The sequence below is a fragment of the Shewanella sp. P1-14-1 genome, from assembly GCF_001401775.1.
GTDB classification, from domain to species: Bacteria; Pseudomonadota; Gammaproteobacteria; order Enterobacterales; family Shewanellaceae; genus Shewanella; species Shewanella japonica.
The window spans coordinates 57,672-173,014 of the sequence record NZ_LKTL01000007.1 but is presented as its reverse complement, the minus strand read 5'-3'; the positions used below and the strand labels follow the sequence as shown (position 1 = coordinate 173,014).

The following is a 115,343-nucleotide window of genomic DNA, read 5'->3' as shown; positions in this document are numbered from 1 at the left end:
GGTTAAAATATCATCCAGTGGGGATAACGAAGGAATGATTGGAAATATTGCTGTCATGCCCTGAGCCAGAATATCCTCAGCACCTTGACCTAAACACCCAGCAATACCAATCACGGGGATATCTTGTTTTATCGCCTGTTGCATCACGCCCATAGGTGTTTTACCACTGAGGGTTTGACTATCCATTCTGCCTTCACCTGTGATAACAAGATTTGCCTTATCCATTTTTTCAGCTAATTTGACGGCTTGTACGACAATATCAACCCCAGGTTGTAATTTAGCGTCAAGTAATGCCATTACCCCAAATCCCATTCCGCCAGCAGCCCCAGCACCAGGAAATAAGTCTATATCGTTAATTAAGGATAACTGGCTGGTGTTGTTAACGATGGATGCAAAATGTCTCAGGGCATTGTCGAGTTCTGTTACCATTTGAGGCGTCGCCCCTTTTTGCGGGCCAAATATTGCCGAGGCGCCGTTAGGGCCACATAACGGGTTGTCAACATCACACGCCACATCGATTTGGCAATTGCTCAAAAGCGGGTGAACCTCATCAGTATTAATACTTGCCAATTGGGTTAAACCTGCTGCGCCGTAAGTTATAGCATTACCTTGGCTGGTGAGTAAGGTAAAACCAAGCGCTTGCGCCATACCTGCACCACCGTCATTGGTCGCACTGCCACCTAGTCCCAATATTATGTGGCGTATGCCACGATCAAGCGCGTCTCGGATCAACTCACCTGTACCGTAGCTGGTGGTAAGCATCGGATTTCTGTGATCGCGTTTAATATGATGCAACCCTGAAGCCTCTGCCATTTCGATGACTGCTGTCAGTTTTTGGGGAGCGAGATTATCGCTCCCCTCTACTGAATTCTCAGCCCCTAAGATACCGTAATGCGCTGATACCGGTTGACCATCTGGCCCTGTAACCTGAAGAGTCACTAATTGCCCGTTAGTTGCGTCAACCATTGCTTGTACAGTGCCTTCGCCGCCATCGGCCATTGGTACTTTACAATATTCTGCATCAGGGAAAATTCGTTTAAATCCTTCCTCTATTGCATTAGCAACACCTAATGCACTAAGGCTCTCTTTGAATGAGTCAGGGGCAATGACTATTTTCATAACAATTCTCTTAGGTTTTAGAAAGCCCCACTCAGCAAAGAGCTGAGCGGGACGAAAGGGTATTTATAGAAGAACGAGGCTGAGTAGGTACACTAGGGTCATTGCGGTAAGACCTTGTACTAGAGTTGCCATTGTTTGTGCTCGATAAGCTTGTTTAACACTCATGCGGCTAAATTGCGTAACAACCCAGAAAAAGCTGTCGTTAGCATGTGACACTGTCATTGCACCTGCACCAATCGCCATCACTGTGAGTACTCGTCCCATATCACTCGCTAAGCCAATATCGCCTAATAACGGAGCGACAAGCGCTGAAGTAGCAACCAAGGCAACAGTCGATGAGCCTTGTGCTGATTTAAGTGCTGCAGCGACAATGAATGGCATGAAAATACCGACACCAAGTGCCGATAAGCTACTGCCAAGGTATGTACCAATTTCAGTGGCTTTAAGAACGGCGCCGAAAGCACCGCCTGCACCAGTAATTAACAAAATAGGAGCGGCTACGACTAAGCCTTGGCTAATACGTTCGCTGAACTCTTTCACTTTATCAGTGCTTTTTAGTAGCGGAATGGCTAACAACAAACCAATCATAAGTGCATTAACGGGTTGGCCCAAGAACATTAAAATATCAAATAAGCTCTCTTTACCTAATGGTGCCGACGGGAAGTTGGCTATTGAACCTAAGCAAATCAGCAGTATCGGCACAAAGATTGGTGCAAAGGCTTTAGCTGGGCTTGGCAGTTCGCCATAACTGCTTTTTAGCGCTTCATAATCTTCTAATTTGTCATTAAGCTCTTCTGCACCTTCGCCATCGGGTTGCTCGTTTGCGAAGCGGTTTGCCCATAATGTTCCGGCAAGTGCGGCAATAGCGGCAATAAACACCCCGACAGCAATTACAAGCCCGAGCTGGTTTTCTAGCCCGAGGTTACCGGCTGCAGCGATAGGACCTGGTGTAGGTGGCACAAAAGTATGAGTTGCGTATAAACCTGTAGCTAAAGCTACGCTCATTGATACACTCGATACCTTCATGCGGTTTGCCATAGATTGTTTTAATGAATTTAAAATGACAAAACCTGAATCACAAAATACTGGGATCGAGACAATATAACCAATAATGGACATGGTTAATGTTGGAAAGCGTTTTCCAAGCACTTTAATGACTACGTCAGCCATGGTGATGGCAGCGCCGCTTTTTTCAAGAATAGTACCGATAATAGTACCTAGCACGATAACGAGGCCAATATAGCCTAATATGCCACCAAAGCCTGTGGTGATAGTTTTAGCAATGTCTGCACTTGGCAAACCATAAGCAAAGGCTGCTAAAAAAGAAGCTAAAATTAGTGTTAAAAAAGGGTGTAATTTAAATTTAGATGTCGCAATAACAATAAATGCAATTACGCCAATTAATATCAAGATCATGCTCATTGATAACTACTCTATTTAGGGTATTAAGATATGTTGTTTTTGTAGGCGTATTATTGAAAAAATGATATCTATTTGCTTTGTGCTATTTCACAGAATTAATATGCATACAGGGTATTTGTTTGTGCAGGTGCACAGGTTGTGAGCTGTGATCGGTTATTTTGATGACTTTTGATTGTTTCAGCTGAAGAAAACTATCATGGTTTAGGCCTGAAACATGATTTGCCCAAGATATAGATTAAGCAAATGCTGAAATTCTTGTAAGTTTGTTCCAGTTATTTGCTGAATTTTATCCAGTCTATATCTCAATGTGTTGCGATGAATAAACAGCACTTCAGCACAACGTTTATGATCGCCAATATGTTGAATGTAAACCGCTAAGGTTTTTTGTAATACGCCATTTTTGTCTGCATGGACGAGTTTTAAATAAGGTGCTGCTAGGGCGTCACCACGCCAATGTTGTTTCAGCCCGGTAAAGATGACTTGCAGTGCGTAATCTTCATATAAGTATTTATTTTTCTCTGGGTTAAGACTTTTGCCAATGGCAAGGGTTTCTTTCGCGGTTCGATAGGATTTTGCTATTCCTTCTACACCACCGAAGAAATGCCCTAAAGCAATGTTGAGCTTTAGCTCCATGTTGGCGGGGATACGTTGCAATAACTTATCGATACGATGGCTTTCGAGCGCTGGATCCCATTGGCGCCCATCTAAAAAGGCAGGCTTCAAAATGACTAATTGATTGAGTGAAGTCATTGCAATCAAGTTATTTCTGTCGGGATACTGCAGTAAATGTACCATTTGCTTTAGTGCTTGGTTATTATGAACCTGCTGCTGGTTTACAGATTCAATTTCGATAATGGCGACAACACGCTCTTCTTTTACGTCAATACTAAGCTGATGTCCCCAGTGAGTTAACTGATCAACGTCCTTTTCTTCGGCGCGAATGAGTTGCAAAATGAATTCTTCTTTTTGTCTATTTTGCCACTGTAGTTGATCTTGTAGATTGGCTTGTTCGACAATCATTTCTGCTGTCATTTTCAGTAGTTCGCCATACTGAGCTAACTCTGATGGGTTGCCGGTAATGCCTATCACGCCGACAATTTGCCCTTGATAATGTAGGGGAAGATTTAGCCCTGATTTAACCCCATGTAAACTTGGGGCAATCTCTTGATTAATTTCTACATTACGATTTTGGCTTATTGCCAATAACGCACCTTCATGGACAGCGCCAATTCGCTCATTTGTCCCCGATCCTAGAATAACCCCTTGAGCATTCATCACATTGATATTATGGCCAATGATTTTCATGGTTCTGTTTACAATTTTATTGGCGATAGCACTGTCAATTACATACATGGGTTACTCACAAATTGGATTAGGCTGCGATTTGATTAACGAATTGAAATAACCAGTAAATCAATAAACCGTAACTGGTAATTAATGTCAATAATGTCGCAAATTTGGCAATAGGTGGTGTTTGCGATTGTTTCAAAGCAATGTGGCAAAGCGCGATTGAAAATAGACTAATCGGCGCCACAATAATACTTAAAGGCAAAATGATGATGGCACCGCTAAGCAGAATCAATGCAGAAAAGCGTGAAGGAGGGCGTTTGTTGGTTAATGGTAAAGGTATTAAAGCAGCACCAGTCGATAGTAATACAACGCCAAAGTAGAGAATAAACTGCGCAAAACTCTGATATTGATTAATAAAACCTATCAATGCAATGAGAGGAATAATAACCGAAACGGTTACATGTTTATGGCTAAAGCTGGACTGGACATATTGGCCAGAAAAGTAGCAGCAGGTTTGCACAACGGCATTAATGGTCACAAAAGCCATAAGTGCGATAAATACCAATAAGCTGTTGTTGGCCATGGTTGTTGTGGATGCAAACGCTGGTGCAGACAATAACAATAATGGCAAACTCGAAATGATTAGGGACTTTTTAAGCATGGTAATGTGTCTATATGTTCTCATTCCTCAGATTTTAATCAACAATGAGTAGAATAGCTTTTGTTAATTTAGCAATCGTGAGTTATTTATCGTTAAATGAGAATGTGAGCACAAAAGTAAATAGATAAAACAAAAAAGCCTGCTAAATAGCAGGCTTTTTTTAATCGTGTTATCGCTTACAACTTGTAGTTGACGCTTAACATAATCATGTGAGCAGTGTAATCGTGACTGTTGCTTCCAAAGGTCATGACATTCCAAATGTTATCAGGAGCGATATCATTTGCTGCATCATTATCTAGGTACTTTTCAATTTTATAATCAAGACGTAAAGCCATTTTCTCAGTAGCTTGGTATTGACCATATAAATTAACGTTATGCACTTTTGCAAAGTAATCACCGTAGTCTCCAGTCACACCTTGGCGTACTTGAGTATTACTGTCTGATTCTGAGTAAGTGTAATCTAGACCTAAACGTAGACGGCTATCCATTAAGTTGTTGTAACTTAGGTTAGCACCAACAACGTCAACGGTGTCTTCGATGTCAGCTTGCCAAGTAGGGCCAGAGAACGTGCTACTGCCAGATTGTTGTGACTCAATAACCTGATGGTTATAGAATGCATTTAGCATAACGTCTTTGTTAAACATGTAGTTTACATTAACGTCGTAACTGGTGTCTTTTGACTCAGTTAACCCAATCTCGGTATCAGTGTAGTCATCTAATGCGTAACGAACACCTAAATCAATTGTTAATGCATCGATTGGTGTATGGCTAACACGAGCTTCAACCATGCTACGATCACGATCTGCTAAATAATATTTACGTAGTAAGTCGTTATTTTCTGAAGAGGTCCATTCAGAAGCTTGGTAATCAGAGCCATCTCGACTTCCGAAACTACCTTTTACCCACATGTCCCAGTTTTCAAAACTGTTTAAGCGGTAACGAGCCCAAATAGTGCTTTCTTCAGTGACTTCACGCTCTGAGTAACTGCGCTCATCACGTTTATAATCAACACCACCGTCTAACTTCATACCACGGTTAATGCGATAGTCAGCACCAATTTTTGCACGGTGAGTTGTTTGATCATAAGGGGTGTTATAAGCGACTTGGCCGTTAACATCATTAATGCTGATTTGAGTCCACTCTTCAATATTCGTGTTGTTTTCACGGTCAGAGTAGTCGTAACTACCCGATACTCGAACAGAGCGGTTAACGCGGCTGACTGCTTTTAATGTCATTCCGGTTAAATCAACTTTAGCATCAACAGATTCAGTTGGCACACTATAGCCATAACCAGACGTTACCACGTCTTGATCTTGGCTCATTTGACCGAACATCAAGCGACCGCTAACAGCAGTACCATTTTCAGTGTATTGACCCAGCAGCGACACGATATGTGATTCGTTATCAGGATCAAGTGCCATATAGCCACGAGTCTGAGCACCAAAAGTCGGATTAAACGCATTATCGTAGCTTAATTCAGCATTATCATTTTTAAAGATAGAGCCATCGTAGTTTAAGCTTGTGAACCAGTTTTTACCGCTAAATTTGATACCAGCATTGATGGTATCAGTTGTGTAGTCAACAGGCTCTGCAATCATCATTGACTGATTGAAGAAGCTACCTGAAGCTGTCTTAGTGCCGGTTTTTTCTTCACGTTGATAATTAACGTAAGTGGTTAACATTGATTCAGTTTGATATTCAAAACCAAGGCCTGCACGTTCGCGTTTCAGTGAAAGCTCGAATGGGTTAAGGCTACTATATAGCTCTGACATACCGTCAGTTGAACCTGCAGTGACCCAGTTATCTGGTAATGTGAGGTCTGAACCACCAATACCTTGATACGGAGACATAACAGTGTTTGAGCTGTAAGTGGCTAATGAGCGGTAATTTAGGTTGAAGTTGTACTGGCCTAATTTACCAACATTTACATCCAAACGGCCATTATCTAAGCCAAGATCTGTAGCTTCAACTTTCGCTCTATAACCCGATTCTCCGATGTAATTAACATCAGCATCTAATTTAGGCGCGATTTCATTGTCACTACCAAAAGCATTAGCTGAGTGAATATCATCTTCACTGTTATAACCAACGCCAACGCCAACACTTCCAGTAACACCCGTTTCTACAGCACAACCTTTACAGACCCATTTATCAAATTTAACTTTATCTGTATTGGCATTGCCGACACCGTAACCATCTGCTGCCATTGCAAATCCAGCATTGGCAACTAACGCTAAGGTGATAATATTCAGTTTAAATTTCATAGTCGTACATCCTTAACGCTGAAGTAATTTGCCAGAAGGGTGGTTTGAACCATGTACTTGGCTATGACAATTTAAGCAACTGCGGCCACCAGTAAAGGCATTATCACCAACATTAGAACCCATACCTGTGTTCCCTAAATATGCATTGCTAGCATGGCCATCGCTGGCATGACATTGCTGACATAGTTGTGGAGCACGAGTATTTAGCATTCCTTCGTTTACGCTGCCATGTGGATTATGACAAGTGACACAATTTTCTGTCACTGGAGCATGTTCCCATAGTTTAGGGCCGCGTTTTTCAGCGTGACATGAGTAACAGGTTTCGTTCACACTTGGTTTAACCAAGTCTGAATCAGCCATGCTGCCATGTGGATTATGACAATCACTACATGTCATTTGATTCCATTTCATTGGATGACTAGATCGTTTGTTCATGTCAGTTTTTTGCTTGGTATGACAACTTGTACACACTTCCATTTCAGTCTTTTTAGACAGAATAGGATCGTTAGCTGTATGTACGCTGTGACATGAAGCACAAGCAACATCAGCATTGTCGTGATGGCTGGTATTCCAAGACATACGGTCGTCATCTAAGTGACAGCCCATACAAACACTGTTTTGTTTCTCTGGCGCTAGGGTAGAATCAGGGCCAAAAGCGATAACTGGTTCGTTACCACCACGGTTATGTTTACCCATTGGGCCGTGACATGCTTCACATTGAAGGCCTGCCATTGGACTCTTTGAAGAGTCAATTGCACCGTGAACGCCTTTAAATAGGTCCATCACTTTTTCAGAGCGTCTATGACACATTAAGCAAGAGTCAGCCCCTTTTGGTGAGTAACTCCCTTCTTCGAACTTTTTGTCTAATACAGCTTCGACTTCTTCAGGTGTCATTTTGGCATCCCATTTCGACGCATAGGCCGAATGAGACATCCCAAGAGATAGCAGTGCAATTGCCATAAAGGTTGGGATTATAGAGTTTAATTTCATTTTAATTTTCATAGTAAGGCTTCCCAATCTATCCATGATGTAGATGTATTTATAGTTGTAAAAGGGAGAAGCGAGCTTCTCCCTGATATTACAATTACATGTTCACCGCAGTGTGATCGAAGATAGTTGGCTTATGACATCCCATACAGAACTCAAGTTGAGCTGAAGCATTGGCATCATCGTAAGAACCATTTACAACAGCGCCTTGGCCTTCTGCGTGAGCTTTAATTTCATCGAAACCATGACAAGAAGCACAAGTGGCTGTGATTGGTGTGGTGTAACCATCGTTAACATACCCAGCATCGCCCAGATAACTTGAAGTCGCTAATGCACCTTTCAGTTTGAATGCGTCAAGGTTGAAGTCATTATGACATTGAGTACAGTCACTGATGATACCTTCCTCGCCATGAACACTATGAAGTTTCATTTCAAGTGCACCTTGATTACCACCTGAAGCGTAAGTACCGTCTGGAGTATGACAAGTCACACAAGCATCAACACCTACAACTACTTCACCTTCGTCATTTTCGCGACCTAATTGTTCAGTCATGACAAAACCTGCATGGTAGCCTTTGTGAATTTCAAATGTTTCACCGTGACAGTTTTCACAAGTATTAAAGGCGACTGAATCAGTATGACGCATGCTTGGAGCTTCGCCTGAGAAAGTGCCAAATACTAAGTCTGCTTTCATACTCGTTGTAGTAATATCTTCGCCACAATCAACCGCCTCAGTACCGTCGTTACACATTTCCAAACCAACGAAAGTAAAGGCAGTGTCAGTATCTTGGATGCCAGCAGGTGAGTACTCATCAAACGGAAGGGCTGGTAGGGTGTATTGTAATGCACCTGCTTCTACAGAAACATTTTCACCTAATTCACCATTTCTAACCAAGTCGTAAGCGACTTTTGCTTGTCCGTTTCCTGGGCTTGCGTTGTAACCCATGATTGGGAAGTTTGGACCCACGTTAGTGATAGTCTCAATACGTTGGATTTTGCTTACGAGAGTTGATGCATCAATTGCAGTACCCGCAGCGTCAGTAATCGTGACAGACAGTGTGGCTGTTTTGTCTGAATTAACGATTAATGAAGATGTCATGCCGTACATATCAATGAAGGCTTTTTTCTGTACGAAATCGCCAGTGTGAATCTCTTCTGTCCAGCTAGCGTTATGACATGCGATACAGTTTGAGTTATCAGACTGTTGTGAATGACCTTCACCCGCTTTGAAGTCAATGTTCGTGTGACAACTTGTACAAGTTTCCATTGTTGGAATACGTGTCCAGTTACCCCATTCAGTTAACTCTTCTGATTCAATGTGACAGCTTTGACAGTTGTCTTGAACGATAGCGTGTGCAGTTTCGGCAGTATAATCATTACGGCCCCACACTTTGTTTGAGTTATGAACATTATGAACTAAGTGAGCGAATGCCACTTCAGGTTTACCGCGGCCATCTGCCCATTCTTGGGTATGACAAGTAATACACGTTTCAACCGTAGTGGCTTTGTGGTAAATCTTCTCGCCTTCAGCGTGACATGCTGCACACGCTTCGTGAGATACGATATTTTTAGTGTATAGCGCTTCGTAACCTTCCCCGTCGAAATCAGCAACAATTTCACTGACCGGTACTTCTGTAACACCGTCTAATAACGTTGAAGCTTCAGCAACAACATTAAAACGTTGAGTTAATTCTGAATTGAATGTATCTGTATCGAAGCTTTCGAAAGTGAAGTCGTAGCTACCATTTTTGTTATCAACAAAAGTAGAGGTTGAGCCAAGCTTCTGCCAGTTCGCGCTGTTTCCTGCGCCGCTAGCGCCTGCAGGGATAAGCTGAGCTGCATTTTCAATTGAAAAGTCTTTTAATCCGACTACTGCTTCATCATCTTCATTAGTCGCATAAACTTTAACTGTAGGGATATTGTCGGCATAAGTCACTGACAGCACTTCTAAATTAAGCTGCTCAATTGCTTCTGCTGGTGTTCCACCAGGAAGACCAGGGTTGCCATCTTTACCATCATCACCGTCACTGCCACAGCCTGTTAAGGCTACGCTGACGGCACTTGCTACAAGCATTAGTGCTATTTTTGAATTTTTTTTGTTCATCATTTGTCCCTGCGTATTAAGACATTGCTTAAATTTGACTTGGCTTATTTAGTGCCTAGATACATAGTCTTTTGAGTCAATTCAGCTTTTTGGGTTTTAAATTCATCACTTACAAGGTTAATCCACAACAAGATAAAAATCTTTAAATCTAGACTGATACTGTGAAGCAGATCGGTCTATTTATAAAGAGGTATAATATTTGTCGTTCTAACTCGCTTTAAATCAGTAAAAAGCAAAAAGAGCCGCACATTGGCGACTCTTTATTTTGCTAATTAACCTTTACTGTCCACCCCAATTAGAGTGTGCTTCAAGGATTTGTCCATCGTTATGACAAGTTGAACATGTTTCAACCACATTCAATGCATCATAGTCAGCTTCTGGAACACCTAATGAATCAATCGTACCGACAACACCGCCATTAGTTTCAATGTGTTGGATAGTTGATTCGCTTAAACCATATGGAGGTACGTGACAACTAACACAAGCTGCCGTTTGTGGAGATACAACTAACAATCCATTGTCATCTTTACCAAATGCAACTGGTGTAGATTCAGCAGTGATGTTTTGGATAGAGAATCCATCTTCACCATGACATGCCTGACATTCAGTTTTCTTGAAGAATAACGAACCGCTTGAGTCATAAACGTAATGCTTCGAGTGAACTTTAAATGCTAGGTTAGAAGATTCACCACCTGATGTTGCACGGGTACCATTATGACAAGAAGCACAGCCATCAATGTCATTGGTATAACGGTGAGTGATTTCAGTTGTGTGACATTGCTGACAATCTGCCATTTCTGCATGTTGCATACGTGGTGATTCTTCAACAACTGTACCATCTAAGTTGAAGTAGTAAGTGTCAGAGGTTACGTAAGGAGCACTCTGATCACCAGCATCTAAATCTTCTTCGTTACAGTACTCGATGACGCCTCTGTGAGAACAAACATGAAGTTGACTGCTTAGTACGATAGTTGAACCTGCATCAATCAATGTTGCGATATCAAAGCTATCAGCACTGACCGTAGAGGTAATAGAACCATCCGCTTCTTCAACAAAGGTGTCGTAACCTACTTTTTGGTAGTTCACTAAGAAGTCATCAGTTAATACACCATTAATGACGATAGCACTGTTGAATCCACCATATTGGTATGGGCGAGGATCAATTTGGTTAATCGCAACTAATTCTTCACCATTTTTCACTGTGAAGTTTACTTTAATTTCTGATTCATCATCGGCAACAGTCATAGAGTTGAATTCAACTTTGAGTGTTGTTGCTAAGAAATTACTGTTTAACGCGTAATGGGCTTCATTTGCTCCACGAGCGCGTTCGCCGTCTTTATGACAAGTTAAACAGTTATTGCCTTGTTGATGTGAAGCAGGAACACCGGCAGCTTCAGCTGCAGGGCTCGGGCTATGACAGCTCCAACATGCAGTGGTATCAACATCAGCTTTCCAGCTATCAGTTAAGTTAAACTCTTCATTTGGATTATGACAAGTTAAACAGTTTGATGTCATTTGTGGGTAAACACCCGCGTCAGAGAAGTTAGCTTCAGTATGGATACTGTGAACCATACCTTTGATTGAACCATCGTATTCATACGCTTCACCAATTGCATTACCTTCGCTATCGGTATCCTGTTTGCTATAGCTGTTGTAATCAGTGTGACAGAAAGAACATGCTTCTTCTGTATTATGTTTACTGCCATGCATTGATAATTCACCAGCTTGATCAGCACGGTGACAGGTTTGACAATCTGAATTTGCAAGAATTTGTAGTGGTTTTTCAACTTCTACATCAGTTGCAGGTACCCAATAGAAGAAACTATTGTTAACTAACGTTTGTGATTCGTTGTTGGTTGTTTTGATAGACATGTAAACGCCGTTGGTTGCGTCTGCCATGTAGTCGTATTTATCTAGAGTGTCGATTGCTTTATCAATTGTAATTGAATAGCTACCATCTTTATTGTCAACGAAGCAATCTTCACATTCACTTTTACTACCGTCAAAGTAGCTAGAGCCTGTGAAGTAACCATCGCCTTTGTCTTTATTGAAGTAACTTAACCAAATTTGTCTATCGACACTTGGATTAACAATTTCGTCTTCACCTGGTTCATTTGCAGAACCAACTCGTCCGAAAGATATCGTGGCGATATCAGCAAGTGTTAGGCCTGTAAGAGCAACACCGTTTGCATCAGCTAATTTAAAATCAACAGTTAGAAATTGATTTTCATCAACGCTTGCTGTGGTAATTGTACTCGTTAACGCTGAAACAGAACCAACTGGTTTGCCTACAACACCGTCTTCACCATCACTACCGTCGGTACCGTCACTGCCACAACCGGATAAAGCGAAGGCTATTAAGCCAGCACTAAATACCGCTTTAGCAGTAGTATTGAAATTGAATTTTTTCATCATTGTTCCCTGCAAGAGATTTTTATTCGTACTTGATTCTTCATCATAAAATCAAGTGTATGGATATTATCCAAGCTTTTAATAAGCCTCTTTATTTTATTCACTTAGTTCTATAATCACTGTGATTAAGATCTTAGTATGCCTAAAGAGGTATTTTGAAATCTGCAATTTGCAAGTTGGCATATTGAAAATGTTATGCCGGCGGGAGTGTTATTGCTCATCCGTTGCAATATTGTAGTTTTTCAGTGTTTTATTAAGCTGTTAGGAATACTCAATTTCAGTAAGCATAACGAATAAATCCATTATTCAATGTACCATCACATACATTACTTACGTCTAAAATTGCCATTACTAATAATAGGTCTTTTAGTTAAAAAATGTATGCATAATCAGGTGATTTTTGGCTGATTTTAATGGTCAATTACAAGCTTTTTAAGGAAATTGTGATGCAGATCTCATATTTGTTGCGCGATTAATAATGAGCGGCCAAATCAATAGACTTTTGAAATGAATTTAGTATTGAAATTTAAAGTTATTGCATAAACATGCATTTACCTTAGTTGTGATAAATTATGTGCAAATTGGGCAATGATTGTGCAAACAGTCATGTTCATATCGAATGAGCCATAATTTCGCTTGATCATGGCAGGGGCTTAGGGGATAATCCTGCCGTTCACATTAAAAGAAGCGTTTAATGTGAAATCTATGGTGACCTTAGGGTCCCCTCGCAATGATAACTTGTGAACTCGGCCAGGCCCGGAAGGGAGCAACCGCAGCAGGTGACTCATGTGCCGAGGTGTGGCTCTAGGGGAACCTCCAAATCCTCTCTTTATTATCTTCTTTATTACGTTTTATCTTTTACTAGCCAGTTTATAATCGGTTTTTAATATTTGTATCTATTAACACCAATTATGTGTTTTCTACGCTTGGTAATGCTGCAACTTTAGCTTTTGCTTCAGCCTCTTCTTCGGCTAAACGTCTTTTTAAGTTCGATTTTAAAAATTCTCTAGACTTCTCTAATGCGACCTGTATTTCTTTTTTCATATTTTGAAGTTCATTATAATCTTCAAAAAAATACGTATCGACTAGATGTCTGATATAGCGAACAGGCAACTGATTTAACGTCACGCAGCATAAGTCGGCAAGGTATTCTTCTGGCAGTTCCTCCATTAACCCTTCATCTCTTAATATTTCCATTAATAAGACTTCATAATAATTGCGAATATCAACCTGCATAATTTACTCCGATGGCGCTACTTTTATATCAGTTTGCAACTAGATTGAGTTGGCTGCAATAAAAAGTTGGCTATGGCGTTGGGTTAATTCAGTTTCATCGCGGCTATAACCACCACCGATAACTGCCGCGATTGGGATTTGAGCCTTTTTTGCTGTAGATAAAATTATTGTATCTCTAGCTAAAATTCCAGCGGTTGAAATGTTGAGATAGCCTAGATCATCGTTAATGTGGATATCTACGCCTGCATCATAAAGGATTAAATCTGGTTGATGGATATTAATAAGGTAGGGAACAACTTCTGTTATTGTCTCGATAAATTGATCATCACTGGTATATTTGTGAAATTCAACATCGTGATCTGATTTTGCTTTTCGCGCTGGGAAGTTTTTAAGGCAATGAAATGAGCAAGTAACAATATTAGTATTATTACTGGCTAATGTGGCAGTGCCGTCTCCTTGGTGTACATCACAGTCAATGATTAACACTTTACTGGCTTTACCTGAATTGATCATAGTCGATGCGGCTAATATCAAATCGTTGAAAATACAGAAGCCACTACCGAAATCTTGGTGGGCATGATGGTAACCACCACTTAAGTGTAAAGCGACGCCATTTTCGATTGCCAATTTCGCGCAAAGTACAGTGCCATTAACTGCATGTAAGGTTCTGTCTACTAATGATTCACTCCAAGGGAAACCAATCCGCCTCATTTGTTTTGTATCGAGTGTGTTAGCTAAAAAGCCATCTACATAATCGGGATCATGAACTTGTTTTAGTTGGTCTATGCAAATTTTAGTAGGAGAGTGAAAGTCTTTTGTATTGGCTATACCGCTTGAAATTAAATATTGCTGCAATAATTGATATTTCGTGGTTGGAAAACGGTGCGCACTCGGTAACACCAGCTTAGAGTAGCTGGTGTGATAAACAAGTGGTATGCCCAAATGTAAAACCGAAAGCGCAGAGGGTATGAAAAAAAGTTATAGCTGTTTAATCGCCCAGCTCATAAATTCTTTACGAGTTTCTTCATCAGCTTGAAGCCACCAATATTGAAGCATTTGCTCAGGATGTGTTCCTGTTTGGCTATTGGCGTTAACTTTTGTACTGCTTGTTTTAGTCGTGTTAACTTCATTTGCACTAGTGGCTACAGCAGGTGCCGTTGCTGCAACAGTCGCACTAGGTGCAACTTTAGCGACAGGTAAAGATTTTGTATTACTATCCGTTGCTGAAGCAGACAAGGTATCAATATCTTCGCCTTGATTACCGTTGAACAAATTGGAAATAAAACTACTCTCTTTATATTCTGTTTGAGTTACTGTATATGATACTGCGCCGTTATCTTTTCGAGAAATTACTACTTGAGGGTCTTTGGCAAAGGCTTTAGGCTTTTTGACATAGTCGCCGTCGATAGGCTTTAACTGATACTCGTAATCGCCATCAACCTTGATATCGATAATAAATGGTGAAGATTTAATAAAACTCTGGCTATCACTGAAATCATCATCAACCATATCATGATAACGAATTGCAATTTTGTGCTGGCCGTTATCTAACTCAAGGTTAGTTTTATGCGAGAACATATTGGTATCAATTTCTTTGCCGTCTAAAGCAAGATATTCAAAAGACATAGGAATGGAGAGATTTGCTGCAATAACAGAAGTTGAAGTGACAAAAGCCAGTAATGTCGCACTCAGCGGCAGTGTAAATTTCATTGTTGCTCCTTAACGATTTGTATTTCGATTCGGTCGTTCAAACATTTGAATCCTATCTTCAATATAGCTAATTGCTTGACGGCACTTTCCTAATCTGCGGTGCAGAGAAAGGATTTCATTTTGTATCGTGATTTTGTCAGCACTGTGACAGTTTGCAAGCTTAGTTTCCATTTCTGCAATTTTTTGTTCAAAAGTTGTAGCCCAATTCAAATGTTTATTAAGCTCTTGGTAAATCTGGTGGCTATTTTTCATCACATTGTTAGCTATCCATGCAAATCCACTGTCGGCATGTTGCTGCTGTTGTTTCTTCGCATATCTAGCACGGTTGTTGGCACGTTTTTGTTCAGCTGTTTTTACATTAATATTGGTCGTCACTAAAGCTCGCCGTAATGCAGTAAAGCGGTCTTGTATTCTTTGGCAACTTAACTCGATAATTTTGATGTCTAATTTTAGAGAAAGTTGCTTTTCTAATTGAACAATATCTTTTTTAAGTTGTTGGATACAGGGTGTGAGCTGAGCACCTTGCTGAATAAATAATTGCGAATTAAATCTTTCAATGTCTTGCAGCATTTTCTTCTGTTGTGTAGGCAATTGCTGGTCATGATTTAACGCATCTCGTTCAAGTGTATTGATCTGCTGCTTTAATTGATGAATTAGTTGATTTGTATTTCTCATAACCATGCTGTCCAAGCAAGATTAGCTGCAATTGCTAGTACGACAATAATAAAGAGTGGTTTGACAAAGGGAATTCCGAATCGTATTGCTGATTTCGCGCCAATGAATGAGCCCGCCATCATACACACCCCCATCCATAGACCCAGTATCCAGTCAACTTCACCTAAAAGGGCAAAAATAACGAGTGCAGTGACATTACTGACAAACGTCATGACCCTAGCAAGGGCGCAACTGTTTAATAAAGGTAGCTTGTGCAGCCTGATACTACTTACTGTCCAAAAGGCACCAATGCCAGGACCAGCAAAACCATCATAGCAACCTAGTAGAGTCCCTTGAGCTGCTTGTTTCGTTTTACACGGCGATTGGGTGGGCGCTACAGAAATATTATCTCCCATTGCTTTTGGACTGAGTAAGGTATAAAACGCGATGCTGATGATAACCAATGGAAGAATTTTTTCGAGCCAAGCGGCGTCGATTAAATACACTAAAATGCTGCCTAATACTGCACCTATAAAAGTGGTAATAAAGGCGGTTCGCCAAAATCTAAGTTTGATGAGTTGCTGCTTATAATAAGTATATCCTGCGGTCAATGAGCCGAAACATGCTGCCAGCTTATTTGTGCCTAAGGCTAAATGAGGCGGAATGCCCATAGTCAGTAGTGCGGGAATTGATAACAATCCACCACCTCCTACTACGGCATCAATAAAACCAGCGACTAATCCAATAACAGCCAAAAACGCCCAATGGCTAGGATCTAACAGAAATTCCAAATAAATACCTATTCTATAACTTTACGAAATGGCGGAAGGGCATCAAGTAATGATTTACCATAACGCTTAGTAATAAGACGCCTATCTAAAATGGTGACGCGACCATAATCATCTTCTTTACGGAGTAATCTACCACAACTTTGGATCAATTTGCGTGATGCATCTGGAATGGTGAGCTGTAAAAATGGATTACCACCTTTACTCTTAATGTATTCTGCATGCGCTTGTTCAACTGGTGAAGTTGGCACTGCAAAGGGTAATTTGGTAATAATCAGATTGGTAAGGTAATCACCGGGTAAATCTAACCCCTCTGAAAAACTTCCTGTACCGAAAATAATACTGGGCTTACCTTGGTCACAGCGGAGCTTGTGTTGCTCTAAAATTTGTTGCCTTGGCATGGTTCCTTGCACAAACAGCTGGTCTTTGGCTATTTTACCATTGACCTTATCTGTTACTTTTTCCATTTGCCAATATGAGGCAAACAGTACTAATGTCGCCATTTCATCTTCTACGAGTGCGATAACTTGTTCTGCTAGTTCATCTGTAAAAGCATCTTCAGTGGGTTCATTTTCCATTTGTGGAATAAACAATGTCGCATTATTTTGATAATCAAAGGGTGATAACAAGGCTAAAAAACGACTACCATCATTTAGGGATAACCCGACTTGGTGAGCGAAATGATTGAAATTATTTAAGGCTCTTAATGTTGCGCTACACAATATAACGCCTGCAGCTTTTTGCCAGAGCATATGCTCAAGCATAAAACCGACCTCAATTGGAGATGCGCAAAATAGGTAATCTTGTTGTTTACCGGTAATGAGCTCTGCCCAGCGAGCCATTGGCGCCCCTTTTTTGGAATCCTCTTTTGCGAGCATTTTCCAGAGTTTTGCGAGATTTTCTAACCTTTGCAGTATAAAGCCGGCCTCTGATAAAGCAGCTTCTGATTGATGCTTTGGTAGTTCACCATCTTTGATTGCTTCATTCAGTACACTTTGGATCTTGGTAAATTGTTTTACTGCAAGATTTGATGTAGTTGCTAAGTTTTCTGCTTGTATTAGTAAAGATTCTGGAAGCTTGCCATTTTCGAATCGTAAACGCGTTTCTGGGTTGGCAAAAAGTTTAGGCTGTGTGTCGCAAAAATGGGCAACTTGATTAAGCTGAGTCACTAAATCGCCAATGTGATCGAGCATTGCTTGCACAGGGGCAATAATATGTGTGGTTTTAAGTTGATTTTGAAGTTTGGAGCAGGTCTTTGACGCCTTTTCAAGCCAATCACTCGCCCCCCTCAATGTTGCTTGAGCACTTGAAAAATCTCTTGCTACCGTCGGCAAGTGATGAGCCTCATCTATGACATAAAACATGTCTTCAGGTTCTGGCAAAATCACGCCACCGCCTAACTCTAGATCGGCAAACAGCAAACTGTGATTAACAATAAGTACATCCCAGGTCTCGACATCTTCACGAGCTTTATGAAAAGGGCAGTGATGATGGCTCGACATTTGGCGATGACAACTGTGCTTATCACAGCAAATTTGCTGCCATAAAAAGTCAGGAATAGGCTTTTTTAATGTATCAATCTCGCCGTTCCACTTATTGTCGTTAAAATCTTGATGTAGGGCTTTGAGGAGATCTATTTGACTTTGATCTGGTTTAGTTTGCCACATTGCCATCTGAGATGTGTCTTCAGGACCTATCATGGCAGCGAGTTTAGCTAAACATACGTAACGCTGGCGGCCTTTAACTAAACCGAATTTAAAATCAACGCCAGATTGTTGCAAAAAGAAAGGTAAATCCTTGTGCAATAACTGCTCCTGCAAGGCTACTGTTGCTGTCGCGATACAGACCTTTTTCTTACTTGCCAAAGCTAATGGAATCGTTCCGAGAATATAAGAAAGGGATTTACCAATACCGGTTCCTGCTTCACAAACCATAATGCGTCGTTGTTTATCATAGTCACCAGCTAGGGTTTTTGATATTTCTGCCACCATAAAGTTTTGCTCTCTGCGAGAACGAAAATTTGGCATCGCAGTCGCAATATCTTTATAGATAGTGCGGATCTGGGTTTTGATATGATCCGTTAGCATGTAGGGTCCATTAGCAATCTTTACTTACTAATTCTGTATTAGCTGTTATATGCTGTACATAATAACAGTGATTTTAGTTGTTCGAAATATATAATCTAGCTAAAAGCTAAGCGAAGACTTTTAGCGACAGGATTCAAATCGGATAATGAAGGGCTCGATCTTAGATGTTATGAATATCTATGGCTATGACCTTATTCAGTTAATCACACTCAATATGTAAAGTAATCTTGTTAATCCATGGACACTCAATTGCAAAAAAACACCCTAAAAGGGCTCGTACTCACCCGACACGCCATTTATCGACATGGCCGATTACTATTACAGTATTTTATAAAAACAGCTGACGGTCCTGCAATCATTGAGGTGGAGCAGTCTGATGTTATTTGCTTTTGTAAGCAGATAGATTCTGAGTTCATTTTAAGTCATTTTAGTACTGGTATAAGAATTGAGCCGGTAAGCCTCAAAAGTTTTAATTACGAGGATGTTTCGTGTGTTTATTTAAAATCAACAACGATGTTAAAACAGGTGCTGCGCATTGCTAATGACGCTGGTATTGAAATTTATGAAGCAGATATTAGACCTGAACAACGTTTTTTAATAGAAAGATTTATAGCATTACAAGCTGAATTTGCCTTTAATGCTCCTTTATCACAGCCGCCGTATAACACTGATAATCATCCAAGTACTCACACTTACTTAGCAAGCAAAGCCAGAAGAACAGAAGTTAATGTGCCTGTCTCAATGGTGTCTTTAGATTTTGAATGCAGCCCAACTGGTGAACTGTATTCTGTTGGTTTATATGGTTCACATTCAGCGCTAGATGAGCAAACCGACCTTTATCAGAAAGTCATCATGGTAGGAGAGTCTGAATCAATAGATAACAAAAAGTTTGATAGCGACAAATTAAGCGATGATGACATTCACTGGGTGAGCGATGAAGTCTCATTAATTAAAGCTCTGATAACTTGGTTCAAAGAGTATGACCCTGATGTCATTATTGGTTGGGCGGTGGTGTCCTTTGATTTGGCGCTACTTTATAAGCGTTGTCAAATACATCAAATAGCATTATTAATCGGTCGCGATGAACAAGCGCTGACTTGGAAGGTGGAAGATAAGTATCGTCCTGAGACACTATCGCTGCCTGGACGGGTTGTACTTGATGGTATTGATTGGATAAAAGCGGCTTTTTATCAATTCGAGCGTTATTCACTAGAGCATGTTTCTCAGCACTTATTAAACGAAGGCAAAGCCATTGATCATGTTGAAAATCGTGGGCAAGAAATATGTCACCTTTTTGAGCACAACAAACAAGCATTAGCTTTTTATAACTTAACCGATTGTAGGTTAGTGTGGGATATCTTTAAAAAGACCCAATTACTGGCTTTTGCATTAGAAAGAGCAAAATTAACGGGTCTTGAGTTTGGGCGAGTAGGTGCCTCGGTCGCTGCATTTAATAACTTGTACTTACCGCATCTTCATAGAAGTGGATTTGTTGCACCAGCGAGAGCGGCCAGCAATGGTTTAGAATCTCCAGGTGGCTATGTCATGGACTCCATTCCAGGCTTTTATAAAGATGTATTAGTCCTCGATTTTAAAAGTTTGTACCCTTCAATAATACGTACCTTCTTAATTGACCCTAAAAGTCTTGTTGAAGCAAAATTTAACCCTTTAGAAGATGATGTTGACGGCTTTTTGGAAGCTAAGTTTAATCGTCATAATGCAATTTTACCTGGTCTTATTGCTAGTCTTTCTCTGCAAAGAGAAAAAGCAAAACAAGATAATGATAAACCTCTTTCTCAAGCAATTAAAATTATCATGAACTCTTTATATGGCGTTTTAGGCTCAAAAGGGTGCGTTTTTCATGACGCTAAACTGGCAAGTTCTATCACAATGCGTGGCCATCAAATTATGAAACAAACGAAAGTTTGGATTGAAGAATTGGGTTATAAGGTTATTTATGGTGATACAGACTCAACATTTGTGTGGTTGGGTGAAAAGCATCAAGTAAAAGATATCAATAAGCTAGGAGAGCAACTAGCACATGATATGACAGTTAAGTGGCAACAGCGTTGTCTGGATGAATACGCTTTAACTAGTCATTTGGAGCTAGAATTCGAAAGTCATTTTAGTCAGTTTGTTATGCCAACCTTAAGAGGGTCAGAAGCTGGCAGTAAAAAGCGTTACGTCGGCGCATTAAAGGATGCCGAAGGGCAACTCTCTCTTACTTTCAAAGGAATGGAGCAAGTAAGAAGCGATTGGAGTCCGTTAGCGAGAAGGATCCAATACCATTTGTATTTTTTATTGTTTTCTAATGGTGATGTTAAATCTTATCTAAACGAGCAACTTGAGCAATTGGCTTTGGGTCAATTCGATAATGAGTTGATATTTAGAAAACGATTGAAACGTCATTTAGAAGAATATACCGCTAAATCCTCACCACACGTAAAAGCTGCCATTAGGCTTTGCCAGATCACAGGTGATAAGAATAAAGGTAGAAGAGGAGCGTTAATTGAGTACCGAATGACATTGAATGGTGCTCAGCCTATTACTGCTGTAAATGAGTCAATAGATTATGACTATTACATCGAAAAGCAGATAAAGCCGATAGCGGAGCCAGTTTTAGCCTTATTAGGGGAAGGGTTTGATAGTCTTAGTAGTCATCAGATAATGTTAATTTAGTGTTATTTGATATTGCGTTTGTGGTTATTCGTTACTATTTTTGAATAGTTTGGTAGTTGATTGTACTGTTTGATGTGTGCATTTAGTATATTCATACGGAAATTGCGCTCATTTCTTTGTTTCGTGATATTTCAGCATGCTAGCCTTTGTTGAAAGGATAATACAAACAAAATGGACTGTTACCAGCAACAATGATGAATTTAAAATGGGAAGGTTTAGCTCGATGAAAAAGACTTTAATCGCTTCGACACTAGCAGCAGTGATGTTCGTACCAACAGCTTCAGCAATTGAAATCTATAAAGATGACAAGAACTCAGTAGAAATTGGTGGCTTCATTGATGCACGTGTTTATCACGGTCAAGACACTACAGAAGTAGTCAATGGTGCATCACGCATTAACTTTGGTTTTGATCGCCAAATGGGCGATGGTTGGAATGCGTTTGCTAAACTAGAGTGGGGCGTAAATCCATTTGGTGACAGTGAAATTATTTATAACAATGACCAACTTTCTTATGAGAATGGTGACTTCTTATCGAACCGTTTAGGCTATGTAGGTGTAAACCATGATACATACGGTACGCTGACGATTGGTAAGCAATGGGGTGCTTGGTACGACGTCGTTTATAACACTAACTACGGTTTTGTTTGGGATGGTGATGCTTCTGGTACTTACACATATAACAAAGGTGATGGTTCTGTAAACGGTACAGGTCGTGGTGATAAAACGGTTCAATACCGTAATGCATTTGGTGACTTCAGCTTTGCAGTTCAAGCTCAGTTAAAACAAGATGAGTTTGACGTATTATCAGATGGAAGTATTGGTGACGAGCCAGTGGCTCCGTTAATCAGTGCTCAGCAAACTGTTGCGACAATTGAATATAACAACACTTATGGCTTAGCCCTTACTTACCAAGCTACCGATAATTTTGTTGTGACTGCCGGTGTGAACGTTGGTGAGTTCAAAGGTGAAACTGTCGAAAACGAAAAAATCGAAGAAACTGACATCATTTATGGCTTTGGTTTGACATATGGCGGTGGCTGGGATTCTGAAGGTTTATATGCTGCTGCAAACTACAGTAAACAAGAATTCCACGATACTGACAATTTAGGTCGCATAATTTCTGAAGCATATGGTGTTGAGACGTTAGTATCATACCGCTTTGATAACAACATCCGTGCATTTCTTTCATACAACATCTTAGATGCTGGTGACGAATATAAAGCAGAATACAACGGTGATACTTTCAAACGTCAATTCACGGTTGCTGGTTTGCATTACATCTGGGATGCAAACACTGTAATTTATATTGAAGGTCGTATTGATAGTAGTGACTTCAGTGGTAGTGAAGAAGCTGCTATGAAATTATCAGATGATGATGGTATCGGTTTCGGTATCAGATATACGCTTTAGAAGTTTAATCACTGATAAAAAGCACCCGAAAGGGTGCTTTTTTTTTGTTTAGAATAAAAAAGATGAAGTTAAATGTTAAAACTTTGTACCAATAAGTATGTGTTTCACCATTTAGAATGAAATGGGGCTGCTTAAATATTGTTCATTTGAAAACAAAATGTTAATAAACTTAGTTCTGATTGGTAATAAATAAAACTGTTATCTATCAATATCTTATGGTTTGTTGGTAGTTATATCATCTGATACTGTCCACTAAAATGGACAGATTAACTACCAATATCAAGTAAACTCTCGTTATGTTAATGAAACATATGTTGAATTAATGTTTCATTTGTGATTTTATTGCTCTTGAAATGTAGTAGCGGTGTAATTCGCACACATTCACCAGCTTGGTTTTACTGAGTTTGGAAAATAAGAAAGATATAAGTCCAGGGAGATTGACAATGCATAAGAATTTATTAGCTAAATCAGTGCGTCTAGCAATGATTAGCGGTGCGGCTGCGGCGGCATTCACCACACCAGTAGCATTTGCTGCTGAAGAAGGTGAAAAAGTTGAACGCATCGAAGTTACCGGTTCACGAATCAAACGTGTTGACATGGAAGGTGCTAACCCTGTCCAAGTTATTACGCGTGAAGATCTTGTTGAATCAGGTATTTCTAACATCGGTGATATCTTACAAGAAATTCCTGCAGTTGCTGGTGCAGCAACTAACACTGCTATTAACAACGGTGGTTCTGGTGCAGTACGTGTTTCTTTACGTGGTTTAGGTAGCGCAAGAACATTGGTACTTGTTAACGGCCGTCGTATGGTTAACTCAGGTACTGGTGCTAACGCATCTGCTGACTTAAGTACTATTCCTGTTGCAATCATTAAACGTGTTGAAGTGTTAAAAGACGGTGCTTCAGCTGTTTATGGTTCTGATGCAATTGCTGGTGTTGTAAACATCATCACTCGTAATGATTTTGAAGGTTTCGAAGCTAACGTTTCTTATGACGGTTCTACTGAGAACTGGGATGGCGAAACTAAAACTGTAGATTTCACAGTTGGTGTAAGTAGTGACAAAGCAAATGCGGTAGTAAGTGCATATTACACAGAGCAAACAGAGCAAATGTCTGGTGACCGTGATTGGTCAGCTTTTGAATATGACTTAAACCCAGCCACTGGCGAGTTAGATAAAGGCGGTTCTTCTGCGCCACCATGGGGTCGTTATAACGGCGTAAATAATGGCATTGATGACGCAACTTGTAATTCATTTACTCATGGCGCAGCAAATGGCCCAGGTCAATCTGACCCTTCTGATTTCACAAACCCTACAGGATATGATTGCTGGGATTGGGATAAAGATACTTATAACTATGCACCTGCAAACTATCACTTAACGCCTCAAGAGCGTTACGGTATGTATGCATCTGCTGAATATCGCTTTAATGATTCTGTGCGTTTCTTCTCTGAAGTCTCATTTAACCGTCGTACATCTAAAACTAAACTTGCTCCATTACCATTAGCACCTCTTGCATTCTTCGGTTGGACAGATGCAACTTATTCTGCTGACAACTATTGGAACCAACAGTTAGGTCCTAAGAATGACAATGGCGAGACAGTTGATATTGCTGATTGGCGTCGTCGTATGGTTGAAACTGGTGGACGTGATTCAACATTCGAAGTTGATACTGTACGTGGTGTATTTGGTATCGCTGGTGAGTTTGCTGACACTTGGGGTTATGAAGTGTCTTACGTTTACGGTCAAAACTCATCTAGCACAGCCGGTGCAGGTGGTGTTAACTTTGAAAAAGTTAGCTTAGCTGTAGGTCCATCGTTTATGGATGCAAATGGCGATATTGTTTGTGGTACTGCTGATGCTCCTATCGCTGATTGTGTTTCTTTAAATACATTTGGTATTCCAGGTACAGATACTCAAGTATCTCAAGAAATGCTTGATTATATTACGTTCGAAGCACATGACTTAGGTTCTAATGAACAAACAGTGTTAAGTGCTAGTGTATTTGGTGATGCATTCGAGCTTCCTGCTGGTCCAGTAGGTATGGTATTTGGTGCTGAGCACCGTGAAGAGGAAGGCGCAGATTTACCAGATGCATTAATTGCACTTGGTATTACTAGTGGTTCAAGCCGCCAAAAAACTCAAGGTAGCTACGAAGTTGATGAGCTTTATGCAGAAATGAACTTCCCATTACTATCTGGTGTAGTTGGTGCTGAAAGCTTAGAAATTGACGGTGCTATCCGTTATTCTGATTACAGTACATTTGGTGACACAACTAACTATAAACTTGGTCTTCGTTGGCTTCCTATTGATGGATTAATGTTCCGTGGTACTGTTTCTACAGCATTCCGTGCACCATCTACGAGTGAGTTGTTCGCTGGTAACTCTGATAACAGTCCTTTAGTTTCAGATAAGTGTGCTACAAATCCAACTCCTTTCTGTATCGCTGATGGCGTTCCAGCAGGCGGTTTTGAGCCTATTGGTGACCAATTATCTTCAACTCTAGGTGGTAATGAAGATTTAACACCTGAAGAGGCAGATACTGTAACTATCGGTGCTGTTTGGAGCCCAAGTTTTGTTGATAATTTATCATTTACGCTTGATTACTGGGATATCGATTTAGATAACGCAATTTCTACAATTGGTGAACAGTTAATTTTAGATAAATGTGCTGAAGAAGGTACTTACTGTGACTTAATTACTCGTTATGGACCTGAATTCCCAGGTTTATATGGTAACTCAAGTGATATTGATAATCGTAACATTAACGTGGGTGGAGTACATTCATCAGGTTATGATTTCAATGCTCAATACAGTATTGAAACTGGTATCGGTGATTTAAGCTTCGTTCTAGATACTACATACTATGACACATACGAAATCACTCAAGCTGATGGTTCAACGATTGAAAACGCTGGTTGGTTCCGTCGTACAAGTGGTGATGGTAACTTCCCTGAGTGGAAAACTAACTTCAACATTAACTTAGCACAAGATAACTGGTCAGCTAACTGGAAGATCCGTTACATTGGTGAAGCATTAGAGCCATTTGATGCTAACAATGATGGTTCTACAGATCTTGATGATTTAAGTGATTCTCGTACAGTTGATAGTCAAACGGTACATGATGCACGCTTTACTTATTACTTTGATAACGTAAGTACTACTATTGGAGTCAGCAACGTATTTGACCAAGACCCACCATATGCGGCGACTGGTTTCAATGACAATACTGACCCACGTACATATGCTACAACTGGTAGACACTTGTACTTAGGTGTTGGCGTTAAGTTCTAAAATTAGTTTTTAAATAAATTTAGTAAGTAAATCTGATAGACATGGTTTGAAAAAACCATGTCTTTTTTCAATTTAATGGAGTAAATCATGGATAAATTTACAGCTTTAATCTTGTTGATTTTATTATCTGGCTGCGCAGCACAGAATACTGATGATACCGTCAGTTACAATGATGAAGACTTAATATGTGAATATGTAGCGAAAACAGGGAGTAATTTGAAAAGAAAAACTTGTATGACGCGCGAGTTATCAGACGAACTTAGAAAAGAGAGTGAACAAGATTTACGAGAAGCATGGAGAAAAGGGCAAACACAAGCTCATACTAATATATGATCAATCATTTTTTTGACAAAAATCCTAATACGATCTCGTATTGGGATTTTTTGTTTTTATATTTATATTAGTTTTATTCTATTTTAGATGAACTTAGTTATTTACCTTATAAATTAAATGACTTATTTTTTTTGATAAAATTCAAGCTAGTCACCAAGATTCCAACTCTATTTCAGTCTCACTTTGCTTAAAAATACAACGTTCGACTAATCAAGAGCGTTTAACACGTCTTTCCAGTAGTTTTTGATGTTCTCAAATGTTGACACAGGTCAACATTTTGTGAAATGATGCGAGCGGGTCTATGCCTTAGCAGGTATAGAATAGGGAAGAAAAAACTAACAATCACAAGAGAAAGATAGACTTAGCAGTATCAGTCAGGATTAACAATATAATCCTAGTTGTTACTCATTAGTTAAGCTTTCTAAATCACTATAAATTGGTTGGGAACTATGTCCAAGGTAAGCAATAGAACAAAAATCGCTACTGCACTTGTTGGCGCGCTTGCATTAGCTAGCAGCAACTTCGTGATTGCAGATCCTCTAAGCGATGTACAAAAAGCTGATAGCAAAATTCATGCTGATGCAGCTGCATCTCAAAACAAAGTAGATAAATATTTTGATCAAGCACAAGACATGCTTTTCGAGTATGGCTCAGTAGCTGACGAACGTGAATCACTAAAATCTTACAACGATTACGTTGCAGGCTTAGTTGCAGACCAAGAAGCAACAATGAAACTGATCCAAGACGATATCGACGGTGTTGATGCTCTTAGACAAGGTGTTGTTCCTTTAATGTTTAAAATGGTTGAAGCATTAGAGCAATTTATTGCTTTAGACTTGCCATTCAATCAAGACGCACGTGAAGCTCGTGTTCAACGCTTAAAAGATACTCTTAACAGCGCTGAAGTAACACTAGCTGAAAAATATCGTCTAATTCTTGACGCATATAACATTGAACGTGAATACGGTTCAAAGTTAATTGCTGAAACAGGTCAATTAGAGCTAGATGGCAAAGAAGTCTTAGTAGATTTCTTAAACTTTGGCCGTGTTAGCTTATATGCGCAAAGCCAAGACCAAAAGTCGGCTTGGATGTATAACGAAGAATCTAAAAGCTGGGATAAGTTAGAAGATAGCTATCTTCGTAACTTAAGCAAAGCAATTAAACAGGCTCGTGGACAAGGTGCTCCTGATCTATTCGCCTTACCAATCCCTGCTGCGGAGGCTGCGCAATAATGAAAAAGTTTATTACTACAGCAATCGTTGCTGCAACTTTGTCTCTAACTTCAGGAATGGTTAGTGCTGCTGATGCACCAAAGACGATTGACCAATTATTAAAACAAGTACAAACAGATCGTGCTAACGCGAATAAGACTAACAAAAAGCGTGAAGCTGAATTTTTAAATGAGCGTGGCGATAAAGCCGCTCTTTTAAAGCGTGAAAAAGCGGCTTTAGCTGCTGAAGTTCAACGTGGTAAAGATTTAGCTCAAGCTTTCACTGACAACGAACGTAAAATCGCTCAGTTAGAAGAAGATCGTAAAATTGCTTCTGGTGACTTAGGTGAAATGTTCGGTGTTGTTAAAGGTGAAGCTGGTGATTTCGCAGGTAAGTTAGTTGCTTCTAACATTACTGCTCAGTTCCCAGGCCGTGACGCATTTATTGCTGAACTAGGTGCTCGTAAAGAACTTCCAAAAATTGACGAGTTAGAGCAATTCTGGGAAGCACAACTTTTTGAAATGGTTGAATCTGGCAAAGTTGTTAATTTCGACGCTGAAGTAACAGGTTTGGACGGTAACGTTCATACAACTACAGTTACTCGTGTTGGTGCATACAACTTACTTGCTGATGGCCAATATGTTGTTTACAACGCTGATTTAGGCTTGATTCAAGAACTATCTCAACAACCTGGTAGTGCACAAGTTTCTAGTGTTAAATCATTCACTAGCGCAACTTCTGGTTACGAAAAATTATTCGTTGACCCGGCTCGTGGTGTTCTACTAAGCGTGTTCACACAAAAAGCGACTATTGAAGAGCGTATTGAAGCTGGTGGACCAATTGGTTACATCATTATCGGTATTCTTGTTCTTGGTGCGTTGATTTCTATCGAACGTCTAGTAACGCTTTACATCGTAGGTTCACAAGTTAAAGCACAACGTAAGAACATTGATAATCCTGGTAACAACGCGTTAGGTCGTGTACTTAAAGTTTACCAAGAAAACAAAGATGTTGATGTTGAAACACTTGAACTTAAGCTTGACGAAGCTATTCTGAAAGAAACACCAGCTTTAGAAGCTCGTATTTCAATCATTAAAGTACTGGCAGCTATCGCTCCAATGATGGGTCTACTAGGTACAGTAACTGGTATGATCGCAACCTTCCAAACAATTCAATTGTTCGGTACAGGTGACCCACGCTTAATGGCTGGTGGTATTTCTATGGCATTGATGACAACCGTTCAAGGTCTAGTTGCTGCACTTCCATTGATGCTTATGCATGCAATCGTTGTAGCTCGTAGTAAAACAGTTGTTCAAGTTCTTGAAGAGCAAAGTGCTGGTATTATCGCAGTACATGCTGAGAAGAGGGCTGACTAATGATGCTAATCCTGATGGATGTTTGGGACTCTGTCAGGGGCTTCATGGCCACCGGAGGAGATATCCTCTGGTTGGTTGCAGGTGTTTTATTCTTAATGTGGGTATTGATGCTCGAGCGCTTTTGGTACGTCAATTGGGTAGCACCAAAAGAGCATAAAGGCATTATCGACTTATGGAATAATCGAGAGGATTCTACCTCTTGGTATGCGCACCGTATCCGTGAAGCTTGGATGTCCCAAGCAAAACAAGATATGAATGCTCGTATGCTGATGATCAAAACCTTAGTAGCAATCTGTCCTATGATAGGTCTACTAGGAACCGTTACCGGTATGATAGCAGTGTTCGATGTGATGGCAGTTCATGGTACGAGTAACGCTCGTATGATGGCGGCTGGTATTTCAATGGCAACCATGCCAACGATGGCAGGAATGGTTGCAGCATTATCTGGTGTATTTTTTAGCACTCGATTAGATGCAAAAATGAAAATCAGTCTTGAAAAGCTTAAAGATAGCTTGCCGCACCACTAGAGAGAGTATTTAAAATGGCACGTAAAAAGCATTTAAATGTAGAAGAAGAAGCACAAGTAGATATGACTCCGATGCTCGACATCGTATTCATTATGCTTATCTTCTTTATTGTGACGACTTCGTTCATTAAGCCATCAGGCCTTGATTACAAGAAACCTGAAGCTTCTACGGCGACACAACAAAAATCTGCGAACATCTTTATTGGTGTTAGTAAGACTGGCGTTATCAAAATGGAAAACCGTCAGGTTGACATTGAGCGTGTAACAGCAAACGTTGAGCGTATGTTAGCTGAAGCACCTGAAGCGGCGGTATTAATCGAAGCAGACCAAGAAGCCGAACATGGCCTTGTTGTTAAAGTAATGGACAACGTTAAGAAAGCGGGTATCGATAAAATTTCGATTTCAGCGGGGAAAGACTAATATGCTGAGAGCAATAGTATCACTCATTTTAGGTGCTGCTGTTACTTTCGCCTTGTTTATCTTCATGGCCTTCTTGGTCGGTGGCGGCGCTAAGCGCGCCGACACCAAAACTGATTCTCCTATTATTGAGATCAGTATGGAGAAGCAGGATACGAAAGTTCAGGATAAGCCAAGGGTCAAACCTAAGCCGCCAGCGCCACCTGAGCAACCGCCTAAGCCGGAAACTACTCCGCCAGATACGTCATCAGATATTGATACGAATATGGCATTTAACATGAGTGGTGTAGTGGCTGGTGGTGCGAGCACAGGCTTTAAACTCGGTAATATGATGACGCGTGACGGCGATGCAACACCAATTGTACGTATTGATCCTCAGTACCCAATTGCTGCTGCTCGTGATGGTAAAGAAGGTTATGTACAACTTTCGTTTACTATTAACGAACTAGGCGGAATCGAAGACGTTAAAGTTATTAAAGCAGAACCTAAGCGTATTTTCGACAGAGAAGCAGTTAGAGCTCTGAAGAAATGGAAATACAAGCCTAAAATCATTGATGGTAAGGCGATGAAGGTTCCTGGCATGACAGTTCAACTTGACTTCACTCTAGATAAAGGAGGTAGATAATGCGTAAAGTAAATACAATAGCTAGTGCATTAATGCTGACTTTATGTAGTACTTCTTTATTGGCTGTTTCAACCGCGCAAGCTGCTGAAAAATGTCCAATCGAAGAGCGTCAATCAAGAGCTGTTGGTGCAAGTGCTGGTAAAAAAGTTCAAAGAGCATTTGAAAGATATACAGAAGGTCAACTTGACGAAGCCATTGAGATCTTACTCGAAGTCAATACAAAAAATGATTTCGACAAAGCTTATATTGGTCGCATGATTGGCTCTTTCTATGCTGAAAAAGGTCAAATGAGTACAGCTATTAAGTACTTAAAGACTGCTGTAGATGCTGATATTCTTGGTGGTACAGATCACGCTGCAACATTACGTTTGTATGCTGATTTATTACTTCAAGAAAAACAGTTTAAGGAAGCGATTCCTTACTACTACAAGTGGATGGATTTCACTTGTAAAGTTGACCCAATAGTATACCGCCGTGTTGGTATTGCTTACAGTGAACTTAAGCAGTGGGATAAAGTACTTGAAGTGGCTGACAAAGGTCTTTCCTTGATGGAAAAACCTGATAAAGGCCTTTATCAAATGAAATTGACTTCATACTTCAACCAAAAGAAGTATAAAGAGGCTGTAAAAGTACTAGAGATTATGGTGCCTTTATTCCAAGACGATAAACGTCTATGGGTTCAGCTTGCTCAGTTCTATTTGATGACTGAAGATTATACTAAGTCTTTAGCAACTTATGATTTAGCTTATAAAAATGGTTTTCTTGAGACTGATGGTAACATCACTCGTTTAGCTCAACTTATGTCGCAAAATGGTGCGCCTTATAATGCTGCTAAAATTTATGAAAAGCATATGAAGTCTGGTTTGATTAAAGAGTCTGAAAAGTCTATTAAAATCTTAGCTGGTTTCTATCATAACGCTAAAGAGTTCAAGCAAGCAGCTAAACTATATGGTCAAGCTGCTGAGTTAACTGGAGATGCTGAGTTGTACCTTAAACAAGGTAAAATCTTAGCTATCGCTGAACAGCCTAAAGCTGCAATTCCAGTGTTTGAAAAAGCACTTGCAGCTGGTTTAGATGAGCCAGGTGATGCTGAACTTGAGCTAACGTTAGCTCACTTAAGCCTAAAGCAATACAAATCTGCTTATAAACGTGCAAATCGAGCTGCTAAACACAGTAAGACAAAACGTAGCGCAAATAGCTATATTTCTTATATCAAAGAAAAAGCACGTATCAACAACATTACTTTGTAAGTTTGTTGATATCGAAAAGCCCCTTATGGGGCTTTTTTTTTACTTTTCATTTATGGTTTATGTCTTAGGTAACTTGTTATTCTAAGTTACAATTTATCGTTAGAGATATTCACTAAATTTAGATAAATTACACATAATAACTACAAAGTATCGGATCATTTTTTGGTAATACGTTTATTACCATCCATAGGGAAATTATTATGCAAAAAACGCTACTCGCCGTATCAGTTTCATCACTTATGTTGTTGCAAGCTTGCAGTGAACCCGAAGCAACCTCAGCTCCTGCTAATTCTGTGACAACAGAAACTGCAGCCAAAGCGGTTACAGAGCAATCAGCTGAAGATATTTACAAAGCAATGGCTGACAATTATTTTAATGATGTACTTGCTTTAGAGCCTATCTACGCAACCTATGTTGGTGTTAATGATTACAATGACCAATTTGGTGGCGCGTTAACAGAAGTATATTTAAAACAGCGTCATGAGCTGAATTCAAAATATTTAAAACAAGCCAAAGCAATAGATGCTGATAAGTTACCTAAAAATCTGCAACTCAGCTTCGATATGTTTATTTATGATAGGCATATGGATCTTGTTGCTGAAAGTTATCCAGAACATTTCATGCCTATGAATCAGTTCTATAGTACTGTGATTAGCATGGTGCAATTGGGTAGTGGTGAAAGTGCGCAACCTTTTAAAACGGTAGAAGATTATCAAAATTGGTTAGGTCGCTTATCTGGCTTCATCAATTGGGTTAAGTTAGCTCAAGTAAGAATGGATGAAGGTATTAAGAGCAAAGTTGTATTGCCTAAAGTGCTTGTTGAAAGAATAATTCCACAACTTGATGCTCAATTAGTTGAAACTGCCAGCGATAGTTTGTTTTACACGCCAATTTCGTCTTTACCTGAAAACTTCAGTGACCAAGATAAAGCTGCGTTAACCAAGGAATATACTGCTCTTATCCAAGATGAGCTTCTACCGTCACTGACCCAATTAAGAGATTATTTTAAAGACACCTATTTACCGCATGCTCGCGCATCTGACGGTTGGTGGGGATTACCGAATGGTAAGGAATGGTATCAGACATTAGCTAATCGTCACACAACAACGACCATGCCTGTTGACGAAATCCATCAGATTGGTCTTTCTGAGGTAAGTCGAATTTTATCTGAAATGGATAAAGTGCGAGAACAAGTTGGTTTTGAAGGCGATTTAACAGCATTTTTTGCATCGCTATCAAGCGAACCTGAATATTTCTTTGAAGATAGACAAGGTTTAATTGATGGGTACATGGCATTAAAAGACAGTATTAATAAAGAGCTGCCTAAGTACTTTAATGTCATGCCAAAAGCTGACTACATTGTTAAACCTGTTGAAAGCTTTAGAGAAAAATCAGCAGCAGGTGCTTCATATCAGTCGCCTGCGGTTGATGGTTCTCGTCCGGGTGTGTTTTATATCAATACTTATAATTTGAAGGCTCAACCTAAATGGGGTATGACGACTTTATCACTGCATGAAGCAGCTCCTGGACATCATTTCCAAATTGCTATTAAGCAAGAATTAACGGGAGTACCTGAATTTCAACGCTTTCAGGGCTATACAGCATTTGAAGAAGGTTGGGCGTTATACGCTGAGTACTTGGGTATAGAAATGGGGTTATTCAAAGACCCATATCAATATTTTGGTAAATTATCTGATGAAATGCTAAGAGCGATGCGTCTTGTAGTTGATACAGGCTTACATTCAAAAGGCTGGAGTCGTGAGCAAGCTATCCAGTATATGAAAGATAACTCTCCAATGGCAGAATCAGATATTGTTGCCGAAGTTGAGCGCTATATGGCGATTCCCGGACAAGCACTTTCGTATAAGATTGGTCAGCTTACTATATTAAAATTACGAGCTGATGCAGAGTCAGAATTAGGTGACAAGTTTGATCTTAAAGGTTTTCATGATCAAATATTAACCACTGGTTCATTGCCTATGGCTGTGATGGAGAAAAAGATTGCACGTTGGGTCGAATCTGAATTGGCAAAATAACGAATAACTGTTAGCTTGTAAGTTGAATATATATAGGGAGTTTTACTCCCTATATTTTTAGCAATTTTATCTACAAATTAGTAGGAGTACATCATGGTACAGGCAACTGCACGACACCTTTTAGTTAGCTCAGAAGAGCAATGTGAGCAATTGAAACAAGAAATTCTAGCGGGTGCCGATTTCGCTGAAATTGCAAAAGCAAATTCTTCATGCCCATCTGGAGCACAAGGTGGAGAGTTAGGTTCTTTTGGGCCAGGAATGATGGTTCGTGAATTTGACGAGGTTGTTTTTAGTGCGCCATTAAACGAAGTTCAAGGACCAGTGAAAACACAATTTGGGTATCACCTTCTTGAAGTAACAAGCCGCGGTTAATTTAACTCTTAATCGTCGAAGGCAGCTTTGGCTGCCTTTTTTATTATTTGTTACTCAATAAATTTAATCAATGGAATTGATAAATGATTGCATTATATACAGATAGGTTAGTCATTAGAACAATTCAGCAAAACGACTGGTCAAATGTGCTAGCAATTAATTCTGATCAAACTGTGTTAACACATATTCGGCCTGTTACCTCTACAGCGGATATTGAGTCGACTTTTAAGCAACGGTTGGAACCATGGTCATACGATTCTGGTGAGTGGTTAACCTTAATCATTGAAACAATACAAGATAAGACGTTTGTAGGCTTAACCGGTTTTTATAAAGAGTCCGAGGCGATGAATCGTGCTGAAGTAGGCTACTTAATAAGTCCAAACCAACAAGGTTTAGGTTACGGCACTGAAAGTTTAAAAGAGGTTATCGATTGGGGAATACACGAATTCAATATTCAAAAGTTTATCGGTTATTGCGCTGTCGATAACATTGGGTCGGCTCAGGTAATGCGCAAGTGTGGATTTATCCAAGAAGGGTTATTAAGACAAAATCATCAGATTGGTGACAGGCAAATTGATGAATATCTGTTTGGATTGCTTCAATCTGATATTAGGATTTAAACAATCAAGTTTAAATGAAATAAATTGCGAATTTTAAGCCATACATAAATAAGCCATAAAATCACTTCTTAAACTCGGGCTTTTATCACATAATTACCAATACAATTGAAAACTATTCTCGTTTCCACTTATAAAACATGATCTAGGTAAAGGTATTGCGTAAATGGCTAATATAAAATTAATCAATTATAAAATTTTGCACGCAAGGTGGATGTCTAATGAAGCTCAGTGAACTCAATCCTGGGGATACGGCTAAGATCGCTGAAATCGGTCAACTTTCTTTACCTCAAACAGTAAAGCGGAAGTTGTTATCTATGGGGATTACACCTCATACAGCGTTCACAATGTTACGCCGAGCACCAATGGGGAGTGGTGTAGAGTTAGAGTTACGCGGTAGCCGTTTATGCATGCGTCGCGATTTAGCAGATATCATTGAGGTGGTAGTAGCACATGACTAAAGAATTTCATTGCGTCACTGTAGGTAATCCAAATGCAGGTAAATCAACTTTATTTAATGCATTAACAGGCGCGAATCAGCAAGTTGGTAACTGGTCAGGTGTTACAGTTGAAAAGAAAACAGGCTATTTCACGTTAGAGAATACCAATGTTCATCTTACTGACTTACCAGGTATTTATGACTTGCTGCCAGCTGGCAACAGCTGTGATTGCTCCCTTGATGAGCAAATTGCTCAACAATATTTAGCAGATCAAAGAGTTGATGGGATTATTAACCTTGTTGATGCAACTAACATTGAACGCCATTTGTATTTAACTGTGCAACTAAGAGAACTTGGTGTTCCTATGGTTGTGGTGTTAAACAAAATCGATGCAGCTAAAAAGCTTGGTATTGAAGCTGATATCGAACGAATGAGCCAAGAGTTAGGTTGCCCTGTTGTTGCCGTTTGCTCTAGAGACGAATCAGATATAAAGCAAGTTCAAGATCAAGTGCTGAGTTTATTAAAAGGTGAGGTCACTGAATCTCCGCTGGTACTAGATTACGATGAGTCCATTGAGTCCGGTGTTAAAACGTTACAACAACATGCTGAAAACTTGAGCCGTGGTCGTGCACTAGCCATGCTGGGTAATGGCAATGGCTGTGGACAATGTGATAGTACCAGCCTTAAAGATGTAGTAAACAACTGTACTCAAATCGCTGAACAGTCAGGTACCGATATTGAGGTACTTGTTGCCACGACAAGGTTTGATTTTGTTCAAAAAGTATTTGATGCATCAGTGAGTGTCGGTGAGCATGAAAGTGCAAGCGACAAACTAGATAAAATCATTCTTCATCCAGTGCTTGGTGTGCCAGTCTTTTTGCTGGTGATGTACTTGATGTTCATGTTTAGTATCAACGTGGGTAGCGCCTTTATTGATTTCTTTGATATTACTGCTGGTGCAGTATTTGTCGACCAATTTGGCGCATTATTAGAATCTATTGGCTCACCTTTATGGTTAGTAACTATCTTGGCTGGCGGTATTGGTCAAGGTATACAAACTGTGGCCACCTTTATTCCTGTTATTGCCGCATTGTTCCTCGCATTGTCAGTACTTGAAGCATCTGGTTATATGTCTAGAGCTGCTTTTGTCGTTGATGGTTTAATGCGTCGTATTGGACTGCCTGGAAAAGCGTTTGTTCCAATGATTGTAGGGTTTGGTTGCTCCGTTCCCGCCATTATGGCGACACGTACACTAGGCAGTGAGCGAGAAAGAATTGTCACAGGCATGATGGCACCATTTATGTCTTGTGGTGCTCGTTTGCCTGTATACGCCTTATTTGCTGCTGCATTTTTCCCAGAGTCGGGTCAAAATCTTGTATTTTTACTTTACATCATTGGTATTTTAGCCGCAGTTGGTACCGGTTTATTACTGCGTAGTACAGTGTTGCCTGGTACCAGTAGTGCTGTGGTGATGGAATTACCAAGTTATGAAATGCCAAAGGCGAAAGCGGTTTTTTCACGTACGACCAAACGTACAAAAAGCTTTATTCTAGGCGCAGGTAAGACGATTGTTATTGTTGTAACACTACTGAACTTTGTGAATGCCATTGGTACCGATGGTAGTTTCGGTCATGAAGACAGTAAAGAATCGGTATTGAGTGTTCTGAGCCAAAAAGTCACGCCGTTTTTCTCTCCTATGGGAGTAGAGCAAGATAACTGGCCGGCAACAGTAGGTATTATTACAGGTATCTTTGCTAAAGAAGCCGTTGTTGGAACGCTTAATAGTTTATATTCAGATTCAACAGAAGGTGATGAAGAGCTTGCAAGTCTATCTGAAAGCTTCTCAGAAGCATGGGATACCATTCCTGAAAACTTATTCGGCATTGCACCAGAAGATCCATTGTCGATTGATGTAGGTAATGTAGAAAATATCGATGAAGCTGCAGAAGAGCAGGGGGTTGAACGTTCAACCTTCAGTGCACTACAGGCTGGTTTTAGCACTAAGGTAGCTGCTTTTGCTTACTTGTTATTTGTTTTGCTTTACACACCATGTGTTGCAGCAATGGGAGCATTAGTCAATGAGTTCGGTTCGAAATGGGCGCGTTTTGCAGCGCTATGGACCTTTGGTTTAGCATATGGCAGTGCCACTGTTGTATATCAAGGTGCAAATATAGCCAAGCACCCTGTTCAATCAATTGGCTGGATTTCATTCTTCAGTATTGCATTGGTTGGGTTTTATTTCTGGCTTAAAAAGCAGGGTAAGAAAAATCAACAGATTATTCCTGGTGTGCGAGTCATTACCGAATAAGCATAAATAATGTTCAAATCAAAACCAGCATTTTAGTAAATGCTGGTTTTTTGTTTTCTGATGATTATTTTTATCAAACAGGCATTGTAACTCACGTAAAACTGTAGGATCATCGAAGGTCTGAAAATTTAACCACCGTGCACTAAGAGGAACTCTATGAGTCAAGTGGACAACGAAGTACGTCCAAGTAACTTCATTCGTAATATCATTGATGAAGACTTAAAAAGCGGAAAGCACAATAGCGTGCATACACGTTTCCCGCCGGAGCCAAATGGTTTTTTACATATTGGTCACGCAAAGTCTATTTGTTTAAATTTTGGTATTGCAAAAGATTATCAGGGTCAATGTAATTTGCGCTTTGATGATACGAACCCAGAAAAAGAAGATATCGACTACGTTCACTCAATTCAGGATGACGTACGCTGGTTAGGGTTCGATTGGGCGGGTGAAATTCGTTATTCATCTAACTATTTTGATCAACTTCATCAATATGCGTTGGAGTTAATTAATAAAGGGCTTGCCTATGTGTGTTTTTTGAATGCAGAAGAAACACGTGAGTACCGTGGTACGTTAAAAGAGCCAGGTAAAAATAGTCCTTACCGTGATACCAGTGTTGAAGAAAACTTAGCGCTGTTTGAAAAAATGCGCTTAGGTGAATTCAAAGAAGGTAAATGCGCTTTACGTGCTAAAATCGATATGGCTTCACCATTTATGTGTATGCGTGATCCCGTTATCTATCGGATCCGTTTTGCACATCATCATCAAACTGCTGACAAATGGTGCATTTATCCAATGTACGATTTTACGCATTGTATCTCAGATGCTATCGAAAATATCACTCACTCTTTATGTACATTAGAGTTTCAAGATAACCGACGTCTATATGATTGGGTATTAGATCATTTAGATGATTTCAATCAACCAAACCGCACGCGTCAATATGAATTTTCAAGACTAAACCTTGAATATACCTTAATGTCGAAGCGTAAATTAAATGACTTGGTTGAAAGAAACTTAGTGAATGGTTGGGATGACCCTAGAATGCCAACGATTGCTGGACTTCGTCGTCGTGGCTATACTCCTGCATCTATTCGTGAGTTTTGTCAGCGTATTGGCGTAACAAAACAAGAGAACTTGATTGAAGGCGGGGTGCTTGATGCCTGTATTCGTGAAGAGTTAAATGAGCATGCACCACGAGCAATGGCTGTATTAAAGCCAATTAAAGTGGTAATTGAAAATTATCCTTCGGATTCACCAGAAACAATCAATGCCCCTATGCACCCGAATAAGCCTGAGATGGGCACTCGTGAATTGGCATTTGGTAAAGAGTTGTTTATTGATACTGAAGATTTCCGTGAGTCTGCAAATAAGCATTTCAAACGTTTAGTGTTAGGTAAGGAAGTTCGTTTACGTAACGCTTATGTGATTAAAGCTGAACGTTTTGATCAAGATGAAGACGGTAATGTGACTACTGTTTACTGTACTTACGACAATGAGACATTAGGTAAAAATCCTAGCGATGGTCGTAAAGTAAAAGGCGTGATTCATTGGGTTGAAGCTTCAACGGCTAAGCAAGCAGAGTTCCGTCTTTACAATAGATTATTTACTGAAGCAACGCCTGCAGCATTTGATACTGTAGATGAGGTGATTAACCCTGAATCTTTAGTTGTCGTAAATGGTGTTGTTGAAGCAGGTCTTGTAAATGCTGAAGTTGAGAAGGCTTATCAATTTGAGCGAGAAGGTTACTTCTGTGCAGATAACAAAGATTCAACAGCTGAGCATTTAGTTTTCAATTTAACAGTGCCTTTACGTGACTCTTTTGCATAAATTATAAAATGACATGTTGTCATATTTAAAAGCCAAGGTGTTGACCTTGGCTTTTTTGTTTTTACTCGTTAATTAAATCCAAAGGGTATTATTGATTGGATGAAATCAAGTGTAATGGTCTGTCATTGCTCAAGTAGGCTTCATCAACTTGATCTAATTTATTATAACGAATCATCTGCTGTATGCCGTCGATGTAAGCTTGCCCGCGTTCTGAATATTTATCTAGCGCAGAAGCCAATTGTATTCCAGTAATAGGTTGGTCATTGGCTCTTAAATCTCGTCTAAGCTCTCTAAGCTTAATATAGGCTGCGTTAGTGTTAATATTTAGCATATATCCTTCTACAGAAGCTTGCGGTGTATCAAACCTTGCTAGACCATAGTTTCCTAACTCTTTTCGTTGCTGTTTAGGGATCATTCCGTTACCACTAAAGTCCCACTGTCCGAAAAAGGCATTACCTTCAACGGTAAACCGGGAAGTTGCCCAACCGCTTTCTTCTGCAGCTTGAGCTAATACAAGCGATGGCGGCATGATATCGACGCGTTTTAATAGTTGCTGTCTTTGTTCTTCGGTTAGTGCACTGTCTTTGTCACTGATTACCTTATATTTAACTGCGATATCGATGAGTGATTTATCATCAAGTGAAGCTTGTTCGACAGTTTGTCGTTCGTTAAGAATGTTCTCATTACTGATTAAAATCAGTGGCGCCATTAATCTGAAAAATACCATCTTTTTCATCTGCACTGGTATTTCATTGGACGTTTGCTGCCACTTCTCACTGACTCGCTCAAAGGTTAGGCGAGGGACTTCTCGTACACCCGCTTTCCAGCTTTCGGTATTGTAATTAAGTGAGTCAAAGAGGCTAATCAGTTCATCTAATGAATTTAAGCTAATGTCTTTGGCTGATTGATGCGATTTTGATTGCATCGATGTCGTTTTAGCAACAGGTTTAGAATTTGAAGCCGTTGGCTTGATTTCAGACTGAATCTTTCCTTCATCGGTAGAGGATTTTACCCAATAATTAATGGCGAAAAGTCCAAACAACAACAGTGCGACAAACAGGATTTTTTGGTAAGTATTTTTAGTCATGTGTTCCCTTAACGATACGGCTTATTGTGCCGCTATAGATACAAATTGATCGTCTATTACATGGCAATAAAGAGCGACGCATTCTCAAGCGAATAAACTAATGTTATATCCACACAATAAAAAAAGGCGCCAATGCGCCTTTAATTATAGTCGATTTGTGACTATTGCATCATTGGGCCGAAACCCATGCTCCAAAGAATAACACTACTACCCATTAGACCAACTAATAATACCAAGCCCGCAGTCACTACTGAGCTTGCGTAAATAAAGCCTTTTTCTTCCGGGATATTCATTATGATCGGGACTCCGGCATATAGCAGATAAACAGAGTAAGCTAAGCCTGCTAGGCCAACGAGCATAATAAACCATAGCACTGGATAAAGTACTGAAATGCCCACCATAAATAAAGGTGTTGCAGTGTAGGCGGCCAGCTCTAACGCTTGAGTAAAGGTTGGCGTGGCATCGAATGTTTTTGCCATCCAATAAGATAGGTAGGCAAGTGCAAGTACGCCTCCGATTAAGCCAAAATACATACCGACAGACATGAACATTGCGCTTTGCGGTGTTAAAAATAAAGGTTCACCATTAGCTGGATGCCAGCCAATGTAGGCAGTAGCAATATAGCTACATACAGAAGGAATTAAAGCGATAAGTAAAATATGACTTAGACTGCTTTTTACAGCTTCGTGATTGCGTTCAATTGTCTTCCACTCTTCCTTTGGATGAGTGTATAGCCCCATTAAGTGATTTAATATCATTGTTATTATCCTTGTTTAGCATTCATACATAGCTCGCCAAACTTCAGACGAACTGATCATAGCCCCATATATCAATCGCCTTAATCAGTCCCACACATACCAGCTTAAATGACTCTGCTTTTTGAGTGATTTAAGCCAATAATAACTTCATCCCTATAGAAGTTTATCCATTAAAGGCAATCGAAATACAACTTTAGCAACTATTGTTACGAAGATGTATAGACTATTTATTGAACATAAGCATCCATTCGTCAAGCTCTAATACGCTTTTATCTGTAGAAATCTTGTTATTAGAGGTAAAATAGCTGCAAATCCAGTCGACTACTTAAATCATTCATGCAGCAATTACTTGAGCCAATTAAGGCGTTTTTAAAATGTGAGACACCACAGTCATGGGTAGATGAAGCCAAAAAGCCTGAAAACTTGTCTTTGCTTTTAAGAGACCACTTACTATGTGAATTAAAAGCCGCTCAAAGTGCTATGTTTTTAATTCGCAAATACGCCGTAGATAAAGACAGCGCAACCCAGCTTAGTGCGTGGGTCAAGCCTTATGAAGAATTTGCTTATAAAAAGCAAGGGTCCTTAGAGACACTTAAAGGTAAAAGTAATATTTCAAAGCAAGTTACGGTCAGATCTGATTGTGATTATGGCCAAGATTTAGTGGATAAAATGGTGCTGCTGATTAAGGAGGAATTACATCACTTCTATCAAGTGTTAGAACTCATGGATGCGAAAAACATTCCTTATGAATTATTAGAAGCTGGGCGATATGCGAAAGGAATGATGAAGCATGTGAAAACTTTTGAACCTGACGCGCTCGTTGATAAATTAATCATAGGGGCATTTATTGAAGCGCGTTCTTGCGAACGTTTCGCTAAAATCGCACCCTATTTAGATGCAGATTTGGAAAGGTTTTATATTTCTTTGTTACGTTCAGAAGCCCGTCATTATCAGGACTATTTATCTTTAGCGCAAACTATAAGTAAAATTGATATCAATGAACGAGTTGCATATTTTGCAAATGTTGAAGCAGAGCTTATTCAATCGAATGATGAAGACTTCAAGTTTCATAGTGGTGTACCACATAATCTAGTCTCGAATTAACGCATTAATTTTAAATATCTTGAATTGAACTGAATTTAGGTCTGTATTGACTATCGCTGAGTAGTAAAAGGCAGTTGTTGTAACATCGCACTGTCTTTTTTTATGATAAGAATACTGCCTTGTTCGTACCAGTCACCGACGACGATACGCTGTTTATGATTGTCGAGTTCATGAATTGCAGGTCTGTGAGTATGGCCGTGGATCATGCGAGTTGTATTGGTTTTAGTCAATAATTCACTAACAGCTGATGGTTCAACATCCATAATCACGTAGGTTTTTTGTTGGTTACTGTTTTGACTTTTTTGTCTTATGTTTGCAGCAATTTTTTGTCTAGTCGATCTAGGAAGGTGACGATAAATCCACTTTACAATAGTAGAATTACGAAAGCGTCGAAAACGTTGATAGGCTTTATCTAATGTACATAGACTATCGCCGTGAAGAACCACGGTTTGAATACCATATAAATTAAGTATGTTAATTTCTGGTAATAAAATCATCCCAGAACGACTGGCAAATTCATTACCTATCATAAAGTCACGGTTGCCATGGATGAAGTAAACAGGCAGTTTGGTTGAGACTGATTTAATATGTGTTGCTATTTCATCGGTATACGGCTCAGCAATATCATCACTGGTCCATACCTCAAATAAATCACCGATAATATATAAAGCTTCAACCTCAGAAAGGTCTGAGTTGAGATATTCAATGAAGGCTTTGGAAATATCAGGACGATCTGCACTTAAATGCAAATCGCCCATAAATACAGTATGCACTAGCGTTTATTCAGCCACGCTTACACTGTTGATTACCACAGCTTCTAATGGCACGTCTTGATGCATGCCACGGTTGCCAGTGCTGACACCTTTAATTTTTTCAACGATGTCTAAACCTTCAACAACTTCAGCAAACACACAGTAACCCCAGCCTTGGCCTGTTTCTGCTTTGAAATCTAAGAAAGTGTTGTCACTGACGTTGATAAAGAATTGCGCTGTAGCAGAATGAGGATCTGAAGTACGAGCCATAGCAAGAGTACCAATCTTGTTTGATAAACCGTTATTCGCTTCGTTCTTAATCGCTGCTTTAGGAGTTTTCTGAACCATGTCTTCGGTAAATCCACCACCTTGAACCATGAAACCATCAATTACACGGTGAAAAATCGTCCCATCATAAAAACCATCTTTAACGTACTGCATGAAGTTTTCAGAAGTTAAAGGCGCTTTTTCTGTATTTAGTGCAACTTTAATGTCGCCCATATTGGTGTGTAAAGTGATCATATTAAAATACCTTGATAAAAATTGTTGCGGGATTCTAACTTATCTAACGTGAGGCTTAAAGTGCAGTATTCAAAACAGTATTGCTCATGATAGACTTTATCCCAATTATATTGGTATCAAAACGAGTAAAAGAGAACCATCGATGTTGAAAATTTACAATAGTATGAGTCGTGATAAGCAAGAATTTAAGCCGATTAACCCTGGAAAAATTGACATGTATGTATGTGGTATCACCATCTACGATTTATGTCATATTGGCCATGGTCGTACTTTTGTTTCTTTCGATATGATCGTTCGTTATTTACGTTACCGCGGCTACGAAGTGAATTACCTGCGTAATATCACTGATGTTGATGACAAGATTATTAAGCGTGCCGCTGAAAACAATGAAAGTTGTGATTCGTTAACTGAGCGATTAATTGGTGAAATGCATAATGATTTTGATGCATTGAACATGATGCGACCTGATTTTGAGCCAAGAGCAACGTTACATATCGAAGAAATCATCGAGATGGTTCAAAAGCTGATTGCTAAAGATCATGCTTACGTATCTGAAAGTGGCGATGTGCTATTTAGCGTTTCTTCATTTCCTGAGTATGGACGTTTATCTGGTCAAAATCTTGAGCAATTACAAGCTGGCGCACGAGTAGAAGTTGAAGATACAAAGCGTGATCCTATGGATTTCGTATTGTGGAAAATGTCAAAGCCAGGAGAACCTACTTGGGAGTCGCCATGGGGACCAGGTCGTCCTGGATGGCATATCGAATGTTCTGCGATGAACAGTAAGCATTTAGGCGAGCATTTTGACATCCATGGCGGTGGCAGTGACTTGCAGTTCCCACACCATGAAAATGAGATTGCTCAGTCTTGCTGTGCCCACGGTTCACAATACGTGAATTACTGGATGCATACTGGCATGGTCATGGTTGATAAAGAAAAAATGTCCAAGTCATTAGGTAATTTTTTCACTATTCGTGATGTATTAGCCCATTATGATCCTGAAACAGTACGTTATTTCTTATTGTCAGGTCATTACCGCAGTCAATTGAACTATTCAGAAGACAATTTAAAACAAGCTAAATCGGCTCTTGAACGTATTTATACTTCACTTAAAGGGCTTGACCTTACGGTTGAGGCTGCACCAGCTACAGAATTTATTAATAAATTTATAGTCGCAATGGACGATGACTTTAATACACCAGAAGCTTACTCTGTAATTTTTGATATGGTGCGTGAAATTAACCGCTTGAAATTGGTGGATATGGCTCAGGCAAGTGCATTGGGTATGAGCCTTAAGTCACTGACAGATGTGTTGGGTATTATCAACCGTGATGTTGATGCATTCTTCCAAGGTGACGGTAGCGATGATGAAGTGGCAGAGATAGAAGCGCTGATAGTTGAGCGTAATCGTGCCCGTGCAGAGAAAGACTGGCCAGCTGCTGACGCAGCTCGCGATAGACTAAATGCATTAAACGTCGTACTTGAAGACGGTGAAGAAGGCACAACTTGGCGAAAGAAGTCGTAGTTAAGTCCTTGTGATAAAAAAGCCTGCTATTTTTAGCAGGCTTTTTTGTTTATAGGCTTATTATCAGTAGGCTTTGAGTCAAAACAAAGCAAGCTTAATTATTAAGCATTTACAGTTAATCGTGATACTGCTCGGCAGCATAAAGCGTATTTTCAAGTAGACTTGCGATTGTCATTGGGCCAACACCGCCAGGTACCGGTGTAATGAATGCGGCTTTTTCTGCTGCAACATCAAACTCAACGTCACCGACTAAACGACCATCTTCAAGTCGGTTAATCCCTACATCAATAACTATGGCACCAGGCTTAATCCACTCTCCTGGAATAAAGCCAGGCTTTCCTACTGCGACAACCAGTAAATCAGCTTGACGTACTTTTTGTTCTAGATTTTTTGTAAAACGATGACAAGTTGTTGTAGTGCAACCCGCTAGGAGTAATTCAAGTGTCATAGGACGGCCAACAATGTTTGAAGCGCCAACAATGGTTGCATCCAAGCCATAGGTATCTACGCCCGTAGATTTTATTAAGGTAATGATGCCTTTTGGCGTACATGAACGTAATACAGGAATACGTTGTGCTAAGCGGCCAACATTATAAGGGTGAAATCCATCAACATCTTTATCAGGTCTGATACGCTCAATCACTTTTGAATCTTCAATATGAGCGGGTAAGGGAAGTTGTACCAAAATTCCATCAATCTTAGGATCTTCATTACATTGATCGATTAAGGCTAATAGCTCAGCTTCAGTTGTACTGGTTTCAAGGTCATATGAGTAAGATTCGAAGCCAACTTCTTCACAAGCGCGGCGTTTACTACCTACATAAACTTGAGACGCTGCATCAGCGCCGACTAGGATAACCGCGAGGCCCGGAATACGCTTGCCAGCAGTTTTGCGTTCCAGCACTTTTTCTTTTAACGTGCTACGAATAGATTGTGCGATCGCTTTGCCATCAATATTTTGGGCAGTCATGGGGGTATAGTTTCCTTTATATGGCGCGATGATATATGAATTTTAACGAGGCGTATTCTATCAGTCAGCCATAGTTCTGTCATGATTATTGACTTAGTGATTTATTGAAAACAGAATTTTTTGTGTGTAAAAACAGCAGCTGAACAAGTTTGTAAAAAAAATCGTTGACGATAGTAAAGTGACTCGTTAATATGCGCTCCGTTCTCGCAGTTAAGGCTTAAGTTAATGCATAAACCTTGATTAGCAAGACTTCTCGGTGATTAGCGCAGCCCGGTAGCGCATCTGCTTTGGGAGCAGAGGGTCAGAGGTTCGAATCCTCTATCACCGACCAAATTTCTATTTGTAAAGTTAACGCTTTATGAATAAGCTGGGAAAGTTAAACTGAAAACCAAATCAGTTTACTAATTATCTAGCAGGTATACAGAATAAGTATGTAAGCCAAGCGCCACTAGCTCAGCTGGATAGAGCAACGCCCTTCTAAGGCGTGGGTCTCAGGTTCGAATCCTGAGTGGCGTACCAAATTATGGTGATTGTAGCTCAGTTGGTAGAGCCCCGGATTGTGATTCCGGTTGTCGTGGGTTCGAGCCCCATCAGTCACCCCAAATTCTGCATTAAAAATGCACGATTGTAGAGAAAGCGACCTTAGGTCGCTTTTTTTATGTCTAAAATCCCCATATAACCGCATTTTCAGGCTCGACTCTATTGTAATCGGTCGCTATAATGTCGCGTCTTGATAAATATCTAATACGAATTACTACAGGTAATAGCGCTGAAAAGCTGCTGTATCATGCTTTTATTAGTAAACATTAATAATCAAGAAACGAATATTTAATAGTTGAGCTTTCGACTATTACAAAGGACGTCAGACATATTTCGAGGTAAAACAATGCAAGTTTCTGTTGAAACAACTCAAGGCCTAGAACGTCGCCTAACAATTTCTGTTCCTGCTGAACAAATTGAGAAATTAGTTAAAGACAATTTAATACGTGAAGCGAAGCGTGCAAAGATTTCTGGTTTCCGTCCAGGTAAAGTACCAGTTTCTGTCATCAAGCAACGCTACGGCGCTGCTATTCGTCAAGATGTCACTGGTGAAGTTATGCAACGCAACTTTATCGAAGCTATCATGGCTGAAAAGTTAAACCCAGCAGGCGCGCCAGTTTTTGCTCCAGGTAAAACTGAAGGCGAAAACTTTGAGTTCGTTGCAACGTTTGAAATCTACCCAGAAGTAGCATTAACGGGTCTAGACGCAATTGAAGTTGAACAACCACAAGCTGAAGTTAATGACGCTGACGTTGACACTATGATTGAAACACTTCGCAAGCAACACGCTACATTTGCTGTAGTTGAAACTGCTGCAGAAGAAGGCAATAAAGTTAAAATGAACTTTGTTGGTTCTGTTGATGGTGAAGAGTTTGAAGGCGGAAAAGCTGACGACTTCGAATTAGAACTTGGTAGCAACCGTATGATCCCTGGTTTCGAAACTGGTGTTATCGGTCATAAAGCAGGTGATGAATTCGAAATCGAAGTGACTTTCCCTGAAGACTACCATGCTGAAAACTTAAAAGGTAAAGCGGCTAAGTTCGTAATTACACTTACTGAAGTTCAGTCTGCAGAATTACCAGAAGTTAACGATGAATTCGCTTCTTTATTCGGTATCGCTGAAGGTGGTTTAGACGCACTTAAAGCTGAAATCCGTAAAAACATGACTCGTGAGCTTGAGCAAGCGCTAAAAGCAAATGTGAAAGAGCAAGTTATCGAAGGCTTATTATCAGCTAACGAAATCACTATCCCTAAAGCACTAGTAGACGGTGAAGTTAACGTTCTTCGTCAACAAGCCATGCAACGCTTTGGTGGCCAAACTGAGAACATGCCTGAGCTTCCTGCTGATTTATTCACAGAGCAAGCTGAGCGTCGCGTTAAAATTGGTTTACTTCTTGGCGAAGTTATCAAAACTAACGAGCTTCAAGCTGAAGACGAACGTGTTCAAGGTCTTATTGCTTCAATGGCTTCAGCTTATGAAGATCCAAGTGAAGTGGTTGAATACTACAATGGCAACAAAGAGCTTATGCAAAACATGCGCAACGTAGCGCTTGAAGAGCAAGCTGTTGAAGTTTTACTAAAATCTGCAAAAGTGACGACTAAAGACGTCGAATTTGAAGAATTTATGAACAAGGCAACAGGTAAAGCGTAACCATCGCTTGACTTGATTGGCGGTTCGCCATTTATAATGGCTCGTATGAGGTTCCTCATACGAGCCATTTTTATTTTAGGGAAATATAAAATGCATAAAGCGCCAGAATCTGTACTCAATGCTCTTGTACCTATGGTTGTTGAACAAACTGCTAAAGGTGAGCGTTCATATGATATCTACTCTCGTTTATTAAAAGAGCGAGTAATTTTCTTGGTTGGTCAGGTTGAAGAACACATGGCTAACCTGATCGTGGCGCAGTTACTGTTCCTAGAATCAGAAAGCCCGGATAAAGATATTTCAATCTACATTAACTCGCCAGGTGGTTCTGTCACTGCTGGTATGGCAATTTACGATACAATGCAGTTCATTAAACCGAACGTAAGCACTGTATGTATTGGTCAAGCTTGCAGCATGGGCGCATTCTTATTAGCGGGTGGTGCAAAAGGTAAGCGTCATTGTTTGCCGAATTCTCGAGTCATGATTCACCAGCCTTTGGGTGGTTTCCAAGGCCAAGCGTCTGACATTGCAATTCATGCTCAAGAAATCTTAGGCATTAAGAATAAATTAAATGAAATGTTAGCTGAACACACTGGGCAACCATTAGATGTTATCGAGCGTGATACAGACCGTGATAACTTCATGAGTGCACAAGAAGCTGCTGATTATGGTTTAGTTGATTCAGTTTTTGAAAAGCGTAGCTGATTTTTAGGCCTGAGTACGCTATTCTGTGATGAATAGCGTATAAAAAATATTTAACTGTTTCTGTGTAGTACAAATAATGCACAGAGAGTATATCTAAAGACAGTGAACAGGCTGCAACAGAGGTAGGGTAATGGGCGATAACAAAAGTACCGGTGACAGTGGCAAACTACTGTACTGCTCTTTTTGCGGAAAAAGCCAACATGAAGTAAGAAAGCTAATCGCTGGACCTTCGGTATATGTTTGTGATGAATGTGTTGAGTTATGTAATGACATCATTCGTGAAGAAATTAAAGAGATCTCGCCAAAGCGTGATCAAGACAAGTTGCCAACACCACACGAATTGCGTGAGCACTTAGATGATTACGTTATTGGTCAGAACCAAGCTAAAAAGGTACTGTCAGTTGCCGTTTATAACCATTATAAACGTTTACGCAATGGCACGCCGATTGAAGGTGTTGAACTAGGTAAAAGTAATATCTTGCTTATCGGACCAACGGGTAGTGGTAAAACACTGCTAGCTGAGACGTTAGCTCGTTCATTAGATGTGCCATTTACTATGGCTGATGCAACGACACTAACTGAAGCGGGTTACGTAGGTGAAGATGTTGAAAACATCATTCAGAAGCTACTGCAAAAGTGTGATTATGACGTTGAGAAAGCTGAGCGCGGTATCGTCTATATCGATGAAATCGATAAAATCAGCCGCAAATCTGACAACCCATCAATCACCCGTGATGTATCTGGTGAAGGTGTTCAGCAAGCTTTGCTTAAGCTAATTGAAGGTACTGTTGCTTCTGTGCCTCCACAAGGTGGACGTAAACATCCACAGCAGGAGTTCTTGCAAGTAGATACGTCTAAAATCCTATTTATTTGTGGTGGTGCATTTGCTGGGCTTGAAAAAGTTATTGAACAACGTGGGCTAACTGGAACTGGTATTGGCTTTGGCGCTGAAGTTAAGGGTGAAGCTGATAAAGTCACTATTTCTCAGACGTTAGGCAAAGTTGAGCCTGAGGACTTGATTAAGTTTGGCTTAATCCCTGAGTTTATTGGCCGTTTACCTGTTGTTGCTACGCTAACTGAATTAGATGAAGCAGCGCTAGTACAGATTCTTTCTCAACCTAAAAATGCACTAACAAAACAATATGGTGCATTGTTTGAGATGGAAGAGGTTGAACTTGAGTTCCGTGAAGATGCTTTAAAAGCCATTGCTCATAAAGCGATGACGCGTAAAACTGGTGCTCGTGGCCTTCGTTCAATCATTGAAGATATCTTACTTGATACTATGTATGATATTCCTTCAGTTGAGGGCGTAATTAAAGCTGTTGTCGATGAATCTGTCGTCAAAGGCGAGTCTGCCCCCATCTTGATTTACGAAAATGCTGACAACCAAGTTGCTGGTGGCGAGCAATAATTCGTCGCTTTTGCTAATAGTTGAAAAATAAGGAGTCCATTGGGCTCCTTTTTTCGTATTGCCCATTGAAACTCTTAGAAACATCCCAATATACTGATTATATAATCCATTCATCAAACGGAATCGAACTATGACCCAAGAGCGTGAAGCGCATATCGAACTCCCCGTGCTGCCACTTCGAGATGTAGTGGTTTATCCCCATATGGTAATTCCGCTATTCGTCGGACGAGAGAAATCTATTCGATGCCTTGAATCAGCGATGGAACAAGATAAGCAAATATTACTGGTCGCCCAGCGGGAAGCTGATTTAGACGAGCCAGCAAAAGACGATATTTTTGAAATTGGTACCGTTGCATCTATTTTACAGTTATTAAAATTACCTGACGGCACGGTTAAAGTGCTAGTTGAAGGTGGTCAGCGTGCTAAAGTCACTGAGTACACACAAGAAGATGAATTCTTTGTCGCAAACGTGACAATGTTAGCGTCTGAAGAGTTAGCTGATAAAGAAGAAGAAGTGCTGGTTCGAAGTGCTATTAGCCAATTTGAAGGCTACATCAAGCTAAATAAAAAAATTCCACCAGAAGTACTGACATCTTTAACTGGTATTGAAGAAGCTGCCCGTCTTGCTGATACTATGGCAGCTCATATGCCGCTAAAGCTTGAAGACAAACAGTCAGTGCTTGAAATGATCAATGTTGGCGAACGTCTTGAATATTTAATGGCAATGATGGAAGGCGAGATAGACTTACTTCAAGTTGAGAAACGCATTCGTGGCCGTGTTAAAAAGCAGATGGAAAAAAGCCAACGTGAGTATTACTTGAATGAGCAAATGAAAGCCATTCAAAAAGAACTTGGCGATCTTGATGAAGGTCAAGATGAGTTTGAAGTTTTAGGCCGCAAGATTGAAGAAGCCAAAATGCCGGCTGAAGCAAAAGAAAAAGCGGAAGCTGAGCTTAATAAGTTAAAAATGATGTCGCCAATGTCAGCAGAAGCGACAGTGGTAAGAAGTTACGTAGACTGGATGACGTCTGTACCTTGGAGCCAGCGTTCAAAAATCAAACGTGACTTGTCAAAAGCTGAAGCCATTCTAGATACCGATCATCACGGGTTAGAGAAAGTAAAAGAGCGCATTCTTGAATACCTTGCCGTGCAAAGTCGAGTTAAACAATTAAAAGGACCAATCCTTTGCTTAGTAGGGCCTCCAGGTGTTGGTAAAACGTCATTAGGCCAATCAATTGCTAAAGCAACAGGACGTAAATATGTTCGCGTTGCCTTAGGTGGCGTACGCGATGAAGCTGAAATTCGTGGTCATCGTCGAACTTACATTGGTTCTATGCCTGGTAAAGTTATCCAAAAAATGGCCAAAGTGGGTGTTAAAAACCCATTATTCTTATTAGATGAAATCGATAAGATGAGCTCAGATATGCGCGGTGACCCATCATCAGCGCTACTTGAAGTACTAGACCCTGAGCAAAACGCAGCGTTTAATGACCATTACTTAGAAGTTGATTACGACTTATCTGACGTGATGTTTGTGGCGACATCGAATTCAATGGATATTCCAGGGCCGTTATTAGACCGTATGGAAGTGATTCGTTTATCGGGTTATACCGAAGATGAAAAATTGAATATCGCTAAAAAGCATTTATTGACTAAGCAAATCGAGAGAAACGGGTTAAAACCAAAAGAAATTAATATCGATGATAGCGCCATTATTGGCATGATCCGTTACTACACTCGAGAAGCTGGTGTCCGTTCACTAGAGCGCGAGCTATCAAAAGTGTGCCGTAAAGTCGTTAAGATGATTCTTTTAGATAAATCAGTTAAAACCGTCGAAGTGAATCAAGAGAACTTGAAATCATTCCTCGGTGTGCAGCGCTTTGATTACGGTAAAGCTGAGTCTAATAATCAAATTGGTCAAGTGACTGGTTTAGCTTGGACGCAAGTTGGTGGCGATTTACTGACTATTGAAGCGACGTCTGTGTCAGGTAAAGGTAAACTTGCTTATACTGGCTCACTTGGTGATGTTATGCAGGAGTCTATTCAAGCTGCGATGACAGTTGTTCGTGCTCGCGCTGAACAATTAGGCATTAACAGTGACTTTTACGAAAAACGTGATATTCACGTGCATGTTCCTGAAGGGGCAACGCCTAAAGATGGACCATCTGCGGGTGCTGCAATGTGTACTGCGTTGGTATCAAGCTTAACGGGTAATCCGGTTAAGAGTGATGTGGCCATGACAGGTGAAATTACCCTAAGAGGGGAAGTTCTACCTATCGGCGGTTTGAAGGAAAAGTTACTTGCGGCACATCGTGGCGGCATAAAAGTTGTACTTATTCCTAAAGAAAATGAGCGTGATTTGGAAGAAATTCCAGCCAATGTCATTGCCGATCTTAAGATTCACCCAGTCAGATGGGTCGATGAAGTACTTGAATTGGCCTTAGAAAAGCCAGTAAAAGGCTTTGAAGTGGTTAAAAAGTAGCTAATTAGCAAAAAAAGTTGCTTTGAACCTAAAAAAAATGAAAAAAGGGGCTTAACAATCTGTAAAGCTGTGGTAGCCTAGATAAGTGGAGAGTCAGTTAGCACCAAACCCTTGGCGCAACTGACTTTGAGCTGTATCCAAGTACATTTTTTTTGGTTTTCCAACTAAGTTTGGTGTGGTATCAAACTTATAACAAAAAAGCCTCCGCAGACCGCTCTAAAGACGGATTTGGTTGCGGCGCGAAAATAAACATTCAAGGGGATGACATGAACAAATCTGAACTAATCGAGAAAATCGCTTCTGGTGCTGACATTTCTAAAGCTGGCGCAGGCCGTGCATTAGATTCTTTCATTGGTGCTGTTACTGAAGCACTTAAAGAAGGCGATAAAATTTCTCTAGTTGGTTTTGGTACTTTTGAAGTACGTCAGCGTGCTGAGCGTACTGGCCGTAACCCACAAACTGGTGCAGAAATTAAGATTGCTGCGGCTAACATCCCAGCTTTCAAAGCGGGTAAAGCTCTAAAAGACGCTGTTAACTAAGAATAGTTAATATCGTTGCCTTTTGTAAGGCATAGTTAAAAAGCACTGTTTTGGCAGTGCTTTTTACGAAAAGATTATTAAGAATAACAGTGTTAATTTTAATAATCGGAGGAATTGGGTCATACCCGAGGTAGCGTCTGATAACTCCATATAAATTACAAGAAGGCGCATCCCCAAGTGGTGCGCCTTTTTATTTTTTTAATCGCAACAAGCGAGAATTCAGATGTTAGAAAAAATTCGTGAAGGCTCACAAGGCGTTGTCGCTAAAAGTATTTTAGTGTTAGTGATCCTTTCGTTCGCATTTGCTGGTGTAAGTAGTTACCTAGGCACATCAACTGATGTAGCTGCTGCCGTTGTTAATGGCGACGACATTACCGCAAATGAACTAGAACAAGCTTATCAAAATGAACGTGGCCGTTTAGAGCAACAGCTTGGCGAAATGTTTGATGCATTATCTGCTGATGATACGTACATGAACGGTATCAAGCAGAACGTATTAGACCGCCTGATCGCTGATAAGTTAATGACTCAAGCAGCTGAAGATTTAGGTCTTCGTGTTTCTGATGAACAAATTAAACAAGCGATTGTTAACGAACCAGCATTCCAAACTGATGGTGTGTTTGATAACGAGCGCTACTTAGCAGTATTACGTCAGCTTGGTTATCAAACTAATAGCTTCCGTGACATGATGCGTACCGATATGACTCGTCGTCAGTTATTGACTTCGTTAGTGGGCAGTGAGTTCGTGTTGGATGGTGAAGCTAAGCAGCTTGCTGAAATTCAAGGTCAAACTCGTGATATTCGTTATTTAGTCGTTGATTCTTCTCCTTACTTAGTTACGGCAAGTGTGACAGATGAAGAGATCAAAACTTACTATGATAGCAACTTGATGCAGTTTATGGATCAAGAAAAAGTGAGCTTAGAATATGTTGAGTTAAATGCAGCTGAACTTGCTAAAGGGATGAATACGTCTGTCGATGAAGCACGTACATACTACGAAGAAAACAAACAGCAATATCAAACAGCTGAAAAACGTTTAGCGGCTCATATTCTATTTGCTTCTGGTGATGATAGTGCTGATGAAGCAAAGGCTGAAGCAAGCTTAGCTAAATTACAAGCTGGTGAAGACTTTGCAGAAGTTGCAAAAACTGATTCAGATGATCAGTTTAGTGCGGAGCAAGGGGGTCAACTTGATTGGTTCGAGCAAGGTGTGATGGACCCAGCATTCGATGAAGCACTGTTTACACTAAATCAAGGTGAATACTCACAGATTGTTAAAAGTGAATTCGGTTACCACATCGTTAAGCTACTTGATATTCAATCAGGTGCAGCAGCACCGTTTGAAGAAGTTCAAGATAAAATTGTTGCTGATTTACAAAACAAGAAAGCAGTTGATGAGTTCTATAGCTTACAAAGCATTCTTGCTGATACTAGCTACGAAGTGCCAGATACGTTAGATGAAACAGCTAAAGCATTAGGTACGACTGTTCAGTCGACAGAGTTGTTTTCTCGTGACAATGCTCCGGCTAACCTAAGTAGCCCTGATTTAGTTCGCACTGCATTTTCTGACGAAGTAATTACCAGTGGCATGAACAGTGAAGTGATTGAACTTGCTCCTAATCATGTGGTTGTTATCCGTTTATTGAAGCATCAAGATGCGGGTACTTTACCATTAGCGGATGTTAAGTCTGGTATTGAAGCGCGCTTGGTTCAAGATAAAGCGAACCTTCAGGCGAGTGAAAAAGCCAATGAGTATCTTGCTAAACTTAAAGCTGGCGAAGAAATCACTGATGTGACTATTGCGACTAAAGCGCAATTAGTCAGATTCAATCAAGATATCGATCAAGCTATTACGACGAAGGCTTTCCAAATGCCTGCTCCTGAAGCAAGCAGTGTATCATTTGATACAGCAGCTTTAGCGAATGGCTTTGCGGTAATTGCACTTGATAAAGTGAATGCTGCACAAGGGATTGATAGCAACGTTATTGATTCAATTAAGCAACGTTTAGCTCCGCAATACAGTGAAGCGGATTACCGCTCTGTCATTGCTGCGCTTAAATCAAAAGCAAAAATTGAGTACCCAGTAGCTGAATAAAACCGGGTATTAACATTAAAAAGCCAAGGTTATCCTTGGCTTTTTTTTGTTTTTATTCAATTATTTTTGGGATGTTTTTTATTTTACAGCTAGATGACAAGGATGCTCATGAACATTGCGCTATTCGATTTTGATGGCACGATCACCGAAAACGATACCTATACTCCTTTTATCCATTTAAGTGCACCCAAATGGCGTCGTATAGTATGCACAGTATTGTTGTTCCCAGTAATCTTAATGTATAAAAGTAAACTATTAGGTGTCTCGAGAACACGTTCTGTCGTCAGTTTTTTTGCTTTCTGTGGGCGTAATAAGAAAGAAATTTATCAACAAGGTGCAGACTACGCACATACACTCGATAAACACGTCATGTCGCAAGCTTATGAGCGTCTGCAGTGGCATAAAGCGCAGGGTGATACCATTGTTATTGTTTCAGCTTCTCTTGATGCTTATTTAGCTCCCTGGTGCGAAAAACATCAATATCATCTTATTTGTGCGACACTAAATACCAAAGGTAAACGTTTAACTGGCATGTATAAAGGTGGTGACTGCTCAGGCTCTGAAAAGGCTCGGCGTGTTAAATCTAAATTTAATCTGGACCTTTTTGATACAGTTTATGCCTATGGAGATACGATTGAAGACAAGCAGATGCTAGCGCTAGCAGATTTCGGTTTTTTAAATTGGCAACAGATTCAACAGTAAAATACGTCACTCGAGTTAAATCATTAAGATGCACAATAATCAGAAGGAATCAGTTTTAGTCAATGGAAACAATTAATCAAAGATTTGAAAAGGTGTTAGCACACATTGATGAAAACCTGTCAAAGCCGCTAGCTTTATCTGTACTGTCTGATATTGCTAAGGTGCCTGAATATCATTTTGATTTTATTTTTTTGAGTTTATTTCACACGTCATCATCTGAATATATTGCTTTACTGAGAAACCTTGAAGCTGGGCAACAATTAGGCTTTGATAAATCAATTTCAATTAAAGAGGTCGCTGTGTCTGTGGGCTATCAAAGTGAAACGGCCTTTATTACAGACTTTACACAAGCCATTGGTCAATCACCGCAAGCTTTTCAACGTCAACCTAATTGGGGGCAATTTTTTCAAAAGCAGCAACCGCTAAAAACTTTATCAGAAGGGCATAATGATTTAACTGCTGCTGATGTGAATATCGACAACTGTAAACTTGATAAGATTGATCTCGCAATGATTAGCCATCAGGCTGAAGCACAGTATTTACCGCAAACTATTCAGGCGATGAGAGCATTTCGTCAAGCCAATCAACTGTCTCCTACAAGCAGTAGAACATTCAATTTTGTATATCAAAGCAAACCGAAATCAACAGAGCAATTGCATATTGATATTGCAGTGAGTATCAACACACTAGAGAAGCAACGCATAGAGCCTGCTATCAATGACTCTGAGTATTTTTATTACTCTTGTATACCTGAAGGAAAGTATGCTTCTTTTATGCATCTAGGGTCTGATAAAGAGCTAGAGCGTAAATTAAAGTATCTTTATGGAGCATGGTTGAGTTCAACAAATCAACGATTAAAAAATGTGCCGTTGATATTTGAACAGCTTAATATCACAGAGCCTTCAAAACAGGCCACACGAGTTTATTTAGGTCTTGATTAACTGCTAGATGAATTTAATGTGCCGTGATTCTCATCATTTCGGCACAAATCCACGCCATGTATGTTGCCCAAGCATAGCCAAATACTGAAAACATGATGGCAACGGGTGCTAACGAACGATGAAATGCCATTGCAACCACAGGTGAAGAGGCTGCTCCACCGATACAGCATTGGCTTGCCATCGCCATATAAGCAACTGGAGCTTTCATCAATAACCCCGCAATAATGACCACCAGTGCATGGATGGTTAACCATATGAACCCGATAGCAAAATAGATTGGGAAGTCATCAATCATGGTTAAATCCATTTGTAGTCCCATATTGGCTATCAGAAAGTAAAGCATTACAGTGGATACTTTAGAGGCGCCCACATCTTCAAGATGACGGATTCGAGTATTAGATAATATGACGCTCACAGTGGTGACTAAAATAACAACCCAAAAAAAGCTAGAGGTAAAACTGTATTTTTCAGTTGCAGGATAATGTTCAGCGAAAAATGGGGCGAGTATATCTGCCCCAAAATGTGCGAGTCCAGTTACACCAAAAGCAACACAAAAAATTTGCATATAGCTATGTAAACTTGGAAGTTGCAGTTTAGTCTTTGAAGCGTTTTCAGTGACATTGACTAGTTGATTAAATTGACTGGCATCAGCGCCTATCGTTTTATCAATGGTTTTAGCGTGATTGGCACAAATTAATAAAAATGACATCCATATTGCTGAGTAAACCACATTGACAGAAATCATAATGGCGAACAGATTATCATCGACTTCGTACACTTCTTTCATCGCCAGTTGATTAGCTGTTCCGCCTACCCAGTTTCCAGCAAGTGTTGCCATACCACGCCAAGCCGCATCTGCACCAACCCAATTAATACTCTCAGGGGCGATACAAGAAAACAACAATAAGGTTAATGGACCGCCAATAATGACGCCAAAGCTGCCTAATAAAAACAAGATAACAATCTTAGGCCCAAGCAATAAAATTGCTTTAATGTCGACACTGATTATCAACAAGGCTAAACAAGCTGGCATAAGATAATTAGATGAAATGGAGTTGAGTTGACTGTGGCTAGCATCAACAATATTAAGGGTATTAAGTAGTGACGGGAGAACATAACACATCACCATCACAGGGATAAATCGATATACTTGACGCCATACAGGATGTGATGAAGTACTGGTAAAAAATACCAAGCCAATAATGGTTGCCAATAAGCCAAAAATAACGGGGTCTTGAGTGATCATTATCGTGCTGGCAACCTTTAAAAGTGAGGCTTATTGGTTACAGAATCTAATAAACTCTTCCAATAAAGCAGTAAGGGGCTCTTCGTTGCGGTATGTTGACCAATATTTACGTTGAAAATCCCAATTCGCTAATTGTAATTCAACAATTTCACCACGCTTTATTTCTTCTTTTACAGCCAGATATGGCAAGACGCTGACGCCAATACCTGTACCTATCGCGCGTTTTATCGCTCCCATAGTATTCATTGATAATTCGTGCTGAATGTTGATTCTAGCGCTTTTCAGTAGTTGTGTATTACGTAATCTCGATACTGACATGGTTTCATCCAGAATCCATAATTGTTCTGATAGCAACTCTGCCGTGATATTTTCATTAATAATAGGATTATCACAACTTGTTACTAGGCAAATTTTATCTTTAATCCATTGCTCATACTGAAGGTTATTAAGGCCAGGTTTGGCATCTACAAATCCTAAATCTAGCTCTTTTTCTGAGACCATTTTTTCAATCGTTAAACTGTTATTAATAACCAGTTTTATATCAACCAAAGGATGTAGCTTTTTAAACTGCGGAATTTTACGAGATAAAATATAGTTACCGGCGGTTTTACTACTGCCGACTTTAATTGTGCCACCGACTGCATTACGTTCTGCAAACATTTGTTCTAACTGCGTCCCTTTAGACAGCATCTCATTGGCATAGGGTAAAATGACCTCACCATTATCATTAATAGTCAGTCCGTTACTGCTACGCTCAAATAATCGAGTCCCAAGAGAGCTTTCAAGCTCTTTTAACGCCATGCTCACCGCAGGGACAGACATATGTAGCATTTGTGCTGCTTTCGAGATCTGTCCATTACTATGAATAGCTTTAAAAATGGTTAATTGTTTGAGGGTGATTTTCATCAATTATGCACCGTCTTTAAATGATATAAGTGATTATAACTGAGTATTTAAAAACCATTCTAAAATCAGACATTAGCATGTCTTTTTTGTAACCTCGCTCAAGTTTTCGTAAAAACTTTTAACTTAAAATGCAGCGCTAGAAAAGGGAGAGGTTCCAGCGCTGCTAAAAGTCATTAAAAGTCGTATCTAATACCGACTGTGAAAATATTGTCGTCTTCTAAATCAATAACGGGACCTGTATTTTCAACCCGATATTCACCTTCATATTTAGCGTAATGAGCAAATACCATTGTCGACTTCGCGAAGCGGTAGTCAGCACCAATTACAAACGAACTAATATCGACATCAGTAGCACGGTTATATTCACTTGAAGAAGCCGCACTATTTTTAAAATATTTACCGAAACCAGCTTCATCTTTGCCAATTTCAGCTTTTAGATTAACGCCATTGAGATTATAAATGGCACTAAGGAAGTAAGAGTTACCTTCTTTATAACTGTAAGTTTGGCTTTGAGTATTTTGGAATAATCCACCTAATTTCACGTTGCCAAGTTTAACCTGCGCCACGCCTCGATAAGCGTCTACGCCGCCAATAGTGTTATATGCTGCTGCGAGGTAATAAGCCTGCTTTTTGAGTTTCTTGTCACCTGCGATAAGACTTATTGCATACTGTTGCTCGTTATAATCGGTCCGTGCACCGTTTTCATCATATTCAGCATAATTGTCATCCATTAAATAAGTTGCATTAAAAGTAATTAAATCGGCGACTTTAGGAGAGTGATAAGTTATTCCGTCAGCTTTACGAACTTGGCCTGCAATCATACGGTTATAAGCTGCGTTGGTTAGTGCAAACGCTTCTGCAGTACCTTTGGAGGTTTTCATGACAGTATCGTTTCGACCAACTAACACTGTACCTAGATTTGTTTTTAAACCTAAATAGGTATTTCTTGGTTTGAATAAGTCATCGTTACCTTCATTTGTTGCTGCGTTTACTTGTAACTCGACGCGATAAAGTACCTCAATATCGTTAGCAATTGTTTCACTTCCATGAACGCCTAATCTAGAAAAGTTATTTTCAAGCACAGTGCCAGATTTTCCATTCTGTGTTGTTGCACCGTTATCCGATTCTGTCAGTGCCATTTCTAAACGGCCATAAAATTGTGGAGAATCAGCCAGTGCTGCTGATGAGCTTGCAGATAATATTGTTAATAGTGCGAGTGATAATGTCGATTTTTTCATGTTCAATCCCATGTTCTATAAATAAATTTTATATAAGTCTTATTTTTTAAACGTTATGACTTAGTTAATTAGTGAATTAAATTTTTATTATGTGATTCTTGTTAAGTGCCTAATCTGTTTTTCTCTTTGTATAAATAATCAAAAGATTTTCGGACTTTGGCTTGCTAAATTTGCTGATTAATATCGTAGAGATTTCAAATTTTATTTATTTGAACCTGTGTCACAGCTGTTTATTTTTTGTTGCGGTTTAAGGAGAACTGAACAGGTTTTCATAAAAACTTAACCAAATATTAAATTTGATGAAGATCGAAGTTTTGCTACCTCTTAGTGAGTAATCTTGCTGCAACAAAAAGCGAGATATAAAAACTCATAAAGGAACGACACATGAAACTTAAATACTTAGCTTCGGCAGTAGCAGTGATGATGCTTACGTCTGGTAGTGCAATTGCAAAAAATGATTTAGCCTCTTTTCATACTGAAATGGGTGATTGTCAAACTTGTCACGTCACTGGAAAAATGAAAGATATTAAGAAATCAATGACGGATAGCCAGACTCATGAAAATGCACAATGTCAGGACTGCCATGGTAGCTATGCTGATTTAGTCAATGACAAGTTAGAGTTTGATCCGCATGCATCTCATCTTGGCGACATTAACTGTACGTCTTGTCACACAGGGCACGCTAAACCTGAACTAACTTGTAATAACTGCCATAACTTTGAAATGGAAATGCCATTTGCCGATGCTAAAGAGAAGAAAAAGTGGGATGGCGATTGGAACCAAGACAAAATCCAAAAAGCCATTGATAAAGGCCCAGTAGAAACGGTTGATGTGATTGTTGTTGGCGGCGGTTCTGCTGGATTTAACGCTGCAATTTCAGCCAAAATGGCAGGCGCGAATGTCGTATTGTTTGAAAAAGCACCATATACAGGGGGGAACTCAATGTTAGCAGCTGGTGGTATCAATGCTGTCGGTACTCCTCAACAAAAAGCGAAAGGCATCGAAGATTCTGTTGATTGGTATGCAGAAGATGCAATGAAAGGTGGTCGCTATAAAAACGACCCAAAACTGGTACAAATCTTAGCTGAAGAGTCTGCTGGTGCCGTTGCTTGGCTTGAGTCTTTAGGTGCAAATATGGATGACTTAAAACGTTCTGGAGGCGCACGTGTTGAACGTACTCATCGTCCTTCAGGTGGTGCATCTGTTGGCCCACATATTATTGATACTTTACGCGTTGCAGCAAAAGAGCGTGATATTCCTGTACGTGTTAACTCTCGTATAGAAAAAATTGTGTTAAATGACGATAAATCAGTCGCTGGGGTTGTGGTGCATGGCCGTCATTCTGGTTATAACATGGTTGCTGCGGATTCTGTTGTGTTAGCAACGGGTGGTTACGGTATGAACAAACAAATGGTGGCTTACTATCGTCCAACCATGAAAGACATGACCAGCTCAAACAACGTGACCGCGACGGGTGACGGTGTATTACTGGCTAAAGAAATTGGCGCATCGATGACTGACATTGACTGGGTTCAGGCGCATCCTACCATTGGTAAAGATAGCCGTATTCTTATCTCAGAAACCGTGCGTGGTGTGGGCGCTATTATGGTGAATACAGATGGACAACGCTTTATCAGTGAATTAACAACTCGCGACCGTGCATCTGATGCGATTTTGAAGCAAAAAGATCAGTATGCTTGGTTGGTATTTGACGAGCAGTTAGTTGAGAAAAAGAAAATGGTGCGTGGTTACGAGCATTTAGGAATGCTAAGTAAAGCAAATACCATTGAAGAACTTGCGAAAATAACAGGTATGAAGTATTTACCTAAAACAGCAGCTGATTACAACAAGTATCAAGCGAGTGGTAAAGACGAGGCTTTTGGTCGTGAAGATATGCCAATTAACTTAACTAAAGCACCATTTTACGCTGTTAAAGTTGCACCTGGTATCCATCACACTATGGGTGGCGTTGCGGTCGATACCGATGCAAACGTGCTTAACTTGCAAAGCTGGAAAATGGATGGTTTATTTGCTGCTGGTGAGGTGACAGGTGGTTTACACGGCCATAACCGTTTAGGCGGAAACGCTATTGCTGAAACTGTGGTATTTGGACGTAAAGCTGGCGAAAATGCAGCTAAACACGCACTTGAAAAGAAATAGCAATTAACTAGATTCATCATCCCTAAATCCCCACAAGGCCAAGTCTCATCAGCTTGGCCTTTTTATTTAAGAGCGTAAACTTGAGTGTCAGCGGCTAATGATTTCTATTATTGTTTCAGAAAGTGTTTTGTGATTTGTTTGTTTTTAAGTTAACTGCGTTATACAAGTAGGTGTAAATGAGTATAATAATTTTAAGGTAATTGACTACCTTGATAAGATTACAATCGATAAAATGGAATGAAGTACGATATGGATATTAACTATTTAGCAATGCTATTGATGGCTTTGCAACCTTTCATTATTTATTACACTGTCTACAAATTGAACGAAAAATCAAAGTCTGATAATGAGTTTCATCAATCCTTTATTACCATTCCTCCCAGTTTTTCATTCTTTTATTTTGAGCAATTTGGTTATGCGTTTGCCATATTAACTGTTGTGGCGCTGTTAGGTATCGCACTTAGTCAAATCATAAGTAAAACGGCAGGTAACGCTGTAGAAGTAAAAAGTCTGCTTGTTTTTGGTACAGCTTGGTTTTGTAACTTTGGTATCGGCTACACAATAATAAGTTTTTTTTCTGGTGCTTCAGATACTTCAAACTCTTCGGAAGTCGCATCGCCTTTATTGTCTCTAGATAGCGTATTTAGCGCACTAGGTGTTTCGCTATGCATGTTTATCGGGGTCATCATTTGGACCTTGAGTCGAGCGTTAGAAGTGTATAAAACCAATGAAACTGAATTTTCAGATCTGTTGATCATGCCTTTTGCGGCATTAGGTGGGTTTAGCCCTGTATTCGGTGACTATTTTATTATCAGTTTACTACTCAACTTTTGTTTTATATTTGCTGTGTCTAAAGTGTCGATAGAAGCTCATAACGATCCTTCAATGGGGGGCGTTGGTTTTTTCTATATGTATTTATTTATGATGGGAGCCGGTGGGTGTGTGCTCGTAAAACTAGGGATGTTTATTAGCCAGTTATTTTAAAAAAAATCAGCCTCATTTGAGGCTGATTTTTTAATTGTCAGCATTAGGTTAAACCCTGCTGTTATTTAACATTCTCTCGACGTTAAATTATAAGCTGATGACATCAAACGTTACGTTAGGGTTTACGTCTGCATCATAATCAATACCGTCTATACCGAAGCCGAACAGTTTCAAGAACTCTTCTTTATATTCGTTATAATCTGTTAATTCAGCTAAATTTTCAGTGGTTACATCAGCCCACAAGTCGCGGCAATGTTTTTGAATCTCTTCGCGTAATTCCCAATCATCAAGACGTAAGCGATTACTGTCATCTGTTGCTGCAGCTTGCCCGTCTTCACGGAATAAGCGTTCGCTAAACATGCGATAAATTTGATCCATACAGCCTTCATGCACACCTTCTTCACGCATCTTTTTAAAGACCATGGCAATATAAAGCGGCATAACAGGAATTGCAGAACTTGCTTGAGTCACTACACTTTTAAGTACAGCAACATTAGCAGAACCGCCAGTCGCAGATAACTTTGTATTCAGTGCATGTGCAGCTCTATCTAAATCCATTTTGGCTTTACCCAATGCACCGTGCCAGTATATAGGCCATGTGATTTCAGTACCGATATAGCTGTAAGCAACTGTTTTACAATTATCGGTTAATACACCAGCTTCGCTAAGTGCATTCATCCATAATTCCCAGTCTTCTCCACCCATTACCGTAACGGTGTCGGCAATTTCTTGCTCAGTAGCTGGCTCTACAGATGTTTCAATAATGGTGTTTTTATTGGTGTCTACAGCCGTTGCTGTATAAGTTTCACCAATTGGTTTAAGGCTTGAACGGATGACTTCGCCAGTATCAGGTAGTTTACGAACTGGTGATGCCAGTGAATAAACGACCATATCAATTTGGCCTAAGTCTTGTTTGATAAGCTCAATGACTTTTTGCTTAGCATCGTGACTGAACGCATCACAGTTAATGCTTTTTGAATACAGGCCTTCAGCTTTAGCAAATTTATCGAAATAAGCTGAATTATACCAACCAGCTGTACCTGGTTTCGTTTCGGTGCTTGGTTTTTCAAAGAATACACCGATGGTGGCTGCGTCACTACCAAAAGCTGAGGCAATACGTGATGATAAGCCATAACCACTTGAAGAACCGACAACTAATACTTTTTTAGGGCCGTTGGCAATTTTACCTTTGGCTTTGGTTAGTTCAATTTGTTCTTTGACGTTTGCTTCACATCCTAGTGGGTGAGTTGTGGTGCAAATAAAGCCGCGTGTTTTTGGTTTAATAATCATAATTTTTCTTTTTCCTTTAACATTGGCCTTAGGATAAATAGTTAGCCATCGAAATGGCACTTATTTTTAGTAAAAAAGCCAAAATAACTCAGTGGTTGGAGCAGTTTATCGCTTTGCGGTTAACTGAGCTTGCTCAGCAATGAGTCTTCGAGTGTATTCTTCTTGCGGGTTTTCAAATAATTCTGCAGTGGTATTTTTTTCAATCAATACCCCTTTATTGAGCACCATCACCTTGTCGCTAAAGTGTCGGACGACATTAAGATTGTGGGTCACGAAAATATAAGATAACCCCATCTCTTTTTGTAGCTTTAACAGCAGGTTTAAAATTTGCGAACGCACCGATAAATCGAGTGAGGTTAATGCTTCATCAGCAATAATAATTTTAGGATTAAGCATTAATGCCCTAGCAACTGCGACCCGCTGTTTTTGTCCTTCCGATACCATATGAGGGTAAAAACTGGCGTGCTCTGGCAATAAACCGACTTTTCGTAACGTATCGACGACCTGAGCGATTCGTTCTGCTCTTGGCATTGCCGTATTAAATCTAAGTGGTTCTACAAGTAGCTCACCTATGGTCAACCTCGGGTTGAGTGATGTATTAGGGTCTTGAAAAATCATTCGAATCAATCTACAACGCTGTTTTAAGTTTTTAGCTTCTAGCGCTTCGCCTTCAAACTCTATGGTTCCGCCAGAACGTGATTCTGCTCCAACTAACATACGAGCCAAGGTGCTTTTACCTGAGCTGACCTCACCAACAATGGCGAGTGTTTGGCCTCGTTCTAATTCAAATGAGACAGGGGACAGCGCATGGTTGTACTGAGCTTTAAAGCGCTTGTAGCCCGTAAAATAGCGCTTACTTAGTTCGGTTACTTTAAGTAATGGCGTTGTCATCTTCTATCTCATTCTTGTATGGAAAGTGGCAGGCATAATAGCGGTCTTTTTCGTGAGTAAGACTCGGCTGTATTACACATTGGCGCTCAGCATCTGGACATCTAGGTCCGAGCCGACAACCGGCAGGTAAGTGCTGCAATGAAGGGGATGAACCTGGCATAGAAGGTAAATATGATTTGTGTTTTAACTTGCCAGTATGTTCAGGCAAGTTTTTGAATAAAGCCTTTGTATATGGATGATAAGGGGAGGTAACTAACTCAGCTACCGGCCCCGTTTCCATAATTTGACCACTATACAAAATACTGATGCGATCGCACCATTTAACTAGCGTTTCTAATTCATGGCTAACCAGTAGAATTGAAACGTTTTGCAATTGGTTAAGCTGGGACAATAAACGGAAGATTTGCGCTTGAGTACTAAGCTCCATCGAGTTTGTTGGTTCGTCGGCAATTAACAAACGTGGATGATTTGCGACAGCCATTGCAATCATGACTTTTTGGCATTCACCTTCCGATAGCTCCCAAGGGTAGCTTTTCATAATGCGTTTAGGGTGTTTTATACCCACTTTATGCAACCACTTTTGCGCCGTTAATCGCGTGTCTTTAGCACGTCGCCAAAAGGGTACCGCTTTATTGGGGGTTAACGACTCGATTAATTGACTGCCAATGGTTTTCACCGGATCTAAACTACCTGATGGGTCTTGAAATATCATCGTCATATCAGAGCCCATTAGGTTGCGGCGCTGTTTTGTCGACATTTCCATGAGGTTTTGTCCATCCCACATCATACGATCTGCAATGATGTTCCAGTTCGGGCCAAGTACTCCGAGTACGGCTTTTGCTAACAAGCTTCGGCCAGAGCCAGACTCTCCAACTAAACCATGAATTTCACCAGGGTTAATGGTTAAACTGACCTTTTCAAGGACTTTGACTTTGCCCTGTGGCGTATCAAGCTCAATGGTGAGATTTCTGATATCGAGTAATGGCATAAGCTTAGTTTCTTATCGGCGCTAGTGCCGAGCGTAGTCCGTCACCCACTAAGTTGATGGATAAAACGGTAAACAAAATGGCAAGGCCTGGAATGGTGATTGTCCAAGGTGCAATGAGCAAACTGCTTAACCCTTGAAAAATCATTGAGCCCCATTCAGAGCTTGGGGCTTGAGCACCAAGGTTTAAAAAGCCTAATGCAGCAATATCAAGAATCGCCACCGAGATCGCAATGGTGGTTTGTATGATCACCACTTCCCATACATTGGGCATAATGACATACCAGAAAATTTGCAGTGAACTTGCACCATCCAACCTTGCAGCAGTGACGTACTCTTTTTGCAGTTCTTCATGAACCGCCTGGTGAATAGCTCTTACAAACTGTGGTGTTAATGCGATGCCAACAGCCCAAAAAACATTGCTTAACCCTGGGCCTGTAACTGCCACCACCAAGATAGCAAGTAGGAGTGATGGGATGGACAGTAGTGCATCAAATAGATGGCCAAGGATACTGGATTTTAATCCACGCATCATGCCTGACAAAGAGCCAATAATAAAACCCACGACTAATGCGCAGACAACAACGATAAGCGACATACCAAAAGTCAGTCGAACGCCATGTAAAATTCGGCTGAATAAGTCTCTGCCTAAGTCGTCAGTGCCGAGAAAATGGGAAACATGGCCTGTTGGATCCCAAGACGGTGGTAGTAATATCGCATTTGGATTTTGCATCTCAGGTTGAAAAGGAGCCAGCAAAGGGCCAAGGACGACAAGTATCAATAAGAAAATAACAGCCCACAAACCTGCAACAGCAAAGGGGTTACTAGCGAATGAACGCCATAACTCCCTTAAGGGGGAAGTGATCTGTTCCTCTTTATAGAGGTGATTAATTGGCATACATTTCTTTCCTATTAATTGGGTTAATAGAGGTATGCACAAGTTCGATCATAATACTTAAAAAGATAATCAATAACGAAACCGATAAAATCCCAGCTTGTATCACTGTGTAATCGCGCTGGTAAATACCATTGATAAGCCAAGAACCTACACCAGGCCATGAGAATATAACTTCAACAACGATACCATAGCTGGCAAATGAACCGAGCATTAACCCAAAGGCTTTCAGAACTGGAATAAGCGCATTGGGAAGGGCGTGCTTGATTAAAATACGGTAAGTATTTAACCCACGAGCCTCAGCTGCGCGGATATACGTTTGAGTCATAACAGTCATCATTGCTTGGCGAGTAATGCGAATGACGACAGTAAAGGGTAAGACTGCTAACGTTACTGCAGGTAATATGATATGTAAAAGTGCATCTTTAAAAGCTGACATACGATAGCTTTCTTCTGACAATAAAATATCAATCAACATGATCCGAGTAACGGGTTCTATTTCATATAGTAAATTTATCTGCCCGGAAATGGGTAACCACTCAAGCTGCACCCCAAACCATAGAGATAATGTCAATCCTAACCAGAATACAGGTATTGAATAGCCTGTTAGTGTTACGGCTAAAATACTACGTTGAATCGACTTACTTTTACTTAAAGACGCCAATACCCCCAAAGGGACGCCAAAGCAGATCGCAATGACTCCAGCAAACATAGACAGCTCAAACGAGGCGGGTAAAACGGCACTCAATTCGTCTGCGACACTTTGTTGAGAGTTGATGGATATACCGAAATTGCCACTTAAGCGCTGACTTAGGTAAGCAATAAATTGACTCAGTTGGTTACCATCGAGATTAAAATCTTCAGTGGCCTGAATTTGTTGCTCGGCTGTCGGAGTTTGAATACCTGTTAATGCATAACTTTTGTCTACAGGGAACATACCTGTGGCAAAAAATAGCACTGCTATCATGACTAATGAAGTGGCAAAAAATAGATTAATTCGTCGGAGTAGGTAGCGCCACATTAGCGAGTTTTCTCCTCATTAATTAATTGCACATTGGAGAAAGACATTCCGCCGTATGGGTTGACATTTTTAACTGCAACGTCGGTATTCTTAAGCAGTAGCTTCTGTGCATGAGCAAGATTTACCATAGGAACATTCTTGGTGATTAACGTCTCAGCTTGTCTATAAAGCCGCTTACGCTCTGACTTCACACGTGTTTCTTTTGCTTTGGCTAATATATTATCTAGTTCTGCAGAACACCAGCGAGAACGGTTATTGTTCGATTCTAATGCGCTGCAACTTAATAGAGGGGTAAAAAAGTTATCTGGATCAGTATTATCGGCATTCCAGCCAATCAGTACGGAATCATAATCACTGGAAATTAATTTCTGAGTAAATACACTCCAGTCATAGCTGACAATATTGACTTTAACACCGATATTGGCAAGGTCTGCTTGAATCAACTCGGCTGTTTTTAGTGCATTAGGATTGTAAATCCGCACCACTGGCATCGCCCAAATATCAAATGTTAAGTCCGTTACTCCTGCTTCATCCAGTAAATATTTGGCTTTTTCTGGGTCAAAATCATTAGCATCTTCAATTTCTGAATAAGCCCAGGATGCTGGTGGTAAAATACCTGTCGCGGCAACAGCTGTGTCATGGTACACCACATTAAGGATATTCTGTTTATCTACAGCATGGGCTAAAGCCTGGCGAACTCTGACATCATCTAAAGGAGGCTTTTGGGTGTTAAATGCCCAAAATGCAACATTAAGCCCCGGTTTTGTACTGACCTCTAGGTGCTTATGTTTGCTTATGACTTTAAGTTCATTGGCTTTAGGCAGGGCTGAGACTTGGCAGTCTTGAGTAATAATCTTGGCTAACCTTGCTTCGCTTTTAGGAGTAATATCAAATACAAGTAAATCTATTTCTGCATTTTTTCCCCAGTAATACTGATTGCGTTTAAAGCGAATGTAATCGTTTTTGACGTATTCAGCTAAATAAAACGGCCCAGTGCCAATGGCAAAATAATCTAGATTTTCAGGTGTGCCAGCCTCGAGTTGTTGCTCAGCATATTCAGCAGATAAAATTACGGCAAAGTCCGTGGCAAGATTAGATAAAAAAGAGGCATCTTTATAGGCAAGGTGAAAGATGACTTCATGGTCATTCACTTTTTCAATGTCAGTCACTAAGGTGGAAAAGTCGATACTTTGGAAAAAAGGATATCCGGTACGACTGACTAGATGGTAGGGATGTTCAATATTGATGATTCGCTCAAAAGAGAAAATGACATCATCCGCATTCATGTTGCGAGACGGGTTAAACAGTTCATTATATTGAAACTGTACGTTTTTACGTAAAGTGAAGTGATAACGTAAACCATCTTCTGATACGCGCCAGTCAGTGGCAAGAGATGGGATGTAATCAGAAGAGTCATTGTTGTATTCAATTAGGCGGTTATATAGCTGATGTGAACTTGCATCAATCGTCGTGCCTGATGTAATTAGTTGCGGGTTAAATGTTTCTGGATTTCCTTCTGAGCAATAAACTATCCCTGAAGGAACATTAAGCTCACCACAAGCTGTGACTAAAAAAGATAGTACACAGAGAAATGCTAATGGGTTCCAGCGTTCTGTATTTACACGCATTTTTTCATCATTTTATTTAGACTATAAGTGTCTATTTTAGCAGTGTTAATAACTTGGGAGCAAATATCATATTAAGCCTTCTCCAACAGATTATATTTTTTTAATATCCCACGTAGTTGATGATAGCTTAAGCCTAGTAACTCAGCAGTTTTCTTTTGATTAAATTGGCTTTCAGAAAGAGCACTTTTTAATAATTCAACTTCGTAGTTTTCTGTGTGTTCCTTAAAATTAATCGGGAAGGTTACTTTATTGTCTGCAGCATTATTGTTTGAATTACTAGGCTCCACATTAGTACCTTGTTCAGATGATGTTGGTGCATCATCAATCATATTTGGCTTAGCGATAGGTTCTTGCTGACGTTCTCGTGTTCTAACACGTTTTGTCGGGCGGTAAGGGGAAGCAAATGGATCTAAAATAATATGGTCAATTTCATCCCCTTCTGAGCCACGACGATAAACGCTTCGCTCGACCACGTTTTTAAGCTCGCGAATATTACCCGGCCATCGGTGACTCATTAGTTGCTCAATAGCCACAGGACTAAAACCACCAAAAAAGTCTAAATCAAGTTGTCTTGCCATACTGACTGCAAAATATTCCGCTAACGGCATGATATCTTCTGTACGACAGCGAAGCGGAGGTAAGGTAATGACGTCAAACGCCAGTCTATCGAGTAAATCTGCACGAAACTCACCATTTTCCGCCAAGGTTGGTAAGTCTTCATTTGCAGCACAAATTAAACGAACATTGGTTTGTACCGTTTTACTGCCACCAACACGTTCAAATTCACCATACTCAATAACACGTAGTAGTTTTTCTTGAATAAGACCAGAGGTATTAGCAAGCTCATCTAAAAATAACGTACCATCATCCGCACGTTCAAATCGGCCTTCATGTTTACCCTTAGCCCCAGTAAAAGCACCAGATTCATGGCCAAACAACTCACTCTCTAATAAAGATTCACTTAAAGAAGAACAGTTTAGTTTAATGAACTCTTGATCCCAGCGCGCAGATAGGTAATGTAATCGCTCGGCAATTAACTCTTTACCTGTACCACGTTCACCGATGATTAATACGGGTTTAGAAAGTGGGGCAACTTTAGACACGTGTTCTAAAACTTCTAAGAAAGCATTAGATTGTCCGATAAGATTGTCTTGCTCAAATTGTCTAGTCACTGTAATTTTTAGTCTAATACGCTAACAAGTGGTGAAAATCATAATAGTTGGCTAACGCACTAAAATAAAGAAAAAGTTAATTTTTTGGTTATATCATTGAAATATAATGTTTTTGTAAAGTTGGCACAGGTTGTGAATAATAAACTTCGACACTAACAAAATATTTGAGGGAAACATTATGGGAATCTTCTCACGCTTTGCAGATATCATTAATTCAAACATCAGCGCTTTATTAGATAAAGCAGAAGATCCAGAAAAAATGGTACGCCTGATTATTCAGGAAATGGAAGACACGCTGGTAGAGGTTCGTTCAACGTCTGCAAAAGTATTAGCAGAAAAGAAAGAATTACTCCGCCGTATCAGCCGAGTACAAGAACAAGTTATCGACTGGCAAGCAAAAGCAGAACTTGCTTTATCTAAAGATAGAGAAGACCTTGCGAAAGCGGCACTGGTTGAGAAACAAAAAACAGTGACCATGCTAGAAACACTTGAAATGGAGCTTCAAGTAGTTGAAGAGCATATTGCCCGTCTTAAGCAAGAAGTTGAACAACTTCAAGAGAAGCTTAATGATGCAAGAGCACGTCAAAAAACGATTATTATGCGCAAGCAAACTGCCTCTTCACGCCTAGAAGTGAAAAAGCAGCTTGATTCGAGCAAAATTGACGATGCGATGGCGAAGTTTGAAAACTACGAGCGCCGTGTAGAAGGCTTAGAGTCACAAGTAGAAGCTTATGACCTAGGTAAAAAAGGTAATCTGGCTGATGAGTTCGCAGCATTAGAAGCTGAAGACTCTGTTAATGAAGAGCTTGAAGCGTTAAAAGCGAAAGTTAAAGCAAAGTCAGCGCCTAAATCAAAAACTAAATCAGACAAGTAAACTTTTTTCAGAGGTGAGTTATGGATATGGATCTTCTTATTGCCCCAATTATCATTTTTTTAGTAATTGTGGCACCTATCTGGTTGGTTCTTCATTATCGCAGCAAGCGACAAGTGAGCCAGGGGCTCACTGAGGCGGAGTTTACTCAACTAAATGATTTAATTGCCCAAGCAGATAAAATGGGCCAGCGAATCGAAACATTGGAAGCTATTTTAGATACAGAAGCACCAGAATGGAGGGGAAAAGATGAGCAAAGCTAACGGTCGTACTTTATACCGTATTCCCAAAACTGGTAAGGTTTCAGGTGTATGTGCAGGGATTGCCGATTACTTTAACTTTGAAACCTGGTTGGTCCGTGTGTTGGCCATCTCAATATTTTTATTGGGTGGCGGAGGTCCGGTAATCGTCATATACATAGCACTATGGATGATTTTGGACATTAAACCAGAAGATACAACACATGCGAAAAACCACAAGGATATTGGAGTGAAAAAGAAGGTTTGGCAGGCTGGAGAACCCGCTAAACGAGCTTTACATGAAGTGAATAGTCAGTTTTATGCTTTAGAAATAAGACTGCAACGATTAGAACGCCATGTGACTTCTGATAATTTTGATTTAAAAAGAGAAATCAATAACTTGTAGTTTGCTGTATCAAGGTTGTTTTAGTTTAATCTAGTCGTGAGGCGCGTTTAAAAATATTGGTAATTAAGTTCATCATTATTGGCCTCGACTAATCATTCCAATGGGCGGTTTACCGCCCTTGAGTTTTTCTGCTTTCACCTTAATGTTATATTAATTCTTAACCACTTCTTGCAGCTGATGAATGCTATTTCATTGAATTTTGAGAGACAATATGAGCTTTATTGATCGTTCTATCAGTAAAATTTCTAAAAAGACCCAGCAAATTGTTCACCGAAGCACAGATAGGCATGTTCGTCTCGCTGTTACGGGATTATCTGGTGCAGGTAAAACAGCGTTTATTACTGGCTTAGTCAATCAGATGTTGCACGCGGGCAGTAATGTTAAAAATAACCCATTACCTTTATGGCAAGTGTCTCGAGAAAATAGGTTGATTGGTATTAAGCGAGCAATGCAGCCTGATCTTGCGATTGCTAGTTTTGATTATCAAGGAGCGATAAATGCGCTCACACAATTACCAGCCCAGTGGCCTGCATCAACCAGAAATATCTCCGAGCTTAGGTTAGCGATTAAATATCGCCCAAGAAAAGGGTTACTTGCTAAGTTAACCGAAACCGCCACCTTATACGTGGATATTGTTGATTATCCTGGAGAGTGGCTGCTCGATTTACCTATGCTTAAGCAATCGTATTCGCAATGGGTAGAATCACAAATTCAAGTAAAGAGTCGTTTGCAACATTCTGAACATTTTGTAGATTTTGAAGTCGCGCTCAATGCTCTAGCGCTCACCGAGACAGCTGATGAGCATAAATTAAAGCAAATTTCTGATTTATATCAAAAACTATTACTTGATTTGGTTCATCAACATGGTTTTTATCTTGCGCAGCCTGGCCGTATGTTACTGCCAGGTGAGTTTGCTGACACTCCGCTGCTGGCATTTTTCCCATTGATTAATTTAAGCTCGGATCAATTAGCGACACTTGAATCTGCTCCAGAAAACAGCTATTTCCAAGTGTTAAAAAACCGATATCAAGAATATGTATCCGTTGTTGTAAAGCCATTTTATCGTGATTATTTTGCCAGCTTCGATCGTCAATTAGTGTTGGTGGATTGTTTTAATGGCTTAAACAGTGGTAAAGCTCAATTTAAAGATATGGGCAATGCGCTAAATAGTATTGTTGAAAGCTTTCATTTTGGTCAATCAAGCCTGCTGAAGCGGTTGTTTTCCCCTAAAATTGATAAGTTATTATTTGCTGCGAGTAAAGTGGATAGAGTGACACGTGATCAACAAGGTCATGTGCTTAACTTATTGGGTGACTTATTAAAACACAGCCAACATTTTGCCAATTATGAGGGCTGCGAAGTCGAAACTATGGCGATTAGTGCAATTAAAGCCACACAACATGGCATGGTCACAACAGCAAGTGGCGAGCAAGAAGTGGTTAGGGGATTGGATCAAGGCAATAAGCTGCTAACAATATTCCCAGGTGAAGTGCCGCAAACCCTACCAGATGATAATTTTTGGCACCAGCAAGGGTTTAACTTTGTGTCATTTAATCCACCTAAAATTACTCAGTCATCAATATCAGACCCGCGTTTTGAGCATATTCGTTTAGATCACTTGCTGCAGTTTTTACTTGGGGACAAATTACAATAATGAACCAGTCAAACGAGACGCAATCGAACACACCATTAAAAAAACAGCAGGTTTTTAGTACTGATTCTGTTGAAGGGCAAACTGATGTTAAGCCAAGTCAATCCTTTGAAGAAGTTGAGTTTATTTGTGAAAGTGCACTGACGGAATTGGCTGAAGATATTGATATCCTTGAGGCTAAGTCATCACCCAAGCGCTGGTCGTTACTTGCAAAGCTTTCTTTAGTCGGCATGTTAGCTATGGTGATTGTTCAAACAATTTTAGGCTTGAATAATGCGCTTACACAAAGCCCATGGCTATTTGGGTTTTATATGTCTGTTACGGGCGTTGTTTGCGCGTGGGCTCTGAGCATTACGCTGTCGGAATGGCGAAAACTGACAGCACTGCGAGGGGTTGCAGATGCTCAAGAAGTCGGTGAGCGGCTGGGTCAAAGTATGCAAAGAGGTGAAGCTAAGGGGTTCATCGACCCCTTGATTCAGCAATACCCTGACTCTAAAGGTAAGCAACAATACCTTGCGATAAATTCTCAGGAACATAATGACGCTGAAATGGTCATGCTGTTTGATGACTTAGCGGTGATTGAGCGTGATGAGCAAGCAAAACAAGTTGTGAGCCGCTTTGCTGCTGAATCTGCACTTTTGCTAGCTGCAAGCCCACTTGCTGTTTTGGATATGGCAATAATATTGTGGCGTAATCAACGAATGATTAATGCAATCGCAGATATTTACGGTATCGAACTTGGCTACTGGAGCAGAATAAAACTTATCAGAAGTATCATCGTCAATATTGTGTACACGGGTACAACAGAAGTCGTAACGGATTTAGGTACACAGCTACTATCCGTTGAAATGACCGGAAAACTCTCAGCAAGACTTGCACAAGGTTTAGGGGGGGGCTTGTTAACCGCTAGATTGGGCTATCAGGCGATGAACCTATGTCGTCCTCTTAAATTTAAAGAGTCTAACCGACCTAAGCTCGGGCAGATACATCAGCAGCTTCTGGGTGAATTGAAGCGTTTTTCGACTTCGGTTCTCAGCTCTTCGAAAGACAAAGTCGAATCAGAGCCACGTTAACGGTACAAAAATAGGGTTAAGTTGAGTAAAATTTGACCTGTTGTGATTTTTGACTACAGTTTTATGACAGTTATTTAGTTATTACTTAAGTAGCTGCAGTGTCGATCAAGGAATTAAGGAAGCAGATCGACTTAATATAGGACTAAAGGAGTTCAACATGAAACACTCATTTTTAGTGGGCGTTGTATGCGCCTGCGCACTTTCTGTGATGTACCAATCCCCCTTACATGCAAAGCAAGTGGATAGCACAGCTAAACAGGTTGCCGCTCAACATGACACTGTTAAGCAGACTAGCTCTAAAATGGCTAAGGTTAATATCAATAAAGCCAGCGCGGCTGAATTACAGCAGTTGAAAGGGATTGGCGAATCTAAGGCAAAGGCCATTGTCGATTACCGTGCTAAAAATGGTAAGTTCAGTAATCTTAATCAATTGACTCAAGTAGCGGGTATTGGTGACAAGCTGGTGGAACAAAATGCGAAACAAATCAGTTTTTAACTCGCTTTAAAAAAGCACAAAAGTAAAAGGGAGCGTTTGCTCCCTTTTTTATCGCTAATTTATAACCAATTTAATTTGTTTGTTGTCGCTGAAAGGACTGACTTATTGAGCGTTAAGCTGCTGACCATTAACATTCTTTGCATCATCGCCCATTAAATATAAATATACTGGCATGATGTCTTGAGCTGTTTTTAAGGTTAATGGATCTTCCCCAGGATAAGCTTTTGCTCTCATTTCTGTGCGAGTTGCACCTGGGTTAATACTATTAACACGAACATTGGTGCCTTCACACTCATGTGCTAAAACTTCCATCATGCCTTCAGTAGCAAATTTTGAAAAAGCATATGGCCCCCAATAAGCTCGCCCTTTACGGCCAACACTACTAGAAGTAAACACCAATGAAGCAGAAGGGGCAGAGCGCATAATTGGCAGTAATGCTTTAGTCATAATCACTTGAGATATAACGTTAATTTTCATCACATCTTCAAGAGACGCTAAGTCAATGTGCTCAAACGGACCTAAAGCGCCCAGTAAGCTGGCATTATGTAGTACGCCATCAAGGTGACCAAATTGTTCAGCGATGGTATCAGCCATATCTTTATAGTTTTGCTCTGTGGCTCCTTTTAAGTCTAAAGGGACGATGGCAGGTTTTGGATAACCAGCTTGTTCTATTTCATCATAAACGGCTTCTAATTTTTTGACTGTTTTACCTAGTAATATGACAGTAGCACCATGTTTTGCAAAATTAATTGCTGCAACACGACCTATCCCAGCACCAGCGCCAGTAACAAGAATTGTTTTATTTTTTAGTAAATCTTTTTTAGCTTGATATTCCAACATGGTTCAATTTTTCCTTCGGCCGCAAAAGCACGTCAAATCTAGATTCGAACAAAAGATAAACGTTCGTTTTAAACAAATGACTGATAAATGTTAACGTGTAGCACTTTCGCATGTAACAAATATGTAGCTAACTCAATAATTTTACGTTAACTTGAGATGAGTTAAGGACAAAAATATGTCCTTATGGTCATGTGTTTACGCTATTGTGACCAATTTTTGGGGAAATTAAAATTATTACAACAAGATTTGGGGAAAAAAGATGAAAAGACTCATATTGGGTGTTGCTATTGCATCTGCTCTTGGGCTCAGCGGCTGTAGTGAAGATAGTACAAATGAAGCAAAAGATTCTGTCGAGCCACTCATTCCATTCTCGCAAATGGTATTTGATCCTGCAGCAGGTGAAGTGCCATTACCAAATGACCTTTTATTTAACGGTACAACAGATGGAACGTTAGCGATTCCTGGTGAAGACGGTATTGACTATGTTGACCCAACTCTTGCCTTAGGTGCATTAGATGGTTGGTCTACAACATCTCCAATTTCAATCACTGTGGATCTTGCGACTGATAATTCAGGTGAGATGTTAACAATCGATGCCGCTTCTGTTTTCCAAGCTGGCGCTGTGCTCCTATTTGAAGCAACTGTTGGTGGCGCATTATCAACTGATCCAGAGTGTTCAGATGCGTTAACACTTTCAGCATGTAAGATTGGCGCAGAACTTCAGTTTGGCGTTGACTTCATCGCGCAAGCTTCAGGTAACACAATTGCCATTGTGCCGCTTAAAGCCTTAAAACCTAATCAATCATATATTTATGCAACGACGGATCTTATTCAAGATTCTGCAGGTCGTTCTATTGAGCCATCGAGTACTTATACATTACTTAAACTCGATATTGACACTAAGCCGTTAGAAACTGATGAGCAACTTTTACTTCAAGGTTTAGTGAATAGCTACGAGAAAGGGTTAGCTGCTGAACACGGTGTAGATGCTGAAACTATTTCTTATTCAGGTTTATTCACTACGCAGTCTGTTGCAGATGTTTACGAGACAACTAAATTGTTAATGGCTTCAAGCGATCCATACAAGCCTGCATTTGTTCAGCCTCCAATGCCAATGGATAACGGAATCGGTGGTGTGGTTACTGTGGCGCAAGCGGCAGGTTTAACGGTTGAAGATGGCCTTGCTTATGTCGTTTCTGACATAGCAGAAATTTATACTGCAGTAGTTCGTATGCCTATTTACGGTGATTGTTCTTCTGCTAGTTGTACAATTCCGATTGTTGATGGTGCACCGACAGCGCCAAATGGTCGTTGGCATGCTTATGGTGATAGTCCTGTTTCAGTATTATTAGCACTTGATTCTGGCTCAATGAGTGTTGCTAACTTTAGTTCTCAAGCTGTCGCTCAAGGCGTTGACCCAGCTGCTGCGCTGCAAAATCCTGCGCTTATGGCAGGTAAAATTTGGAAGTTAGACGACGGTACTGATGCCGATCCAACTAAACATTTAACCAAGTTTAACCCTATCCCAGCCATAATGGGCTATGAAGACGTTACAGTTCAGATCACCTTACCAAATGCGGCTAAATTGGCGGCATTTAGTGCACAAGCTGGATTACCTTTTGCTGCACCGACGAATGGTTGGCCAACGGTTATGGCTTTACATGGTCTTGGTGGAACTAAGCAAATGGCATTAGCGTACGCTGGTACTTATGCTGCAGCTGGTGTTGCGACGATTGCGATTGATATGCCACTTCATGGCGATCGCTCATACGATGCAACAGGTAATGGCGTTTACGACATCTCGGCAACGAGCGAGTTGTTTGGTCCTCAGTATGCCAACGGTAACCCATTAGTTTTTGTCAATGTGGCGAGTACGCTTACTGTGCGTGATAACTTCCGTCAAGCAACCCTTGATCATTTAAGTTTACGTCTACTGTTAACAGGTATGTATACAGAAATTGCTCAAGCGGGTGGTCAGCAAGTATTTGATATCAGTAAAATCAGTGCACAAGGCTTAAGCTTAGGTGGCATTGTAGGTACGACGTTATCAACGTACGCTTCAACTGGTTTAGTTGACCCTACAACGGGTACTGAATTACCTAATGCTTATGGTATTAATGCGGCATCATTAGTGGCACCAGCAGGTGGTCTAGCAGGTTCATTTGCTGGTTCAGCTACTTTTGGACCAGTATTATTTGATACTGTGACAGGTACTGAAGCATTCATGGAGTTAGTTGAAGAAGCTAATGAAGCGGGCTATGAGCCTGGTACACCTGAGTATGAAGCACTAGTTCAAGCCGTTTACTCTGCCTTCATTCCAACATTCGCTTTCGCAGTACAAACGGCGGTTGACTCAGCAGACCCATTAAACCATGCAGCAGCACTTGCTGATACACAATTACCTGTGCACCTTATTGAAGTCGCAGGAGATGGTGCGGGTAACTTACCTGATCAAGTATTACCTAATATGGTTGAAGGTTTCCCATTATCAGGTACTGAGCCGTTAATCTCTGGTTTAGGTCTAGGTTGTGTCAGTTCAACTAATGCAGGTTCTGGTGTTGTTCGTTTCGCTAAAGGTCATCACAGCTCGCTAGTGAGCCCTGATGAAATTGATGGCGTCACTGATGGCATGGCTGCACTAGCAACAGTTGAAATGCAATCTCAAGTTGCTGCTTTTGCCAAGACTGCAGGCTTAGGGGCTGCGACGATTCTTGTTGATAATCCTGATGTGCTTGTACCTTGTAGCTAATTAATGATATTTCATCGTTAATTGATTAAAAACCCAGCACTAGCTGGGTTTTTTATTGTCTACATGGTTTAAGTTCCTGCTAAGATAGCGCTAATAACGTTTTTCTTTATGGAGTGTATTTTGGAGTTTTTATCTGAGTACGGCATGTTTCTCGCTAAAGCCGTCACTATCGTTGTCGCCATCCTTGCAGTTGTCATTGTTGTTTTAGCTAGCAGCATGAAACAAAAAGCAGACAAAGGTGAGCTAAAGTTAACGAACATGACCGATGAGCTTAAACAGCTAGAAAAAGAGTTAAAGGAAGAACTGCTCTCTAAAAAACAATACAAGGCTTACGAAAAGCAAGTAAAAGCTGACGAAAAAGCGGCTGAAAAAGATGAAACAACGCCGTCAAAGGTGTTTGTTATCGACTTTAAAGGCAGCATTGATGCTGGCGAAGTTGCTTCTTTACGTGAGGAAATCACTGCGATTTTAACCATAGCAGAAAAAGATGACCAAGTATTAGTGAATGTCGAAAGTGGCGGTGGCATGGTCCATGGCTATGGGTTGGCATCAAGTCAGCTAGATAGATTAAAACAAGCCAATATTCCACTGACAATTTGTATTGATAAAGTGGCTGCCAGTGGTGGTTACATGATGGCATGTGTCGCAGATAAAGTTTATGCCGCTCCTTTTGCTATCGTTGGTTCTATTGGCGTTGTTGCGCAATTACCAAACTTTAGTCGTTTACTTAAAAAACATGATATCGACTATGAGCAGCATACAGCTGGTGACTTTAAACGCACATTAACTGTGTTTGGTGAGAATACAGATGAGGGTCGTGAGAAGTTTCAAGAAGAGCTTGAAGAAACTCATGTTTTATTCAAAGAGTTTGTGAGTAAATATCGCCCCGAAATGGATATTGCTAAGGTCGCAACTGGTGAGCATTGGTATGGTCAGCAAGCTATTGAGCTAGGGTTAATTGATGCTATTTCTACCAGTGATGACGTTATTTTGAGTTTAGTTAAAGAGCATCAAGTTATTAAAATTAAATATCAAATGAAGAAAAAGCTCGCTGATAAAATCGCACATGGAGCGTCATTATCGGTTGATGGTGTTATTAATCGTTTGATGGAACGCGAAAGCACAATTAAATAACAAGGGTATAAATGCAACAAGAGTCAGGATATAAAGCCAATATGATGGTGGGTGACCAATGTTATCCCGCTTTTGAATTGAGAAATTTACTGAACTTTATTGAAACTCACCTCGGTGAGAGTGTTGCTAATGAAATATACCAGCAACTGGGCTTAGGGCCATCGGAACTCAGCGCTATGCAGTTTGTTTATGTATGGCAAGTTGAGTTTGCGATGGAGCAATTACGCACTTTAAGCCCAGAACATGAAATCGGCGCTAGACTAGGGGCAAGTTACCAAGTTTCAACGCTCGATGTATTACTTCCTTTCTTTGACCAGTTCACTACCTTGGGTGAATGCTTAACGTTTGTCATTAAAAATCCCGATCTTGCTGGCAGTTTCGCCGATACACTTATACGAGTAGAAGACTCAACACTTTGGATACGCTGGCTTAATACGGGGAAAGTCTCTGCAGATAAATTTTCTTTTCAGTTTCAACATAGCGTATGTGCGTTATTGGGTGCTGCAAGGCAACTCGTTAAAGCGTCAGTAAATATTGACGAAATTCATTTTGCCTCTGCGCCGCATGCCACAGTTTTTTTGAGCCAAATTACTGGGGCCCAAATGACGTTTGATTGTGATTTTTTTGAATGGGGGATCAATCTTGATGTGTTGAAAACGCCGCTTGATTATCAATTTGATCAACTTTCTCAAATAGTGGTACCTGATGGTATTTCTTTCATTGACGAGGTGTTAACTCATATACGAGCTTGTATGCCGACTCCCCCCAAATTAGAACCCTTTGCATCAACCATGCATATGAGTGATCGAAGCCTAAGGCGAAAGCTATCCGCTGCTGGCACGACTTATCAAAAATTAGTCGATCAAGTGAGATGCCAAGCAGCAATTAACCTTATTTTAGCTGATGAACTGCCTATTGAAGATATTGCTGAAACCCTTGGTTATGGCGATGTTAGTCATTTTAGGCAGAGTTTTAAGCATTGGTTAGGTTATCCTCCTGGACATTTTTTAAGGCTTAACCAGTTACACATGGAGTAATCCCGTTTTACTCACAAAGCCCAATGGTCGGCGACATACTATCTATCCAACGTTTGATTAACTCTGTTCCCTCGGTATGAATGATTTCTCGCCCTATTGGTGGCATCCTATCTTTTGGCGCATTTAAGCGCTGGCGATAATGAACAATTGAGCGCTCTCCATTTCCGGGAACAATATCGTAAGCCAAACCATTTGGCCCACCATCCCAGCCAGGAGGTTGCTTACATACACCGTATTCGAATGAAGTATGGTCGACGTTATAATTCAGTCTTAAACCAGAAATACTGGCAAAGCCGCCCTCGTGATGACAATGAGCACAATTGATATCTAAATAACCTTTGGCACGATTTGTTAAAGAGGCGGAACTATCATGCAAAGGGTAAGACTTATCGACTGTGTCGAGTGCCGGCATACTGCTGAGTAACTCTTTTTCAACCCATAAGGTTAATTGATTTTGTATACCCGTTTGTGTTGCTATTTCTCGATTGAGTAAGTGGGCTTTAAGACCGATAGGATGAATAATACTGGTGTCCAAATGTGTTGTTTGATGACAAATTTTACACTCAACTTTACTGGGGATAGCGTAGTCAAAGCTAATGGACTCGCCTTGATTATTAAGCGTATGTGCCACTTTAGCACCTGCAATTATTAATTCGGCTTTGTCATCTGCCTGCCATTGGTAAGCAAGGGCAGTCCAGCCTGTTTCTCGATGGATTAATAGTCTTGTTTCGATTAACTTTTCGTTATCTTCGCCTGTTGCTTGTGTATCAAAAGGCAAAGCGAATGTTTTAACTAACACGCTGCCTATTGGCAAATCAAAAACCTGCTCTGGCATGTAAGTTAATTGCTGGTTGTCAGGTACGAATAGGAAACGGTATTTACTGGCATAATTGGAGAATAATTCCGTTGATAATTGATATGCTATTCCAGGTTCTGTCGGTGATTGAGTGGGGATACTAGGGTCGGTAAATAAGCCGTAATCACTTAATTGAGGGCAGTCTTTAGCCATTAATGCCGCCCAATTTAGCTCAGTACTGGTTCGCAAACAAACATCATTAGAATCATCTGGCTGAGCGGGAGTCGTTGGTGTTGTATCTGGGAGTGATGGGGTTGTTGAGCTGGTATCTGTGTCACTTGAGTTTGAGCCGCCACATGCCATTAATGTGAAAGCGGTCATTATGATTAACAGCTTTATGAATAATTTTTTCTGAATGAATAAAGGACAATGCGGCATCGAGAGTATCCTAGTGTTAGCGGTGGCTTGAATTGGATGTTGCTGGTTTAATGCAGTGGGTTAATAAATTGCGGATGAAAAGAAGAGGATGAAACTCGCTCATCCTCTATAGATTACTGCTAGTCTAAGAACAAGACGCAGCAGGTAGTCGCTTGATCCATTCGCTAATAAGTGCCACACCTTCATCATGGGACAAGCTACGACCAATTTCTGGCATTCTATCACCTGGGTCATTGGTCTCCATACGGAAGTGCAAGATACTCTCTTCAGGCTTACCTGGCACAACATCATAGCCTAAACTGCCACCGCCATAGGCAACAGGAGACTTACACGTGCCGTGCGAGAAACCTGCGTCATCGTCATAACTTCTCCAATACTCTAATTTAAGACCTGTATTAGATGCATTACCTTCGGGGCGATGACAATGCGCACAGTTAATGTCTAAGTAACCTTTAGCTGCTGCCATGAGTTCAGTATCTGACATTGATGCAATATTTAATTCATCGCCATCTTGATATTCTGGAACTTTATCTACATCGGCTATGTTAGGTACCCCTTGTAATATTCCTGCTGCTTGCCATTTAGATAGTTGGTTCATGACGCCATCACTGTAGGCATAATCACGATTTAAGTGACGAGCTTTTGGACCAATAGGCATGAACACCGCATTACTGTCGGCATCAGGTTTGAATTGGTGGCATTGCTTACATTGATTCATGCTCGGTACAACATAATCAAAGTTTAACATTTCTCCATTATGCGTGACTTGCTTACCTTGGATAGCACCAGCTTTTGCCAACATGGCATCAGATTTATCGGCTTTCCATACATAAGGTAGGGCGCTCCAACCTGTTTCGCGATGGATAAGCAAACGGGTTTCAATCACATCTTCATTCGCAAAGCCGCGGTTATTAGTGTTTTGCGGTAAGGCAAACGTTTTACTGATGACAGTCCCTACAGGGAAGTCAAAAGACTCATTCTCTGTGTAATCGGCTTTGGTGCCATCAGGTAAATATACAAAGCGATATTTAGTGGCATGGTCAGTAAATAAAGGCGTGTTAAGATCGTACGGTAAACCGTTCGAGTTTGGCGACGCTGTTGGGTTGGTCATATCTGCAAATAAGTTGTAGTCCGATAACTTAGGGCAGTTAGCTTTTAGTAAAGCATCCCAGCTGACGTTATCACCAGATGCAGTACATAGGCTCAGATCCCCATCGCCTTCAAGGCCACCTTCACCTTCGCCAATAGAGCCGCCTCCACCGATTAAGTTTCCGCCATCACAGCCTTCAGTATCATCATCCACACCACAACCAAATATTTCATCACCGAAAGTCACAGTGTGAACCGGTAGGCTGACTTGGGCACAATTCATTAAGTCTGTTTGTGTTTTTTCATATAAGACGTCAGCGATGTTCATGTCTGTATTACTATTGGCAAATAACCGTCCTAAACTTACATCACCATTATTTTGGGCACAGACATTATCGCTTCCATCAGGGTTGAATGGTGTTTCTTGTAGCCCTAGGTATGCAGCGGTGCCATTATTTGACAACATTTCACCCAAACCATCATATAAAATACCCGGTAATGCGCCATGGGTTAGTACATAAGCTTTGATAATGTCTTCAATTAAATAACCTTTTGGTTTTTGGCCATAATCTGTGATGACATTGTCATGGATTGAAATATTTCGAGGAGTAGGGCGCCAACCATCATCGATGGCTTGGCCCGGTTGACCGTAATTTCCGACAAAGGTACTGATATCGGGCTCGGCAATGAAAAAGCTTGAAATGGTGAGACCAACAGTGTCGTGGTTAGTGATTTCGTTATTGAAAATTTCGACATCATCGGTGGACAACACAATCACCCCTGTGCCGGGTGGTACGATATGAACACCAGCTGGATTAGAGGATGCATTAGCAAAGTTTAAGGTATTGTTATCGTATACTTTGTTGTTAAAAATACGAACACTTGACCCATAGCGGTGGTTATTAATTGGTAGGTCAAATACTAAAATACCGCCTGTGTTGCCCATAGCTTCATTGTCATAAACATCAGCATATTTTGAGTTTTCAATTTCAATACCGGCAACGTTTTCTTTTGCTATGTTTCGACGGACAACGATGTACTGTGATTGCCCGACATAAATACCGGCATCGGCACTACCTCGTACATAAGTGTCTTCGATTAAAATGTTTTCACACTCAACAGGGTAAAGGCCATAAGCACCATTTCCCTCATCTAACTCACCTTCCCATACAGTTGCAAGGCGACGTAAAATTATGCCGTTGGTATTTTTGAGTTTAATACCGTTATTTTTTGCTTCATTTACTGATAAGTCTTGAATAATGATGTTGACGGCATTTTGAACGAATATGCCATCACCCGAATTGGCTTCTGAAAAATCTAAAACGGTTTCGTCTTGCCCATAGCCCATGATGGTAATGTTTTTAGCAAAACTGCCATCGCCGTCGACATCACCATCAAACAATAATGTTGATTCTATTATAAAATTACCTTTTGGAAGGACAATGACATCGTTACTCTGGGCATTAATTAAGGCTTCTTGAATACTGATGGTGAGATTATCACCTGCTTCAACCATTATTGCCCCTTCTGGGAAAGTGGGGCCAGTTTCTGCTGGTGGCTGAACGACGGATGGGGTTTCGGTAACGGTTGGTTCATCATCATCTGAACCGCAACCACTTAGGTTTAGCGTAACGGCTGTTGCTACAAGGGTAGGTACCAGCCAAGGCATTTTCTTGTTGAACATAGCATCTCCTGCTTTTTATTATATCTTCCTACTCCTATCTGTTCCGCCGATGGAGTGGATACGATTAGATTCGTATGACTCCAACATGCCTTGTTTGTTATTTGTTAATCAATGTGAAATCTGGCCACATTTTTATAACATATGTTTTTTGGTTCTATGAATGACTTGTTTTGAAAATGGATTATTCAACAAAAACGACAGCCAATGCTGTCGTTTTAAATAATCTACTAATTAGCTTACTTTTAAGTTAGATAGCAGCAATCAGTAATTAAGGTTGCCGATATTACGCTTTATAACTTAAATGCTGATGGAAGCGAACAATCACATCAATGTGTTCTTTATCCATATCAAATTGATTGGTGAACTGACGAATCGCATCTTGAACTTGATTCATAAAGCGGCCATAGCCTTCATCTTTTTGGTCTTCTTTAGCTGCGACAATAACAAAGCGGATAGCTTCAGCAAGCTTAGTGTCATCCCAATGGCAAATAGGGTCTGGTGCTGCATTACTTGGGTCAAAGCCAACCATTTGGAATTCTGCAGTGCTGTTTAGCTGCTCGTATTTACTGTTTCTGACGAGAGGCACTTTACCATTAGCGACCATGGCAACACGGTTTAATTTATTATCGCTGGTTGCTTTGATGAAGTGGTCAGCAACACGTTGATATTTTTCACCAAAACTAGTCGCATTTTCTGCTGCTAATTGCTTTTTGATTCGACGCCCCATCGGTAAGCTGACCGTGACGTAGTTAAGCGCGCTAACCGACTCAGGTAGGTTACACTCACGGCGTTTATAGCGACTATCTACAGCACGTAGTTTGTAAGCATAGGATTCTTTTAAGCCTTTTGCTTTGGCAAAAAAGTCATAAGAGATGTGCTGGTGGTCTCGTATTTTTGTTGGTACACCTTGAACTGGTAATAGCGGCTTGATCTCAGCTAAAAACTGTTGAACTTTGGCGTGAAACTCAGCTGAATGACTTCGTAGTTCGGTACCTGTTGCAAGAAAAACCACTTTTAGCTTTTTAGCTCGGTAACCAGGCAAAGTATGAAGACGATTTGCTTCATGATGTGCAGGGTTGTAGAAAAAGCGTAATTGCTCTTCTGTTGTTAAGCAATAAGCCTCACTGTGAAAACGCACCATAGGGAGTTTATCGCTTGCAACCACATGAACATTAAACAGTTCATATTTATCAGCGACTTGAAAAACTAATTTACTAAACTCTTGATAGCAATTAGTTAAATCACTATATGACGCTAATAATTCATCAGTTAGGGTAAAGCCAACAGTAATATATTGATTTTTACGGGTGGCGGTCGGTAAATACACTTTCTTTTGACGACTGACGGACATAATGTTTCCTTTTAGCCATAGGGTGTTACCAATTTAGATGACAAGCAAAGTAAGTGCTTTGCATCATTGGTATTTATAACGTTTTAAACAAATCCATTTAACATCCAGTTTAATCATTAAAGCTTAAAATAAAATTACTTTTTTAGACTTTTTAAGTGATTTTGAATGAAATATTTTAACCTTTGTTACTTTTTAAGTGCATTAATGATCCAGGGTTGCATCCATTGCGTAATTCGAGGTTGAGCTTCAACATTTGGATGAATGCCATCACGTTGCATTAAGTCAGGGTTTGGTGCTATTTCTAACATGAAAAAAGGCACTAATTCGATATCGAATTCATCAGCTAATTGATGATAGACATCATTGAACATGCTGGTATATCTTGGACCGTAATTAGGTGGCACCATAATCTCTGTTAATAAAACCTTTGCCCCGTTATCTTGAGACAACTCAATGATTTTTGTAAGATTTGATTTCAGCTTATTTGGAGGGAATCCTCGAAGGCCATCATTGCCTCCAAGCTCTACGACAACAAGGTCAAATGCGCTAGAGTCCAGTAAGCTTGGGAGTCTACGCAAACCGCCAGCGGTGGTTTCTCCGCTAACTGAGCCGTTAATAATGTCATGTTCAGGGTATTGATTACGTAACAATTGTACCCAACCTTGCTCTTCCGACATGCCATAACCTGCGCTTAGACTATCACCTAAGATTAAAATCGTGGCAGCATAGCTAGAAGTTGAAATAAACATTGTTGAAACAACAACCATTAACGCCGCAGAACGCAGGCGTTTAGCCGATAAAAATAAGAAGGATCGTATGTCGACTACTTTTGCAAATAATTCCAGTGCCATTAACGTTACTAACCTCAAAAAAACAGTGGTGACCCAAGAGGGAGAGCTTACTATCCTCAATGGCATTAATATGGATGTCAAGCAAGGTGACAGTATTGCGATTCTCGGCCCATCAGGTTCAGGGAAATCAACCTTATTAGGTTTGCTTGCAGCGCTTGATACACCTACATCTGGAGAAATACTCCTTGATGGACAGGCGTTGTCGGGATTAAACGAAGAACAAAAAGCGGCACTTAGAAAACAAAAAGTCAGCTTTATTTTCCAGTCTTTCATGTTAGTCGACACACTCACAGCGTTAGAAAATGTCATGCTACCAGCAGAACTTGCTGGCGTGGCTCAAGCTCGCGAAAAAGCCGAGCAGATGCTCGAGCGTGTCGGGCTTTCTCATCGTTTAACACATTTACCAAAACAATTATCTGGCGGTGAGCAACAACGTGTAGCGATCGCTCGTGCGTTTATTTGTGAGCCCAAAGTATTATTTGCAGATGAGCCGACAGGAAACCTGGATAGTGCTAATGGCGACAAAATCGCAGACATGTTATTTGCCTTAAACCAAGAAAGTGATACCACGCTGGTATTAGTGACTCATGATTTGGAGCTAGCCAAGCGTTGTAAGCGACAATTAGTGATGGAAAGTGGTCATTTATCAGAACCAAATGCTGAGTCAGATATCTCTGAGAGCCATGTTAATCATGCTGACGAGATTTCTGAGGAGGTTAGCTAATGGAATTACAATTAGCTTGGCGCTTATTTAAACGAGAATTGATGCAAGGGCAACTAGTACTCATTGTATTGGCGATAACCTTGGCCGTGTTATCGGTGAGCGGTTTAGCAAGAGTCAGTGAGCGTTTACAAGTCGCTATTAATGGTGAAGCGGCTAATTTTATTGCTGCAGATCGTATTATTGATTCTCCTGTGCCTCTGTCTGAGCAAGTGCTCAACATAGCTGAATCACTGAATATTCAACATGTGACAAACATGAAATTCAACTCGATGGTGTATTCGGGTGATAATTTTCAACTGGTGACAATTAAAGCGGTGGGTGACGGGTATCCATTGCGTGGAGAAATAGAATTATCATCAGGCGTTACCCAAGGACTGCCAAAGACTGGTGAAGCATGGTATGAAAATAGATTAGGTGGCTTATTGGGCTATCCGACCACACTGGAGCTGGGTAATACTGAACTTAATTTATCTGCCGAAATCAGCCGATTACCCGATGCTGGCTTTAATCCCTTTGCCTCTTCACCAGTGCTGTTAATGCGTTTAGATGATGTTGAAGCTACTGGTATTATTCAACCTGGTAGCCGTGTCAGTTATGTATACCAATTTTCTGGTGAGGCCGCGGCGTTAACCCAATTTGAAACCCAAGCTAAACCACTGCTGAATAACAGTCAGCGCTGGACTGATGTGCAATCTGGGGATTCACCTATTGCATCAGCCGTTAAACGTGCTGAGCGATTTTTATTATTAGCGAGTTTATTAGGTATTGCGCTTGCCTGTGCAGCTATTGGTATTGCTGCACAGCGTTATTGCCTACGTCATTATGACGTTGTTGCGATGCTAAAAACGTTTGGCGCATCTGCAAAGCAAATTCGAATGCTGTTTGGTGCCCATCTATTGCTGGTTACTGTAGTGGGGATCGTATTAGGGTTAATTGGTGGCGTAATGTTAGATTTAGCCATCAATCAATTCTTGCCTGCTGAAATTGCTGCTTACTCTCCCCCCTATTCAAGACCCTTGTTACTTGGCGTGAGTACCGGATTGATCAGCGCATTTATGTTCTCTGCCTACCCATTAATGCGACTATTAGCCATTCCACCTTTACGGGTGCTTCAGCGTCAATTAGAAGGGTTACAATTTGGCATGTGGCTCCACTTGCTATTGAGCCTTGGTGCGATGGCCTTACTGGGATATTTATATTCAAAAAGCATTGCGTTAACTATGACCGTGGTGCTGGCGGTATTACTTTTAGGTGTGTTACTCAGTGTGCTTGGATTTGTGATGATCCGTTTAGGCCATAGTGTTGGTATGAAAACCACCAACCCGTTTCAGTTAGCACTTGCAGGCCTTAGACGTCGAGCAAGACAAAATGCGGTTCAATTAGTCGGTTTTAGTAGTGCGCTTGTTTTGTTATTAACAATTTTGGCTCTCAGACAAGATTTGTTAAATGAATGGCAAAAGCAGTTGCCTGAAAATGCACCTAATTACTTTTTGGTCAATATTGCTCCTGAAGACACTAAACCATTGGATGATTTTTTAACAACGCACAATATTAATGCAACTGATATTTATCCTGTGATCCGTGGCCGTTTAACCCATATCAACGATGAGGAACTGATTTCTCGTCAAGAAGAGAAAGACGGAGTTGAAGGACGTGTTGGGATTTCACGTGAACTGAATCTGACGTATCGTGAAACACTTCCGCCTAATAATGAAATCATTGAAGGAACGTTTAACCAAGCTGATGATGAGGTGTCAGTTGAGGCCGAAGTTGCTGAACGCTTAGGTTTATCCCTTGGTGACACTATGACTTATACGATTGATAATCAAGAGTTTAGTGTTAAGGTTGCCAGTTTTAGGCAAGTGCAATGGGAAACCTTACAGCCAAATTTCTTTATGATTTTCAGGCCTAAAGCATTAGAGCCGTTTTCTTATACTTCTATGGCAAGTTTTCATCTTAATGATGAAGATTTGCAAGCGAATGGCAGTGAATTAACGGCGAATGGAGTCGTGCTGCAATTAATCCAGCAATTCCCTACGATATCAGTGATTGATGTCGGGGCTATGGTGGGGCAGTTACGTCAAATCATTGAGCAAGTGTCGCTATCCTTATCTTTAGTGCTTGCGTTAGTATTATTGGCAAGTGCCTTGGTGTTAATCGCGCAAACTGAAGCGGGAATGGCCACTAGACAACGTGAATTGGCGGTGTTAAGAACATTTGGTGCATCTGGATGGTTACTGCGCTCTGCAACCGGTTTGGAGTTTGCCTTATTGGGCGCAATAGCGGGTATATTGGCGGTGATTGTTGCTGAATTCACCCTTTATATGCTTAAAACACAAGTTTTTGAATTAGTTGTATACATGCACTGGCCTTGGTGGGCAATTGCACCTTTATCCGGTGCAGCTGTGGTTGCCACTTTAGGTATGTGGCGTTGTAGGCAGCTATTGAATCGCTCGTGCAGTGATTTACTAAAAGCGGGCTGATGTCCCTTTTATTCTTATGCACGTTAATTTTAAGGAGAGCTGATGCTCTCCTTTTTTAATGATTATGGTATCTTAATAGCTTAAGGCAATAGACAATGCCGGTAATGTTTAATGGAATCATCATGATAAATCAAAAATGGTTAACAACGTTTTTAAAGTTAGCCGAAACAGGTCACTTTACACAAACTGCTGACAAATTGTTTATGACTCAACCTGGTGTTAGTCAGCATATTCAGAAGTTAGAAAATCAACTTAATACGCAGTTGATCCAGCGTTTTGGTAAACGTTTCGAACTCACCGATGCCGGAATGCAATTGCAGAAATATGGTGAACAGCTATTAAAGCAACAAGAGCAATTATTAAGTGATATACAGCTTGATTCAGCATTTATCGGGGAGTGCAGGTTTGCTTGTTCAGGCTCACTAGCCATGTGGCTTTATCCAGACTTTATTGATTACCAGTTATTACATCCTCAACTACATGTTTCCATTGAAGCTGCGCCGAATAAACGCATTGTTGAACAAGTGCTAAACAATGACATAGAAATTGGCATCGTTACTCAATTTGTGTCAAATTCAGAGCTTGAAGTCACGCCAGTTGGGTTTGAGAAGTTGCTCATGGTGTTACCTAAGTCTGTTGATGCCGATGACTTATCTTTTGAGACGTTATTATCATTAGGCTTGGTTTCACATCCAGATGCTAAGCATTATTTACAGCAAGTGATGAGCTGTAATTTTGATGATTATTCAGCAGATGATATACCGTTAACCAGTTACGTTAATCAGTTAAATCAAATATTGATGCCTATAACAAAAGGGCTAGGATTTACTGTATTACCTGAATTTGCAGTAAACAGTGTTTATGAGCAAGGTAATATTACCGTGGCTAATTTGCCAAAGGTCGTAAAAGAGCCTTTATTTATGATCCGCAAAAAACACCGGCCACAACCCAAAAGGTATGACTGGTTTATTAATAGAATTAAAACCTTGGTAAAAAGCTAAAGCATAACTGTTTTACAAGGATTATGTTTTAAGGATGGAATCTAAAGCAGGGTTAATATCAGGGTACTGATAATGAAAACCACTTTCTAATGTCCTTTTGGGTATCACAAATTGGCCTTCAACAATTAAGTCTGCCATTTCACCCATGGCTAATCTTAAAGCCAAAACCGGTGTTGGGATTATTGCGGGTCTGCCTAAACTCTGGCCGATAGAGTGTGCAAATTGTTTATGGCTTATAGGGTTTGGTGCTGTGGCATTAAACACCCCTTTGGCTGATTTCGTCGACATTAAATGCCATATCAGTGCGGTTAAGTCATCGATATGGATCCAGCTTACACCATGTACTCCTTTACCAATTGGCCCCCCCAGCCCAAGTTTAAATGGCGGTAGCATTTTGGCTAAGGCCCCACCGTTTTTGCCCAAGACGATACCTATTCTAAGGACACAAACTCGAGTTGATTCAGATTGTGCTTGTAAGGCTAAATGTTCCCATTCATTGCACACTTGGTGGCTAAACTCGTCGTGAGCTTTGCTATGCTCATCAACAGCCGTTGAACCCTGCCTGCCATAATAGCCAATCGCTGATGCACTAATGAAACATTCTGGTGGCGTATCACTTTGTTTAATAAGATGACTTAGTTTAGCGGTAATATTCCAGCGACTATTACAAATTTTTTGTTTTTGCTGGTGGCTCCAACGCTTACCGACAATGGGCTCACCGGCAAGATTAATGACACAATCAATTTCATTTAGATGTTGAAGGCTGTCTAGGTTATTGAGGTATTGGTGGTTGTTGCCTAATATGTTTTTAGCATTCTGACTGTTTCGGGTAATAATGGTGAGCTGATGGGATTCAGAACTTTGGCTCAATAGTTTCACTAATTGTTGCCCAACAAACCCTGTTGCTCCAGTCATTAATATGTTCATATACTCACCATTACCTGTCGTGTAGATTTACATTGATAGTTAACTAATCTGTTATTCAGGCTATAGTTAATTTAGCGCAAAAAAAAGCAGACCTTATAGATATTTACGACTTTATCAAGCTCCTAGATCAAACATATTTTCATTGAATATTTAGCTTTGGTACAGCTTGAGTTTGATAATCTATTTTTATCCATTGGATTAATTAGCTTTCATTTATTCATATCCTGATAAAGCATAATGAGTATAATGCTAAGTAATTATAATTAAGCCAGTTTACTGGTTAAACCTTATTCAATTAAGCTGTGTTATTGATTTTGAACGAGATGGAACTAAGCATTATTTTCATGTTTAGTCGTTTTTGTAGCGCAGCAAACTGATGATCCAACTTCACCATCAATACTGACAATAGAAAGGATTTACATTATGAGTGGCGGTAACTCTTCATCAATGGCATTGCGCGGCTTTGCTGTTATGGCTTGCCTCGTGGTCATTTTAGCAGGCATAAAAACAGCTAGTCCTATTGTGGTTCCGTTTGTACTGTCGGCATTTTTAGCGGTAATTTGTAATCCAGCAATCAACTTTATGACGCAATATAAAGTGCCTAAATGGCTTTCGGTCATTTTATTAATGATATTTATTGTATTAATGGGGTTGTGGTTAGCCAGCTTAGTCGGCAGTTCGATAAATGAATTCTCAAATCAAATGCCAATGTACCGTCAACAACTTATTGAGCAGTTTTCATGGGTACTTGAAAAACTTAATGCGTTAAATATCAATATTTCTAAAGATAAAGTGCTGGAGTATTTTGATCCAGGTATGGCATTAAGCATGACAACGAATATGCTGTCAGGGCTTGGTAATGTTATGGCTAACTTATTCTTAATTATTTTGACCGTTATCTTTATGTTGTTTGAAGCTCAGTCATTACCGAAGAAGTTTCATTTAGCGGTTGATGATCCTGATATGCGCTTAAAACAGATTGATAAGTTCCTGCATTCAGTTAATCAGTATATGGTCATCAAAACCTTAGTCAGTATTGGCACCGGTATTATTGTTGGTATTGGATTAAGCATTATCGGCGTTGATTACGCGTTATTGTGGGCAGTGCTGGCTTTTCTATTAAATTACATTCCAAATATCGGCTCAATCATTGCTGCTATTCCTGCAGTGTTACTCGCCTTTATCCAAATCGGCCCAGGTGCTGCTGGGATGACAGCTTTATTATATTTGGGCACGAATACCGTTATGGGTAATGTGGTTGAACCTCGCTTTATGGGGCGTGGTTTAGGCTTATCAACTTTAGTGGTTTTCTTGTCATTGATATTCTGGGGGTGGCTATTAGGCTCAGTCGGTATGTTGCTGTCCGTTCCACTGACCATGATTGTAAAAATCGCACTTGAGTCGAGTGAAAGTGGCAAATGGTTTGCTATTTTATTATCCGATGTTGATTCAGACGAAGATAATCAGCCGCAAATTGATATTGACTCATCAGATAAGCTTACATCCGAGCCAATTGGTAAAGCATAAAGGCTTACTTTTTAGGTAGAGACCGGACTTTAAAGGCAATGCGTATGCGAATAATACGTGTTGCATCTAAATACAGTAAAAGAAATTAATAGTGATAATGAAGATAAATTCAGTAGAAGACTTTCCGCTTACTCAAGCGTTAGCACAAGCGCAACTTAGCGATGAGTTATGCCGTATTTTTCACGGTAGAGGTGGCCGTTTTGAAGGTCTAGAGCACTTATGCTTAGATTGGTTTAATCCTGTTTTATTGTTAACTAGCTTTAAAGAGTTAAATGAAACTAACCGTAATGAGCTAATTGAATGCATTACTCTGGTATGGCAGAAATACCATAGTGATCTTGCGTTTAATTTAGTATTTCAATATCGCAACGCTGGCCAAACGATAACGGAAGTTGTTGCAGGTAAAGTGCCAGAAAAACATGTTGTCACTGAAAATGGTGCTCAATTTTTAGTGCATTTATTAAGAGGCCAAAATCACGGAATCTTCCTTGATATGGCTAACGGACGACGCTGGGTAAAGACACAAAGTAAAGATAAAAAAGTATTGAATTTATTTGCATATACTTGTGCTTTTTCTGTTGTGGCTTTACAGGGGGGAGCGACTGACGTTGTTAATATGGACATGAGTAAAGGTGCTTTAAGTATTGGTAAACAGAATCATTTATTGAATGGTTTTGATTCGGGGGCACGTTACTTAGGTCATGACATTTTTAGATCGTGGGGAAAACTGACTAAATTAGGCCCTTATGATTTAATTATTGCAGATCCGCCAAGTAATCAAAAAGGCAGTTTTGTAGCAACTAAAGATTATGTAAGGCTTTTACGCCGTTTACCTGAACTGCTAGCCAAAAACGGCGAAGTATTGCTTTGTTTGAATGCGCCTGAATTAGGATGCGATTTTTTAATGGAGCAAGTATCTGAAACGGCGCCTTCATTACAATTTATCGAGCGTCTAGATAACCCGACTATTTTTGCTGATATTGATGAGCAAAAATCCCTTAAAGTTTTACGCTATAAATTAGTGTAAACGGACTTTGATTAATGACAATTGAATATTCATTCAGTTGTCATTGATTCTTTTGTATTCATTTATGCTGATTAAAGCACCTTCAAATCTTTTTACGTGATGTAAATATCATTATCTGAATGCCTTTCACCTGTCATTTTAATTACATCGAAATACTATTAACAAGTTGATAACTTTATGTGTAGCAGCTATATATACTAAAGTGCTAAACAATGTGTAAAACGTAAACTGGCATTTAACAACGCTAACATCATCTTTCCGTTTAATTATTTTGGTCAATATAAACCTATGCAGGTCAATGTTTGGTGAATTTTATGATCTAGATCAACTTAAATTCGTTTTACCAATTTGTGAGTATATAGTTTAGTCATTGATTAAAGATAAAATTCTTCCGAATCATGATCAGTAACAACTAGGTTACATATCTTTCATTTGAAACCTCTGCTGGAGGCTCCATGAGTACAGATCCACAAAGCGAAAAAAGCTTAGAGTTGAAAATCTTTATTTTCCTAACGGTTTTTTTAGCGCCTATTTTATCGGCACTTTTAGTCAGTGCACTTGGCTTTACCATTTGGTTTAGTCAAATCCTTTCAGGCCCGCCAGGTGCCGGTTAGTCTTTAATTAATAACAAAAAATAATAGAGAATGAGTGCTAATGAGCAAAAAAGAAATCCATGTAACCAGTTTGATTGTGCAAGTTCAACCAGAGCAAATGGCTGAAGTTCGCCAAAAAATTATGGCGATGGAAAATGCTGAATTGTCAGTAAACAATGAGATGAAAATTGTCGTGGTAATTGAAGGACCGACTCAGCGTTCTTTAATGGATGATATCTCGACCATTAACGCAATCCCTGGTGTGTTAAGTGCCACTATGGTTTATCACCAAAGCGAAGAGCTAGAAGAGGGTGAAGAATGAGTATGAACAGACGTGAGTTTATGAAAGCCAATGCCGCGATTGCCGCTGCTGGCGTTGCTGGAATGGCTTTACCTGCGACAGCAAGTAATTTAATAACGAGTTCTGAGCAAACAAAGTTAGAGTGGAATAAAGCGCCATGTCGTTTTTGTGGTACGGGCTGTTCAGTCATTGTTGCTACTAGAGACGGTAAGGTGGTTGCTACTCATGGTGATGCTAAAAGTGAAGTTAACCGTGGCTTAAACTGTATTAAAGGTTATTTCTTATCGAAAATTATGTATGGCCGCGATCGTCTGCAGACGCCAATGCTGCGTATGACAAATGGTCAATATGATAAGAATGGCGAGTTCACACCAGTAAGCTGGGATACCGCTTTCGATACCATGGCTGAAAAATGGAAAAAGACCATTAAAGCTAAAGGGCCAACCGCTGTGGGCATGTTCGGTTCCGGTCAGTGGACAGTTTGGGAAGGTTACGCAGCAGTTAAGCTTATGAAAGCTGGCTTTGGGTCAAACAATATTGACCCGAATGCGCGTCACTGTATGGCATCTGCTGTAGGTGGTTTCATGCGTACCTTTGGTATTGATGAACCAATGGGGTGTTACGATGATATGGAAGCGGCTGATGCATTCGTATTATGGGGCTCAAACATGGCTGAGATGCATCCTATTCTTTGGACTCGTGTGACAGATAGACGTCTAAGCGCTCCCCATGTGAAAGTTGCTGTTCTGTCTACCTTTGAGCATAGATCATTTGATTTAGCTGATTTGCCTATTGTGTTTACTCCGCAAACCGATTTGGCCATTCTTAACTTTGTTGCTAACTACATTATTCAAAACGGCAAAGTGAACCAAGACTTTATCAATAAACACGTTAATTTCCGAAAAGGTGAAACGGATATTGGTTATGGTTTACGTGCATCTCATCCACTGCAAAAGAAAGCTAAAAACGTCGATACAGCAGGTGATTCAACTCCAATTGATTTTGCAGAGTTTGCTAAGTTTGTTGCAGATTATGATGTTGAAAGTGTCAGTAAGCTATCCGGTGTGCCAGAGCACAAGTTAATTGAGCTAGCCGAGCTGTATGCCGACCCTAAAAAGAAGGTTACATCATTCTGGACCATGGGCTTTAACCAACATACTCGTGGTGTGTGGTGTAATAACTTAATCTACAACATTCACTTACTGGTCGGAAAAATTTCAACCCCAGGTAACAGTCCTTTCTCATTGACTGGTCAACCTTCTGCGTGTGGTACTGCACGTGAAGTGGGTACTTTCTCACATCGTTTACCTGCTGACATGGTGGTCACAAATCCTAAGCATCGTAAACTTGCTGAAGACATTTGGAATATTCCAAGCGGGATTATTCCGCCTAAACCTGGCTATCACGCAGTTGAGCAAAATCGTCGTCTTAAAGATGGTGATTTAAATTGCTACTGGGTGCAAGTGAACAACAACATGCAGGCTGCAGCCAACATGAATGAAGAAGGGCTACCAGGTTATCGTAATCCTGAAAACTTCATCGTTGTATCGGATGCTTATCCAACTGTGACAACCCAAGCTGCTGATTTGATATTGCCTTCAGCAATGTGGGTTGAAAAAGAAGGTGCTTACGGTAACGCTGAACGACGTACTCAGTTTTGGCATCAAATGGTACAAGCACCGGGTGAGTCGATGTCTGACTTATGGCAGTTAATGGAGTTCTCAAAACGCTTTACGACTGATGAAGTATGGTCAAAAGACGTGCTTGCTGCTAACCCTCAATATAAGGGTAAAACATTGTTCGAAGTCTTGTTCCAAAATGGCAATGTTGAGAAGTTCCCATTAAGCGATACCGATCCTAAATACATGAACAATGAAGCAAAACATTTTGGTTTCTATGTTCAAAAAGGCTTGTTTGAAGAATACGCTGAATTTGGTCGTGGTCATGGACATGATTTAGCTGACTTTGATCGTTATCACGAAGAGCATGGTTTACGTTGGCCTGTTGTTGACGGCAAAGAAACCAAATGGCGTTATCGTGAAGGTGCGGATCCCTATGTTAAGGCAGGTAAAGGGTTCGAGTTTTATGGTAAGCCTGATGGCAAAGCTATTATCTTTGCATTACCTTATGAGCCCGCACCAGAGATGCCAGATGAAGAGTTTGATATTTGGCTATCGACCGGTCGTGTTCTAGAGCATTGGCATTCAGGCTCTATGACTCAGCGTGTCCCTGAACTTTACAAAGCCTTCCCTGATGCAGTGTGTTTTATGCATCCTGATGATGCTAAGAAGCGTGGGTTACGTCGAGGTGATGAAGTTAAAGTGATTTCTCGCCGTGGTGAAATTAAGACTCGTGTTGAAACCAGAGGTCGTAATAAGCCACCAATGGGCTTAGTGTTTGTTCCTTGGTTTGATGCTAGCCAGCTCATTAATAAAGTAACGCTTGATGCGACAGATCCATTGTCAAAGCAAACAGACTTTAAGAAATGTGCGGTTAAGATTGTCAAAGCTTAAGGAGAATGACCATGAAAACACGTAACGTTTTATCAGTAATTGTCTTGTTGGGTCTTTCTTTTAGCTCATTAGCTGAAACTGCACCAATACCAGAAGATAAAGTTGCTACTTTGCGCCTTGCCCCAATTGATGTTGAGCCAACACCTCCTGCTATGCAGAAGGTGATTAACTCTGATGTTAAGCAAGTGCGTAATTACCCAATGCAACCTCCGATCATTCCACATCGTATTGACGGTTACCAGATTGATTTGAAGGTCAACAAATGTATGCAATGTCATGCTAGGAATAGCACAGGACATTCCCAAGCACCTATGGTGAGTGTGACGCATTACATGGATAGAGAAAATAACTTCTTGGCATCTTTATCGCCTCGTCGTTACTACTGTACCCAGTGTCATGTATCGCAATTAGATGCCAAGTTATTGGTAGAAAATGATTTCATTGATGTAAAACATTTAATGAAAAACGCTGCTAAGAACGAGCACTAGGAGCAAGTATGATTGCAAAACTACTAGAAAATCTTAAAGTGATTTGGAAGGTTATTCGCCGTCCAAGTGTTCACTATAGTCTTGGTTTTCTGACTCTTGGTGGCTTCGTTGCTGGTGTTATTTTCTGGGGTGGTTTTAATACGGCGTTATCGGTATCAAATACTGAAGCTTTCTGTATTAGCTGCCATGAAATGGAAAATAACGTCTATGAAGAGTTGAAAACAACCATTCATTTCACTAACCGTAGTGGTGTACGTGCGACGTGCCCTGACTGTCACGTCCCTCATAACTGGACGGATAAAATTGCCCGTAAAATGCAGGCTTCTAAGGAAGTTTGGGGTAAAGTTTTTGGTACGATAAACACTCGGGAAAAATTTGAAGCTAAGCGAAGAGAGCTAGCTGAGCATGAATGGGATCGTTTAAAAGCTAACGATTCACTAGAGTGTCGTAACTGTCATAACTTTGATTATATGGACTTTACTCGTCAGTCTAAGCGTGCGTCAGCAATGCATTCAACGTCATTAGCCAGTGGTGAAAAAACCTGTATTGATTGTCATAAAGGGATTGCTCACCAATTGCCTGACATGGCTGGAGTTGAAGGGTTTTAATGATTATTTGATTTGAATAAATCATTAAATTCACTAATAAAGGTCAGCATATGCTGGCCTTTTTATTTGGTTAACGTATATTAAATATATTAATGATTCAGTTGTAATTGCAGTCGTAGTTGTAGTTAATCACACCTTCTATTTTTGACATCAATAACTGAAGAGGAAGCATGCAAAGAAACATTTCTCGATCCTCCTTTAAATGGTTAATTAGCCTGTTGGGTTTATTAGCTCTGATGTCAATTACCCCTTTGTATGCTGAGTCTCAAGTAAACCTATTAGCGTTAATTGAGGGGACAGAAGAAAAACCTGTTACCCCTGTTCAACTTCAGACTGACTTATCTGAGCTAACAAGCAATACTGCCAGTAGTCATGTTGCAAATGACACGCTGAACTTTAAATCTCTCACTTGGCTCGAATCTGAGTTTCAACCATCAACATTATCAATCGAACAGCAAAAACGAGAATTATTGTGGTTTAGAGATACTGCTGCGCCGTTTAAGGGCAAGACAATACGTGTCATCTCAGAACGTATTAAAACTCATCAATATGAATCTAACGTATTAGCAAAAGCGTTTTATGACATTACGGGTATTCATGTCATCCATGAGTTAACTAATGAAGATGACGTGATTAAGAAGCTATCTGCTCAGCTAATGACTGGTCAGCGTTTGTATGATGCCTATATCAGTGACAGTGACTTAATTGGTAGTCATTTCCGACAGCAAAATATTAAGTCTGTCACTGAATTAATGAACGATCACGCTGCGAAGTATACTCTGCCGACTCTTGCACTGAATGATTTCATTGGGCTGGCATTTACCACAGGCCCTGATGGTAAAATTTATCAATTACCAGATCAGCAGTTTGCCAACTTATATTGGTACCGCAGTGACTGGTTTGCAGATCCAACTTATCAAGCATTATTCGAATCCAAATACGGTTATAAATTGGGTGTTCCACAAAATTGGCAGGCCTATGAAGATATTGCTCATTTTTTTACCCATGATATTCATTCTATTGATGGAGTGAAGGTTTATGGCCACATGGATTACGGTAAATCAGATCCATCTCTAGGTTGGCGTATGTCGGATGCGTGGCTTTCTATGGCAGGGGTGGGTGATAAAGGCCTGCCTAATGGATTACCTGTGGATGAGTGGGGGATCAGAGTTGAAGATTGCCATCCAGTTGGTGCAAGTATTGAACGAGGTGGCGCCCTAAATAGCCCAGCAGCTATTTATGCGGTCGAAAAATACAAAGATTGGTTAATAGAGTATGCACCACCTGAAGCGCAGCAATTGACGTTTTCAGAATCTGGAGATTGGGCGGCAAAAGGCAATATTGCTCAACAAATATTTTGGTACACCGCATTTGTATCTGATTTCACCCAAGCAGGTTTACCTGTGATGAATCAAGATGGCACGCCCAAATGGCGAGTTGCACCATCACCGGTAGGGAAGTATTGGCAACAAGGTATGAAGTCTGGCTATCAAGATACTGGAGCTTGGACATTTTTAAATCATACACCAAAAGAGCAACAACTCGCGGCGTGGTTATATGCGCAATTTGTTGTATCTAAAACGGTATCATTAAGAAAAACAATTGTTGGGTCAACACCAATCCGTCATTCAGATATTGATTCTGATTATATGACTGATAAGGCAAAGTATTTAGGCGGGCTCGTTGAGTTTTATCGTAGTCAAGCACGCAATGTGTGGACTCCAACGGGAACCAATGTACCTGATTATCCTGGGATGGCAGGTTACTGGTGGCAAGCCGTAAGCCACATTTTGACGGGCGAAGTCAGTGTTGCCCAAGGCATGAATAACTTAGCTGAAAAAATTGATGAGCATCTTATTAAGCTCCAATCAAGCAAGATGACATGTGGTCCTAAAGTGAACCCTAAAGTTTCACCTTCTTTCTGGCTAAATCAACCAGGCTCCCCGAAACCAGTCAAGGAAACGTCAGTAAAAGGTAAAACCTTACCGTTTGAGGAGGCAATCAATGTTTGGTAGAAAAACATGGGTTTTACTTTCATTATTGTTCTGTTTTCCTAAATGGGTCGAGGCAGAAGAGATTACCATTTATACCTATCAACACTTACCTTATGCAGAGCAAACCGATACTACTCATAAAGGTATGATTATAGAAATCATTGATGAATTATTCTCTCGGGCAGATATTGACTATAAGATTATTTTTAATCCTTTGAAAAGAGGATTGACCATGACGTCACGCAGCCAAGGTGTTTGTGTGTTACCCATTGATAGAACCCAGCAAAGAGAGAGTGAGTTTCGCTGGGTAGGACCAATATTAATTTCACGTTACGGTTTGTTTAGTGCCAAGGATAAATCCTTACCATTAATTACCTTACAAGATGCAAAACCCTATTCAATAGGCACCTTTTTAGGAAGTGGGATTGGAGAATACTTAACGTCTTTTGAATATCAAGTACAACTGACCAACGATGATAATCTCAATATTAAGAAGCTACAAAGAGATAGGATTCAACTTTGGGCATCTGAAATCATTAGTGCCAAAACCATTATGGATCAATCTAAAGTGCAATTGGGTGAGCCTGAATTGATTTTTTATACTGCACTGAGAGCTATGGCGTGTAATCGAGAGTTAGAAGAGTCAAAGCATGATGCATTAGTTGAGGCACTGAATTCAATGTATCAAGATGGTTTTATGGTGAGGATTAATGAAGACTACGGTGCTTCCTTGTAGGTAGGCTAATACAATATTTTAAAGTTTTAGCGATTGTATGTATAAGTGGATTTTCCAAAGTTTGCCATTAATTGCTGATGAAGGTTAACTTTTCTAACAGGTACTAGTAATAGCTCATGGTTTTGTTCAACAACTTCCATAGGTTGTATGGATAACTTTAATTTATCTGAATTACTTTCTGGTGAAAAAGAAATCTTATTACCTATGTTTGACCAAGTTCCTTGTGAATAACTTGTAACTCCAGCCACTCCTTCTATAGTAGATTCGTAGCGACCATTCTCATGTAAAATCAGGTTAGTTTGGTTGCCGAAACCATCATCGTTGAAGTATTGTCCAGCGACATTAGAAGTTGCGATATCACTGAAATGGTTATTAGAGCTGCATCCTGCTAGAGCCAACAACATAATCACACAGAGTTGTTTGAGCATTTGTTTATTCCTATTAATGTAATCTTATGTTTAATAATATGCTTTGAATGTGAAAATTTTACTACTAAAGTAGCAACCTCAATAATCTTATTACAGTACGTTTAAATCAACCCTTTTAGTCATTAATTTGACAATAATGTGATAATTGACGCAGATATATGACCAGTAATTACATAAATCAAAATTTTTAAAGGCCTATTATTAATAAATAACAATGGGATATCGGATGAATTGGTTGAACATTTCGGCATTAACCCATTAAGCGTAGTGTCACTGAACTTGAAATGATTGAGCACTAAAGTATTACTCTCATGTCCTTTTAGTCTATAAATTGTCTGCTTTCAAAACAACATTTCCATAACAAACTATACTTTGACTATTCAGCTAGCTCTCAACGGATGAGATATCCGCTGAAATATATTTGGGCTTTGTTTGGAGGTGACTATGTCGATGGTAAGTTCTAAAGACTTTGCTAATTGGCTTAAATTACAATTTGAGCAGTTGGAAACTGGGGTGAGTTTAACCCGCGAAGATATTAATCAATTAACTGGGAGACAAAATTTTTCTTTGGTGTTTGTTCACGATATACATTATGAGTTAATGCAGCATGGCATTGCCTTTGTGACTGATACCTATAGAGAACACTTTTACATGGTGAAAGTTCAAGAGAACCCATGGCGCGATGAATTGGAAAATGCTGGCCAACAGCAAACATTCTCCAATATTATTTCGATTAATATGTCCCGCTAACAGTTAATCAAATTAACGAATGGTATTAAGAGATGTTAACTGCGTTTCAATATTGCCAACGAGATAGTCGGTAAAATTTTCACCATGATTTTGCATCATTTTTGGAAACATTGAGATGGGTGTAGAACCAGGGAAGGTATTAATTTCATTTAATAAAATTTCACCGTCATCCGTTAAAAAGAAGTCAATTCTCGACAAATGACGTAACTTCATACCTGTAAATGCTTTTAAGGCGTATTCTCTGATCTTATCGATATTTTGTTGTGATAAATTTCCTGCAACTACATCAGTTCGAGCTTTGCTTGAAGCATTGTATTTTTCATCGAAAGTATAAAAAGTATTGTCGGCGCAAATAATTTCGCCTGGTAACGTGGCGATGACTTTACCTTGATATTCATATACTGCGACTTCTAACTCACGCGCTATGATGGTTTTTTCAACCACAACTGAAGGTGCAAAACTAAATGCATCTTTTAACACTTGTGCTATTTGCTCTTGGCTATCGACTTTGTAACACCCAACAGATGAGCCTTGGGAAGCTGCTTTTACAAACACTGAACCCCATTTAGATAGTGCTGCTTGGGTTTGCTCAATAGCTGATTGATTATAGTCATTCAAAAAAATGTATGGCGTGTTCGGGATGCCCAGTGCACTGAACCACATTTTGGCGGTGATTTTATTAAAACAATTACTCGATGCTTCTGACTCACAACCAAAGTAAGGTAATTGAATTAAGTTAAAATAAGATTGAATATCGCCTGTTTCACCAGGGAAACCATGAATACAAGGAATGACGTAATCCACTGCCCATGGCGCTTTGACATCATTATCAAATCGTACTTCACGCCGATTAGTTAATTCACAACTATTACCTTCACTATCAAAATAATGACCGTTGCTATCTAACTCAACTCTTAGCAGATTGATTTTATTAGATTGCAATAATGACGATTCAAAAAAGTTAGCCGATAACACAGATACATCATGTTCAGCGCTGCCACCACCGCAAATAAGGAGAACGTTAAAAGTCGTCATAATGCCTCGTGAAGAAAAAGTCGTTACCAGTTTAATAGGTTCATGATAATGAACTGGCAAGGTTCAACGCAAGAAAGGTTTGCGGTAACTGCTTATCTATTCATCAATAAGCATTATTAATTTTTAATCAAACTAATACGTTAAGTAAATTTACATAAAAAAGCCTTACTACTGTGAATAAGGCTTTATGTTTTTAAGCGATTAGTGTCGGTATATATTGTATTACCAGCCAATTAAGTAACGACTTTTTTTGCTGAGCACCTTTTTAAGGGCAACAGCAATAAAGTAAGAAATGAAGATAACGCCCATGGTCACAATCAAGGTTGTGAGAATGTTTCCTTGTCCATTAAAACCAAATAAGTCGGGACTTTCGTAAATCATCCACCAAGGTGTTGTGAGCCAAGGGTGAATAAAGTAAATCGCAAAACTGACTTCGGCGAGTTTTTGCAGTGGCTTAATACTGATATGTTCAAATTTATTTAAAATCGCCAAAATGACCAAGGTAAGTAGTATTTTTTGTGGCAACATTAAGTCCGGTACAGTGAACTCAAACGCGGCTTTATTTAATACCCCAGCACCAAACCAGTAGGCTTGACCGACAGCAAGCAAGATGGCTAATACCAACATCACTAACCAGTTTTTATCGATAAACGGAAATAGCTTATCTCGGTGTGCCGATCCCCAAACACCAAACAGATATACAGGTAAAAAGTAAAACAACGACTGAATTGCATTAAGGTTCGATTCGGGTCGATGAATAATCATCGCAATAATAAAGAGGGGAATCGCGACGATTAACAAATGCTGACGTTTAATCAAATGCATCACCCAAGGTGAAAGCGCAAATAGCATCATTCCCATAGGGATATACCAATAAGCAGTTAACGTTCTGCCTGTTATAACGTACCAACTTGCTGCTACGGCAGGTTTGTCTATATCGGCATATAAAACATGCAAAGCAGGATCTGTTCCTGCAGTTATGTGCCAAATAATCCAAGGTAAAGATAAAAGTAGATAAGGAACAAATACAAACTTGGTCTTGCTCTTCATGTATTTTTTATAGTCCCAGCGATGGTAAAACACGTGATGAAACAAAAAGCCTGAGATAAAGACAAAAAAGACTGTGCCATTCATCATCAAGTTGAACCATGCTTTATCCGCTAAAGTGTCTAATTGCCAACCTGCGGGGCGGTAACAATGTGCCATCACAATAAAAATAATCGCAATCCCGCGAAAATGATTAATGCTGTTTAAAAAGCCTTTTTTCTCCGCAGGGTTAACCTTAGGTGTTGCAGCATTAGTTTCCATATTAAGCCTTGATATTATTGTAATTAACTATCGCCCTCGACTGTATTCCTATTGTGCTTATATTGTTAATAAATGACAACATGCTTTCCCATTCTGTTTGAAGTTACTTTGTCTAACAACAAAATGTACTGATTAATTGACGTTTACGTTAGACTTTTGTCGACAATGTGTGGGTTTTATATTGAGTTTACAATCTAATAAGACTATATTGTCGACAATTGGTCATAATTTGACAGTAGAGTAACGATGACATTTTTCAACGAACACCCCATTACCGCAGCGGACAAAACTTTTTTTGAATTAAGAAAGGATATTGTTGAAGGTGAAATTGCTGCAGGCTCAAAGCTGAGTGAAACGGAATTGTCGACAAACTATCAAGTAAGCCGAGCTGTCATTCGTGAAGCGATTAATCGCTTAGAGTCATGTCATTTGGTTGAACGAAAAGCCAATGTAGGGGCTCGAGTTGTTGCATTGTCGCCAGAAGGATTACTTGAACTGTATCAAGTACGTGAATCGCTTGAAGGAATGGCTGCAAGACTTGCCGCAAAAAACATGACTGACGCAGAAATTGCCGACTTGAATGGTTTACTAAATCATCATTTCGACGAAGTTCAATCAGGCGAGTCTTACTATCAAGAAGCGGGAGACGTGGATTTCCACTATCGCATCATTCTAGGTAGCAAAAACAAGCATCTTATTTCAGTACTGATTGATGGTATGTACCACCTTATTCGTATGTATCGAGTGCAATTAGGCATGGCTGGGCCACGGGTGACAACAGCATTTGATGAGCATAAACATATCGTTAAAGCCATTGCGAACCGTGATGAAGAATTAGCTGAAATGCTGATGCGCCGACACATTATGTATTCAAAAGCCAATATCGAAAATAAGCTCGATAACGACAAGCAAAACAATCGCTAGAAAGTATCAATATTTGTGGGCTAAGACAGCCCAAGTACAAACAATAACAATAGAGAGGGAAATCATGAGTGCAGGTAAAAAGTTCCGTCAAGCTTTAGTTGACAATAAACCATTACAAATCGTCGGTACCATTAATGCTTATGCTGCCATGATGGCAAAACAAATTGGTCATCAAGCTATTTACCTATCTGGTGGCGGGGTTGCTAATGCATCATACGGTTTACCGGATTTAGGCATGACATCATTAAATGATGTGATAGTTGACGTACAACGAATCACCTCCGCGTGTGATTTACCTTTAATGGTCGACATCGATACGGGATGGGGTGGCGCATTTAATATTGCGAAAACTATCCGTGATATGGAGAAAGCCGGCGCCGCAGCCGTGCATATGGAAGACCAAGTGGCTCAAAAGCGCTGTGGTCATCGTCCAAATAAAGAGATTGTATCAACTGAAGAAATGGTCGACCGAATCAAGGCGGCAGTCGACGCTAGAACCGACCCAGATTTTTTCATCATGGCACGCACAGACTCGTTCGCCCAAGAGGGATTAGAGGCGGCGATTGAACGCGCAAAGGCTTATGTAGCAGCAGGCGCCGACGGTATTTTTGCTGAAGCGGTTAAGACCGAAGCGCATTATCGTGCTTTTTCTGAAGCACTAGATGTGCCTATTTTGGCCAATATTACTGAGTTTGGCCAAACAGAATTGTGGAATAAAGAGCAATTAGGCGAATGGGGCGCAGACATGGTGCTTTACCCATTAAGTGCATTCAGAGCGATGAATAAAGCAGCTGAAACAGTTTATAGCGCTATTTTGACTGATGGCGATCAGAAAGCGGTTGTCGACACGATGCAGACTCGTATGGATTTATACGATTACTTGGGTTATCACGATTACGAGCAAAAGTTAGATAGCTTATTTGCTGAAGGTAAAAACAAGTAATTTTACGCGTTTATCTTGACCTGTCAGAACGCAAGGTTTGCTTGAAAAATGTACAAATCTTGTTTTGGAACAAAGTAAGTTTCTGGTAAATAGATAAATTAGATAAAGCGGCTTAGCCCCTACAGATAACAATTAAAAACATAAAAGAATAGGACATCATTATGGTAGACAAGAAATTAAGTGGCGCAGGACTTCGTGGCCAAAGCGCAGGTGAAACAGCATTATGCACCGTAGGTAAATCGGGTTCAGGGTTAACTTATTGCGGTTACGATGTTGCTGATTTATCTGAAAATGCCACTTTTGAGGAAGTCGCATATTTACTTTTTAACGGTGAGTTACCTACGGTAGATCAATTAGCAAGTTACAAAGCATCGTTAATGGAACAGCGTGATTTACCACAGGCATTAAAAGAAGTATTGCAGCGTATTCCAGCCGATGCACACCCAATGGATGTTATGCGTACAGGCTGTTCATTCCTTGGTAATCTTGAACCGGAAGCTGACTTTAGCCAACAAAACACTGCTGCAAATCGCTTGTTAGCAGCCTTTCCTGCAATCATGTGCTATTGGTACAAATTCAGCCATGAAGGCGTTGAGATTGACTGTGTCACTGATGAAGATTCAATTGGCGGTCACTTCTTAAAGTTATTACGTGGCGAGACACCTTCGGAGCAGCACCGTAAAGTGATGGACGTGTCGTTAATTCTTTATGCAGAGCATGAGTTTAATGCATCAACTTTCACAGCACGTGTTTGTGCGTCAACATTATCAGATATGTTCTCGTGTATCACAGGTGCAATTGGTACTTTACGTGGCCCACTGCATGGTGGAGCAAATGAAGCTGCAATGGATATGATCCAAAAGTTCACTTCGCCAGAAGATGCTAAAACACAAATGGCTGGCATGCTTGAACGTAAAGAAAAAATTATGGGCTTTGGCCATGCGATTTACCGCACGTCGGATCCACGTAATGTCATCATTAAAGCGTGGTCAGAAAAGTTAGCCCATGAATTTGGTGATACTAGCTTATATGATATTTCTGTTGCCTGTGAAGAGTTCATGTGGGACACCAAAAAGCTTTTTTGTAATGCAGATTTCTTCCACGCTTCAGCTTATCACTTCATGGGGATCCCAACGAAGTTATTCACGCCAATCTTTGTTTGTTCACGCCTCACAGGCTGGGCTGCACATGTGATGGAGCAACGTTCAAATAACCGTATTATTCGCCCAAGTGCTGATTATACTGGTTCAGAACCTCGCACTGTAACACCGATTGCACAAAGATAATGGTGGAAGGTTAACGTGTTGTCCTTTGTCAGCACTTTTGATTTATGCGACACGTTAACCTTTTTACTTTGTTCCAGCTAACGCCATAGTGCGTGGATCATGGAAGCTAACATGAATACCTTATACAGAAAAAACCTTGCAGGCACCCAACTAGATTATTTTGATACTCAAGCTGCGGTAGATGCTATTTCCCCTGGTGCTTTTGCAAAACTACCTTACTCATCACGCGTTTATGCTGAAAATTTAGTTAGACGCTGCTCTCCTGAAACCTTAACAGATTCACTTAAACAAATTATTGAACGCAAGCGCGATTTAGATTTTCCTTGGTATCCTGCGCGTGTAGTTTGTCATGATATTTTAGGTCAAACTGCATTAGTGGATTTAGCAGGACTACGCGATGCGATTGCTGAAAAGGGGGGAGACCCATCCAAAGTAAACCCTGTTGTGCCAACGCAACTTATTGTGGATCACTCTTTAGCTGTCGAGCATGCAGGCTTTGAAAAAGATGCTTTTGAGAAAAATCGTGCTATTGAAGATCGACGTAATGACGATCGATTCCACTTTATTAACTGGACCAAAACGGCCTTTGAAAATATTGATGTTATTCAGCCAGGTAACGGCATTATGCATCAAATTAACCTTGAAAAAATGTCACCAGTTGTGCAATCCCGTGAAGGCGTTGCTTTTCCGGATACACTTGTTGGGACTGATAGTCATACACCGCATGTTGATGCATTAGGTGTTATTGCTATTGGTGTCGGTGGCTTAGAAGCTGAAAGCGTGATGCTGGGTCGTCCATCTTATATGCGTCTACCTGATATTGTGGGTGTCGAGCTTATTGGCGAGCGCCAACCCGGTATTACCGCAACTGACATTGTGCTGGCAATTACTGAGTTTTTACGTGAACAAAAAGTGGTCTCTACTTACCTTGAGTTTTATGGTGAAGGCGCTGAAAATCTCACACTAGGCGATCGCGCGACTATTTCAAACATGACGCCTGAGTTTGGCGCGACAGCCGCGATGTTCTATATCGACGATAAAACGCTCGACTATCTTAGATTAACCGGTCGTGACGCAGAGCAAGTTGAACTGGTTGAAACATATGCAAAAGCCAATGGCTTATGGGCTGATTCACTTAAACATGCTGAATATGAACGGGTTCTGAAATTTGATATTTCGACAGTCGGGCGTAATATCGCTGGGCCTTCAAATCCGCACCGCCGAGTCTCAACGACAGATCTTGCAGCAAAAGGTATCAGTGGCGAAGTCGAAAATGAAGCGGGTTTAATGCCTGACGGGGCCTGTATTATTGCAGCAATTACCAGCTGTACTAATACGTCTAACCCTCGTAATGTGATTGCTGCAGGCTTACTTGCTCGCAACGCCAATGCGAAAGGGCTAACGCGTAAACCTTGGGTGAAAACATCATTAGCTCCAGGCTCGAAAGCGGTGCAACTCTACCTTGAAGATGCCAATTTGTTGCCAGAACTTGAAGCGCTGGGTTTTGGTATTGTGGGTTTTGCTTGTACAACTTGTAACGGCATGAGTGGCGCACTTGACCCTGTTATCCAGCAAGAAGTGATTGAACGAGACCTATACGCAACAGCCGTATTATCTGGTAACCGCAACTTTGATGGCCGTATTCACCCCTATGCAAAACAAGCGTTTTTGGCATCGCCGCCGCTCGTTGTTGCTTATGCTATCGCTGGGACAATCCGGTTTGATATTGAGAAAGATGTGCTAGGAAAAGACTGCGAAGGTAATGATATTCGCTTGAAAGATTTATGGCCTTCAGATGCTGAAATTGATGCGGTTATCGCTAAAAGTGTTAAACCTGAACAGTTCCGTCAAGTCTATGAGCCAATGTTTGATGTCAAAGTTGAATATGGCACAGGCTCAGCAAAAATTGATCCGCAATATGATTGGCGCCCACAAAGTACTTATATTCGTCGTCCTCCCTATTGGGAAGGGGCATTAGCAGGTGAGCGCACCATGAAAGGAATGCGACCATTAGCTGTACTTGGCGATAATATCACAACTGACCATTTATCCCCTTCAAATGCCATTATGCTCGACAGTGCTGCAGGTGCATACCTTGCTAAAATGGGTTTACCTGAAGTTGACTTTAACTCTTATGCAACGCATCGAGGAGATCACCTTACTGCACAGCGTGCCACCTTTGCTAACCCTAAACTATTTAACGAAATGGTGACGACAATTGGCAAAGATGGCAAGCCAGTAGTTAAGCAGGGCTCATTGGCCCGTATTGAACCTGAAGGACAAGAGTCTCGCATGTGGGAAGCAATTGAAACCTATATGGATCGTAAGCAGCCGTTGATTATTATTGCAGGCGCTGATTACGGCCAAGGGTCGAGTCGTGACTGGGCGGCAAAAGGTGTGCGTCTTGCTGGTGTTGAAGTTATTGTTGCTGAAGGGTTTGAGCGTATTCATCGCACTAACTTAGTGGGCATGGGTGTATTACCACTTGAATTCACCCAAGGTGACAATCGTCATACTTATCACATCGATGGCACTGAAACCTATGATGTCGTTGGTGAGCGAACTCCTGGCGCTGCGCTTGAACTTATCATCACACGTGTCAATGGTGAGCAAGTGACTATTGCTGTGAAGTGTCGTTTAGATACGGCTGAAGAAGTGTCTATTTACGAGGCGGGCGGGATATTACAACGCTTTGCTAAGGACTTCTTAGAGGCAACTCATTAACGCTTTGAGCTAACATGTCGCTACTTCTTAATGTTGACATATAGCTATAACATTAGCTGATTAAAGCATTAACTGATTAACGTTTGCTTTATTTCAGCTAATTCATCTTAGGATAAAAGATGTCTACTATTGCACAAATTAAAATTCCGGCAACTTACATGCGGGGGGGGACCAGTAAAGGTGTTTTCTTTAACCTTACTGATTTACCCCAAGTGGCTCAAGTTGCAGGTCAAGCTCGCGATAACTTATTACTGCGAGTCATCGGCAGTCCAGACCCTTACGGCAAGCAAACTGATGGTATGGGCGGCGCAACGTCCAGTACCAGTAAAACGGTTATCTTGTCTAAGAGTGAGCAAGCTGATCATGATGTTGATTACTTATTTGGCCAAGTTGCCATTGATAAACCCTTTGTTGATTGGAGCGGTAACTGCGGAAACTTAACCGCAGCCGTTGGATCATTCGCCATTTCTAATGGTTTGGTTGATAAGAGTCGTATACCTCAAAACGGTATTGCCGTGGTGAGAATTTGGCAGGCTAATATCAGCAAAACCATCATCGCCCATGTACCTATGGTTAACGGTGAAGTTCAAGAGACTGGCGACTTTGAACTTGACGGTGTGACGTTTCCGGCTGCTGAAGTCTTGGTAGACTTTCTTGCCCCAGCTGATGCAGATGCAGCAATGTTTCCAACTGGGAATGTCGTTGATGAATTAGTTTTGCCACAATCAATTGCTGAGTTTAGCGCTAAAGGAATCTCATCTGCTAATTCATCCATTAAGGCAACGATGATCAATGCTGGTATTCCTACCATTTTTGTTAATGCTGCTGATATCGGTTATGTCGGTAATGAGCTACAAGATGCGATAAACAATGATGAAGGGGCGCTCGCTTTTTTCGAGATGCTTCGTGCCCATGGCGCAGTAAAAATGGGCTTGATTGACCATATAGATGAGGCTCAAGCAAGACAACATACGCCTAAAATAGCCTTTGTATCTCCACCTAGCGATTACACGTCGTCTAGCGGAAAAGCGATCAGTGCAGCCGATATTGATCTGCAGGTAAGGGCATTATCTATGGGGAAGTTGCACCATGCGATGATGGGCACCGCTGCTGTTGCAATCGCTACCGCGGCGGCAGTGGAAGGTACATTGGTTAATTTAGCTGCTGGCGGGAAACCGCGAACATCAGTGGTCTTCGGTCACCCATCAGGCACACTAAAAGTTGGTGCGCAGGCCAGTGTAGATAATGGGAACTGGCAAGTTGATAAAGCCAGTATGAGCCGAAGTGCACGGGTGTTAATGGAAGGTTGGGTACGCATACCAGGTGATAGTTTTTAGCGCCACGCTTTTTGGCTCTATGGTGGACTTCATACTCAATAAAAGGCTTATAACGGTATCTGTTGTAAGCCTTTTTAATGTCCATCTGTTATCAGCAGTACTTTTACTTATGTAGGCTAATTAGCATCAACCATTTGGGAAAATAAGCTGCAGTAACCAGCTTGTTAAGTTAAGTATCTAAAAATAATAAGGAAATTATGTCATTGGAGTCATTGTTAACGCTTCTTATCGTCACAGGCTTATTGTTAGGTTCGCCAGGTCCTGTGCCTATCGCACTTGCTGCCACAGGTGCTACCTATGGACTTAAGCAAGGTTTACCATTTTTACTGGGTATATTAGTTGGACTCACTTTTGCGATAACTGGGTCGATATTGGGTTTATCTGTACTGTTAATTCATTACCCAACTATCGGAATTGTTTGTCAGGTCATTGCCGCAGGCTATATGTGCTATATCGCCTTTAAGATTGCTACAGCGCCAATTCAGTCCGATGACACTTTACATAAGGCACCCAATTTTCGAGATGGTTTTGTATTAAATCTACTTAACCCTAAAGCTTATGCTGCATTTCTTGCGATATTTTCTCAGTTTTTGCTACCTCATTCTTTTATTGAATTAAGCTACCTGATAACAGGTATCGTTTGTCTGGTCGTGGCCATTGTAGTTGATAGCCTGTGGCTAATGTGCGGAAGTTTATTGAAACCTGTATTTACTCATCCAAAGCATGCTCGAATCATTCGTGTTTTATTTGGCTCATTACTTGTCGTGACTGTCATAGCCTCTTTGAGCATGAGTACTTGAGCATCAAAGTTTAAATGGACAGTATTGATTCTGCTGTAATGTTATCTAAATAATGCTTTTTAGTGCTTTTACCATAAAGGAAAAATAGCGAATACTAATGCTGATAATCTTAACGATATAATTTTAAAGATAGAATCGTGTCTTTATAACTAATATCGAACAAAATAACTTACGATTTAAGGTGTTTGCTATTTCTCAGTCAACTTTACGCTCATCGACGTCTAAAGCTGCCGATTCTCTTTTAAAGACTTGTTTGTTAACCGTGCTAGCAATCATTGCCTTTGCGGCTAACTCTGTTTTAAGTCGACTGGCCCTAGCTGAAGAGGCGATAGATGCAGCAAGCTTTACCGCGGTAAGATTGATTACTGGGGCTTTAGTGCTGTTAATTATTGTTAGTGTTAAATCACTCAGTCATGGGCAATCAATTAATCTGTCAAAGGTCGTTAAACCTGTTTCGGGCAGTTGGTTTGCCAGTATTATGTTATTCATTTATGCAGTGACCTTTTCGTATGCGTACATCTCTGTGGAT

The 115,343-nt window shown here is 40.3% G+C and carries 95 protein-coding genes, 3 tRNA genes and 1 other RNA gene (2 of these 99 cut by a window edge); 61 read left to right on the top strand and 38 right to left on the bottom strand.

All coding sequences use genetic code 11. From position 1 onward, the window contains the following. The 8 genes from AN944_RS07165 to AN944_RS07130 form a co-directional block, all read right to left on the bottom strand. Window positions 1–1,119, bottom strand: the 5' portion of a protein-coding gene (locus AN944_RS07165) for a glycerate kinase (RefSeq protein ID WP_055023917.1). Its footprint begins 66 nt before the window's first position; the window shows 1,119 of its 1,185 coding nt (coding positions 1–1,119); its start codon is at window positions 1,117–1,119; its stop codon lies beyond the left edge, outside the window. A gap of 63 nt (window positions 1,120–1,182) precedes the next feature. Further along, on the bottom strand, window positions 1,183–2,541 hold the full coding sequence (locus tag AN944_RS07160; protein ID WP_055023916.1) for a GntP family permease: 1,359 nt from the start codon (window positions 2,539–2,541) through the stop codon (window positions 1,183–1,185). A gap of 201 nt (window positions 2,542–2,742) precedes the next feature. Then, on the bottom strand, window positions 2,743–3,894 hold the full coding sequence (locus AN944_RS07155; RefSeq protein WP_055023915.1) for a sugar diacid recognition domain-containing protein: 1,152 nt from the start codon (window positions 3,892–3,894) through the stop codon (window positions 2,743–2,745). A 19-nt stretch (window positions 3,895–3,913) separates the two neighbouring features. Further along, window positions 3,914–4,492 (bottom strand): hypothetical protein, encoded by a 579-nt coding sequence (locus tag AN944_RS07150; protein ID WP_055023914.1) that lies wholly within the window; start codon window positions 4,490–4,492, stop codon window positions 3,914–3,916. A gap of 176 nt (window positions 4,493–4,668) precedes the next feature. Continuing rightward, window positions 4,669–6,756 (bottom strand): MtrB/PioB family decaheme-associated outer membrane protein, encoded by a 2,088-nt coding sequence (locus AN944_RS07145; protein ID WP_055023913.1) that lies wholly within the window; start codon window positions 6,754–6,756, stop codon window positions 4,669–4,671. A gap of 12 nt (window positions 6,757–6,768) precedes the next feature. Beyond that, complete coding sequence (locus AN944_RS07140; RefSeq protein ID WP_372037964.1) at window positions 6,769–7,716, bottom strand: DmsE family decaheme c-type cytochrome; 948 nt, start codon at window positions 7,714–7,716, stop codon at window positions 6,769–6,771. Window positions 7,717–7,840: 124 nt separating this feature from the next. After that, on the bottom strand, window positions 7,841–9,847 hold the full coding sequence (locus AN944_RS07135) for an OmcA/MtrC family decaheme c-type cytochrome (protein WP_372037882.1): 2,007 nt from the start codon (window positions 9,845–9,847) through the stop codon (window positions 7,841–7,843). 279 nt (window positions 9,848–10,126) lie between these two features. After that, window positions 10,127–12,259, bottom strand: coding sequence for an OmcA/MtrC family decaheme c-type cytochrome (locus AN944_RS07130; protein WP_055023910.1), 2,133 nt, complete (start codon window positions 12,257–12,259; stop codon window positions 10,127–10,129). Window positions 12,260–12,973: 714 nt separating this feature from the next. Between AN944_RS07130 and ffs the strand changes: the two genes are divergently transcribed. Further along, an RNA gene (gene ffs / locus AN944_RS21310) (signal recognition particle sRNA small type) lies at window positions 12,974–13,070 on the top strand. A gap of 98 nt (window positions 13,071–13,168) precedes the next feature. Here the strand turns inward: ffs and AN944_RS07125 are convergent. The 6 genes from AN944_RS07125 to dinG are packed head-to-tail and all read right to left on the bottom strand — an operon-like array spanning window position 13,169 to window position 18,734. Next, entirely contained in the window at window positions 13,169–13,495 is a 327-nt protein-coding gene (locus AN944_RS07125) for a late competence development ComFB family protein (RefSeq protein ID WP_055023909.1), read from the bottom strand. A gap of 39 nt (window positions 13,496–13,534) precedes the next feature. After that, window positions 13,535–14,437 carry a histone deacetylase gene (locus tag AN944_RS07120; protein WP_055023908.1) on the bottom strand — a complete coding sequence of 301 codons (903 nt, stop codon included), beginning with the start codon at window positions 14,435–14,437 and terminating at the stop codon, window positions 13,535–13,537. A 36-nt stretch (window positions 14,438–14,473) separates the two neighbouring features. Continuing rightward, window positions 14,474–15,205, bottom strand: a complete 732-nt coding sequence (locus AN944_RS07115; RefSeq protein ID WP_055023907.1) for a DUF2057 domain-containing protein — start codon at window positions 15,203–15,205, stop codon at window positions 14,474–14,476. A 9-nt stretch (window positions 15,206–15,214) separates the two neighbouring features. Further along, complete coding sequence (locus AN944_RS07110) at window positions 15,215–15,880, bottom strand: primosomal replication protein (protein ID WP_408005076.1); 666 nt, start codon at window positions 15,878–15,880, stop codon at window positions 15,215–15,217. Next, window positions 15,877–16,650: a TSUP family transporter gene (locus AN944_RS07105; RefSeq protein WP_055023905.1), complete on the bottom strand. Its 774-nt coding sequence runs from the start codon at window positions 16,648–16,650 to the stop codon at window positions 15,877–15,879. The genes AN944_RS07110 and AN944_RS07105 overlap by 4 nt, the downstream gene beginning before the upstream one ends. A gap of 8 nt (window positions 16,651–16,658) precedes the next feature. Beyond that, window positions 16,659–18,734, bottom strand: coding sequence for an ATP-dependent DNA helicase DinG (gene dinG, locus AN944_RS07100; protein ID WP_055023904.1), 2,076 nt, complete (start codon window positions 18,732–18,734; stop codon window positions 16,659–16,661). A gap of 249 nt (window positions 18,735–18,983) precedes the next feature. On the opposite strand from dinG, the gene AN944_RS07095 reads away from it, so the two are divergent. From AN944_RS07095 to glnS, 16 genes are all read left to right on the top strand, one after another. Beyond that, window positions 18,984–21,413, top strand: coding sequence for a DNA polymerase II (locus AN944_RS07095; protein WP_408005075.1), 2,430 nt, complete (start codon window positions 18,984–18,986; stop codon window positions 21,411–21,413). A gap of 223 nt (window positions 21,414–21,636) precedes the next feature. After that, window positions 21,637–22,824, top strand: a complete 1,188-nt coding sequence (locus AN944_RS07090; protein WP_055023902.1) for a porin — start codon at window positions 21,637–21,639, stop codon at window positions 22,822–22,824. A 443-nt stretch (window positions 22,825–23,267) separates the two neighbouring features. After that, entirely contained in the window at window positions 23,268–26,117 is a 2,850-nt protein-coding gene (locus AN944_RS07085; protein WP_055023901.1) for a TonB-dependent receptor, read from the top strand. Between the two features lie 87 nt (window positions 26,118–26,204). Then, window positions 26,205–26,450, top strand: a complete 246-nt coding sequence (locus AN944_RS07080; RefSeq protein ID WP_055023900.1) for a hypothetical protein — start codon at window positions 26,205–26,207, stop codon at window positions 26,448–26,450. Between the two features lie 449 nt (window positions 26,451–26,899). Beyond that, complete coding sequence (locus tag AN944_RS07075; RefSeq protein ID WP_055023899.1) at window positions 26,900–27,682, top strand: DUF3450 domain-containing protein; 783 nt, start codon at window positions 26,900–26,902, stop codon at window positions 27,680–27,682. Beyond that, window positions 27,682–29,037 carry a MotA/TolQ/ExbB proton channel family protein gene (locus tag AN944_RS07070; RefSeq protein ID WP_055023898.1) on the top strand — a complete coding sequence of 452 codons (1,356 nt, stop codon included), beginning with the start codon at window positions 27,682–27,684 and terminating at the stop codon, window positions 29,035–29,037. Before AN944_RS07075 ends, AN944_RS07070 begins: the two co-directional genes overlap by 1 nt. After that, window positions 29,037–29,564 carry a MotA/TolQ/ExbB proton channel family protein gene (locus AN944_RS07065; RefSeq protein WP_080915420.1) on the top strand — a complete coding sequence of 176 codons (528 nt, stop codon included), beginning with the start codon at window positions 29,037–29,039 and terminating at the stop codon, window positions 29,562–29,564. The genes AN944_RS07070 and AN944_RS07065 overlap by 1 nt, the downstream gene beginning before the upstream one ends. A 14-nt stretch (window positions 29,565–29,578) precedes the next feature. Beyond that, window positions 29,579–29,983 carry a biopolymer transporter ExbD gene (locus AN944_RS07060; protein WP_055023897.1) on the top strand — a complete coding sequence of 135 codons (405 nt, stop codon included), beginning with the start codon at window positions 29,579–29,581 and terminating at the stop codon, window positions 29,981–29,983. A gap of 1 nt (window position 29,984) precedes the next feature. After that, entirely contained in the window at window positions 29,985–30,605 is a 621-nt protein-coding gene (locus tag AN944_RS07055) for an energy transducer TonB (protein WP_055023896.1), read from the top strand. Further along, a complete protein-coding gene (locus tag AN944_RS07050) occupies window positions 30,605–31,855 on the top strand; it encodes a tetratricopeptide repeat protein (protein WP_055023895.1) in 1,251 nt (416 codons plus the stop codon). Before AN944_RS07055 ends, AN944_RS07050 begins: the two co-directional genes overlap by 1 nt. A 200-nt stretch (window positions 31,856–32,055) precedes the next feature. Next, window positions 32,056–33,891: a DUF885 family protein gene (locus AN944_RS07045; protein WP_055023894.1), complete on the top strand. Its 1,836-nt coding sequence runs from the start codon at window positions 32,056–32,058 to the stop codon at window positions 33,889–33,891. A gap of 93 nt (window positions 33,892–33,984) precedes the next feature. Beyond that, entirely contained in the window at window positions 33,985–34,263 is a 279-nt protein-coding gene (locus AN944_RS07040) for a peptidylprolyl isomerase (RefSeq protein ID WP_055023893.1), read from the top strand. An 83-nt stretch (window positions 34,264–34,346) separates the two neighbouring features. Beyond that, a complete protein-coding gene (locus AN944_RS07035) occupies window positions 34,347–34,883 on the top strand; it encodes a GNAT family N-acetyltransferase (RefSeq protein WP_055023892.1) in 537 nt (178 codons plus the stop codon). A 218-nt stretch (window positions 34,884–35,101) separates the two neighbouring features. Next, window positions 35,102–35,341, top strand: coding sequence for a FeoA family protein (locus AN944_RS07030; RefSeq protein ID WP_055023891.1), 240 nt, complete (start codon window positions 35,102–35,104; stop codon window positions 35,339–35,341). Further along, complete coding sequence (gene feoB / locus AN944_RS07025) at window positions 35,334–37,628, top strand: Fe(2+) transporter permease subunit FeoB (protein WP_055023890.1); 2,295 nt, start codon at window positions 35,334–35,336, stop codon at window positions 37,626–37,628. Before AN944_RS07030 ends, feoB begins: the two co-directional genes overlap by 8 nt. Before the next feature lie 156 nt (window positions 37,629–37,784). Further along, entirely contained in the window at window positions 37,785–39,455 is a 1,671-nt protein-coding gene (gene glnS, locus AN944_RS07020; protein ID WP_055023889.1) for a glutamine--tRNA ligase, read from the top strand. Between the two features lie 88 nt (window positions 39,456–39,543). Here the strand turns inward: glnS and AN944_RS07015 are convergent, their stop codons facing one another. After that, complete coding sequence (locus AN944_RS07015; RefSeq protein ID WP_408005077.1) at window positions 39,544–40,380, bottom strand: glucosaminidase domain-containing protein; 837 nt, start codon at window positions 40,378–40,380, stop codon at window positions 39,544–39,546. A gap of 323 nt (window positions 40,381–40,703) precedes the next feature. After that, entirely contained in the window at window positions 40,704–41,300 is a 597-nt protein-coding gene (locus AN944_RS07010) for a Yip1 family protein (protein WP_055023887.1), read from the bottom strand. A 336-nt stretch (window positions 41,301–41,636) separates the two neighbouring features. Here AN944_RS07010 and miaE point away from each other — a divergent pair, with 336 nt between their 5' ends. After that, the gene (gene miaE, locus AN944_RS07005) at window positions 41,637–42,404 is read left to right on the top strand and encodes a tRNA isopentenyl-2-thiomethyl-A-37 hydroxylase MiaE (RefSeq protein ID WP_055023886.1); all 768 of its coding nucleotides are present in this window, start codon (window positions 41,637–41,639) and stop codon (window positions 42,402–42,404) included. A 50-nt stretch (window positions 42,405–42,454) separates the two neighbouring features. On the opposite strand, the gene AN944_RS07000 is transcribed toward miaE, so the two are convergent. Then, window positions 42,455–43,177: a UDP-2,3-diacylglucosamine diphosphatase gene (locus tag AN944_RS07000; RefSeq protein ID WP_055023885.1), complete on the bottom strand. Its 723-nt coding sequence runs from the start codon at window positions 43,175–43,177 to the stop codon at window positions 42,455–42,457. A gap of 6 nt (window positions 43,178–43,183) precedes the next feature. Further along, window positions 43,184–43,678, bottom strand: coding sequence for a peptidylprolyl isomerase (locus AN944_RS06995; RefSeq protein ID WP_055023884.1), 495 nt, complete (start codon window positions 43,676–43,678; stop codon window positions 43,184–43,186). A 142-nt stretch (window positions 43,679–43,820) separates the two neighbouring features. On the opposite strand from AN944_RS06995, the gene cysS reads away from it, so the two are divergent. Beyond that, window positions 43,821–45,203 carry a cysteine--tRNA ligase gene (gene cysS / locus AN944_RS06990; protein ID WP_055023883.1) on the top strand — a complete coding sequence of 461 codons (1,383 nt, stop codon included), beginning with the start codon at window positions 43,821–43,823 and terminating at the stop codon, window positions 45,201–45,203. Between the two features lie 115 nt (window positions 45,204–45,318). Here the strand turns inward: cysS and folD are convergent, their stop codons facing one another. Next, entirely contained in the window at window positions 45,319–46,173 is an 855-nt protein-coding gene (gene folD, locus AN944_RS06985; RefSeq protein ID WP_055023882.1) for a bifunctional methylenetetrahydrofolate dehydrogenase/methenyltetrahydrofolate cyclohydrolase FolD, read from the bottom strand. Between the two features lie 254 nt (window positions 46,174–46,427). Here folD and AN944_RS06980 point away from each other — a divergent pair. The 11 genes from AN944_RS06980 to AN944_RS06930 all read left to right on the top strand — a co-directional run bounded on the left by AN944_RS06980 (window position 46,428) and on the right by AN944_RS06930 (window position 57,236). Next, window positions 46,428–46,504 (top strand) — tRNA-Pro (locus AN944_RS06980). Window positions 46,505–46,615: 111 nt separating this feature from the next. Continuing rightward, window positions 46,616–46,692 (top strand) — tRNA-Arg (locus AN944_RS06975). Window positions 46,693–46,699: 7 nt separating this feature from the next. Further along, window positions 46,700–46,775, top strand: a tRNA-His gene (locus AN944_RS06970). A gap of 284 nt (window positions 46,776–47,059) precedes the next feature. Next, on the top strand, window positions 47,060–48,364 hold the full coding sequence (gene tig / locus AN944_RS06965) for a trigger factor (RefSeq protein WP_055023881.1): 1,305 nt from the start codon (window positions 47,060–47,062) through the stop codon (window positions 48,362–48,364). A 90-nt stretch (window positions 48,365–48,454) separates the two neighbouring features. Further along, a complete protein-coding gene (clpP, locus tag AN944_RS06960) occupies window positions 48,455–49,066 on the top strand; it encodes an ATP-dependent Clp endopeptidase proteolytic subunit ClpP (RefSeq protein WP_055023880.1) in 612 nt (203 codons plus the stop codon). A 130-nt stretch (window positions 49,067–49,196) separates the two neighbouring features. Further along, entirely contained in the window at window positions 49,197–50,477 is a 1,281-nt protein-coding gene (gene clpX / locus AN944_RS06955) for an ATP-dependent protease ATP-binding subunit ClpX (protein WP_055023879.1), read from the top strand. Between the two features lie 130 nt (window positions 50,478–50,607). Beyond that, the gene (lon, locus tag AN944_RS06950) at window positions 50,608–52,959 is read left to right on the top strand and encodes an endopeptidase La (RefSeq protein WP_055023878.1); all 2,352 of its coding nucleotides are present in this window, start codon (window positions 50,608–50,610) and stop codon (window positions 52,957–52,959) included. A 266-nt stretch (window positions 52,960–53,225) separates the two neighbouring features. Further along, on the top strand, window positions 53,226–53,498 hold the full coding sequence (locus AN944_RS06945; protein ID WP_055023877.1) for an HU family DNA-binding protein: 273 nt from the start codon (window positions 53,226–53,228) through the stop codon (window positions 53,496–53,498). Window positions 53,499–53,721: 223 nt separating this feature from the next. Further along, window positions 53,722–55,593: a SurA N-terminal domain-containing protein gene (locus AN944_RS06940; RefSeq protein ID WP_055023876.1), complete on the top strand. Its 1,872-nt coding sequence runs from the start codon at window positions 53,722–53,724 to the stop codon at window positions 55,591–55,593. A gap of 108 nt (window positions 55,594–55,701) precedes the next feature. After that, on the top strand, window positions 55,702–56,295 hold the full coding sequence (locus AN944_RS06935; RefSeq protein ID WP_055023875.1) for an HAD-IB family hydrolase: 594 nt from the start codon (window positions 55,702–55,704) through the stop codon (window positions 56,293–56,295). A gap of 62 nt (window positions 56,296–56,357) precedes the next feature. Next, window positions 56,358–57,236 carry a GyrI-like domain-containing protein gene (locus AN944_RS06930; protein WP_055023874.1) on the top strand — a complete coding sequence of 293 codons (879 nt, stop codon included), beginning with the start codon at window positions 56,358–56,360 and terminating at the stop codon, window positions 57,234–57,236. Window positions 57,237–57,249: 13 nt separating this feature from the next. On the opposite strand, the gene AN944_RS06925 is transcribed toward AN944_RS06930, so the two are convergent. From AN944_RS06925 to AN944_RS06915, 3 genes are all read right to left on the bottom strand, one after another. Next, window positions 57,250–58,482 carry a DUF819 domain-containing protein gene (locus tag AN944_RS06925; RefSeq protein ID WP_055023873.1) on the bottom strand — a complete coding sequence of 411 codons (1,233 nt, stop codon included), beginning with the start codon at window positions 58,480–58,482 and terminating at the stop codon, window positions 57,250–57,252. 30 nt (window positions 58,483–58,512) lie between these two features. After that, the gene (locus AN944_RS06920) at window positions 58,513–59,388 is read right to left on the bottom strand and encodes a LysR family transcriptional regulator (protein ID WP_055023872.1); all 876 of its coding nucleotides are present in this window, start codon (window positions 59,386–59,388) and stop codon (window positions 58,513–58,515) included. A gap of 173 nt (window positions 59,389–59,561) precedes the next feature. Further along, complete coding sequence (locus AN944_RS06915; protein WP_055023871.1) at window positions 59,562–60,626, bottom strand: porin; 1,065 nt, start codon at window positions 60,624–60,626, stop codon at window positions 59,562–59,564. Window positions 60,627–61,010: 384 nt separating this feature from the next. Between AN944_RS06915 and AN944_RS06910 the strand changes: the two genes are divergently transcribed. Then, window positions 61,011–62,786, top strand: coding sequence for a flavocytochrome c (locus tag AN944_RS06910; protein ID WP_055023870.1), 1,776 nt, complete (start codon window positions 61,011–61,013; stop codon window positions 62,784–62,786). 249 nt (window positions 62,787–63,035) lie between these two features. Beyond that, a complete protein-coding gene (locus tag AN944_RS06905) occupies window positions 63,036–63,770 on the top strand; it encodes a hypothetical protein (protein ID WP_055023869.1) in 735 nt (244 codons plus the stop codon). 87 nt (window positions 63,771–63,857) lie between these two features. Here AN944_RS06905 and fabV read toward each other — a convergent pair whose 3' ends face one another. The 7 genes from fabV to pspF all read right to left on the bottom strand — a co-directional run bounded on the left by fabV (window position 63,858) and on the right by pspF (window position 71,652). Next, window positions 63,858–65,060 carry an enoyl-ACP reductase FabV gene (gene fabV, locus AN944_RS06900; RefSeq protein WP_055023868.1) on the bottom strand — a complete coding sequence of 401 codons (1,203 nt, stop codon included), beginning with the start codon at window positions 65,058–65,060 and terminating at the stop codon, window positions 63,858–63,860. 105 nt (window positions 65,061–65,165) lie between these two features. Continuing rightward, on the bottom strand, window positions 65,166–65,951 hold the full coding sequence (locus AN944_RS06895) for an ATP-binding cassette domain-containing protein (RefSeq protein WP_055023867.1): 786 nt from the start codon (window positions 65,949–65,951) through the stop codon (window positions 65,166–65,168). Next, window positions 65,932–66,939, bottom strand: a complete 1,008-nt coding sequence (locus tag AN944_RS06890) for an oligopeptide/dipeptide ABC transporter ATP-binding protein (protein WP_055023866.1) — start codon at window positions 66,937–66,939, stop codon at window positions 65,932–65,934. The genes AN944_RS06895 and AN944_RS06890 overlap by 20 nt, the downstream gene beginning before the upstream one ends. Window positions 66,940–66,943: 4 nt before the next feature. After that, window positions 66,944–67,834, bottom strand: coding sequence for an ABC transporter permease subunit (locus AN944_RS06885; RefSeq protein ID WP_055023865.1), 891 nt, complete (start codon window positions 67,832–67,834; stop codon window positions 66,944–66,946). Next, window positions 67,824–68,852, bottom strand: coding sequence for an ABC transporter permease (locus AN944_RS06880; RefSeq protein WP_055023864.1), 1,029 nt, complete (start codon window positions 68,850–68,852; stop codon window positions 67,824–67,826). The genes AN944_RS06885 and AN944_RS06880 overlap by 11 nt, the downstream gene beginning before the upstream one ends. Continuing rightward, window positions 68,852–70,480 (bottom strand): ABC transporter substrate-binding protein, encoded by a 1,629-nt coding sequence (locus tag AN944_RS06875; protein WP_055023863.1) that lies wholly within the window; start codon window positions 70,478–70,480, stop codon window positions 68,852–68,854. The genes AN944_RS06880 and AN944_RS06875 overlap by 1 nt, the downstream gene beginning before the upstream one ends. Window positions 70,481–70,551: 71 nt before the next feature. Next, window positions 70,552–71,652, bottom strand: coding sequence for a phage shock protein operon transcriptional activator (gene pspF / locus AN944_RS06870; RefSeq protein WP_055023862.1), 1,101 nt, complete (start codon window positions 71,650–71,652; stop codon window positions 70,552–70,554). 178 nt (window positions 71,653–71,830) lie between these two features. On the opposite strand from pspF, the gene pspA reads away from it, so the two are divergent. The 6 genes from pspA (at window position 71,831) to AN944_RS06840 (ending at window position 76,388) form a co-directional block, all read left to right on the top strand. Beyond that, window positions 71,831–72,526, top strand: a complete 696-nt coding sequence (pspA, locus tag AN944_RS06865; RefSeq protein ID WP_055023861.1) for a phage shock protein PspA — start codon at window positions 71,831–71,833, stop codon at window positions 72,524–72,526. A gap of 20 nt (window positions 72,527–72,546) precedes the next feature. Then, window positions 72,547–72,786 (top strand): envelope stress response membrane protein PspB, encoded by a 240-nt coding sequence (gene pspB / locus AN944_RS06860; RefSeq protein WP_119968372.1) that lies wholly within the window; start codon window positions 72,547–72,549, stop codon window positions 72,784–72,786. Then, the gene (gene pspC / locus AN944_RS06855) at window positions 72,773–73,168 is read left to right on the top strand and encodes an envelope stress response membrane protein PspC (protein ID WP_055023860.1); all 396 of its coding nucleotides are present in this window, start codon (window positions 72,773–72,775) and stop codon (window positions 73,166–73,168) included. The genes pspB and pspC overlap by 14 nt, the downstream gene beginning before the upstream one ends. Window positions 73,169–73,379: 211 nt before the next feature. After that, on the top strand, window positions 73,380–74,822 hold the full coding sequence (locus AN944_RS06850; RefSeq protein WP_055023859.1) for a YcjX family protein: 1,443 nt from the start codon (window positions 73,380–73,382) through the stop codon (window positions 74,820–74,822). Further along, the gene (locus AN944_RS06845; RefSeq protein ID WP_055023858.1) at window positions 74,822–75,892 is read left to right on the top strand and encodes a TIGR01620 family protein; all 1,071 of its coding nucleotides are present in this window, start codon (window positions 74,822–74,824) and stop codon (window positions 75,890–75,892) included. The genes AN944_RS06850 and AN944_RS06845 overlap by 1 nt, the downstream gene beginning before the upstream one ends. A 157-nt stretch (window positions 75,893–76,049) precedes the next feature. Beyond that, window positions 76,050–76,388 carry a ComEA family DNA-binding protein gene (locus AN944_RS06840; RefSeq protein ID WP_055023857.1) on the top strand — a complete coding sequence of 113 codons (339 nt, stop codon included), beginning with the start codon at window positions 76,050–76,052 and terminating at the stop codon, window positions 76,386–76,388. Window positions 76,389–76,490: 102 nt separating this feature from the next. Here AN944_RS06840 and AN944_RS06835 read toward each other — a convergent pair whose 3' ends face one another. Next, window positions 76,491–77,228 carry a YciK family oxidoreductase gene (locus tag AN944_RS06835; RefSeq protein ID WP_055023856.1) on the bottom strand — a complete coding sequence of 246 codons (738 nt, stop codon included), beginning with the start codon at window positions 77,226–77,228 and terminating at the stop codon, window positions 76,491–76,493. Window positions 77,229–77,487: 259 nt separating this feature from the next. Between AN944_RS06835 and AN944_RS06830 the strand changes: the two genes are divergently transcribed. From AN944_RS06830 to AN944_RS06820, 3 genes are all read left to right on the top strand, one after another. Next, window positions 77,488–79,977: a VolA/Pla-1 family phospholipase gene (locus tag AN944_RS06830; protein ID WP_055023855.1), complete on the top strand. Its 2,490-nt coding sequence runs from the start codon at window positions 77,488–77,490 to the stop codon at window positions 79,975–79,977. Window positions 79,978–80,097: 120 nt separating this feature from the next. Then, the gene (gene sohB / locus AN944_RS06825; protein WP_055023854.1) at window positions 80,098–81,111 is read left to right on the top strand and encodes a protease SohB; all 1,014 of its coding nucleotides are present in this window, start codon (window positions 80,098–80,100) and stop codon (window positions 81,109–81,111) included. An 11-nt stretch (window positions 81,112–81,122) separates the two neighbouring features. After that, window positions 81,123–82,148 carry an AraC family transcriptional regulator gene (locus tag AN944_RS06820; protein ID WP_055023853.1) on the top strand — a complete coding sequence of 342 codons (1,026 nt, stop codon included), beginning with the start codon at window positions 81,123–81,125 and terminating at the stop codon, window positions 82,146–82,148. Between the two features lie 7 nt (window positions 82,149–82,155). Here the strand turns inward: AN944_RS06820 and AN944_RS06815 are convergent, their stop codons facing one another. The 4 genes from AN944_RS06815 to AN944_RS06800 form a co-directional block, all read right to left on the bottom strand. After that, window positions 82,156–83,325 (bottom strand): SO2930 family diheme c-type cytochrome, encoded by a 1,170-nt coding sequence (locus AN944_RS06815; protein WP_235530865.1) that lies wholly within the window; start codon window positions 83,323–83,325, stop codon window positions 82,156–82,158. A 181-nt stretch (window positions 83,326–83,506) separates the two neighbouring features. Next, window positions 83,507–86,155, bottom strand: a complete 2,649-nt coding sequence (locus AN944_RS06810; RefSeq protein WP_055023851.1) for a parallel beta-helix domain-containing protein — start codon at window positions 86,153–86,155, stop codon at window positions 83,507–83,509. A gap of 283 nt (window positions 86,156–86,438) precedes the next feature. Beyond that, entirely contained in the window at window positions 86,439–87,506 is a 1,068-nt protein-coding gene (locus tag AN944_RS06805) for a DUF3083 family protein (protein ID WP_055023850.1), read from the bottom strand. A gap of 185 nt (window positions 87,507–87,691) precedes the next feature. Continuing rightward, window positions 87,692–88,273, bottom strand: coding sequence for an arylesterase (locus AN944_RS06800; RefSeq protein WP_055023849.1), 582 nt, complete (start codon window positions 88,271–88,273; stop codon window positions 87,692–87,694). Window positions 88,274–88,322: 49 nt separating this feature from the next. Between AN944_RS06800 and AN944_RS06795 the strand changes: the two genes are divergently transcribed. The 3 genes from AN944_RS06795 (at window position 88,323) to AN944_RS06785 (ending at window position 92,565) form a co-directional block, all read left to right on the top strand. Next, a complete protein-coding gene (locus tag AN944_RS06795) occupies window positions 88,323–89,081 on the top strand; it encodes an ABC transporter ATP-binding protein (protein WP_055023848.1) in 759 nt (252 codons plus the stop codon). Continuing rightward, the gene (locus tag AN944_RS06790) at window positions 89,081–91,564 is read left to right on the top strand and encodes an ABC transporter permease (RefSeq protein WP_055023847.1); all 2,484 of its coding nucleotides are present in this window, start codon (window positions 89,081–89,083) and stop codon (window positions 91,562–91,564) included. Before AN944_RS06795 ends, AN944_RS06790 begins: the two co-directional genes overlap by 1 nt. 122 nt (window positions 91,565–91,686) lie before the next feature. Next, window positions 91,687–92,565 (top strand): LysR family transcriptional regulator, encoded by an 879-nt coding sequence (locus AN944_RS06785; RefSeq protein ID WP_055023933.1) that lies wholly within the window; start codon window positions 91,687–91,689, stop codon window positions 92,563–92,565. Between the two features lie 21 nt (window positions 92,566–92,586). Here AN944_RS06785 and AN944_RS06780 read toward each other — a convergent pair whose 3' ends face one another. Next, window positions 92,587–93,492 carry a TIGR01777 family oxidoreductase gene (locus tag AN944_RS06780; protein ID WP_055023846.1) on the bottom strand — a complete coding sequence of 302 codons (906 nt, stop codon included), beginning with the start codon at window positions 93,490–93,492 and terminating at the stop codon, window positions 92,587–92,589. Window positions 93,493–93,915: 423 nt separating this feature from the next. Between AN944_RS06780 and AN944_RS06775 the strand changes: the two genes are divergently transcribed. The 9 genes from AN944_RS06775 to AN944_RS06735 all read left to right on the top strand — a co-directional run bounded on the left by AN944_RS06775 (window position 93,916) and on the right by AN944_RS06735 (window position 103,279). Next, window positions 93,916–95,019: an AI-2E family transporter gene (locus AN944_RS06775; protein ID WP_055023845.1), complete on the top strand. Its 1,104-nt coding sequence runs from the start codon at window positions 93,916–93,918 to the stop codon at window positions 95,017–95,019. Window positions 95,020–95,116: 97 nt separating this feature from the next. Further along, window positions 95,117–96,046 (top strand): class I SAM-dependent methyltransferase, encoded by a 930-nt coding sequence (locus tag AN944_RS06770; RefSeq protein WP_055023844.1) that lies wholly within the window; start codon window positions 95,117–95,119, stop codon window positions 96,044–96,046. 455 nt (window positions 96,047–96,501) lie between these two features. Beyond that, on the top strand, window positions 96,502–96,660 hold the full coding sequence (locus AN944_RS06765) for a periplasmic nitrate reductase, NapE protein (RefSeq protein ID WP_055023843.1): 159 nt from the start codon (window positions 96,502–96,504) through the stop codon (window positions 96,658–96,660). Window positions 96,661–96,700: 40 nt separating this feature from the next. Further along, a complete protein-coding gene (locus AN944_RS06760) occupies window positions 96,701–96,961 on the top strand; it encodes a chaperone NapD (protein ID WP_055023842.1) in 261 nt (86 codons plus the stop codon). Between the two features lie 2 nt (window positions 96,962–96,963). Next, window positions 96,964–99,453 (top strand): nitrate reductase catalytic subunit NapA, encoded by a 2,490-nt coding sequence (napA, locus tag AN944_RS06755; protein WP_055023932.1) that lies wholly within the window; start codon window positions 96,964–96,966, stop codon window positions 99,451–99,453. Window positions 99,454–99,464: 11 nt separating this feature from the next. Further along, a complete protein-coding gene (locus AN944_RS06750; protein WP_055023841.1) occupies window positions 99,465–99,941 on the top strand; it encodes a nitrate reductase cytochrome c-type subunit in 477 nt (158 codons plus the stop codon). Window positions 99,942–99,949: 8 nt separating this feature from the next. Next, window positions 99,950–100,549 (top strand): cytochrome c3 family protein, encoded by a 600-nt coding sequence (locus AN944_RS06745; protein WP_055023840.1) that lies wholly within the window; start codon window positions 99,950–99,952, stop codon window positions 100,547–100,549. A 170-nt stretch (window positions 100,550–100,719) separates the two neighbouring features. Beyond that, window positions 100,720–102,564 carry an ABC transporter substrate-binding protein gene (locus tag AN944_RS06740; RefSeq protein ID WP_055023839.1) on the top strand — a complete coding sequence of 615 codons (1,845 nt, stop codon included), beginning with the start codon at window positions 100,720–100,722 and terminating at the stop codon, window positions 102,562–102,564. Further along, window positions 102,554–103,279, top strand: a complete 726-nt coding sequence (locus tag AN944_RS06735; protein WP_055023838.1) for an ABC transporter substrate-binding protein — start codon at window positions 102,554–102,556, stop codon at window positions 103,277–103,279. The genes AN944_RS06740 and AN944_RS06735 overlap by 11 nt, the downstream gene beginning before the upstream one ends. A gap of 26 nt (window positions 103,280–103,305) precedes the next feature. On the opposite strand, the gene AN944_RS06730 is transcribed toward AN944_RS06735, so the two are convergent. After that, entirely contained in the window at window positions 103,306–103,707 is a 402-nt protein-coding gene (locus AN944_RS06730; RefSeq protein ID WP_055023837.1) for a hypothetical protein, read from the bottom strand. A gap of 444 nt (window positions 103,708–104,151) precedes the next feature. Here AN944_RS06730 and AN944_RS06725 point away from each other — a divergent pair, with 444 nt between their 5' ends. Next, on the top strand, window positions 104,152–104,457 hold the full coding sequence (locus tag AN944_RS06725) for a hypothetical protein (RefSeq protein ID WP_055023836.1): 306 nt from the start codon (window positions 104,152–104,154) through the stop codon (window positions 104,455–104,457). A 12-nt stretch (window positions 104,458–104,469) separates the two neighbouring features. Here AN944_RS06725 and AN944_RS06720 read toward each other — a convergent pair whose 3' ends face one another. Together AN944_RS06720 and AN944_RS06715 are read right to left on the bottom strand one after the other, a co-directional pair. After that, on the bottom strand, window positions 104,470–105,492 hold the full coding sequence (locus tag AN944_RS06720) for a D-alanine--D-alanine ligase (RefSeq protein WP_055023835.1): 1,023 nt from the start codon (window positions 105,490–105,492) through the stop codon (window positions 104,470–104,472). A 222-nt stretch (window positions 105,493–105,714) separates the two neighbouring features. After that, window positions 105,715–106,800: an acyltransferase gene (locus tag AN944_RS06715; protein ID WP_055023834.1), complete on the bottom strand. Its 1,086-nt coding sequence runs from the start codon at window positions 106,798–106,800 to the stop codon at window positions 105,715–105,717. Between the two features lie 246 nt (window positions 106,801–107,046). On the opposite strand from AN944_RS06715, the gene AN944_RS06710 reads away from it, so the two are divergent. From AN944_RS06710 to AN944_RS06680, 7 genes are all read left to right on the top strand, one after another. Then, window positions 107,047–107,724: a GntR family transcriptional regulator gene (locus AN944_RS06710; RefSeq protein WP_055023833.1), complete on the top strand. Its 678-nt coding sequence runs from the start codon at window positions 107,047–107,049 to the stop codon at window positions 107,722–107,724. 64 nt (window positions 107,725–107,788) lie between these two features. Beyond that, window positions 107,789–108,667, top strand: coding sequence for a methylisocitrate lyase (gene prpB, locus AN944_RS06705; RefSeq protein ID WP_055023832.1), 879 nt, complete (start codon window positions 107,789–107,791; stop codon window positions 108,665–108,667). A 161-nt stretch (window positions 108,668–108,828) separates the two neighbouring features. Then, window positions 108,829–109,953 carry a 2-methylcitrate synthase gene (prpC, locus tag AN944_RS06700; protein ID WP_055023831.1) on the top strand — a complete coding sequence of 375 codons (1,125 nt, stop codon included), beginning with the start codon at window positions 108,829–108,831 and terminating at the stop codon, window positions 109,951–109,953. 111 nt (window positions 109,954–110,064) lie between these two features. After that, complete coding sequence (gene acnD / locus AN944_RS06695) at window positions 110,065–112,677, top strand: Fe/S-dependent 2-methylisocitrate dehydratase AcnD (RefSeq protein WP_055023830.1); 2,613 nt, start codon at window positions 110,065–110,067, stop codon at window positions 112,675–112,677. A gap of 119 nt (window positions 112,678–112,796) precedes the next feature. Next, on the top strand, window positions 112,797–114,014 hold the full coding sequence (gene prpF / locus AN944_RS06690; RefSeq protein ID WP_055023829.1) for a 2-methylaconitate cis-trans isomerase PrpF: 1,218 nt from the start codon (window positions 112,797–112,799) through the stop codon (window positions 114,012–114,014). Window positions 114,015–114,211: 197 nt separating this feature from the next. Next, on the top strand, window positions 114,212–114,814 hold the full coding sequence (locus AN944_RS06685) for a LysE family translocator (protein ID WP_055023828.1): 603 nt from the start codon (window positions 114,212–114,214) through the stop codon (window positions 114,812–114,814). Window positions 114,815–114,995: 181 nt separating this feature from the next. Beyond that, window positions 114,996–115,343: the start of a DMT family transporter gene (locus AN944_RS06680; RefSeq protein ID WP_235530864.1), read on the top strand. It continues 615 nt past the right edge of the window; only the first 348 of its 963 coding nucleotides appear in the window; it begins with the start codon at window positions 114,996–114,998; its stop codon lies beyond the right edge, outside the window.

Excerpts from the sequence above, each read along its gene's own strand:
- AN944_RS06770 (WP_055023844.1), top strand. The coding sequence starts at position 95,117 with ATGAAGATAAATTCAGTAGAAGACTTTCCGCTTACTCAAGCGTTAGCA.
- AN944_RS07065 (WP_080915420.1), top strand. The coding sequence starts at position 29,037 with ATGATGCTAATCCTGATGGATGTTTGGGACTCTGTCAGGGGCTTCATG.
- napA (WP_055023932.1), top strand. The coding sequence starts at position 96,964 with ATGAACAGACGTGAGTTTATGAAAGCCAATGCCGCGATTGCCGCTGCT.
- AN944_RS06835 (WP_055023856.1), bottom strand. The coding sequence starts at position 77,228 with ATGTTGGAATATCAAGCTAAAAAAGATTTACTAAAAAATAAAACAATT.
- lon (WP_055023878.1), top strand. The coding sequence starts at position 50,608 with ATGACCCAAGAGCGTGAAGCGCATATCGAACTCCCCGTGCTGCCACTT.
- AN944_RS07080 (WP_055023900.1), top strand. The coding sequence starts at position 26,205 with ATGGATAAATTTACAGCTTTAATCTTGTTGATTTTATTATCTGGCTGC.
- AN944_RS06715 (WP_055023834.1), bottom strand. The coding sequence starts at position 106,800 with ATGGAAACTAATGCTGCAACACCTAAGGTTAACCCTGCGGAGAAAAAA.
- AN944_RS07040 (WP_055023893.1), top strand. The coding sequence starts at position 33,985 with ATGGTACAGGCAACTGCACGACACCTTTTAGTTAGCTCAGAAGAGCAA.
- AN944_RS06745 (WP_055023840.1), top strand. The coding sequence starts at position 99,950 with ATGATTGCAAAACTACTAGAAAATCTTAAAGTGATTTGGAAGGTTATT.
- AN944_RS06725 (WP_055023836.1), top strand. The coding sequence starts at position 104,152 with ATGTCGATGGTAAGTTCTAAAGACTTTGCTAATTGGCTTAAATTACAA.
- AN944_RS07075 (WP_055023899.1), top strand. The coding sequence starts at position 26,900 with ATGTCCAAGGTAAGCAATAGAACAAAAATCGCTACTGCACTTGTTGGC.
- acnD (WP_055023830.1), top strand. The coding sequence starts at position 110,065 with ATGAATACCTTATACAGAAAAAACCTTGCAGGCACCCAACTAGATTAT.
- AN944_RS06790 (WP_055023847.1), top strand. The coding sequence starts at position 89,081 with ATGGAATTACAATTAGCTTGGCGCTTATTTAAACGAGAATTGATGCAA.
- AN944_RS07140 (WP_372037964.1), bottom strand. The coding sequence starts at position 7,716 with ATGGCAATTGCACTGCTATCTCTTGGGATGTCTCATTCGGCCTATGCG.
- miaE (WP_055023886.1), top strand. The coding sequence starts at position 41,637 with ATGCAGCAATTACTTGAGCCAATTAAGGCGTTTTTAAAATGTGAGACA.
- clpP (WP_055023880.1), top strand. The coding sequence starts at position 48,455 with ATGCATAAAGCGCCAGAATCTGTACTCAATGCTCTTGTACCTATGGTT.
- AN944_RS06730 (WP_055023837.1), bottom strand. The coding sequence starts at position 103,707 with ATGCTCAAACAACTCTGTGTGATTATGTTGTTGGCTCTAGCAGGATGC.
- AN944_RS06805 (WP_055023850.1), bottom strand. The coding sequence starts at position 87,506 with ATGTCCGTCAGTCGTCAAAAGAAAGTGTATTTACCGACCGCCACCCGT.
- AN944_RS06895 (WP_055023867.1), bottom strand. The coding sequence starts at position 65,951 with ATGACAACGCCATTACTTAAAGTAACCGAACTAAGTAAGCGCTATTTT.
- prpF (WP_055023829.1), top strand. The coding sequence starts at position 112,797 with ATGTCTACTATTGCACAAATTAAAATTCCGGCAACTTACATGCGGGGG.
- AN944_RS07145 (WP_055023913.1), bottom strand. The coding sequence starts at position 6,756 with ATGAAATTTAAACTGAATATTATCACCTTAGCGTTAGTTGCCAATGCT.
- AN944_RS06880 (WP_055023864.1), bottom strand. The coding sequence starts at position 68,852 with ATGTGGCGCTACCTACTCCGACGAATTAATCTATTTTTTGCCACTTCA.
- AN944_RS06685 (WP_055023828.1), top strand. The coding sequence starts at position 114,212 with ATGTCATTGGAGTCATTGTTAACGCTTCTTATCGTCACAGGCTTATTG.
- clpX (WP_055023879.1), top strand. The coding sequence starts at position 49,197 with ATGGGCGATAACAAAAGTACCGGTGACAGTGGCAAACTACTGTACTGC.
- AN944_RS06935 (WP_055023875.1), top strand. The coding sequence starts at position 55,702 with ATGAACATTGCGCTATTCGATTTTGATGGCACGATCACCGAAAACGAT.
- pspB (WP_119968372.1), top strand. The coding sequence starts at position 72,547 with ATGGATATGGATCTTCTTATTGCCCCAATTATCATTTTTTTAGTAATT.
- AN944_RS07160 (WP_055023916.1), bottom strand. The coding sequence starts at position 2,541 with ATGAGCATGATCTTGATATTAATTGGCGTAATTGCATTTATTGTTATT.
- AN944_RS06915 (WP_055023871.1), bottom strand. The coding sequence starts at position 60,626 with ATGAAAAAATCGACATTATCACTCGCACTATTAACAATATTATCTGCA.
- pspC (WP_055023860.1), top strand. The coding sequence starts at position 72,773 with ATGAGCAAAGCTAACGGTCGTACTTTATACCGTATTCCCAAAACTGGT.
- folD (WP_055023882.1), bottom strand. The coding sequence starts at position 46,173 with ATGACTGCCCAAAATATTGATGGCAAAGCGATCGCACAATCTATTCGT.
- AN944_RS06820 (WP_055023853.1), top strand. The coding sequence starts at position 81,123 with ATGCAACAAGAGTCAGGATATAAAGCCAATATGATGGTGGGTGACCAA.
- AN944_RS06905 (WP_055023869.1), top strand. The coding sequence starts at position 63,036 with ATGGATATTAACTATTTAGCAATGCTATTGATGGCTTTGCAACCTTTC.
- glnS (WP_055023889.1), top strand. The coding sequence starts at position 37,785 with ATGAGTCAAGTGGACAACGAAGTACGTCCAAGTAACTTCATTCGTAAT.
- AN944_RS06710 (WP_055023833.1), top strand. The coding sequence starts at position 107,047 with ATGACATTTTTCAACGAACACCCCATTACCGCAGCGGACAAAACTTTT.
- AN944_RS06810 (WP_055023851.1), bottom strand. The coding sequence starts at position 86,155 with ATGTTCAACAAGAAAATGCCTTGGCTGGTACCTACCCTTGTAGCAACA.
- AN944_RS06940 (WP_055023876.1), top strand. The coding sequence starts at position 53,722 with ATGTTAGAAAAAATTCGTGAAGGCTCACAAGGCGTTGTCGCTAAAAGT.
- AN944_RS06840 (WP_055023857.1), top strand. The coding sequence starts at position 76,050 with ATGAAACACTCATTTTTAGTGGGCGTTGTATGCGCCTGCGCACTTTCT.
- AN944_RS07085 (WP_055023901.1), top strand. The coding sequence starts at position 23,268 with ATGCATAAGAATTTATTAGCTAAATCAGTGCGTCTAGCAATGATTAGC.
- AN944_RS07115 (WP_055023907.1), bottom strand. The coding sequence starts at position 15,205 with ATGAAATTTACACTGCCGCTGAGTGCGACATTACTGGCTTTTGTCACT.
- dinG (WP_055023904.1), bottom strand. The coding sequence starts at position 18,734 with ATGCTAACGGATCATATCAAAACCCAGATCCGCACTATCTATAAAGAT.
- AN944_RS06845 (WP_055023858.1), top strand. The coding sequence starts at position 74,822 with ATGAACCAGTCAAACGAGACGCAATCGAACACACCATTAAAAAAACAG.
- tig (WP_055023881.1), top strand. The coding sequence starts at position 47,060 with ATGCAAGTTTCTGTTGAAACAACTCAAGGCCTAGAACGTCGCCTAACA.
- AN944_RS06795 (WP_055023848.1), top strand. The coding sequence starts at position 88,323 with ATGTCGACTACTTTTGCAAATAATTCCAGTGCCATTAACGTTACTAAC.
- AN944_RS06800 (WP_055023849.1), bottom strand. The coding sequence starts at position 88,273 with ATGGTTGTTGTTTCAACAATGTTTATTTCAACTTCTAGCTATGCTGCC.
- AN944_RS06760 (WP_055023842.1), top strand. The coding sequence starts at position 96,701 with ATGAGCAAAAAAGAAATCCATGTAACCAGTTTGATTGTGCAAGTTCAA.
- AN944_RS06815 (WP_235530865.1), bottom strand. The coding sequence starts at position 83,325 with ATGACCGCTTTCACATTAATGGCATGTGGCGGCTCAAACTCAAGTGAC.
- AN944_RS07070 (WP_055023898.1), top strand. The coding sequence starts at position 27,682 with ATGAAAAAGTTTATTACTACAGCAATCGTTGCTGCAACTTTGTCTCTA.
- prpC (WP_055023831.1), top strand. The coding sequence starts at position 108,829 with ATGGTAGACAAGAAATTAAGTGGCGCAGGACTTCGTGGCCAAAGCGCA.
- fabV (WP_055023868.1), bottom strand. The coding sequence starts at position 65,060 with ATGATTATTAAACCAAAAACACGCGGCTTTATTTGCACCACAACTCAC.
- feoB (WP_055023890.1), top strand. The coding sequence starts at position 35,334 with ATGACTAAAGAATTTCATTGCGTCACTGTAGGTAATCCAAATGCAGGT.
- AN944_RS07050 (WP_055023895.1), top strand. The coding sequence starts at position 30,605 with ATGCGTAAAGTAAATACAATAGCTAGTGCATTAATGCTGACTTTATGT.
- AN944_RS06890 (WP_055023866.1), bottom strand. The coding sequence starts at position 66,939 with ATGCCATTACTCGATATCAGAAATCTCACCATTGAGCTTGATACGCCA.
- AN944_RS06765 (WP_055023843.1), top strand. The coding sequence starts at position 96,502 with ATGAGTACAGATCCACAAAGCGAAAAAAGCTTAGAGTTGAAAATCTTT.
- AN944_RS07035 (WP_055023892.1), top strand. The coding sequence starts at position 34,347 with ATGATTGCATTATATACAGATAGGTTAGTCATTAGAACAATTCAGCAA.
- AN944_RS06750 (WP_055023841.1), top strand. The coding sequence starts at position 99,465 with ATGAAAACACGTAACGTTTTATCAGTAATTGTCTTGTTGGGTCTTTCT.
- AN944_RS07135 (WP_372037882.1), bottom strand. The coding sequence starts at position 9,847 with ATGAACAAAAAAAATTCAAAAATAGCACTAATGCTTGTAGCAAGTGCC.
- AN944_RS07155 (WP_055023915.1), bottom strand. The coding sequence starts at position 3,894 with ATGTATGTAATTGACAGTGCTATCGCCAATAAAATTGTAAACAGAACC.
- AN944_RS06850 (WP_055023859.1), top strand. The coding sequence starts at position 73,380 with ATGAGCTTTATTGATCGTTCTATCAGTAAAATTTCTAAAAAGACCCAG.
- AN944_RS07055 (WP_055023896.1), top strand. The coding sequence starts at position 29,985 with ATGCTGAGAGCAATAGTATCACTCATTTTAGGTGCTGCTGTTACTTTC.
- AN944_RS06995 (WP_055023884.1), bottom strand. The coding sequence starts at position 43,678 with ATGATCACTTTACACACCAATATGGGCGACATTAAAGTTGCACTAAAT.
- AN944_RS06920 (WP_055023872.1), bottom strand. The coding sequence starts at position 59,388 with ATGAAAATCACCCTCAAACAATTAACCATTTTTAAAGCTATTCATAGT.
- AN944_RS06830 (WP_055023855.1), top strand. The coding sequence starts at position 77,488 with ATGAAAAGACTCATATTGGGTGTTGCTATTGCATCTGCTCTTGGGCTC.
- AN944_RS06740 (WP_055023839.1), top strand. The coding sequence starts at position 100,720 with ATGCAAAGAAACATTTCTCGATCCTCCTTTAAATGGTTAATTAGCCTG.
- AN944_RS07130 (WP_055023910.1), bottom strand. The coding sequence starts at position 12,259 with ATGAAAAAATTCAATTTCAATACTACTGCTAAAGCGGTATTTAGTGCT.
- AN944_RS06875 (WP_055023863.1), bottom strand. The coding sequence starts at position 70,480 with ATGCGTGTAAATACAGAACGCTGGAACCCATTAGCATTTCTCTGTGTA.
- prpB (WP_055023832.1), top strand. The coding sequence starts at position 107,789 with ATGAGTGCAGGTAAAAAGTTCCGTCAAGCTTTAGTTGACAATAAACCA.
- AN944_RS06910 (WP_055023870.1), top strand. The coding sequence starts at position 61,011 with ATGAAACTTAAATACTTAGCTTCGGCAGTAGCAGTGATGATGCTTACG.
- AN944_RS07150 (WP_055023914.1), bottom strand. The coding sequence starts at position 4,492 with ATGCTTAAAAAGTCCCTAATCATTTCGAGTTTGCCATTATTGTTATTG.
- AN944_RS06785 (WP_055023933.1), top strand. The coding sequence starts at position 91,687 with ATGATAAATCAAAAATGGTTAACAACGTTTTTAAAGTTAGCCGAAACA.
- AN944_RS07045 (WP_055023894.1), top strand. The coding sequence starts at position 32,056 with ATGCAAAAAACGCTACTCGCCGTATCAGTTTCATCACTTATGTTGTTG.
- AN944_RS06780 (WP_055023846.1), bottom strand. The coding sequence starts at position 93,492 with ATGAACATATTAATGACTGGAGCAACAGGGTTTGTTGGGCAACAATTA.
- AN944_RS07010 (WP_055023887.1), bottom strand. The coding sequence starts at position 41,300 with ATGATATTAAATCACTTAATGGGGCTATACACTCATCCAAAGGAAGAG.
- AN944_RS07060 (WP_055023897.1), top strand. The coding sequence starts at position 29,579 with ATGGCACGTAAAAAGCATTTAAATGTAGAAGAAGAAGCACAAGTAGAT.
- AN944_RS07030 (WP_055023891.1), top strand. The coding sequence starts at position 35,102 with ATGAAGCTCAGTGAACTCAATCCTGGGGATACGGCTAAGATCGCTGAA.
- AN944_RS06925 (WP_055023873.1), bottom strand. The coding sequence starts at position 58,482 with ATGATCACTCAAGACCCCGTTATTTTTGGCTTATTGGCAACCATTATT.
- AN944_RS07090 (WP_055023902.1), top strand. The coding sequence starts at position 21,637 with ATGAAAAAGACTTTAATCGCTTCGACACTAGCAGCAGTGATGTTCGTA.
- AN944_RS07110 (WP_408005076.1), bottom strand. The coding sequence starts at position 15,880 with ATGAGAAATACAAATCAACTAATTCATCAATTAAAGCAGCAGATCAAT.
- AN944_RS06885 (WP_055023865.1), bottom strand. The coding sequence starts at position 67,834 with ATGCCAATTAATCACCTCTATAAAGAGGAACAGATCACTTCCCCCTTA.
- AN944_RS06720 (WP_055023835.1), bottom strand. The coding sequence starts at position 105,492 with ATGACGACTTTTAACGTTCTCCTTATTTGCGGTGGTGGCAGCGCTGAA.
- AN944_RS06735 (WP_055023838.1), top strand. The coding sequence starts at position 102,554 with ATGTTTGGTAGAAAAACATGGGTTTTACTTTCATTATTGTTCTGTTTT.
- AN944_RS06945 (WP_055023877.1), top strand. The coding sequence starts at position 53,226 with ATGAACAAATCTGAACTAATCGAGAAAATCGCTTCTGGTGCTGACATT.
- AN944_RS06930 (WP_055023874.1), top strand. The coding sequence starts at position 56,358 with ATGGAAACAATTAATCAAAGATTTGAAAAGGTGTTAGCACACATTGAT.
- cysS (WP_055023883.1), top strand. The coding sequence starts at position 43,821 with ATGTTGAAAATTTACAATAGTATGAGTCGTGATAAGCAAGAATTTAAG.
- pspA (WP_055023861.1), top strand. The coding sequence starts at position 71,831 with ATGGGAATCTTCTCACGCTTTGCAGATATCATTAATTCAAACATCAGC.
- AN944_RS06775 (WP_055023845.1), top strand. The coding sequence starts at position 93,916 with ATGAGTGGCGGTAACTCTTCATCAATGGCATTGCGCGGCTTTGCTGTT.
- AN944_RS07015 (WP_408005077.1), bottom strand. The coding sequence starts at position 40,380 with ATGCAATCAAAATCGCATCAATCAGCCAAAGACATTAGCTTAAATTCA.
- AN944_RS07125 (WP_055023909.1), bottom strand. The coding sequence starts at position 13,495 with ATGCAGGTTGATATTCGCAATTATTATGAAGTCTTATTAATGGAAATA.